The organism is Marinobacterium marinum (genome assembly GCF_013868415.1).
GTDB lineage: Bacteria > Pseudomonadota > Gammaproteobacteria > Pseudomonadales > Balneatricaceae > Marinobacterium > Marinobacterium marinum.
In genome coordinates this window covers 1,173-116,515 of the sequence record NZ_JACEMT010000053.1, presented here as the reverse complement: position 1 = coordinate 116,515, position 115,343 = coordinate 1,173, and the positions used below count along the sequence as shown (strand labels likewise).

The following is a 115,343-nucleotide window of genomic DNA, read 5'->3' as shown; positions in this document are numbered from 1 at the left end:
GCTGAAGTGTCACCGAAAACCATGGCAGCACTGCATCCGGAAAAGGTTGCCTTTCCGGCCTCCTACATCCTGCAGCCCATGCTGAAGCTGGCCTACCCGCTGGTCTGGATTATCAACGGCATCACCAACGGTTTTCTGCGCCTGTTCGGCGTCAATGTCAACGAAGCCGGAAACGAGCACCTTAGCACCGAAGAGTTGCGTACCATCGTGCACGAAGCCGGCTCACTGCTTCCGCACCGTAACCAGTCCATGCTGTTGGGCGTGCTGGAACTGAACGAAGTCACCGTCAACGACATCATGATCCCGCGTAATGAAGTGGAAGGGATCGATCTGGACATGGAAATGGACGAGATCCTTGATCTGTTGTCCAAGACCGGGCACACGCGCCTGCCGGTATACCGCGGCGATATCAACAACATCGTCGGCATTTTGCACATGCGTAACCTGGCACAGCTGATCCAGCAGGGCAAGGTCACCAAACCCGCCATTATGCAGGTGGTACACGAAGCCTACTTCGTCCCTGAAAGCACCCCGCTGCAAACACAGCTGCTCAATTTCCAGAAACAAAGCCGCCGTATCGGCGTGGTGGTAGACGAATATGGCGATATTGAAGGCATCGTGACGCTGGAAGATATTCTGGAAGAGATCGTCGGCGAGCTGTCCAATGACCACGACGAGATGAATCAGGAGATCCACCCTCAGGAAGACGGCAGCTTCTTCATTGATGGCAGCGCCTATATCCGCGAAGTAAACAAGGCGCTGAACTGGAAACTGCCCACCGATGGTCCGAAAACGCTGAACGGTCTGATTACCGAAATTCTGGAGTCCATCCCCAACGCCAATGTCTGCCTGGAAGTAGCCGGATACCGCATGGAAACCCTGCAGATCTGCGATAACCTGGTAAAAACCGTCCGCGTGATCAAGACAGCCAAAGCACGCGAAAGCCTCTAATGGCCAAAGCGAATGCTTGGCAGGGCCAACCCTTGAGGCTGGCCCTGCCCCCGGCTACACCACCTCACCCTGCTCTCGACGTCGGATCAGTGCCCATACGGCCCGTTTCTCGTCATTGGTCATCCTCCCCCACCGACTGATCTCCTGTCCACTGCGATGGCAGGCAATACAGATATCACCTTCTCCCAGCGCACATACGCTGACACAAGGACTGGGAACGGGGCGGTCAGTCTCCCGCGATTCATTCATGACTATTCTCCAAATGTTCAGGACGGGGGCGCATGGGAATCGCAGCATCAAAACCCACATTCAACAGTTCGCCCAAGATGTAAGCGGTCAGTCCCCAGATGACTTCTCCCTGCCAGTCCCAGGCCGGTACGAACCGGGTCTTGCCGGCAAACTCGAACCGATCCTGCCGACGGTTGGTCGGATCCAGCAGGAAACTGAGGGGAACCCGGTAAATTTCGGCAATTTCGGCCGGATTGGCCGTCAACCTGAGTTCCGGGGCGATCACCCCGACCCAAGGCGTCACTTGTAAGCGGTGCTTGGAGACAACCTGCCCCAGCGAACCGATAATATCCACCTGCCCGGGCCGCAGGGCAATCTCCTCTTCAGCTTCGCGTATAGCCGTCGCCAGCACATCGCAGTCCCCGGGGTCACGTTTGCCGCCAGGAAAAGAAACTTCGCCGCTGTGCGTCGACAAATATGGCGATCTCAACGTTAAAATTACTTCCGGATCGGCACAGTCGGTCAGCGCCACCAGCACTCCCGCTTCACGGCCATGCGTACGCAGCCGCCAGGGGCGGTGAGATTGTAGCTGTAAACGAAGATGTTCTAGCATGGGGCAACCCGATTACATCCAGTCGGCCTATAATACCCCTGTCATCAAAACGTCGCGAGTCCGGGTCGGCCTGCCTCCCGACCAGGCACGATCCAGCCCCAAGGAGACACCATGAACTACTGCAGCCACTGCGGCTCTCCGGTCCACCTCAGCATTCCCGCCGGGGACAACCGTGAGCGCCATGTCTGCAATCAGTGTGGCATGATTCACTACCAAAACCCACGCATCATCGCCGGCTGTCTGCCGGTGCATGGTGATCGGATACTATTGTGCAAAAGGGCCATAGAGCCCCGCTACGGCTACTGGACCCTGCCGGCAGGCTATATGGAAAATGGAGAAAGCACCGAAGAAGCGGCCCTGCGGGAGACTCTGGAAGAAGCCTGCGCACGGGTCGAATTACGCCACCTGTATACGCTGACTTCCATCATTCATGTCAATCAGGTCCAGTTAATCTATCTGGCCGACCTACCCGAAGCACGGTTTGGCAGCAGTGAGGAGACTCTGGAGAGCCGCCTTTTCCGCGAAGACGAAATCCCCTGGGACCAGCTCGCTTTCACCACCATCCGCAATGCGCTGCGTTTTTATTTCAGCGACCGAGCCACAGCCGAACCGGCCTTCCCACTACGCCACATTGCACTCAGTCCCGAACAGGATGAGCTGGTGCTGATCCGATAACACCCAGCTGTTCAATTTCGCCCCGATAGCGCGTGTAATCGGGGCCACCATGACGACTGTAGTTCAAGTTGCGGAACAGACCGGTCAACCGGACGAAGTGTTCGCGTACCTCTTCCTTGTCGGTAAAGACTCTCGGGCTGTCCAGGCACTGTAGCAACAGTGCGAACAGCTCCTGCTGACGCGAGATCGGCGTTGAGGCATCCACATCGTCAAAAGCATCCTGCTGCAGATATACCTGGTCCAAACACTGCGCCTTTTGCCAACTGAGATAGTCCTCCAGCGTCACCCCTTCTTCCCCGGTCACCTGCATCATCTGCTGTATCTGCTCGCCCTCGCGCAACAGTTCCAACATTCGCTTGACGTTGCCAACCCATTCAGGCGACAGCTCTCGACTGAACCAGTCGCCCAGCTGATTCAGATAACGCGACCAGGAGATCAGCGGGTCGACCGCTGGATAGGCACGCTTGTAGGCACGCTCGGCACTGAGTCCCAGAAAGGTTTTAACGGTCCGCAAAGTCGACTGCGTCACCGGCTCTTCGAAGTTCCCCCCTGCCGGTGATACGGTGCCGATCAGGGTCAGGCTGCCTTGCTCATGGTCATTGGTTTCAACCAGACCGGCGCGCTCGTACAGTGCCCGTACCGCCGAATCCAGGTAGGCCGGAAACGCCTCTTCGCCCGGAATTTCTTCCAGCCGTCCCGAAGTCTCACGCATCGCTTGGGCCCAGCGTGAGGTGGAATCGGCAATCAACAAGACGTTGTAGCCCATCTGGCGATAATATTCGCTGATGGTGATACCGGTATAGATGGATGCCTCTCGCGCCGCCACCGGCATGGAAGAGGTGTTGCAAATGATCACCGTCCGGTCCATCAATGTACCGCCGCGCGGGTCAGGCATATTCGGGAATTCGGTGATGGTTTCCACGACTTCACCAGCACGCTCCCCACAAGCCACGATCACCACGATATCCACGTTGGAGTAGCGTGATATCAGACCCTGCAGCACCGTTTTACCGGCCCCAAACGGCCCGGGAATACAGGCGGTTCCGCCCAGCGCAACCGGGAAGAAGGTGTCGATCAGCCGAATACTGGTCAACATCGGCTGCTGCGGATAGAGACGCTGGTTGTATCCTTCCCGCAGCAGATCGCGGTTAACCGGAACACGTACCGGCCAACGCTGCTGCATGCAGATTTCCCGCTCCTCGCCACTGTCCAGACGCAAACGCACCACGGGCGTGGTCACGGTAAAGCTTCCTTCCTGAACCCAGGTCACCTCCGCTTCGCCACGCAGGTTGAACGGCACCATGATCTTGTGACTGAACCGGCTTTCCGGAACACGCCCCAACAGATCACCGGCCTTCACTCGGGCCCCTACCTTGACGGCGGGCTGGAACGACCACTTTTGCTGATGATCGATTCCTTCAACACCCAGGCCGCGCGGCAGAAAAAATCCATGCTGACTGGCAATCAGCTCCAGCGGGTTCTGCAGACCGTCGTACACCTGCCCCAGCAAACCCGGCCCAAGCGCCACCGACAGCATCTGTCCGGTTTGTTCCACCGCATCCCCAATGGCCACTCCGCGTGTCGTTTCAAATACCTGCACATCCGCTTCGCCATGCCGTACCCGCAGGACCTCGGCCTGCAACCGCTCCTGGCGCTCGCCATCATTGCGACGCGGGCAGATCAACACCACTTCGTTCTTGGTGATCGGGTAGAGTTCACCTTCGTCATCGCGCAACATGCGGATACTGACGATATCATCACGGACACCGATTACACGGGCAGTCGGAATGCTCGGAGTTGTCATTGGTCAGCCTCTATAGCCCGGTCGACACCGCTATCCTGCAGGACCTCTGTCAGCGCCCGGTCGACCAGTTGAGAAAAGTGTTGTTGCGCCGCTTCCGCCTGCCAGCGCAGGCGGTACTCGGCAATGGACCAGCGCAGCCGGTACGCGGCCACAGCGGTCAAAGAAAAGGGGTGAGCCTGCTCCAGCATGTGTAATCGGCACCAGAGACGGCTCAGGATCTGCTGCTCCAACGCTACACTCCGCCCCTGTTTCAGCTGGGTTAATGATTCGGTCAGCCAGGGGTAATGACGCCCCAGACCAAAATCTGGCTGCTGCCAGTCGCGGCGTACGATCCAGATGCGTTCACCGTACCCCTGAAAACCGGTGCCCTCGTACTGGCCGGCCAGTCGATAGCGCTGTGCCGCAATCAGGCTGCGCCATTCTAGATTTTCAACCAATACGGCCCGCAAAGGCGGGAGAGCAACCTCTGCCAGCTCCCGCTCCCAGTGCTGTACCTCGTCCCGATCCGAGCAGGTCTCGTCACCGATGCGCTCACGCTGAAACAGGCGCAGAGCGCGCTGCAACAGCTGCTGATCCTGTTCAGGTAACATGCCCAGCCGACGCTCCAGCTGCAATACCGAAATCGGCAGTTCCTTCAGCTGCTCCAGGCTCACAGGCAGCGCCGGCAGTGCAGGTATCAAGGTATGGTAAACCGACACTAGCGGATCACTCCCTCCAAAATGGCGCGAAAGCGGGGCTGCAGATGACGCAGCAACAATTCTGCCAGCGCACGATCACTCAGATCGATTTCAGCATCATCGCCATTGCAACGGATGCGAATCCCCCGTCCGTCATGCAGATCCAGCGTCACACCCTCGCGCAACTGCAGATTGAGCTGCTCCTGTACAAACAGACTCAGCTTACCCTGCCGATAGGCGTGCGGGTTGCGCCTTAGTTCTTCCAGCCCCACGATCCCGGCCGGTAGCAGCACTTCCACTTTCGGCAGGGTGCACAGGGTTGCTTCCTGGCAAGCCTGCACCACCACCTCACGAATCACTTCACGGATAAACACATCGCTGTCGAACAGTTCACTGACCTGCAACTTCACCCGATCGGAGAAGGCATGAGACAACTGCTCGCGCAGCTGCAACTGCATGTCTCGTGCCGCCAGTTTCAACGCATCTTCGCCTGCCCGACGCAGACGATCGGCGTCTTCCCGTGCACTGCGGCGCAGGTTTTCCGCTTCCTGACGCGCCTGCTCCAGCAGCCAGTCGGCACGACGCTCGGCATCTTCGATCAGCTCGGCAGCTTCACGCTGTCCCTGCTCGACGCCCTGTTCACGCAGGCGTTCGATCAGCGCTTCCACGCCTGAAGCCGCCTGCTGTTTGGCCTGATCGTTCATCACCGCCTCCGTTACGCAGGGATGCCGGCACTGATCACCAGCGCAAAAATAAACGCGAAGACTGCAAAGCCTTCAACAATCGCGACCGGCGCAATGGACATGCCGAAAATTTCCGGCTTGATCTTGGAAACATTGATGGCACTGGCACAGCAATGCCCCTGGCGTATCGCACTGATCAACAACGCCAGCCCTGCCAGCATGCCAACCGCAAACAACCCCGGCGCGTTATCCAGCGTAACGGTACGGTTCAGCGAGAACATCACCACAATACCGTAAATGGTTTGCGATGACGGCATCGCCACAACCCCCACATAACGCCCGTGACCGGTCTCCGTTTCCAGCAATGCTCCGCAGGCCGCCTGCCCCGCCAGCGCACAACCGATGATACTGCCGATTGCCCCCAGTGCCATGGGGCCATACAGTCCTGCCCATCCCAGGGCCAAAATCAGGTTATCCAAGGGTTCACCTCCCGTTTGGTGAAAGGTTGAAAAGCATAGCCCTCATCGGCCAGGCTCCAGTTATAGAACTCGATCAGATTCAGGCGCAAGCCGTGGATCACACCACTGACAACAGCCAGAACAAAGTTGAGAGAATGGCCCAGCAGCAAGATCAGCACTTCGAGGAACAGGCCCATGCCCGGTACGCTGGAAGCCACATCGCCAGCCAACTGGTTGAACGTGATGGCCAAGGACGCACTGGCCAGCCCAAGGGCAAACAAACGCAGGTAACTGAGCACGTCGCCAAACATTTTCGACAACCCCGTCAGCGCCATCAGACCATCCAGCAGACGCCACAACCAGTTCCTGGCACCCTGCAGCGGCCGCTCACTGGAGCACAGCAGGATCTGCAGCAGTCCCAGCCCAGCCAGCCACCATTCCACGTCCAACTGCTGTCGCAGCCAGCCACTGACACCCGCCAGAATGATCAGCACCCAGCCCAGTGGGGACAACATCGTCAACCGGCCACGGCTGCGCCAGGCGCTGACCAGATTCGCCAGTACCAGGTGACCGGCTCCCATGATGATCGACACCCGCATCATGCTGTCAAAGTCGTTCATGTCGAGTACTTTCAACCCCGCCAGCGGGGCCGGCGGCGCAGCACCGAAGTAACTGCCAACCATCACACCCCAGACCGTGGAAAACAGCGTCAAAGTGGCACCCAGGATACGCAACCGCCGCCCCGTTTCACTGCGCCCCATCCGCGACCAGTAAAACACCAACACGGCCCCCAGTAACAAGGCATACCCGGCATCACCCAAAATCATGGCAAAGAAAGCGGCAAACGAGAAAAACACCACCCGTGACGGGTCCCAGGCACGATAACCGGGCATTTGATAGAAACGTACGATCTCTTCACCGCCAGCCAATACATCGGGGTTATCGAGCAGCGTCGGGGGACGTTCTTCCGCCCCGACCGGCTCAACTACCAGCACCAGCCCCTCAGACCGGGCAAACTGTTCCAGCGCTTCACGTTGATCTGCTGCAAACCAGCCCTGGATAGCAAAGATCTCGCCTGCATCCAGCGTCTGCCGACTGACGTCGGCACAGTCGGCACGGTCCTGACTGCCGGCCAGGGAACGCTGCAGCAGGTATAACCAGCGTGTATGCGCCTCGCGCTCGGCATCCAGCGATTCCAGCTCAATCTCCAGGTCTTCCTGCTCGCGTCTGAGCCGATGCAGCGGTATGGAGCCGGTGTGCGTTCTCGGCACCGGCATCTGATTGGCACGCGGCTCTGCTTCAGCAATCACGGCAACATAGGAATGGCGGTTATCTCGATGTACCACCGACCAGGGCAGATCGGTTTTGGCCACTTCCGGCATGCGATAATTGGGCACCAGATAGAACCAGAGACGATACCCCGCCAGCCCCTGCTCCCCAGGCAGTTCAAAACTGCCCCAGGGTTCAAGATCGCGAATGCGCTTGCGCAGAAAATCCAGCTTTTCCTGCAACGCCAGCCGTCGTTTACGGTTTTCCAGCGTTGCATTCACCTCTGCCACCAGATCAAAATGACGCTCAGCCGTTACCTGGCGGCGCTTCTGTGGGCAGCTAAGCAGATAACGAATGACCTGCTGCAGCTGTTCGGGCAGCACCTCTTCCGGCAAGGTTTCATCCACCTCCGGCAAGGCCTGCGACAAGGGAATTACGTGCAACAGGCCCAGAGCCTGCAGCCGATCAAGCACCAGGGCCTTGTCCGCCGTCAGGCCAACGAGCGTCGCCTTCTCAAGCGTCAGAATACTCATAGTGCCATCATCCTCGCCCGCTTGTTCTTGGCCAGTTTGGCCCGTACCACACCGGCGCGTTCGGCATCCGACAAGGCGATACGGATACGTCGGATATTGGCCTCGGCCCTTGGAATCAGGACCTTGTCGAACAGGTTCAATCGCTGGGTCGTTTTTTGCAGCGCCGCTTCCAGGCGTTCCAACCGAGTTTTCTCAACCTGGTAACGAACTTTCAATTCCAGCATGTCCTGCAGGCGCGCTACCAGAATATCCACCCACTGAGGCAGCGCCAGACGCGAATATTGACTGCAGTCGATTTCGATCCGCTCAACAACCGGCAGTTCGATTCCCACCAGGTTATCCATGCGCTGATGCACACCGCGCACCTGCACCAGTGTGCTCATGTTCAGTGTTGTCCCAGCCAGCATCGGCAACTGCTCGGCCACTTCGGTTTCTACCTGCTGCATCTGCCGGGCAAATTCGGCCATCGCCTGACGCGATTTTATCCGGGCAGCCAGAATCTGCTTGCGCTTCAGATCCAGCGCCGGCACAAACTGCCGAAACGATTTCAACTGCCGGTTTTCATGATTGAGAGTGCTTTTGTTCAGCGCCAGCTTGCTCATGCCGCCTTACCCTGCCACCGCGTCCTTGGGGAAGTACTTATCCACAAGCTGCTGTTTCATCAGCAGCTCCTGAGGCCGAAAACATTCGGCCAAAGTTTGCCAGCACAGATCCAGGGCGGCTTCCAACGGCATGGATACATCGATATCCATGAAACGCGTACGGAACAGCCGACCGAACTTCAGCAAGCGATCGTCATATTCCGTCAGGTCGAAGGACATGGCCTGCTTCTGCTGAGCATCCCGAGCCTCGGCATAGAAGCGCACCATGGTATTCATGATTTGACCATGATCCTCACGGGTGACCTTGCCGATCACATGCTGTTTGAGACGCGACAGCGAACCAAAGGGGTCCAGCACACCATTGTGCAGATAAAACTGTCCTTCGGTGATATAACCGGTATTGTCCGGCACCGGGTGAGTCACATCATCGCCCGGCATGGTCGTCACCGACAGGATGGTGACCGATCCGGCGCCCTTGTAATCGCAGGCCTTTTCATAGCGCCGCGCCAACTGAGAGTAAAGGTCGCCGATATAACCGCGGTTAGACGGCACATGCTCCATAGAGATGCCGACTTCCTTCAGGGCATCCGCATAGGCAGTCATATCGGTCAGCAGTACCAGCACCCGCTTGCCCTCTTCCACCGCAAAACGTTCGGCGACGGCCAGCGCCATATCAGGCACCAGCAGCCCTTCGACCGTCGGATCAGATCCCAGGTGGGTAAACATGACTGTACGCGCACTGACACCGGCCTCTTCGAAGGCCTGGCGGAAGAAGTGGTAATCGTCGAAGATCAGACCGATTCCCCCGAACACCACCACATCGGCATCCGCGTTGGCACCAATTCGAGCCAGCAGCAGGTTATAAGGTTCGCCCGCCACCGAAAAAATCGGGATTTTCTGGCTTTCGACCAGCGAGTTGAACACATCGATCATCGGCACGTCGGTACGGATCATGCGCGATGCCAGAATCCGTCGGGCCGGGTTAACCGTGGGACCATCAATGTCGATCCGTGCCTCTTCACTCAGTGCCGGGCCACCATCAATGGCGCGTCCCGCACCGGAAAACGCCCGGCCAAGAATATTCGGAGAGAAAGTCACCTGCATCGGGTGACCCAGAAAGCGCACTCCGGCACGAGTCGACAGCCCCTTGGTGCCGGAGAATACTTGCAGCGATACGCTGTTACGCTCCAGCTGTATCACCTGCGCCATGTAGGGCGGCTGATCAGGGTCAATGATGTTTTCGATCAGTGCCAGATCACCGTAGCCGATGGCGGCCACATCACCTTCTTCAGGTTCGGGCACATGAACTTTGACAATATCGCCGACGATTTCCAGAATGCGTGAATAGCGAACCAACAGCTGTGTCACACCGATCTCCCTTTCCGTGCCTGATCTCAGATATCGGCCAACCGATATACATCATAGGCGACCTCTTCGTACGGGTGCGCCTCTTTAAGCGTGGCAACTGCGGTATGGATCAACTCATCGGGACATACCATCTCGATCTTGAGTTCTGCCACATGCTCCAGCTGCCCTGGCTGCCCCAAATACGGATTGGCCCCTGCCAGCGGGCGAAACTGCCCCTTTCCAGGCGTCTGCCAGCAACACTGGTCATACGCACCGATCTTGCCCACACCTGAAGCAAACAATGCCGTCTTGACCGCTTCGGCATCCTCTTCGGGCACAAAGAAACAGAGCTTGTACATCCTGCCTCCAGACTTCCAGTTCCGCTATACCTTAGCCCTGAGTGTGCAGGTGCAGCAAGCCTTATCCGTAATATGCCGCTTAAGAGTGACAGAAAGGTTGCGTTTGCGCATAAAAAAGCCCGCTACATGAGCGGGCAGAGGGAACAACAACAAGGTTGAATTCAGTGTAGACCCAGCACGTCCTGCATGTCGAACAGACCGGTCGATTTGTCCTGCAGCCAACCCGCTGCTCGGACGGCTCCTTTGGCAAATGTCATGCGGCTGGAAGCCTTGTGCGTAATTTCGATACGCTCACCCTCGGTAGCGAACAGTACTGTATGATCACCCACTACATCACCGGCACGAATCGTCTCGAAACCGATCTGCTTGGCCGGGCGGGCACCGGTAATACCTTCGCGACCGTATACGGCGCATTCCTTGAGATCACGCCCCAGCGCATCAGCCACGACCTCACCCATACGCAGTGCGGTACCGGACGGAGCATCCACTTTATGGCGGTGATGCGCCTCGATTACTTCAATATCGTAACCGCTGTCATCGCCCAGCGCCTTGGCGGCAATCTCCAGCAGTTTGAAACACAGGTTAACGCCCACACTCATGTTGGGTGCAAACACAATGGCAGTCTTCTCGCCTGCCTGCTGCAGCTCTTCTTTCTGACTGTCGTTGAGACCAGTAGTTCCGATGACAACCTTTTTGCCGTTGGCCGCGCAGAAGGCGACATTCTGCATAGTGACTTCCGGTGCCGTAAAATCGATCAACAGATCGAAGTCATCAACCACGGCATCCAGGCTGCCGACCAAATGTACGCCCAGCTTGCCGATACCCGCCAGTTCACCGGCATCAGCACCGATCAGCGAGCTGTCCGGCTCAACGACGGCAGCACTGAATGTCACCGCATTATCCTGCTGCAGTGCTTCAATAATGGTTTTGCCCATACGGCCGGCTGCGCCGGTCACCGCTACTCTGATCATGCTTTATTCCTGTGTCTGTATGTACCGGCACGCTGCTTATGCGCGCAATCAGGTCATATCTTCAAAAAACTTCTTCACCGAGTCAAAAAAGCCGTGTTTTTTCGGGCTGTGCTTGCTGTTACCCTCTTCCGTGGTTTCGGCAAATTCGCGCAGCAGTTCTTTTTGACGGCTGTTCAGGTTCACCGGTGTTTCAACCGCCACTTTCACCATCAAATCACCAACGCCGCCGCCACGAACCGGGGTAATCCCCTTGCCACGCAGACGGAACAGCTTGCCGGTTTGGGTTTCAGCCGGAATCTTCAGTTTGACGCGACCATCCAGCGTCGGCACATCCAGCTCGCCACCCAGCGCTGCATCCACAAAACTGATCGGTACTTCGCAGTACAGATGCTTGCCATCACGCTGGAAAATCGGATGTTCACGCACATGGACCTGTACGTAGAGATCACCATTCGGCCCGCCATGACTGCCCGCTTCGCCTTCGCCCGCCAGGCGAATGCGGTCACCGGTATCCACACCGGCCGGGATCTTGACCTGCAGCGTCTTGGTTTTTTCCACACGCCCCTGGCCGTGACAACTGTCGCAGGGGTCGGAAATCACCTTGCCTTCGCCACGGCAGGTCGGACAGGTTTGCTGCACGGAGAAAAAGCCCTGCTGCATGCGCACCTGCCCCATACCGCCACAGGTAGAACAGGTCTTGGCACTGGTGCCCGGCTTGGCACCGCTGCCATCACAAACCTCACAACCTACCAGCGTGGGGATTTCCAGTGTCTTCTCGCAACCGCGCACCGCCTCTTCCAGTGACAAGTCCAGGTTGTAACGCAGGTCGGCTCCACGTTGTACACTGGAACGATGACGGCCGCCACCGCCACCACCGAAGATGTCACCGAAGACATCGCCGAAAATATCGGAGAAGTTGCCTTCGAAGCCACCACCGCCAAAACCGCCACCCTGGCCATCGACACCGGCGTGACCGAACTGGTCATAGGCCGCTTTTTTCTGAGCATCAGACAAAACCTCATAGGCTTCGCTGATTTCCTTGAATTTGTCTTCGGCCTCCTGATCGTCCGGATTGCGGTCCGGGTGATACTTCATGGCCAGACGACGATAGGCTTTTTTGATATCTCGATCGGACGCGTCACGCGACACACCCAAAAGTTCGTAGTAGTCCTGCTTTGACATGTTCCGAATCTGACTTGTTAAGGTTTGGCCCGCAAGAGCCGGACATGACAACGCGGGCCTGGGCCCGCGCTGTCACACTGCAACGATCGACAAGCGCGAACGCTTACTTCTTATCGTCCTTAACTTCTTCGAATTCAGCGTCAACTACATCATCCGCCGCATCCTTCGCATCCGCCTCGGCACCTGCAGCCTGCTCAGCCTGAGCTGCATCAGCGTACATTTTCTGAGCCACGGCAGACAGGGCTTCGGTCAGCACTTCGGTCTTGCTTTCGATGGCATCCTTCTCGGTGCCTTTCAGTGCTTCTTCCAGATCCTTGATGGCCGCTTCGATCTTTTCTTTCTCGTCAGCAGTCGCCTTGTCACCTGCATCCTTCAGCGTCTTGTTCGCGGTGTGAATCATGGCGTCGCCCTGGTTGCGGGCAGCGGTCAGTTCCTCGAACTTTTTGTCTTCTTCCGCGTGCGCTTCAGCATCGCGAACCATCTGTTCGATTTCATCATCGTTCAGGCCGGAAGAAGCCTTGATCACGATCGACTGCTCCTTACCGGTTGCCTTGTCCTTGGCGGACACATTCAGGATACCGTTGGCGTCGATATCGAAGGTGACTTCGATCTGCGGCATGCCACGCGGTGCCGGCGGAATGTCAGCCAGGTCGAAACGACCCAGCGACTTGTTCTGCGCCGCCTGCTTGCGCTCACCCTGAACCACGTGAATGGTTACGGCTGTCTGGTTGTCATCAGCAGTCGAGAACACCTGCGACTTTTTGGTCGGGATAGTGGTGTTCTTTTCGATCAACGGAGTCGCCACGCCACCCATGGTTTCGATACCCAGGGTCAGCGGAGTTACGTCCAGCAGCAGTACGTCTTTCACGTCACCGGACAGAACGGCACCCTGAATGGACGCACCAATGGCAACCGCTTCGTCCGGGTTAACATCCTTACGCGGTTCCTTGCCGAAGAATTCGGCCACTTTCTGCTGCACCAGCGGCATACGGGTCTGACCGCCGACCAGGATCACTTCGTCGATCTCGGACGCAGACACACCGGAGTCCTGAATCGCGATGCGGCACGGCTCGATGGAACGCACCACCAGCTCTTCAACCAGTGATTCCAGCTTGGCACGGGACAGCTTCACGTTCAGGTGCTTCGGACCCGTCGCATCAGCTGTGATGTACGGCAGATTGACGTCAGTCGCCTGAGCGGAAGACAGCTCAACCTTGGCTTTCTCGGCCGCTTCCTTCAGACGCTGCAGCGCCAGCGGATCGTTGTGCAGATCGATGCCGCTTTCTTTCTTGAACTCATCAGCCAGGTAGTTGATCACCGCCAGGTCGAAATCTTCACCACCCAGGAAGGTGTCACCGTTGGTCGCCAGCACTTCGAACTGGTGCTCGCCGTCAACATCCGCGATTTCGATAATGGAAATATCGAAGGTACCGCCACCCAGGTCATAAACCGCGATGGTCTTGTCACCCTTCGATTTATCCATACCGTACGCCAGCGCAGCTGCCGTCGGTTCGTTGATGATGCGCTTCACTTCCAGACCGGCAATCCTGCCTGCATCCTTGGTCGCCTGACGCTGAGAGTCGTTGAAGTAGGCCGGTACCGTGATAACCGCTTCGGTTACAGACTCGCCCAGGTAGTCTTCGGCGGTCTTCTTCATCTTTTTCAGGATTTCGGCGGAGACCTGCGGCGGCGCCATTTTCTGACCTTTAACATCAACCCAGGCATCGCCGTTGTCAGCCGCAGTAATTTTGTACGGCACCATTTTGATGTCTTTCTGTACGACCTTATCGTCGAAACGACGACCGATCAGTCGCTTGATCGCAAACAGGGTGTTGTCCGGGTTGGTCACTGCCTGACGCTTGGCCGGCTGGCCCACCAGAGTCTCACCATCGTTGGTGTACGCGATAACTGACGGGGTGGTGCGATCGCCTTCAGCGTTCTCGATCACCTTGCTTTTTTCGCCGTCCAGGATAGCCACACAAGAGTTGGTGGTGCCCAGGTCAATACCGATAATTTTGCCCATGTTCTGCTCCGATATATCTCTTGCCCGCGCGACGGGCTCATAATCTGTCTAAAAACTGTTGCTTATCTATATGGGTACGCGTTGTCCGATTTCAACGCCCCGCGTCAACCTTTTGCGACCATAACCATGGCCGGACGCATCAGGCGACCGTTCAGCAGGTAACCCTTCTGCACCACGGTCACCACGGTGTTGGGCTCGACCCCGTCCGCCGGCACCATGGACATTGCCTGATGGTGTTCCGGGTTGAAGGGCTGTCCCTGGGGATCGACCTGTTCAACATTGAATTTACCCATGCTGCTCAGGAACATGTTCAGGGTCATCTCGACGCCTTCACGGATCGCCTTGACTGCTTCATCCTCGCCCTGGCTGGCCTCAATCGCCCGCTCAAGACTATCCACAACAGGTAACAGTTCATTGGCAAACTTTTCCAGCCCGAACTTATGTGCCTTTTCCACATCCTGCTCGGCACGACGGCGGATATTCTGAATTTCAGCCTGTGTACGCGGCTGCAGTTCGGCCAGCTCCTTTTGCAGCGCTTCGACTTCGACGCGCGACTCTTCGAGCTGTTGCAGCAAATCAGCCGCGGCCTCTTCGGCAACGCTTGGCTCACCGGCCTCTGTCTCGACTACGGACTCGACCGAGTCTTGAATCGGCTCTACGGGTTCCTGGGTGTTCTGCTGCTCTTTCGCCATCAGGTCTCTCCAACTGACTCTTGAGGTTACGCCTAGATGCCAATCTATATGGGGTTCTGCCCCACGGATTCAAGCGTGATCTGAAAAAAAATTAACCCGCCGTGATTGATGCCGGAAAGAAAATGACTTATATAGTAACTACTGTATAAATAACCACTGTACATAACCCCATAGGGTGAGCCTTATGCTGACGCAGATTACGATCCGTAACTTCGCGATTGTCGATGCCCTTGACGTCGAACTGAACACTGGAATGACCGTTATCAGCGGTGAAACCGGCGCCGGCAAGTCCATCATGCTGGATGCACTCGGGCTCTGCCTGGGTGCACGGGCCGACAGTGACAGCATTCTCAAGGATGCCGACAAAGCCGAATTGACTGCCAGTTTCGACATCCGTAATCTGCCCGCCGCTCTGCACTGGCTGAGCGAACATGAGTTGGAGGGCGAGGCACACGAATGCCAGCTACGCCGCGTCATCACCCGCGAAGGCCGCAGTCGCAGCTACATTAACGGCCGCCCGACACCTCTAGCACTGGTCCGAGAATTCGGTCAGCACCTGGTCGATATCCATGGACAACACGAGCATCAGCGCCTGCTGAAGAGGGATTACCACCGCGTGCTACTGGATGAATTCGGTGGCCATACCGATCTGGCCGACCAGGTCCGTCGTCACTTTCATGCCTGGCGACGCCTGAACAACGAATGGCTGGAATTGACCCAGATCTCCGATGAACGCAACGCACGTATTCAGCTGCTCAGCTATCAGGTCGAGGAACTGGATCAACTGGCCATGCAACCCGGTGAACTGGAACAACTGGAGCAAGAGCAGCAGCGTCTGGAAAATTCCGGCAGTCTGCTGAGTACAGGTCACCAGCTGCTGCAACTGAGCCATGATGCCGAGGGCGAAAACTGTCTATCCCTGCTCCAGCACTGCCTGCACCTGTTGGAACAGCTGGACAGCCGCGATACACGCGTGCAGCAGGCCGGTGAAATGCTCAATACCGCCCTGATTCAGGTGGACGAAGCCGGTCGCGAAATCCGCTATTTTCTGGACAGCATTGAAACCAACCCCGAACGTCGCCAGGAGGTAGAAGAACGTCTATCCGCCATCTACGACGTAGCACGCAAGCATCGCCTGCAACCCGAGCAACTGATTGAGTTTCACCAGTCGCTGCAAAGCGAACTGGGCGGCCTGGCCGGCTCGGACGAAGCGCTGGCACAACTGGAGCAGGACAAGCTCCTGGCCCACGAAGAATACCTGAAGGCTGCAGCCGAACTCAGCGAGGCACGCCAGCGCTGTGCCGGATTGCTCGACACCCAGATTGATCAGCAGCTGCACGCGCTGGGCATGCCCGCCGCCCACTTCAGTGTGTGTCTGACGCCTCAGGACGTCGAGCGTTACAGCGCCAATGGTCTGGAAGAGGTTGAGTTTCTGATCAGTACCAACGCGGGACAACCGGCACGTGCACTGGCAAAAGTCGCGTCCGGCGGTGAGCTTTCACGCATCAGCCTTGCGATCCAGGTCATCACCGCACAAACGTCCAGCACACCGACGCTGGTGTTTGATGAGGTCGATGTAGGCATTGGTGGTGGCGTTGCCGAGGTTGTCGGCCGCATGCTGCGCGAACTGGGTCAGCGCGTACAGATTCTATGCGTTACCCACCAGCCTCAGGTCGCGGCACAGGGCAATCAGCACCTGTTCGTAACCAAACAGGGACTGCAGAACGGCACCCATACACGGGTCCAGCAGCTCAATACCAAGCAGCGAGTGGAAGAGGTAGCCCGTATGCTGGGCGGTGTGGATATTACCCGTACCTCTTTGAATCATGCACGGGAGATGCTGTCAGCCTGAAAGGCTGACAGCCGTAAATACCTTTACGCCTTATCGTCCTCGCAACCATCCTTGCAGGTACCATAGAGGTAAAGGGTTCGCTCGGTGATTGAAAAACCCAGCTCCTCGGCCACCTTGTCCAGTATTTCACTCACTTTGGGTTCACTGAACTCGCGCACCTTGCCACACTTCACGCAAACCACATGGTCATGGTGTTCATCGCGTGCCAATTCAAACACCGAATGAGCACCTTCGAAGTGATGGCGTGATACCAAGCCAGCCGCTTCAAACTGAGTCAAGACTCGATAAACAGTCGCAAGACCAACATCTTCACCCTGCTCCATCAAAATTTTGTAGATATCCTCAGCGCTGAAGTGGTCACCCTCTCCAGCACGCTCCAGAATCTGATAAATTTTGACCCGCGGTAGAGTCACCTTCAGTCCGGCCTTCCGCAGTTCCTGATTTTCCAGTGCCATATTAGGTCTCAATCACTATGCTGTTCGGGATTTGCAATGTTAGACTCCATTATCTTTGTTTAGGCATGAAAACGGAAGCCATTGTCCGATGCGAAAGATTCTTCTCTGCGCCACAGTCGCTATTCTGATTGCAGGCTGCTCCGAATTTCCCGGCGTCTACAAAATCGACATTCCTCAAGGTAATGTCGTGACCCAGGAAATGGTTGACCAGCTACGTCCGGGCATGACCCCTTCCCAGGTACGCTATATCCTCGGCACCCCGCTGGTGAGCGATAGTTTCAGCGAGAACCGCTGGGACTATATCTACAGCATCAAGGAAGGAAGTGGACGCCGCTATCAGGAACGGATCAGCCTGTTCTTTGAAGATGGCAAGCTGGTCCGCCTGGGCGGCGATTTCCGCCCCGGAAGCAAACCCGACGCTACTCCTTGACAGCCTGCTCGGCCTCGGCGGCCTTCTGAGCCTTCATTTTGGCCGCCCTCCGAGCCCTCACCTCCTTAGGATCCGCAATCAGGGGACGGTAGATTTCCACCCGTTCTCCCTCAATCAGCACTCGTGTTCCCGGGTCCTTGATCGCTTTGCCAAAAATTCCCATCGGCGTGGTTTCCGGGTCTATTTCGGGAAACAGCTCCACAATCCCCGAGCGCACCACCGCCTGTCGAGCCGTGCACTCATCATCGACCTGTAGCGCGATGATTTTTTGCTCATGCGGCAGTGCATAGGCGACTTCAACATTCATCACTCTGTACTCCTAACCGTAGATTTCATCCGCCCTGCTCACAAAGGCATCCACCATTGTTGTAGCCACCGAACTGAACACCTTAGACATTGCCATCCCGGTCAGTTTCCCCTTGAACTCGAAGTCCATCGTCAACTCGACCTTGCAAGCCTCTTCATTCAGCGGCGTGAACACCCAGATTCCGCGCAAGGAGGAGAAGGGCCCTTCCACCAGCGCAATCTCCATTCTGTCAGGCCGCTGCAACCGATTGCGTGTTGTAAAGCTGTATTTCAACCCGCCTTTTGACAGATGCAGGGTTGCGACCAGCTCATCCTCTCGCTCTTCGATAATCGAAGTCGATGCACACCAGGGCAGGAAATGCGGATAGTTACGCACATCATTAACCAGATCAAACATCTGCTCTGCCGTGTGTAATACCAGCGCACTGCGATTTACTTGTGTCATATCGTCAAATACCCGGCTGGCCTGAATCAGGCCAGCTTTTCGTACAGGTTGACGACAAAGATGATCATCACGGCAACCGGCGCAACAAAACGAATTACCACCGACCAGGCACTGTAGAAGAAAGGCGAGTTCAGCGCCAACTCATCCTGCGTAATACGCTTGTTCAGTGCCCAGCCGGAATAAATCGCGATCATCAAGCCACTGAGCGGCAACATGATATTGGCTGTAATGAAATCGAGGAAATCAAAGATATTCATGCTGAGGATCTTGATGTCGTCCCAGTGGTTGAACGACAGCAATGACGCGATTCCCATCAGCCAGATGATGCTGCCCAGCAGCAAGGCCGCAGGCAGACGCTTCAGACCAAAACGCTCCACAACCCAGGCCGTGGCCGGCTCCAGCAGCGAAATGGCCGATGTCCAGGCTGCAACACCAACCAGCAGGAAGAACAGGAAGCCAAACACCTGGCCACCCGGCATCTGCCCAAAGGCTACCGGCAAGGTAATGAACATAAGACCCGGACCTGCACCCGGGTCCATCTGGTTGGCAAACACCACCGGGAAAATGGCCAGACCTGCTACCAGCGCCACCAACGTGTCCAGTACACCGATTGTCAGTACTGTCACACCGATGGAATCCTTTTTGCCCATGTAGGAACCATACGCCATGATCGCTCCCATACCGATGGACAGGGTGAAAAAGGCATGGCCCAGCGCGACCAGGACAGCATCCCAGGTCAAGGCTTCCAGATTGAAGCTGAACAGGAATGACCAGCCTTCGGCAAAGCTGCCGGTGTTCACGGAGTACCCCAACAGCACCAACAGCAGAGCGAATAAAGCCGGCATCATGATCTTGGTGGCACGCTCAAGCCCCTTGTTCACGCCACCAGCCACAACACCCACTACCATTAACACGAACAGTGTGTGCCACATCAGCATCTGTTCGGGGCTGGCAAGCAGATCACCGAAGCGCTCCCCCGCCAAGTCACTGCTGATATCCACAAACTGCCCGGTCCCCATCCCCGCGATGTAATGCAACACCCAACCGGCAACAACCGAATAAAAGGAAAAGATGATATAACCGGCCAGTACACCCAGCCACCCTATCAGGCTCCAGTTCTGGTTAAGCCCGGACTCGGCCGCTGTTTCACGTACTGCATTGATCGGACTCTGGCGTGCGCGCCGCCCGACCAGTATTTCACCCATCATGATTGGAATACCAACCAGCAGAATGCAGAACAGGTACACCAGAACGAAGGCACCACCACCGTTTTCACCTGTGATGTAGGGGAACTTCCAGATGTTACCAAGGCCGACAGCAGACCCCGTCGCCGCAAGAATGAAGATCCACCGGTTCGCCCATGAACCGTGAATAGACTGTTTTGACTGCATATCGCTCTCAAGTTCAAAATTGTACACGGAAGCAATTGTTCATAAATCGGACAGGGGTGACAACCTTTTCGGCCATTTGTTGCAACAAGCCCGCCGCCAAGTCACTGAAACATCGCGCAGCGCCGGCTTTCATTGCACCTGAGCCACCTATATAATCGCGCTATGGCAAAGAAAAAGAAGGCTCCAGGCGGAAACACCATCTGCCTCAATAAACGTGCCAAGCACGAATATACCATCGAAACCCGTTTCGAGGCTGGCTTGTCCCTGCAAGGCTGGGAAGTCAAAAGCCTGCGGGAAGGTCGAGGCCAACTGGTGGATTCCTACGTCGTATTCAAGAACGACGAAGCGTGGCTGGTCGGCGCGCACATCACACCACTGATCTCGGCGTCCACTCACTATGTCACCGACCCGCGCCGCGACCGCAAGCTTCTACTGCACCGCCGTGAACTCGACAAACTCACCACCGCGGTGGAGGCCAAAGGCTACACTTGTGTTGCCCTGGCACTGTACTGGAAGAACGGCATGGTGAAGTGCGAAATCGCCCTGGTGAAAGGCAAGAAACTGCACGACAAACGTGCGGACGAGAAAGAAAAAGACTGGAACCGTCAGAAACAGCGCGAAATGTCAGTATCCGTACGCTGAACTTTTCCGCTTCCACCCGGTCTATTAAACCGTTACAATAGTGCGTTACATATCTGGGGGTGACTTGGCTTCGACGCTGATTACGAACCCTTAGGTGCATGCCGAGAACGTGATGATTCTCGTAAATCCCTCATCACACAGTTATAGTTGCAAACGACGATAACTACGCTCTAGCTGCATAAGTCAGCTAGCGCCGCGCTCTAAGGTGTCTGTAACTCAGAGATTTTGCGGTGTCATTCGAGACAGAATCGCCTGGATGCTTTGCTCTAAGCTGAACGGTTAAAACTAAAAGAGCTCGCCCATAACACCCTGGCTCTCGGGTCGTGACGGGTTAATTAAATAGAGAAGCCTAAGCATGTAGATCTTGAGGCAGAGGATTGGCGGACGCGGGTTCGAAACCCGCCACCTCCACCAAATACCATACGCTAAGCGCCTGTTTTTACAGGCGTTTTTCGTTTCTGGCTGCCAGCTTTGCGCAAAGTATCAACTTCCCCTCTGCAACACCGCCTGTCTCGCACAACCAGCCGCCATTTAATTCGCATCCCGCGCTCAACTGTTCTAAGGTAATATTCCACCCTATACGCAAGGATGCGTGTTATGAAACGAATTTTCATCAGCCTTATTCTGATTACGGCAACTGGCGTTCCTTCAGCCAACGCCGATATTCGCCTGCAAAACGGGAAGGTCCTGGTCAGCGTCGGTGACCCTGTTGCCAAGCTGAACCGCTATCTGGAGCCTGTGCATAAACATTCAGGCCCGGTGTGCCACAAACCCTCGAATCACAGCTGCCGCCCACAGGACTCCCGCACCGGCATGATTTATGAGTACCATGCCAATCGAGTGGTATACACCGTCCAGACCTACCGCAAGACCATTACCTATGTTGAGTGGAGGCACCAGTAGCCGATATCCACAGCCGGGACCAGGGATGTCCGTCTGCATGTCATGCTAGTATTTGTGTTTTATCCACACGTACCGAGTAAGGAAACGACGCTCATGACACCCGTCATCCTGGTCACCGGCTGCTCCACGGGCATTGGACAACATTGTGCCGTCCGACTGCGGCAATCCGGTTATCGCGTATTGGCAACCGTACGCAAGCCCGAAGATGTCGCTCCACTGCAGGCGATGGGGCTGGAAAGCTTTGTCCTGGACCTGGCTTCATCCGAGTCCATTGCCCAGGCTGTTGCTCACACTCTGGAACTCACCGGCGGTCGCCTGGATGCACTCTTCAACAACGGAGCCTATGGCCAGCCCGGCGCGGTGGAAGACCTCAGCCGTGAAGTACTCCGCGAACAATTCGAAACCAATCTGTTCGGCTGGATTGAGCTGACCAACCGGATTATCCCGGTTATGAGGCAGCAGGGGCATGGCCGTATCGTCATGAACTCTTCCGTGCTGGGACTGGTGGCCATGAAGTACCGTGGAGCCTACAACGCTTCCAAATTTGCCCTTGAAGGCATTACCGACACCTACCGCCAAGAGCTGCACGGATCAGATATCCGCATCTCTCTGATCGAACCTGGCCCGATCAGCAGTGCTTTCCGACGCAATGCCTTGAGCGCCTTCACCCGCAATATTGATACGGTCAACAGCGCTCATGCGCCCACCTATGCTGGGGTACTGGCACGACTGGAAGGCGGTGAGGAACAGGACTCCTCCTTTACACTGCCACCGGAGGCGGTATTCAAGTCGCTGCGACACGCACTGGAAAGCCCACGCCCCAGGGCACGCTACTACGTTACCGTGCCGACGTACCTGCTCGGTTACCTGCGCCGGTTGGTGCCCGGCAGCTGGATGGACGCCCTGCTCCGGCGCGCCGCCGAAAAGGAAAACAGCTAAGACGGAAACAAAAAGGCCCGCTGTGCAGCGGGCCCTTGAGAAGCATGGCGGGTTCTATCAGACCACACCCTGTTCCAGCATGGCGTCCGCTACGCGGCGGAAACCGGCAATATTGGCACCCAGCACCAAGTTGTGCGGCTGATCAAACTCTTTCGCCGTTTCACTGCAACGGGTATAGATGTCAGCCATGATAGCCTGCAGCTGCTGATCAACCTGTTCAAAGGTCCAGCGTTGCATGCTGGCGTTCTGGCTCATTTCCAGCTGGCTGGTCGCCACACCACCCGCGTTGGCGGCCTTGCCCGGACCATAATGGATACGCTCCGCAATGAACACCTCTACCGCTTCAGGCGTAGACGGCATGTTGGCACCTTCACTGACGCAACGGCATCCGTTTGCCAACAAGGCACGCGCATCCGCTACAGTCAGTTCATTCTGAGTTGCGCAAGGGAAGGCTGCATCAGCCTGGAAGCGCCACACCGCATGACCATCTTCTGGATATTCACCTACCGGAATAAACTCTGCGTGCGGGAATTCATTCAGGTATTCACGCAGCGATACTCGCTTATGCTCCTTGAGGAGCTTCAGGGTTTCCAAGTCGATACCACGGCTGTCATACAACGTCCCGCTGGAGTCAGTACAGGTCACCGGGCGTGCACCCAACTGATACAGCTTTTCGATGGTGTAGATCGCCACATTACCGGCGCCGGATACCAGACAGGTCTTGCCTTCCAGACTATCACCATGAGCTTTCAGCATGTTAGACGCGAAGTAAACACAACCGTAACCGGTAGCTTCCTTACGCACCAGAGAACCGCCCCACAGCAGACCTTTACCGGTCAGTACGCCTTCATAGCGACCGGTCAGGCGCTTGTACTGGCCAAACATGTAACCGATTTCACGTGCGCCCACGCCGATATCGCCGGCCGGAACATCGGTATTCGGACCGATATGGCGGTACAGCTCGTTCATGAACGACTGGCAGAAGCGCATGATTTCCTGGTCAGAGCGGCCTTTGGGATCAAAGTTGGCGCCGCCTTTGCCACCACCGATCGGCAGGCCGGTCAGTGCGTTTTTGAAAATCTGCTCAAAGCCCAGGAACTTGATGATGCCGGCATTCACCGAAGGGTGGAAACGCAGACCGCCTTTGTAAGGCCCCAGCGCCGAGCTGAATTCGATGCGGTAACCCTTGTTGACCTGAACCTGCCCCTGATCATCGACCCAGGGAATCCGGAACATGATCTGGCGCTCAGGCTCGACCATGCGTTCGATGATACGGCTGTCCCGATAGTGGGGGCTCTGTTCCAGCAGCGGCTCCAGGGACTCCAGCACCTCTTCGACCGCTTGATAAAATTCGGTCTGGGCAGGGCTAGAGGCCATCAGGCCGGTGATGGTGTCATGTATATAGGACATTAAGTACCTCAGATGATGAAGCGGATGTTGGCCAGAACATAGAGTGCTTGTGGAGCGGTGCCACAGCATTCATGGTTGAAGCCAGAGCGAATCTGACTGTATTTGGAACTCCAGAGATGTTCTGACGCGGCAAAACGGCTGTAATAATAAAACACTATATTAGTGCATACAATGCACTAAAAATGCGATTTTCGCAGAATTTACGCACCAAATTAGTGCATTGACCTGAAACAGGCCTGTTTGGCCAGCCGTTGAAACTTGCTTGAATACAAGTGATCAGGCTACTCTTGCCACTGTTATTTTCAACAGGAACAGGTTGTCATGAAGCTCGCCCAGCAACTGCTGAACTCTCGTGTGTATTGGCTCGTGCTGCTGATCGGAGCAGCCGCTGCCGAGGGCGTGGCCCTCTATTTTCAGTACGTGCTCGACTATGGGCCCTGCGTCCTGTGCATCCACATTAGACTCTGGCTGTTCGCCCTGATTCTGGTCGCTCTGGCCGCCCTGCTGCTGCCACGCTGCCCCAAGGCCCAGACCGGCGGCCGCCTGCTGACCCTGTTGATCGCACTGGGTTTTGCCGAACGCAGCTGGCGCACCCTGGCGATAGAGCGCAACTGGATTGGCAGCAGCTGCTCATTCGATTCAGGCCTGCCCGCCTGGTTTACGCCTGGTGAATGGTGGCCTTGGATGTTCGAAATCTGGGAATCCTGCGGCTATACCCCTGAGGTTATTGCCGGTTTGACCATGGCGGAACTGCTGGCCGTCGGCAGCCTGGTCTTTATTCTGCTCGCCATCGCTGCGATTATCGCCAATCTTGTCAACAAAGCGCCGCAAAGCTGACACACCGGTGTCACAATTCGTCGTCCATAATGGCCTCATGACACAAATAAGAGGATAAGATCATGAGCGCCATTCAACTGACTGCACAACTGCGCCAACTGCTGAACCGCGGCTATTCCGTAGAAGATGTCCGCAATCTGGTTCCGGTACCACACGAAGTGCTGGAACAGGCCATCCGCGAACACCGTCTGCAAGAACACTCTCGCCACCGTGACCGCCTACTGCAGGGTCAAGCCGACTTTGCCATGCGCCTGGGACGCCAACGCTAACCCAGGCACCGCCACACTTTCTTCCGGTTTCCGCGGGGCCCGCGACCCGATGCCGCACCTTGGAGGTATTTACTTTAAGGGAATGGCCGCCCTAAAATCCCCATATTTAAGTATAATCGGTACAAAACCGAGCTAAATAAAAGGAAACCTGCAATGAAAAAGACTCTACTGATTGCGGCAGCTGCCACCCTGTTGACTCCGGCCGCAGCCATGGCTGAACGCTCTGGTGAAGAAGTCTACAACGCCAAGTGCTCCGTTTGCCACGTTGCCGGCGTTGCCGGTGCACCCAAGTTCGGCGACGCTGCCGCCTGGGCCCCGCGTGCCGAAAAAGGCATGGATGCACTGCTGGCCACAGCGATCACCGGCATCAACGCCATGCCGCCGAAGGGCACCTGCATGGACTGCACCGATGGCGAACTGAAAGCGTCCATCCAGTACATGCTCGACGCTGCCAAGTAAGCATCGTTCGTCCCATAAAAAAACCGCCAATTCGGCGGTTTTTTTATGTCTTTCAACGACTGTTTGACATCAGAAGACACTGCCGGGATCCAAGGCTTCGCCTTCGGTATCACCATCCGGGCGAGATTGTAACTTCTCCAGAGCCTCTTCCACATTGCCTTTCTGAATCACGATCTCAACACGTCGATTGCGTGCCCGCAGCTCCGCCGTTGTATTCGGCCCCAGAGGGCGAGTATCCGCATAGCCGGTAATACTGAAACGAGACTGATTGATACGGCGGTCTGAAAACAGCTCATGCGCTACCGCCAACGCTCGTTCAGTGGAGAGATCCCAATTGGACTCGAATCGTCGGCCGCCATAAGGCACGCTGTCCGTATGCCCCTCAATGGCCACCTTACCGCTGATATCCAACAACAGGTCGCGAATCTTGGCCACCACCGGTATATATTCGAATTTCAGCTCCGCCGAGCCTGACTCAAAAGAACCGCGCTCTTTGACTCGGATAATAATGCGCGAACCATCGGTTTCGACCTCGATACTGCCCTCACCGATTTCATCCGATAATGCCTGCGCAACCGCAATGGCTTCGTCTCGCGCTTCTTCTTCCTGCTGACGACGCAACTCTTCCAGACCTTTCAGTTCATCCTCGATCTGCGCTTCACCCTCACGAGAGCGTACATCCAGACTGTTCATGTCGTTGTTCACCGTCATCTGCCGCACCTCGTTCAGAGGGGTCGGCTCGGGACGTCCCGGACTGAACTCCTGGGCAATGATGGATGTACCCTTGGGAATATCCTCAACCTTGATCTGATTCTGTACGCCGAAGGCTTCGCGCATGGAACCGGCAAGCTGTTTGAACTTGAGTACATCCATCTCGGAAAAGGACAGCAACAGTACGAAGAAACACATCAGCAACGACATCAGGTCGGCAAAGGTCGCCATCCAGGCCGGCGAACCGGCTGGAGGGCATTTGCATTTCTCGTCGTTCTCGTCACTCACTGCTGTGATCCTCAGCTTTCAGCAACGGCACGTTTGTCTTCCGGCAGATAACTGCGCAGCATCTGGTCGATGATACGAGGATTCTGTCCGGCCTGAATGGCCAACAGACCATCAATGACCAGTGCCTGATTCAGTGACTCTTCATCACGCCGCACCTCCAGCTTATCGGCCACCGGCAGCGCGAACATGTTGGCGATCATGGCACCGTACAAGGTCGTCAACAGCGCAACCGCCATCGCCGGTCCAATCGATTTCGGATCCGACATGTTGGACAGCATCTGCACCAGACCGATCAACGTACCGATCATGCCCATGGCCGGTGCCACTTCGCCGATTGCCCGGAAGATCTTGCTGCCGAAGTCATGACGTTCAAAGGTCAGGCGCGTCTCCTTTTTCAGCAGCTGCTTCACCACCTCCGGATCATGCCCATCCACCAGCAGCTGAATGCCTCGCTGCATGAAATCCGACGACACCTGCTTGTCCTCCAGTGACAACAATCCGCCCTTGCGCGCCGCATCGGCCAGCTCCACGGTTTCGGCAATGATGTCTTCAGGGTTGACGGACTTGAACATGAACGCCTTGGCCAGCACCTTGCCGGCACCCAGGAACTGCGCCAGCGTAAATTTCATCAGCACCACCAACAGGGTACCGCCAAGGACAATCAGAATAGAGGGAGGGTTAACAAATATACCGACATCGCCGCCCAGGACCATCGCTGCGATGATGATGCCAAAGGCCCCGATAAGGCCAACGAGGGTAGCCAGATCCACTGAACGCTCCTGAAAAAGTATGTGCGATCCCATTTACAAGTGAAAACAAGGTCTTCACCCAGCGTCCACCCTAGCAAGATAATACCAGAACAGTGCCCGTGTTCATCCCATTTGCCGGGTTTTTAGCGATGCAGATTGACCCTCTTCGCCGGGTTGGTTAACGTGAGCGGCTTATAGAGGATAGTGAATCGCCATGGCACCCAAACCGAAGACTCTCGACTTTGAACAGTCGCTGCAACAGCTCGAAGGACTGGTTGAACAGCTAGAGCAGGGAGACCTGCCGATCGAAGATGCACTCAAGGCCTTCGAGCAGGGCATACGGCTGACCCGTGACTGTCAAACCATCCTGCAACAGGCCGAACAGAAAGTACAACTGCTGACCGAACAGGACGGTGCCATCCACGCCAGCGACTTTCCTGACCAGGGAGACCTCTAGCATGAATACGTTTACGCAGCGCCTGGACGGCTATCGCCAACGCGTCGAGCAACAGCTCGACCGGCTGATCTGTGCCGACCACAGTCTGGAGCCCCGTTTACAGCTCACCATGCGCCATGGCCTGCTCAATGGCGGCAAGCGTTTGCGACCGGCTCTGGTCTACCTGAGTCACCGGCTCTGCAGCGATGCGCCGGCAAACGACCTGACAGACCGAGCCGCGGTCGCCATCGAGTGCATCCACAGTTATTCCCTGGTGCATGACGACCTGCCCGCCATGGATAACGATGACCTGCGCCGGGGCCTGCCGACCTGCCATATCGCTTTTGACGAAGCCAGTGCCATCCTGGCCGGCGACGCCTTGCAATGCCTCGCCTTTGAACACCTCAGTGCGCCCGGTGACAATGTTCCGGCTGCCCTGCAACTGCGTATGCTTAATCTGCTCGCTCAGGCCAGCGGCATGTACGGTATGGTGCTGGGCCAGGCCTTTGATCTGTCCCATGTGGACAAGCCTCTGACACTGGAACAACTGCAGGCCATGCATGCCCACAAGACCGGTGCGCTGATCAGTGCCGCCGTTGAGCTGGGTGCTCTCTCGGCCGGGGTAACCGATGCCGACAAACTGGAACCGCTTCGCCACTACAGCCGCCTGATCGGGCTGGCCTTCCAGATTCAGGACGATCTGCTGGACATCGAGGGCAATACCGAAACACTGGGCAAACCCCAGGGATCGGACCTCACGCAGAACAAGCCCACCTATCCTGCTCTGTTGGGACTTGAAGGCGCCCGCACACGTCTGCATCAGCTGCATGATGAAGCGGTCGAAATTTTGCGCACCTTTGGCCCGACGGCAGATGACCTGATTGCGCTGACCGATTACATCGTCCATCGCGATCACTGAACATGCTACACCAGATTCCCACTTTACGACCGCCCACTCCTCTGTTGGACCAGATCGACAGCCCCCGCGACCTGCGCAACCTGCCACCGTCACAGCTGCCGCAGCTGGCACGAGAGCTGCGTGCCTTCCTGCTCTATTCGGTTAGTCAGACCGGTGGCCATTTCGGTGCCGGACTGGGTGTGGTCGAACTGACCATCGCCTTGCACTATCGACTGCAGACCCCGGATGACGACCTCGTCTGGGATGTCGGTCATCAGAGTTATCCACACAAAATCCTGACCGGTCGTCGCGAGCAGATGCTCGGCATACGTCAGAAAGGCGGCCTGTCTCCCTTCCCCAAGCGCGATGAAAGCCCCTACGATACCTTTGGTACCGGCCATTCCAGTACATCCATTTCAGCCGCACTCGGCATGGCACTGGCACACCGTCTGCAGGGACAAACGCGTCATGCGGTAGCCGTCATCGGTGATGGTGCCATGACAGCCGGCATGGCATTCGAAGCCCTGCACCATGCTGCCCATACCGGTGCTAACCTGCTGGTGGTGCTGAATGACAACGACATGTCGATTTCACGCAACGAGGGCGGGCTCGCCAACTATCTGGCCCGCCAGTTGAAACAGAATACCGACACACCGGTCACCGCCGAATTGTTCAAGGCCCTTGAGCTGGGCTATATCGGCCCTGTGGACGGGCACGACTTCAGTCTGCTGTTACCGGCTCTGGAGCGGGCACTGGCCGAGCCCGGCCCGCGCCTGCTGCATGTCATTACCCGCAAGGGCAAGGGGTTTGCCCCGGCAGAAGCGGACCCCGTGGGCTATCACTCCCTCACCAAACTGGAGCCGCCCGCGACAGCGCATAATCCCGCACCGGTCAAGCGCCCCAAGTACTGTAATGTATTCGGTCGCTGGCTATGCACCACAGCGGCTGTGGATAACCGTCTGGTTGGCATCACCCCCGCCATGCGGGAAGGGTCCGATCTGGTCGCTTTTTCCGAGCGCTTCCCCGAGCGCTACTTTGACGTCGCCATCGCCGAGCAACATGCCGCCACTCTGGCCGCCGGACTCGCCTGCCGCCAGATGAAGCCCGTATTGGCAATCTATTCCACCTTCCTGCAACGTGCCTACGATCAGGTAGTGCATGATATTGCGCTGCAGAAGCTGGACGTCCTGCTGGCGGTCGACCGCGCCGGTCTGGTCGGAGAGGATGGCGCAACTCATGCCGGCTGCTTCGATATCACCTATCTCCGCTGTCTTCCTCATATGGTCGTTATGACCCCCGCCGACGAGGACGAACTGGAACAGATGCTGACATTGGGTCATGAATACCCGGGACCGGCTGCAGTCCGCTATCCGCGCGGCAGCGCCGCCCTGCCTCAGGCCGGACACCCGATACCGGTACGGCTGGGGAAAAGCCGGACATTGAGGAGCGGCAGGAAAGTTGCCTTGCTCAACTTCGGTCCCCTGCTCGCCACGGCCCGACAGGTGGCCGAGGCCCATGACTACACCCTGGTGGACATGCGTTTCGTAACCCCGCTGGACCAGGACATCATCAATCAGCTGGCCGCCCACCATGAGTTGCTGGTCAGTATTGAGGATCATTCGATTCGGGGAGGTGCGGGTTCGGCAATCGCAGAACACCTGCAGGCCGCCGAGTTGACCACGCCCCTGCTGATACTGGGTATTCCCGATCGCTGGATCGCCCACGCCAGCCGTCAGGAACAGCTGAGCGAGTGCGGACTGGACGCCACCGGTATCGAGACCTCGATCCGGCAGCGCATGGGAAGCTAGCTAACCGCCGATACACCGAAAAACAGGGTGCGGGCGACCTGAAGGCGCGTTATTCGTCCTTGAAATGGTGCTCGGTCATCATATGGCCCAGCTTGCCCATCTTGGTCTGCAGGTAGTCTTCATTGTGGCGGTTCTTGCCCACCTGAAGCGGTACTCGCTCGGCCACATTCAAACCGTATTTTTCCAACGCCTTTACCTTGCGCGGATTATTGGTCATCAATCTGACAGCCTTGATCCCCAAATGCGCCAACATCGGCTCGCACATACTGTAGTCACGCATATCCGCAGCAAAGCCCAGGCGCTCATTGGCTTCAACGGTATCCGCACCGCCATCCTGCAGATGATAGGCCTTGATCTTGTTCAGCAGCCCGATGCCTCGCCCTTCCTGACGCAGATACAACAAAACACCCTTGCCTTCTTCGGCAATGCGCTTGAGTGCTTCCTGCAACTGAAAACCGCAATCACAACGCAGACTGAACAGTGCATCGCCGGTCAGACACTCCGAATGGATACGCGCCAGTACCGGCTCGTCGCCGGCCACATCGCCGAATACCAGCGCAACGTGCTCCTTGCCGGTGGCCGGATCTTCAAAGCCCACCATGGTAAAGACCCCCCAGGGGGTCGGCAGCCGTGAGTCGGCTACATACTGTACTGACACCTTGGTTGTTTCCTCTGTCACTATTCGTTTCCCGGGCCATGGCGGGGTTATCCCCAAAGCCAGAGCAGCCCCTGTAACGCCAGCGCAGCAAAAACACCCGCCAGCACATCATCAAGCATAATCCCGAGACCACCATGCACACGGCGGTCAACCGGCCGAATCGGCCAGGGTTTCCAGATATCAAACAGGCGAAACAGGATAAAACCGAGCAGCGCCCAAATCCAGTCAACCGGTACCGCAATCATGGTAATCCAGTAACCGACAAACTCATCCCAAACAATACCGCCGTGATCATGCACTCCCAGGTCACGCGAGGTACGGCCACACAACCAAATACCGATAACACCGGCCAGCAACGTCAGCCCCAGATAAACCGGCAGTGTGGTCTGAGCCATCAGATACCAGAAGGGTACTGCAGCCAGTGTACCGAAGGTACCCGGCGCCCAGGGAGCGGCACCGCTCCCCAGTCCGAAGGCCAGAAAATGAATGGGGTTGCGCCAGACGGAAGCCGGAGCCTTGTTCATATCGAGTCCTTAAAATGGTCATATCCCGACGCCAGCCCGGTCCGAACCTGCCCGGCCGCATCCAGTACCCGTAAGCCCGGCGCTGCCGTCACACAGCCGATATCGGTCAGCAACACACCCAGACGCTCAGCCACCTTAAGACAGGCCGGCACCTCTTCGGCTGCAACGCTAAGACAAAGTTCGAAATCTTCGCCGCCGGACAACGCCCAGACAAGGGCATCTCGTGGATAGAACCGCTGAAGTACTGCCGAGCGGGGCACACGATCCTGCCAAAGGTCAGCGCCCAGACCCGATGCCTCCAGCAGATGACCCAGATCGGCCAGCAGACCATCAGAGATATCCAGACCGGCACGCACATGCGGTCGCAGTTGACGGGCCAATGCCAGGCGTGGTTCGGGCCGATAGAAACGCTGTTGCAGGTAATGCACGTCTGCATGCGGCGCTGGCGGCCGCAACAGCGTCTCCAGCCCGGCCCGGCTGTCACCCAGCGTCCCGGATACCAGAATTCTATCCCCTGCCTGCGCCCCTCGGCGCAACAGTGCTTCGCCACTCGGCACGAAGCCGTGCACTTGCGCACTCAAGGTCAGCGTCTCACCACGGGTCGTATCGCCGCCGACCAGACGGATGCCCAACTCAGTGGCCCGCTCGGCCAAAGCGGCCGCAAAGGGTTCCAGCCAGTCAGGATCACTGCGAGGCAGGGTCAAGGCCAGGGTCAGCCAGGCGGGCGTGGCCGCTGCGGCAGCCAGGTCACTGACGGCGGCACCCAGCAAACGACAGGCCACGTGCCGGGGTGCAGTGCCCGGCAAAAAGTGAGTGCCTTCAACCAGCGTATCGATCGAGACCACCAGTTGCTGCCCACTGGGTACCTGCAGCACGGCACAGTCGTCACCAATACCGGTGACAACTCCCTGCCCCTGCTGCCCCGTCATGAAGTAGCGACGGATCAGCTCAAATTCGCCCACGGTCGCCCTTCATGCCGATCAGTTGGAGCGACGTGCCCGAATTTCACTGGCCCGTACTCGCTGCGCCAGTTTATCAAGGATGCCATTCACATATTTGTGACTTTCGGTGGCGCCAAACACCTTGGCCAGTTCCACGCTTTCGTTAATCGCAACGCGGTACGGCACCTGCAAGCGGTGAATCAGCTCATAGGCACCGATACGCAGCACACTCAATTCAACCGGGTCCAGGTCGTCCAAAGGGCGATCCAGGAACGGGCGGAACGCCTCATCCAGATCACGGCTGCCGCCGATAACACCGCGCAACAATTCGGAGAAGAGCTGCGTATCGGTATTGCCCATATCGTTGTCGACACGGAACTGGGCCTCGATTTCAATTGCACTCTGCCCAACCAGTGACCATTGATACAACGCCTGCAGCGCGAAGCTGCGGGCACTGCGACGCATCTCGGTCAGGTTGGGCTTGCCTTTTTTACGTGGGGTGGTGTCGCTCATGTTCAGACCTCAAGCTGACGCAGCAGGCTGACCATTTCCAGTGCAGACAGTGCAGCTTCAGCGCCCTTGTTACCGGCCTTGGTACCTGAACGTTCAATGGCCTGTTCAATGGAATTGACGGTCAGAATACCGTTGGCAACCGGTACGTCATAGTCCATGGAGACCTGAGCCACACCCTTGGAGCTCTCGGCGGAAACGTATTCGAAGTGCGGTGTACCGCCTCGAATCACGGCGCCCAGTGCGATGATCGCGTCATCCTGCTTCTGCTGCGCGACACGCTTGACCGCCAGCGGAATTTCAAACGCGCCCGGCACACGAATCACGCGGATGTTTTCTTCTGCAACACCATGACGCGTCAGCGCATCGATGGCGCCATCCAGCAGGCTTTCAACCACGAACGCATTAAAGCGGCCGACCACGATAGCGTATTTGCCGTTGGCGCTGACGAAGTCGCCTTCAAAAACTTGTACTGTCATAACCTTGTCCATCAATCCTCGTAGGGGATGTACTCTTCGATCTCCAGGTCAAACCCGGAGATCGCATTGAATTTCATTGGTGAACTGAGCAGGCGCATTTTGCGCACCCCCAAATCACGCAGAATCTGTGAGCCCGTGCCCACGGTCAGGTAAGCACCGGAGGCACTGACATTGACCTTGGAAGGGGTGCGGTCCTTGTTCAGCAGGCTGTCGATCGCATCGCCCAGATCCACACGACGTCCGGAATCCAGCAGCAGCACTACGCCCTGACCTTCTTCAGCGACGCGTTTGAGCGCACGGCGCATGGTCCATTTCATCTTATCACCGGGACGTACGCCCACCACGTCACGCAGTACCTCGTTACGCACATGCACGCGCACCAGCGTAGCGTCATCGGACGTCACTTCGCCCTTGATCAGGGCCAGATGGGTACAGCCCTGAATTTCATCACGGAAGGTGACGTACCGGAACTCACCGTATTCGGTCGGCAGCGTGCCTTCCTCCTGGCGGGTGACCGTGTGTTCGTTCAGGGTCCGGTAATGAATCAGGTCGGCGATGGTGCCGATCTTGATGCCGTGTCGAGCCGCGAATTTTTCCAGGTCTGGGCGACGTGCCATGCTGCCGTCTTCATTAATGATTTCAACAATCACCGAAGCGGGCATCAGCCCTGCCAGACGCGCCACATCACACCCGGCTTCGGTATGACCGGCCCGGCTCAGCACACCGCCGGGCTGCGCCATCAGCGGGAAAATATGCCCCGGCTGCACGATATCCTCGGGCACGGCATCAGCCTTCACTGCCGCATGCACGGTGACTGCACGATCAGCGGCGGAAATGCCGGTCGTAACGCCCTTGGCTGCTTCAATCGACAGGGTAAAGTTGGTCGAGAAGGCCGCGCCGTTGCTCTGCACCATCAACGGCAGTTTCAGCTGCTCACAACGCTCGCGGGTCAGTGTCAGACAAACCAGTCCACGAGCATGGGTGATCATGAAGTTGATATCTTCAGGCCGTACGCACTGGGCCGCAATCACCAGGTCACCCTCGTTTTCACGGTCCTCGTCATCCATCAGGATAACCATTTTACCCTGGCGAATATCTTCGATCAGTTCTTCGGTGGTGTTCAGCTGCATAGTTCTCTCCCGCCGCCTCAGCGACGCATGAATCCGTGATTAGCCAGCAGCGCCAAGGTCACGCCGCCGGCATCGCCGTCGGCTGCATCCTCGGTGTGCGCTGCACCCATCAGACGCTCCAGGTAGCGGGCAATGATATCCACTTCCAGATGCACCTGACGACCGGCTGTGTAACTGTCGATAATCGTTTCCTGTGCCGTATGCGGCACTATATTGAGTTCAAGGCAGTCGCCATTCAAGGCATTTGCCGTCAGACTGACACCATCGACGGTAATCGAGCCCTTGGCGGCCACATAGCGCTGAATGGAGGCGGGCATACGCACCGTCAAACGCACCGAACGCGCATCGTCACGCCGTTCGACCACGGTACCCAGTGCATCCACATGACCGGTGACAATATGGCCGCCAAAACGGGTGTCGGCACGCATCGCCTTTTCCAGATTGACCGCCTCACCAACAGCCAGTGACTCAAACCGTGTGTGGGCCAGTGTTTCCAGCGACACATCAGCGATAAATCCGTCACCGGGCAACTCGACGGCGGTCAAACAGACACCATTGGTAGCAATACTGTCGCCGAGGCGGACGTCACTCAGGTCCAGCGCGCCAGTACGCACATACAGGCGCATGTCGCCGCCAATCATGCGCATGTCGGCAATACTGCCCACGGCTTCAATGATTCCGGTAAACATCAGTCGTTATCCTGGCGGCAACTCAGGGTCAGACGCAGGTCATCCCCAAGTTGGCGCGTATCGGTGAGTTGCAAGCGGTACTGCTGCGCCATCTGTTCCAGCGGCAGGTTGAACAGTGGCCGCGCCGAGCTGCCCAGCAGTGTCGGTGCCAGATAGAGTACCAGCTCATCAACCAGTCCCGCACGTAATGCGGCACCGGCCAGGGTTGCACCGCATTCGATCAGCAGCTCGTTGCACTGAGCATGCTCGGCCAACCAAGTCAGCAGCGCCGACAGGTCGACACGGCCATCGTTTCCGGGCAACGAAACGACCCGTGCACCGGCGGCACTCAAAGCGATGGCCGCTGGCGCGTTTTCGCTACAGGCCGTGGCAATCAGAGTATCGCCCGACAGGTTCAGCATGCGAGTCGATACCGGCAGGCGCAATCGACTGTCCACCACCACTCGCAGCGGCTGGCAAGCCGCCGCCCTGGCGGCGTCGGCATCCGGCAACCCGATTTCACTGGCCCGTACTGTCAGGGAGGCATCATCGATCAGTACGGTATCGACCCCGGTCAGGATAGCCGAACTTCGGGCCCGCAGGCGCTGGACATCAGCGCGGGCCGCGGCACCGGTGATCCATTGCGACTCTCCACTTTGCATGGCCGTCCGCCCATCCAGGCTGGCCGCCAGTTTCAAGCGCGTGTAGGGGCGCCCGTGCTCCATGCGGCAAATGAATCCCGGATTGAGAGCTCGTGCTTCGCCTTCCAGCAGGCCCGATGCCGTCTCTATACCGGCTCGCTGCAACAGGCTCAGACCACGCCCTGCCACCAGCGGATTGGGGTCCTGCATGGCACACACCACACGGGCAACCCCCGCCTTGACCAGGGCTTCAGCACAGGGAGGCGTTTTGCCATGGTGACTACAGGGCTCCAGCGTGACATAGGCGACCGCGCCTTGAGCCCTGTCGCCCGCGACACGCAACGCATGCACTTCAGCGTGAGGCTCGCCCGCTTTCAAATGGGCGCCAGTACCCACCACTTCATCATCACGCACAATCACACAGCCCACTCGCGGATTGGGGTCGGTGCTATACAGCCCCTGCCGGGCCAGACCAATTGCCTGCGCCATCCACTGGTGATCCTGTGCACTGAAAGATGCAACCATATCAGCAGCTCTCCCCGTCACCGGCGCTCTCGCTCGGGCTGGACAGCCGCTCGATTTCATCGCGAAATTCCTTGATATCCTGAAAGCTGCGATAGACGGATGCGAAACGCACGTAGGCTACCTCATCCAGCTTGCGCAGCTCCGCCATGACGGCTTCGCCGACTTCTCGGGACGGCAGTTCACGCTCGCCCGTTGCGCGCAAACGCTGTTTGATTCTGGTGATGCAGGCTTCGATCTCTTCGATACTGACGGGGCGCTTTTCCAACGCACGCTGAATCCCCGCCCGCAGCTTGTCTTCATCGAAAGGCTGCCGAGTACCATCGTTCTTGATGACACGCGGCATCAACAGCTCTGCGGTTTCATAGGTGGTAAAACGCTCGTGACAACTGATGCACTCACGCCGACGCCGAATCTGCTGGCCTTCTGCGACCAGGCGGGAGTCGACAACTTTGGTCTCATGGGTCCCACAAAACGGACAGTGCATGCGTGCCTCGAATTAAAGAGCGTTTCCCTACGGGGTTATGAAGTGGTCAACCACAATAAAAAAAGGGCGGCCATTGCCGCCCCTGCTATTCTACCGACTTACTTGTAAACCGGGAAGCGGGCACAGATCTCTTTGACCTGTTCTTTCACGCGCGCGATGGTTTCTTCGTTTTCGATATCATCCAGCACGTCACAGATCCAGTTCGCCAGCTGAGCGACTTCGTCTTCCTTGAAGCCGCGACGAGTCACCGCCGGGGTACCAATACGCAGACCGGAGGTGACGAACGGTGAACGCGGATCGTTCGGCACCGAGTTTTTGTTCACGGTGATGTTGGCACGACCCAGAGCAGCGTCAGCATCCTTACCAGTGATGTCCTTGTTGATCAGATCAACCAGGAACAGGTGGTCTTCAGTGCCGCCTGATACGATGTCGATACCGCGATCCATGAACACCTTGGCCATTGCCTTGGCGTTTTTCACGACCTGAGCCTGGTATTCCTTCCACTCCGGCTCCATCGCTTCCTTGAAGCACACGGCCTTGGCCGCAATCACGTGCATCAGTGGACCGCCCTGAGATTCAGGGAAAACCGCAAAATTCAGTTTCTTCTGCAGTTCTTCATCAGCATTGGCCGACAGGATCAGGCCGCCACGCGGACCACCCAGGGTCTTGTGCGTTGTGGTGGTGACCACATCAGCAAAAGGCATCGGCGTCGGGTAGACACCGGCAGCCACCAGACCGGCAATATGGGCCATGTCGACGAACAGGTAGGCGCCGACCTTGTCAGCGATTTCGCGGAAGCGTGCCCAGTCAACGATCTGAGAGTAGGCAGAGAAGCCTGCTACGATCATCTTCGGCTTGTGCTCAACCGCCAGACGTTCAACTTCGTCGTAGTCGATCTCGCCGGTTTCAGCGTTCAGACCGTACTGAACCGCCTTGTAGATACGGCCAGAGAAAGATACGGCTGCACCGTGGGTCAAGTGACCACCGTGTGCCAGACTCATGCCCAGTACGGTGTCGCCCGGCTGGCACAGCGCCATGTAAACGGCAGCGTTCGCCTGGGAACCGGAGTGCGGCTGTACGTTGGCATAGGTTGCACCGAACAGTTCTTTGGCACGGTCGATCGCCAACTCTTCAACGACATCGACATACTCGCAGCCACCGTAGTAGCGCTTGTGCGGATAGCCTTCGGCGTACTTGTTGGTCAGTACTGAGCCCTGAGCTTCCATCACACGCGGGCTGGTGTAGTTTTCAGATGCGATCAGCTCAATGTGCTCTTCCTGACGGGTAGCCTCGGACTGCATTGCAGACCACAGATCCGCATCATAACTGGCGATAGACATATCTTTGCTAAACATTGCTGTCCCCTGTAGTTGCAAAAATAGCGGCAAGGTTGGTGCAGGTAGTGACGGACTGACCTGTAGCTGCCTTTGAAAAGAGGCGCATTATAGTCCAAAAACCGTATGGAAGGCACATGAAAAGGGGTCAGTCCCTAACGCAAAAGATTCATATTGTCGCAGGCACTGACCCCAGGAGGTTTTATCCGGTTCAGTCAATACTGATTTTGACGCCCTCTTCCGTGGCTGCAGGCCGTTTGGGCAGGGTAATTTCCAACACGCCATCCGCAAAAGCCGCTTTGACTGCCTGAGTATCCACATCAGCACCTACCGACAATTGCCTGATAAACTGGCCAACATGACGCTCCTGTCTGATCAATTTACCATCCAGCTCTTCCTTGCTTTCCTTCCGGGTTTCACCCTTGACCGTCAGTACACCGTTGTCGAGCGATATTTCAACATCCTCTTTTTTAACCCCCGGCATATCGACATGCACACGGTAGTCATTTTCCGTTTCATGCACATCAATAGCGGCCACCTTGTCACCATTGGAGCGGGTCGCCAGCGGTCGGAAGAAGTCATTCAGGAAGGTATCGTCAAACAAACTGTTGAAGCGGGTTACATTGGTACTCATCACAACCCCCTCGAGTTCAGGTGAATCATGGTTCAGAGACGCGATCGCATCACTGCGTCGCGGCCACCTCTGATGAGTGTAGAACGGGTTATATCCGTTAGCCAATCAGCCCTACAACCGACCGGCGCGCTTGAGCATCAGATACTGTTCAATCAGTTCAACATGCAAACATTGCGGCGGGGCATCAACAATCATGACTCCCTGCCCACGCAGGCGTCGGATCAGCTGTTCCCGCTGATCACGGTAAAGCGTACGCGCACAGAAATTGAGCGTTTGCTCGGCATTGGGCTGCTCCGGCAGAGGCTCATCCAGATAGCTTTCACGCAGACAGGCCAGCATGACCAGGTGCTTCCGTGCCAATAGTTTCACCGCCGCCTGCAGGTCACCGCTGTCATCATCCCTGAGGTTAGTGACCAGCACCACCAGCGAACGCTTGTGCTGCTTCTGCATCAGCACGTCGGCCGCCTGCACCACATCGCTGGCCTCTGCACTGCTGTGCACGGCATACAGACTGTTCAGCAGGTGGTTGATCCCCTGCCGCCCCTTGACCGGCCGTACCCAGCGGCACCGATCTGCAAAGCCCAGCACGCCCACGGCATCACCGGCTCCCAAGGCAATATAGGCTGTCAGCAGCAAGGCATTGAGTGAGTGGTCGAAATGGCTCAATTCACCATCCATAGCACGCATTCTGCGACCGGTATCCAGCATGAACATCACTTCCTGATCACGTTCATCCTGGTACTCCCGCGAAACCAGTCGTTGCTGGCGGGCCGTCGCCTTCCAGTCGATCTGACGTATTTCATCACCGCGCTGATATTCTCGCAGCTGACGAAACTCCTGCCCCGAGCCTCGACGTTGGGTCAAATGCGCTCCGATCTGCGCAACACTCTGCTCGTAATCCAGAAAGTTCAGATTGGCCAGCGCCATAAAGTTGGGGTAGACCTTTACAGCCTGCTCAGCCGCCACGGATCGCTGCAGTCGCCACAGCCCCAACGGCGACTGTATCCGCATGACAATATCACCAAACTTCGCCTCCCCGCGATGCACCGGCCGCGCACTGTACTCGACCTGACATGACTGACCGGACTCCAGCACCACTTCGGCAGGCAACTGCTCCGTCACCAGACTACCGGGGTAGTGGTCCATGTAGCTGATTCGGAGTGTTCGCGCACTCGGGTTGCTGAACTCCAGTCGTATCCTGGCATTAGCACCCAACGCCAGATTGCCCGGCAGTTGCCGTCGGGCCTCCACCCTCGGCGTGGCATACAACAAGACGGCATCCGCCAGTGCGACCAACGCCGCAATACCGAACATCACCCACCAGACGTCGGCCAGCAGCGAAGCATCCATGGAGGTCAACACTCTGACCCCGGCCGGCACCACGGCCAGCGCCAGCAGGATCAGCAAGTATTTGAACAGGGCCTTGTCCGGTAGCAGGCCTAACAGCGCCCTGATCATGTGCGCGGTGCATCAACCGTTTGCATCAACTGCTGCAGAACCCGGTCCGGCGTAAAACCTTCGATTTCACTTTCCGGTGCCAGCAGAATACGGTGCCGCATCACCGGCAAGGCTACTTGCTTGACGTCATCCGGCAAGACGAAATCACGGCCGTTCATCAGTGCCCAGGCCTTGGCCGCACTGACCAAGCCGATGCTGGCACGCGGCCCTGCCCCCTTGAGGATGCTGCTGGCATTGCGGGTTGCCTGAACCAGACGCACCGCATATGCCAGCACCTGATCATCCAGCGTCACCCGTTCAGCCGCCTGCTGCAGGGCCTGAATGTCATCCGCATCCAGCGCGCCATTCAGGCGCGAACTGATCGCCGCCATACTCAATTCACCACCGGTAACCTGACGAACCAGACGCGTCTCATCGTCAAACGCCGGGTAATCAATAAATACCTTCATCAGAAACCGGTCCAGCTCCGCTTCCGGCAACGGGTAGGTCCCTTCCTGCTCAATCGGGTTCTGTGTCGCCAGCACCATGAACGGCGGTTCAAGGGCATACGCCTTGCCTTCAATTGTTACCTGATGCTCCTGCATCACCTCCAGCAGGGCCGCCTGGGTTTTGGCCGGAGAACGGTTGATTTCGTCCGCCAGCAGCAAATTGGTAAAAACGGGTCCCTTTCGCACATGAAAGCGCCCCTCTTTCATGTCATAGATGGCATGACCGGTCATATCCGCCGGCATCAGATCAGGCGTGAACTGGATGCGCCGGAAACGGCCGTCGAAGCAGGTCGCCAGCGCCCGTACCAACAGCGTTTTTCCCAGCCCCGGTACGCCCTCTAACAACACATGCCCCCGACACAGCAATGCGATCAAAACCTGATCAACGACCTCATCCTGACCAATCAGCAGCGAACCGATGCTGCTGCGCAAAAAGTCGATTTTGCCGGTTACGTCACGGGCGACCCGAGCGTCTTCCATTTCAATGGTCATAGTCGATTCCTGATTCTGATAAGAAGTTGTACCGTTTCGACCAGCTCGGCCGAGGTATAGTGTTCTCGCGGCAGCAGAGCTTGTGCGATCAGCTCCTGCGGCATGTCGACCTGCCGGGCAATGGCCTGCTGCTGTTGTTCCGGGGAACCCTGTTCCACCCCGCCACCCAGGCGCACAGCACGCTTGATGACCTGTTGCCGCAACGGAGCCAGCACAAAGTCCAACTGCCCATATTGATGATGGAAGCGAGCCACAGCCTCGACATGTTCACGCAGGGTTCGCCTTTGCTGCCGGTCCTGCAGCAGCACCGGGCCAAAACGGCGGCCACGATAGAGCAGCCAGGCCAGCAGCAGACAGACACTAATCAGCAGTGCTTCCGGCGCATTCTGCCAGATCAACAGCCTTAACGGTGGCCATTCACTGTAGCGCTGGATATGAACAGGGCCGGCCACCAGATGATTCAACAGATAGGCATGATCAAACAGACCGATACGATGATTGGACCAGATATCGATATCCTTCATCACCGCTATCTGACCGGCGCCCAGCTGCAACAACAGTATTTCGACCGACTCGGCCGAGCGGGATACCGCTTCCAGACGGGGGCGAAAGGCTCCAACCGGAGTGTCCAACGCCTCACGCAACGACAGCTCGCCAAAATGCTGACTGACCACCTCCCCACCGGGCAGTTCCAGACGGCTCAATTCTCGCGGTTGAACACGCGCTTCCCGTGCCTGTATATCCACCCTCACCTGCTCGCGGGGACTCAACGCATCCCGTTCCATGCGCGCCTTGACTTCCAACTCCTCGGCCAGTGATTCGAGTGTTTCATCCATGGCGGCCTCGGTTTCACTGTCGGGCAGCCGCTTGTTCTTATGGGAGGCCTTGCTCCTCTCATCTGACCCGGGGTACTCATGCCCGATCCCCAGCACCTCGTTCAAAGGGTCCGGGCCCAGATCAACCGAATAGGGCCAGATCAACCGCCCTCCCGCATCCACCCAGGTCAACAACTGCTCAATGCGTTCATCATCTTCAAGCAGGTAACTCGTATCCGTCAAAACCAGCGTGTCGTAACGCCCCAGGCGAGTCGGATCGACCGGATAACGATAATGCTCGACGCTCAGGCCGCGCTGCTCCAGCAACATGCCAGCCGCAAAAAAGGCATTTCGGGAAACCTCAGGAGCAGGTCCCTCATCGATCACCTCCTGCTTCCGCTCAAGTTGTGTACTGAACAGGTAGGCGAACCCGGCCAGCAGCAGTGCCGGCAGTACCTTGAACAGCATCATGCGCTTCATGACAGCACCTTCCGCAACCCCGTCAAGAGCTGTTCCACCTTGCCTCGCGCAGGTGCTTCATGTGCGTAGGCCTGACTCAACCAGGTCTGTGTCAGCTCATCGAACAGCCCCTCCAGGGCCAAAGTCTCGTACGCACGCACCGCCTGGGCACACTCCAGTTCCGTATACCAGGATTCGACGGCAACACCATGATGATGCACCAGCCGGTGCAGGGCATATCGGTACACCAGTGACAGCGCCACACGTGTATCTCCCCGCTCCAACGCCTCCGTTACAGCAGCCGTGATATCCTCGGGCAGACTGTCCGCCGCAATCGACATGCCCATTACGACCTGCGGCATGGTACGCGCCGGTTCCAACGGCTCGGACACTTCCAGGCCATTCAAGTGACGCATCAATGCACGCGCCAGCAACACCAACAGAGCCAAGATACCGACCCAGACCAACACCTCGGCAACCCGATATACACCCGAGCCATCAGACGGCTCAAAATCCCAGTCATCCAGCCAACTGCCCCAGTCACTCTCGGATTCCTCCTTGTCAACGCCATCGAACTCTTTCAAGCTCCACCGCGTGTGCTCCTTCTCGATCACAAAGGGAGGTTCTTCCAGCAGTACCAGCACCTCTTCCTTGGATTGCTCAGGAGTTGAATCCAGTAACGGATTGGCGGCCATCACCGGCGCCGCCGGCATGAAGGTCAGCGCCAGCGACAATAACAGCGTACCGGCCAGCATCATGACCGACGATGTAGCACCAGCAGCGGCCTCGCCGGCGCTCTTGCGCTCACTGGCGATCTGCCGAAAGAGCAGTTCCAGATCCCAGGCTTCCAGTTCCACTCGTCGATTGATATACAGCGCAAACCCCGAAGATACATAGAAGGGCGCAACCACCGACATGCACAGCAGCGTAAAGGCGTTGCTGACATGCTCCGGCCATCCCCCCTCTGCATCAAACAGCCAAAACCAGTCCGGTTCAACAAAATCACCCACCAGCATGATTGCCAATACCGGCCCGGCCACTACCAGCAACATTTCCAGATGCACCAGCACCAGCGTCAGCCAGACAGCCTCCGAGCCGCCGTTATAAGACAGAGTTTGGCAACGTGTGGCCCGCGCCCGGCCCTTCTGTTTTTCCAGTACCGTCACCGCCTGCCGGAACGAGCGCTGCAGGTCAAACCGGCGCCATAGCAGCGCGGACAGGCAGTCAAACAGCCACAGGCTTCGCAGCTGCCGCCAATCCACACCACGCAGAGAATTTTCACCAAACAGGAATCGACTCAACAACAGCAGCGGCAGACGCTCCAGCAAGGGTTTCAGCCACCAGAGCACCATGGCAACAATCCAGGGCGAGTCGAAAAAAATGACACTCAACGGCAGGAACAACATCACGGCAGGCACCAGCCAGGCCAGCCATAGGGCCTTGAACCAGCGCCGCCCCATCAGCACGCCCAAATCCAGCGCCTGCCAAGGCGTCCTGACCTGTGCCCGAATCTGCAGATCAGTCAGGTTCACGCGACATTCCTATCTTCGAGAAAAAACAGAACCAGAGCACAAACAGCCACAGCGCCGCGCCCACCACCAGTTTCACGGCCACCGGCAGCTGGCCGCTTGATGACCAGAAGGCTTCCAGAAAGGCTGCCACGAACAACATGAAAACCCCGCCATACATGAGCTTCACTGCCTCGGCTGACGCCGTACGCAAGGCATCCAGACGGCGCTGACGTCCCGGATGGATCAGGGCATGCCCCATCATCAAGCCGGCCGCCCCACAGATCACGATAGCCGTCAGCTCAAAGGCGCCGTGACCAATCACGAAAGGGTAAAAAGTAATACCGAAACCCGCACGCGTCAGATAGCCGGTAACCGCTCCCAGGTAGAGACCGTTATACAATACGACCATCAGGGTTCCGATCCCCAGAAACATGCCACCGGCAAAGGCCTTGAAGGCGATCCCGATATTATGACTGATGTAGTAGCCGAACATGGCCAGATCCGTTTCCGAGTCTCGCTCCGGTCCCAGGCGATCGTTGGCGGGGTCATACATGGATTCCAGCTCGGCCGCCTGCTCCGGCGACACCAGGCTGTACATGAACGTTTCGCTCAAATAGGTGCCAATGCCCATGACCAGGGCCGGCAAGATGAACAGCAGCGCTGCACAGAGAACATACTGACGGTTTTGCCTCAACGCGGCTACGAACGCCACCAGAGCATTGCCCAAACGGCCCACCGTGGCGCGAGCTTCTCGCTGATACAGCAGATGGTGGCCACGCATGACCAGGTGATTCAGACGGGCAACCAAGGCATCCGAATAATCACGCTGTCGGGCCAGTGACAACTGACCGCAAAGCTGACGATACTGCTCGGGAAAAGTCGTCTGCGGCTTTTCCACACCCTGACGACAGTCTTCCACCTGACGCTCGAACGCCTGCCACAGCGGCTCGTATTGCTGTTCGAAATCCCTTTCTTTCATCGTTTCATCTGCTCACTTTCGTCCCAGCAACCAGGCCCCCACACCCTTGAGATGCTCCAGCCCGGCAGCCCCGGACACACCGGTCACTGGTTCCAGCAGCTGGGCAAGCTCTTCCTGCCGCGGCTGGCTGATGGACATACTGCGCTCGGTCAGACCGATAATGCCCTGACGTTCGGCACGGCTCAGCACCTGACGCGGCATGATGGGTTTGATGGACTCATCCACCACAACCTTTGGCTGCTTGTCGACATGAACCACCAGGCTGCCGGCGGCCAGATCCCCCAGCCTCTGAAAACGTCCCGAAACCACCATGCTGACGATACCGGCCACGTAAAACAGCGGCAGGAAGTCCGCCGCACGCAACAAATTGCGCACGACCGAAGCGCCCCAGCCGATCGGGGTGAAATCCTCGTTCACCACTTTCAGTCCCAGCGCTTTTTTGCCCGGAGTCTGACCGTGTCTGAACACTTCGAAAAAAACCGGATAAAACCATTCCAGCAGGAAGGTCAGGATCAGAAACAGCCCCATTCCCAAGCCGCCCATCAGCGGGAGCATCATGCCAAGCCCCGCATACACCAGCCCGCGCCAGGCCAAATCGATCAGATAGGCAAGGATACGCGGTACCGGTCCGGCCATGGCCTGAACGAATTCGATCCCTTCCGGGGTTTCGACACTACAATGATTATCAAGAAGCTTGGATGCACACATGCTATACCGCCGCTGGCTCAGCCGCGCATGTCGATGTTCTGGTTAACTTTGTAGTTCAGGTACAGGACGTTAAAGAAGAAGGTCAGAATCGGGCCACACCAGGTCGGCTTGCCCTTGCTCTGAGTGACACGGTTGAGACGGTTACGGAACTTGAATACCCACACGACCATCAGAATCATACCGGCAAGAGACAAAACAGGGCTCAGCAGAGACAGGACTGACATCAGCTCATAGGGAAGCGGCATCAGCAGGAAGGGGAAAATGACGCTGCCGATGTAACAGCCGGTCGTGATATTCATGAAGCCCGCCGAGATGGGATCATCCGAAATCTGATTCAGCCTGTTGGTACGTGTGTACAGCCAGTAAATGCCGTAAATACCGAAGGTAACAATCAACAGAGCGAATACGCCCCAAGTGGTAAAACGTTTGAATACGGAGAGGTCACCGGCCGCTTTGGGAACTTCAAGTTCAGCTTCTGGCGCCGCATAGGGATTGTCTGCAATTTGATTCATATTTCGTCCTTAAAAAACATAATGAAGGGGGGTCACCGGGCGCATCCAAGCCGGCGTTGATCCTAGCTTAAGGGCAGCCTTCTTGCCAAGAGTCAAGCCCGATTAATAACGTCCCTGTAAGGCAACACCCGGAACGACTTTACAGCCGGAGGCAACATGGCTTTCCCCCCGTCCCGGGGGTAGAATCTGGCTGTTTTTTAACCCTAAACCTACAGGCATATTGATGGCTCAGTACGTTTACACGATGAACCGCGTGGGCAAGGTCGTTCCGCCCAAGCGTGAAATCCTCAAGGATATCTCATTATCCTTTTTCCCCGGTGCCAAGATCGGTGTACTTGGTCTGAACGGTGCCGGTAAATCCACACTGCTGCGCATCATGGCCGGCGTTGACAAGGATTACACCGGCGAAGCACGCCCCATGCCCAACATGAAGGTGGGCTACTTGCCGCAGGAGCCGGAGCTGGATGACGGCAAAACCGTGCGGGAAGTGATCGAAGAAGCAGTCAGTGACGTCAAGGATGCGCTGGCCGAGCTGGATCAGGTCTATGCAGCCTATGCCGACCCGGACGCCGATTTTGACGAATTGGCCAAACGTCAGGCCGAACTGGAAAACCTGATCACGGCCAAGGACGGTCACAACCTGGACCAGGCACTGGAGCGCGCCGCCGATGCCATGCGTCTGCCGCCCTGGGATGCCAAGGTTGAACACCTGTCCGGTGGTGAACGTCGCCGTGTCGCACTCTGCCGTCTGCTGCTGGATCACCCGGACATGCTGCTGCTGGACGAGCCGACCAACCACCTGGACGCCGAGTCGATCGCCTGGATCGAACGCTTCCTGCAGGAATACACCGGCACCGTCGTGGCCATTACCCACGACCGTTACTTCCTCGACAACGCCGCCGGCTGGATTCTGGAACTGGACCGTGGTCACGGTATCCCCTGGGAAGGCAACTACTCCAGCTGGCTGGAGCAGAAAGACGCCCGCCTGGAGCAGGAAGCCAAATCCGAAGCCTCGCATCGCAAGGCAATGAAGTCCGAGCTGGAGTGGGTGCGTCAGGGTGCCAAAGGCCGTCAGACCAAATCCAAGGCGCGCCTGAAAGCGTTCGAAGAGATGAACTCGCGCGAGTTCCAGCAACGCAACGAAACCCAGGAAATCTATATCCCGCCGGGCCCGCGCCTGGGCGACAAGGTGATCGAGCTGCACAACGTCACCAAGTCCTACGATGACAAGCTGCTGTTCGAGAACCTGAACTTGTCCATCCCGCCGGGTGCTATCGTCGGTATCATCGGCCCCAACGGCGCCGGTAAATCCACCCTGTTCCGCATGCTCAGCGGCGAAGAGCAGCCCGATTCCGGCGAGATCGAAATCGGCTCTACTGTGCAGCTGGCCTACGTGAACCAGTCCCGTGAACTGAACGGCGACAACACCGTGTTCCAGGAAATCTCCGACGGTCAGGACATCATCACCGTGGGCAACTTCCAGACCCCGGCCCGTGCCTACTGCGGTCGTTTCAACTTCAAGGGTTCCGACCAGCAGAAGTTCGTCAAGGATCTGTCCGGGGGAGAGCGCAACCGTCTGCACATGGCGAAGCTGCTGAAAGAAGGCGGCAACGTGCTGTTGCTTGACGAACCGACCAACGACCTGGACATCGAGACCCTGCGCGCACTGGAAGAAGCCCTGCTGGCGTTCCCGGGCTGCGCCGTGGTGATCTCGCATGACCGTTGGTTCCTCGACCGTATCTGTACGCACATGATTGCCTACGAGGGCGACTCTAACGTAGAGTTCTTCGAAGGCAACTACACCGAGTACGCCGAGGACTACAAACGCCGTTACGGCAAGGACCATCAGCCGGAGCGGATCAAGTATCGCCGCATGAGCTGATTCAAGGGGGCTGCCTTCGGGCAGCCCGTCTTTTCATCCCTTTGCCCATCAGAATCAGCGTTCTCTTGATCTTGCGCACTCTGCCCGCACGACCCGGCTATGCTGTAATAGCCGCCCGCCATTCAGGCAGAACCTTCAGGAGCCCAAGCATGAATAATCCACAGGAACGGCGTCGTTTTACCCGCATCCCCTTCGATGCCGAATGTGAGTTGCACAGCACCAAAGGAACCGCGATTGTACAACTGATCGATATTTCTCTGCGCGGTACGCTGGTCGAATCCACCCGCCCGCTGCCCATCGACCTGGGCGACACGGCAACTCTGCACCTCTATCTGGCCAACGATATCCTGATCAAAATCCCGGCCAGTCTTAAACACGCCGAACCGCCGCTATACGGCTTCCTTGCCGCCGGTATCGAAATTGACAGCATCACCCATCTGAGACGCCTGATCGAACTCAATCTGGGCGATGAAGCATTGCTGGAACGTGAACTGGAACAACTGATTGACGGCTGACGCTCACCGGCGTCAGATCGCGTCCAACGCTTCGGACAACGTTTTGACGCCAACCACCTCCATGCCGCCGGGCAGCGATTCGCGCGGCACGTTGGCAATAGGCACGATGGCCCGTTTAAAGCCGTGCTTGGCCGCTTCCCGGATACGCTCCTGACCATTGGGCACCGGACGGATTTCGCCGGACAGCCCCACCTCGCCAAACACCATCAGCTCCTGTGACAGCGCCATGTTGCGAAAACTGGACACGACCGCCAGCAACAGCGCCAGGTCGGCACTGGTTTCCAACACCTTGACCCCACCGACCACATTGACGAACACGTCCTGATCACCGGTCATCAAACCGCCATGACGATTGAGTACCGCCAGCAACATGGCAAGGCGGTTCTGTTCCAGCCCCACCGCCACTCGACGCGGGTTGGACAGATGCGACTCATCCACCAGCGCCTGCAGCTCCACCAGCAATGGCCGAGTGCCCTCCCAAACCACCATCACCACGCTGCCGGGACTGGGTTCGCTGCCACGACTGAGGAAAATGGAGCTGGGATTCTTGACCTCCTTGAGCCCGTTTTCCAGCATTGCGAACACACCCAGCTCGTTGACAGCACCGAAGCGGTTCTTGTGACTGCGCAGGGTACGGAAACGGCTGTCGGAAGAGCCTTCCAGCTGCAGCGAACAGTCGATCATGTGCTCCAACACCTTGGGGCCGGCCAGGGAGCCGTCTTTGGTCACATGACCGACCAGAAACAGCACCGTGCCGGTCTGCTTGGCAAAGCGGGTCAGGAAAGCCGCGCTCTCGCGCACCTGAGACACCGAACCCGGTGCCGACTGTACATCGGCGACATGCATCACCTGAATGGAGTCGATCACCATCACTCTGGGCTTGAGGTCATTGGCCAGATCGCAGATCGTTTCCACCGAGGTTTCCGACAGCATCTGCAACTGATCGGCCCTGAGCCCCAGCCGTGCGGCACGCATTGCCACCTGCTGCAACGACTCCTCGCCGGTGATGTACAGCGCCGGCATCTGACCGGCCAAATGACACATGGTCTGCAACAGCAAAGTACTCTTGCCGGCTCCCGGATGGCCGCCGATCAGTACTGCCGACCCTGGCACCAGCCCCCCGCCCAGCACCCGATCCAGTTCGCTGCTGCCACTGGAAAAGCGCGGCATTTCTTCCAGCGCTACCTCGCTGAGGCTGACCACTTTCTTCTGCGCTCCGGCCCCGCCTGCATAACCTTCGAAACGGGCACTGCGCACGCCGCCGGCATCCGAACCCAGTCGCACTTCGGTAATGGTATTCCAGGCCCCGCAGGCATTGCACTGCCCCTGCCACTTGCGGTAATCAGCGCCGCAATCGTTGCAGACAAAGGCGGTTTTCGTTTTGGCCATTAGGGTGCCTCCTGAAGATTTAGGGTTTACACTGAGCGTCTGTTTGCAGAACCCGATTGTATCAAGCGACTGCAGCCCGGGGCAGCCTCGCACCAGGGTGCAGCCGCACCGATCAAGTCAACAAGGAAAGCCCATAATGAAACTGGAAACACTCGCCCTCCATGCCGGCTATGCGTCCGAAACGACCACCAAGGCAGCCGCCGTCCCCATCTATCAGACGACGTCCTACACCTTTGATGATGCCCAGCACGGTGCAGACCTGTTCGATCTCAAGGTTCCCGGCAACATTTACACCCGCATCATGAACCCGACCACTGATGTGCTGGAAAAACGGGTTGCTGCAATGGAGGGCGGCGTGGCGGCATTGGCGGTTGCATCCGGCATGGCTGCAATCACCTATACCATTCAGACACTGGCCGAGGCCGGAGACAACATCATCTCCACCAGTGAACTGTACGGCGGCACCTACAACCTGTTTGCCCATACCCTGCCGCGTCAGGGACTGGAAGTCCGTTTCGTCAAAATGGACGATTTTGCGGCGCTGGAAAGCAAAATCGATGCTCGTACCAAGGCGATTTACTGCGAGTCCGTCGGCAACCCGTCCGGCGGCATTGCCGATATTGAAAAAATGGCCGAGATCGCCCACCGCCACGGCGTCCCCCTGGTGGTCGACAACACCGTGCCCAGCCCGGCCCTCTGGCGTCCGATCGAACAGGGCGCGGACATCATCGTGACCTCCGCCACCAAGTATATTGGTGGCCACGGCACGACCATTGGTGGCGTTATTATCGACTCGGGCAACTTTCCCTGGGCCGAACACAAGGAACGCTTCCCGCTGTTGAACGAACCGGACGTGTCCTACCACGGCGTGGTTTACACTGAGGCTTTTGGCCCGGCCGCCTTCATTGGCCGTGCCCGCGTCGTGCCACTGCGCAACATGGGCGCAGCCCTCTCCCCCATGAGCGCTTTCATGCTGATGCAGGGACTGGAAACACTGGCGCTGCGCATGGAACGCGTCTGCGAAAACACGCAAAAGATTGCCGAATATCTGGAAAATCACCCGGAAGTCGTTTGGGTCAACTATGCCGGCCTGGAAAGTCACAAGGACCACGCACTGGCGCAGAAATACATGGGCGGCAAGGCATCCGGCATCCTCAGCTTCGGCCTCAAGTCCGGCCGCGAGGGCACCCGTACCTTCTACGATGCACTGCAGATCTTCCTGCGTCTGGTCAACATCGGTGATTGCAAGTCACTGGCCTCTATCCCGGCCGAAACCACTCACCGTCAGCTCAACGACGAAGAACTGAAATCTGCCGGCGTCTCACCCGAGATGGTGCGCCTGTCGATCGGCATCGAGCATGTCGATGATCTGATCGCCGACCTGGACCAGGCCCTGGCCAAGAGCGTTCGCTAAGTCCGACTCTCGGCTGGGCAGTACGCCAGAAAACGTGCCACGGCAGCGGTATCAGGCCGCTGCCGATGGCGCAGCAGATACAGCTGACGCCGAATGCTGCGCTCCGGAGCCAGTACCAGCAGCTCACCGCTACGCAAAGACTGCCGGACCACATGACGCGACAGGCAACTGACACCCAACCCGGCCCGAACTGCATTGTGAATGGCCTCGGAACTGCCCAGTTCCAGCACTGGCCGTATGCCTTCCAATGTTCCCAGCAGCTCCTGCTCAACCACTCTCCGTGTCCCTGACCCGGATTCACGCATGATCCAGGGCAGATCGTCCAGCGAGTATCCGGCAAAGACCGGGGCAGCCACTATGACCATTTCGTCCTGTCGCCAGGGCGTCATCACCAGATCGGGATGTAACGCGCTCCCCTCGATCAACCCCAGATCCAGCTCAAACCTGAGCATCTGTTCGGCGATCTCATCGGTGTTGGCAATCTCGATCCGTTCACACGGCAGATCGGTGCCGGCCTGTCCCAACAGGTGCGGCAGCAGGTAATTGCCGATGGTCGTGCTGGCACCCACTTTCAACTGCCCACCATCGCTGTGAAACAGGTTCTCCGCATCAGCGGCCTGCATCAACAGCGCCCGTGCCCGGGGCTGCAGGGCACGGCCGTTGGCATTCAGCACCAGCCGTTTGCCGACACGGTCGAACAGCTTCTCACCCAACCGCGACTCCAGTTCCGACAAGGCGTTACTGGCAGCCGACTGAGACAACGCCACAGCTGTCGCCGCCCGTGTAGTTGACCCCGTTTCAATCACGGCAAGAAAGACTTCCAACTGACGCAACGAGAGCATTACCACCTCATACCAGAACCGAACCTATCGAAAAAACAGGTTAATAATACCAAATCAATCCGTTTTAAACTTATAACCAAACGCCTTAAAGTGCACCCCTGATTTCAAGGAGGTGCTCCATGACACTGCCACTACCGGTCCATATCCGCCAGCCACTTCCCGGCCTTCTGCTGACACTGGGTATTAGCCTGGTTGCCCTGCTGCTGGCACAGCTGCCGCTGCCCGGCGTAAGCATCATCGGCCCGCTGACGCTGGCAATGCTGCTGGGTATTCTGATCGGGCACTGGGGAAGCGACACACTGGAGCAACGCAGTGAGACAGGCCTTCAGTTCAGCCGCCACTACCTGCTGCGCGCCGGTATCATCCTGTATGGACTGCGCATCAGCCTGGCTGACTTGCACAGCGCCGGTCTCAACGCCTTGGCAATCGATCTGGTCATGGTCATCGGCATTCTATTGGCAGCCGCCTGGATCGGAATACGCTGGCTCGGACTGGATGCGCGAACCGCTGTTCTGATTGGTGCCGGCAGCGCCATTTGTGGTGCCGCAGCAGTGCTGGCCAGCGCTCCCGCCATTCGTGCCCGCCAGCAGGCCGTGCCGGTTGCCATTGCCACCGTTGTCCTCTTCGGCAGTGCCGCCATGCTGCTCTACCCCTGGCTCTTCGCCCATGACTGGACTGTGCTGCCGGGTGATAATGCCGACATCGCCTTCGGCCGTCTGGTCGGCGCCACCACCCATGAAGTCGCACAGGTTACCGCCGTGGCAGCAGCCCTGCCCGCCGACGCAGCACATGCCGCCGTGGTGACCAAGCTGATGCGCGTGATGCTGCTGGTGCCTGTCTTGCTGGTTTTGAGCCAGGTGTTCGGCCGGCAAAAGCACCAGAGCCGGGCTCAAACCCGTGCCCTGCCCATTCCCTGGTTTGCACTGATTTTCATGTGTCTGCCGCTGGTCAACAGTCTGGAGCTGCTTCCGCCACAAACACTGGAATGGTTGCACCGGCTGGATCAACTGTGTCTGGCCATGGCCATGGCCGCTCTCGGTTTTGCTACCCGTATCAGCGCCATTCGAGCAGCGGGCTGGAAACCCATGCTGCTGGGTGCCCTGTTGTTTGTCCTGCTGCTGCTAAGCGGCACACTGCTCACCCTGCTGCTGAACTGACCTGTCCCTGTAACCAAAAGGCCCCTGCCGTTTCCGACAGGGGCCTTTTCACGTCCAAAGCCGACCGTGCCAGCGTCAGCTGAAGGCCCGTGTCGACTCAACCCGGGCAATTGCCTGCTGCAGTTCCGGCTCGGTTTCCGCCGCACTACTGGCACAAAAATCCAGATCGGTCAGCCGGCCGTTTTTGAGACTATAAACCCACCCATGAATATTCAGCTCCTGCCCCCGCGCCCAGGCATCCTGCACAATCGTGGTATTACACACATTGTAGGCCTGCTCCACCGCGTTCAGCTCACACATCATGTCCACCTGAGCCGGGGTATCCTTCCAGGGACCCACCAGCGCACGGTGCTTGTTGTATACCACTCGAATATTGCGCAGCCAGTTGTCAATCAGGCCATGGGAGCGCTGCTCCAGAGCCGCCCGCACACCGCCACAACCATAGTGACCGACCACCATCACATGCTTGACCTTCAGCACCTCAACCGCGTACTGCAATACCGACAAGCAGTTCATGTCCGTATGTACCACAATGTTGGATACATTACGGTGCACGAACAGCTCGCCCGGCAACAGGTCCACGATTTCGTTGGCGGGCACACGGCTGTCGGAACAGCCGATCCACAGATATTCAGGTGCCTGCTGACCTGCCAGCGTGGGGAAAAACGCCGGGTCCTGCTCGCGCAGACGATCCGACCAGGTGCGGTTATTGGCAAAGAGGTTTGACAGTTTTTTCATGATTTTTCAGTCCGTAAAAACAACACAGGCAGCGGTGCAGGGCACCGCTGCCTGTCAGACTTACTCGCAGGACGAGCACTTCGAATATTAACGGTGATACTGGGCGCTCAGCTCATGTACTGCATCCACAAACACCTTGGCACTTTCCGGGTCTACGAACTGATGAATGCCGTGCCCCAGGTTGAATATATGGCCGTCTCCAGTCCCAAAGCGCTGCAGTATATCCGCTACTTCAGCACGAATGCGGTCAGCCGGCGCATAGAGCACACTCGGATCCATATTCCCCTGCAGAGCAACCCGGTCACCGACCCGGCGACGCGCGTCATCAATGTTGGTGGTCCAGTCCAGCCCCAGGGCATCGGCACCGGTGTCGGCCATCACTTCCAGCCACTGGCCACCGTTCTTGGTGAACAGGATTACCGGAACCCGACGACCTTCATGTTCGCGAATCAGGCCCGACACGATCTGCTGCATGTACTTCAGCGAGAACTCCCGGTACATGGGACCACTGAGCACCCCTCCCCAGGTATCGAAGATCTGTACCGCCTGGGCGCCACAGCGGATCTGTTCATTCAGGTAGGTGGTAACCGACTGCGCCAGCTTGTCCAGCAGCGCGTGCATCACCTCGGGAGTGGCGTACATCATCCGCTTGATATGGCGGAAGTCCTTGCTGGAGCCACCCTCGACCATGTAGGTCGCCAGGGTCCAGGGACTGCCGGAAAACCCGATCAGCGGCACCCGGCCGGACAGGGCGCCACGGATTTCGGTCACCGCCGCCATCACGTAATCCAGGTCGGTTGCCGCATCCGGTATCGGCAGCTCCGCCACATCCTGTTCGGTACGAATCACTTTCTTGAAGCGGGGCCCCTCGCCCTGTTCAAAGTACAGGCCCAACCCCATGGCATCCGGGATGGTCAGAATGTCGGAGAACAGAATGGCCGCATCCAGATCATAGCGTTCCAGCGGCTGCAAAGTCACCTCACACGCCAACTCGCGGTTCTTGCACAAACTCAAGAAATCCCCCGCCTGAGCCCGGGTCGCCCGATACTCGGGCAGATAGCGCCCTGCCTGACGCATCATCCAGACCGGGGTCACATCGACCGGCTCACGCAGCAGTGCACGCAGAAAGCGATCGTTTTTCAGTTCAGCCATCTCGCCATCTATCCTGTAAGTCAGAGTTCATTTGCCGCTATTGTACCCGTAATGGCAGTCAAATGCGCTCCGCCTGATCACATCACACCCGTTACACTGTATGATTAATAGGCTAAGGTTAACCGTAATAACGCTAAAACGGTGGCGACGCCCTATGACCCACAGCACCAAAGTTCTGACTCTGCCCCCGTCCGCCGACCAACACGACCACCAGCACCATCAACTGGTATTCGGGTTGGAAGGAGAGACCGCGTTCGAGCTGGTCGGGCGCAGCCGCGAAGTCCGTATCGGTCACGGTTGTCTTGTTCCCTGCGCCACTGACCATGTTTTCAGCGGGCTGGGCGACAACCGCATTCTGGTTCTTGATCTGCCCACCGAAAGCACCGACCGTCTGCAGCAGGAGCGGATCAACCGATTGTTTCAACACCCCTCCTATTTCCACTGCCCCCCTGAACTGCAGCTGCTGTTGCGTTCGCTCAGCCGTGAAATCCAGCACAACCCCGAAGACCGGCTGCTGCAGGAAGCCTGCTGCAATACCCTGATCTGTGCCCTGCAACGCCAACTGGACCACAGTCTGCCGGCACGAGTGCGGGGTAAGCTGAACATGGAGCTGTTGGATGACTATATTGATACCCATATGGACCGACGCATGCCCGTCGATGAATTGGCGGGATTGTTCTGTCTCAGCAGCAGTCAGTTTTTTGCCCGCTTTCGCGAGCAGTCCGGCCTGACACCGAGTCAGTATGTCCATGAGCGCCGTCTGCAAGCCGTACGTGATGCCCTGATCCACGCCCCCGATTCCATCGCTCAACTGGCCAGCCGCTTCGGTTTTTGCAACCAGAGCGCACTGACCCGGGCCTTCAGCCAGCGTTTCGACCTGTCGCCGGCCCAGTTCCGCCGCCAATGGAGCCAACACCCGTCAGAGGATTGCGCAAAACAACCATAGAAACTGACAAGACCGCTCCTTAACGGCTGTTATTAAATGTCCGGCTCAGTGGGCAATTCCGCTCCCTGAACCGGCAAAAACCAAGAGTACCGCCCTGTCCGATACGACAGCGCGCCACTTGCGGATGAGTTGAGGAAAAGTCTATGTTCAAAGCGATCGATGCACTGCATCCGGGATTGATCGAGCAGCCGCTGGCGGCGCTCTGGGAGCAGATCTCCCCGCTTTACGCCATTGACGAGAGCCGCTGGCTCAGGGAGCTGATGGCACTGGCCGAACCGACCGGCGATCAGATTCGTCAGGCGGAATCCCGTGCCACCAGCCTGATCGAACAGGTTCGGGCCGACGACGGCGCCATTCACATGATCGACGCCCTGCTGCTGGAATACAGCCTGGATACCCGTGAGGGTATTCTGTTGATGTGTCTGGCCGAAGCGCTGATGCGCATCCCCGATGCCGACACCGCCGATGCGCTGATTCGCGACAAGCTCAGCGTCGCCGACTGGAAGAGTCATCTGAAAAATTCCGACTCCCTGCTGGTCAACGCCTCCACCTGGGGCCTGTTGCTGACCGGCAAGGTTGTCACCATGGATGAACGCGAGGATGGCACCCCGTCCGGCGTCATCAACCGCCTGGTCAACCGCATGGGCGAACCGCTGATCCGCAAGGTGATGCAGCAGGCGATGAAAATCATGGGCCACCAGTTCGTCCTCGGCCGCGACATCAAGGAAGCCATGAAGCGCGGCAGTGAAGAGCGCCAGAAAGGCTACACCTATTCCTTCGACATGCTCGGTGAGGCCGCACTGACCCGCGCCGATGCCGCCAAATACCTGAACGATTACAGCCGCGCCATCGATTTCGTCGGCAGCTACCAGGACCAAAAAGCGAAGGGTCCCAAACCCAGCGTTTCCATCAAGCTGTCGGCCCTACATCCGCGCTACGAGCCGGGCCAGGAAGAGCAGGTCATGGAGCAGTTGTTCACCACGGTGCTCAAGCTGATTCGTCAGGCCCGTGCACAGGATGTCGCCATCACCGTTGATGCCGAGGAAGCCGATCGACTGGAACTGTCTCTGCAACTGTTCCAGAAACTGTACCAGCACCCGGATTGCCAGGGCTGGGGCGGTTTTGGTCTGGTGGTACAGGCCTATTCCAAGCGTGCCCTACCGGTGCTGATCTGGCTGGCGGCATTGGCCAAACGGCAGGGCGACCTGATCCCGATCCGTTTGGTCAAAGGCGCCTACTGGGATTCAGAGATCAAGCTGTGTCAGCAAAAGGGGCTGGACGGCTATCCGGTCTACACCCGTAAAGAATCCACTGATGTTGCCTACCTCGCCTGCGCCCGCTTCTTGCTAAGTTCCCATATCAAGGGACTGATCTGGCCACAGTTTGCCAGCCACAACGCACACACGGTCGCTGCCATCATGACCGAAGCACAGCACGACCAGTTCGAGTTCCAGCGCCTGCACGGCATGGGCGATGCACTCTATGACCGCGTCCTGGAACAGGCCGGTGTTGCCGTGCGCATCTACGCCCCCGTGGGCAACCACAAGGATTTGCTGCCCTATCTGGTGCGCCGCCTGCTGGAGAACGGTGCCAACAGCTCCTTCGTCCACCGCCTGGTGGATGCCCGCTGCCCGATCAGCGACCTGACCGAGCACCCCTGGCTGACACTGAACAAGCGCAACCCGCTACACAACCCGCACATTCCGTTGCCACGCGACATCTACGGCCAACAGCGTCCCAACTCCCGCGGCCCCAACATCGACATTCACTGCGAATGGGCGCCGTTCAGTGCCAAGGTTAGCGCTTGGCTGGAGCATCAGTGGCTGGGTGGCCCCATCATCAATGGCACACGCATTGATAGCGGCAACATTCAGACAGTCAAGGCACCTTACGATCACCGCCATCACACCGGTCAGGTTCACTTTGCCGACGCCGAACTGGTCGCACAGGCCATTCAGGTTGCGCATGACGGCTTTGCCGACTGGCAGGCTACGCCCGTGGGCATCCGCACCCAGGCCCTGATGCGCCTTGGTGATCTGCTGGAAGAGCACTTGGCCGAACTGGTCGCCCTGTGTCACCAGGAGGCAGGTAAAACCATTCAGGACAGTATCGACGAAGTGCGCGAGGCGGTCGATTTCTGTCGCTATTACGCCTTGGGCGCCAATGAACTGTTCAGCGCACCGCTCAAACGCACCTTGGCCGACGGCAACAGCCACGCCATGATGCGCAACGGCCGTGGCGTGTTTGTCTGCATCAGCCCGTGGAACTTCCCGCTGGCGATCTTCCTTGGTCAGGTCACGGCCGCACTGGCTGCCGGAAACACGGTTGTTGCCAAGCCTGCCGAGCAGACCAGTCTGATCGCCTGCCGCGCCGTCGAACTGATGCTCGAAGCCGGCGTTCCGGCAACCGCCATTCAATTGCTGCCCGGCCGTGGCGCCGAAGTCGGCACACCGCTGACCTCCGACCCACGCATCGCCGGGGTCGCGTTCACCGGTTCAACCGAGACCGCCCGCCTGATCAACCGCACCCTGGCCTCACGGGACTGCGCTCCCGTACCACTGATCGCCGAAACCGGTGGCCAGAATGCCATGATCGTCGACTCGACTTCGCTGCCGGAACAGGTCATTCAGGACGCCGTGCAGTCCGCCTTCGCGTCCGCCGGTCAGCGCTGCTCGGCCCTGCGTGTCATCTGTGTCCAGAAGGATATTGCAGACCGTGTCATCGATCTGCTCAAGGGCGCCATGGCCGAACTGAAGACCGGCAATCCCTGCCTGCACAGCACCGATGTGGGACCGGTCATCGACACCGGCGCACAACAGGGGCTGCTCAGCTATATCGACCATATGAACGCTCAGGCAACTCTGCTGGCACAGACCCCGCTGCACACCGAATCCGAGCAAGGTACCTTTGTGCCGCCCACTGCGTTTGAAATCGACTCGATCGAGCGCCTGGGACGCGAGCAGTTTGGCCCGATCATGCATCTGGTGCGTTATGACGCTCGTGATCTGGATGCGCTGATCGATCAGATCAACCGCTGTGGCTACGGACTGACGCTGGGTATCCATACCCGCAACGAGGGAACCGCCGCTCATATCGAATCCCGTGCACGTGTCGGCAACACCTATATCAACCGCAACCAGGTCGGCGCTACCGTCGGCGTACAGCCGTTTGGCGGTCAGGGCCTGTCCGGCACCGGCCCCAAGGCTGGCGGCCCACACTATCTACTGCGCTTCACCCGGCTGCAGCCGATCACATCAACGTTTGACAAGGCGGAGGGATAAACATGCAGCATTTCGACACTCAGGCCATTGCCATCTGGGAAGCCTGGAACCGTCGCGGCTTTGCCGACCGTTGCCAACACTTGGCCAGTGCCCTGGAGCATTTGCCTGCCCACGCCGAAGCCGCGCTGACCGAGCGCCTGGCCAGCCAGGTTCTGAATGACGCTGGCCCGTTGGGGAAGGTACTGGAAATGCCCGGACCGACCGGCGAATCCAACGAACTCTATCTGACCGGACGTGGCCTGGCACTGGTCTCTGGAACCGACAGCAGCAGTGAAACTCTGCTGGCCTGCCAGCTGCTGGCAACCCTGGCCTGCGGTAATACCGTGGTACTGAGGTGGCCCGGACAGGAAGCATGGACGACCGCCTTGGCCAGCGCTCTGCACCAGGCCGGCGTACCCCGTGCCATGCTGGTGGTAGACAACGAAACACCCGCCGCAGAACTGTTGGCAGAAGAGGCCTTGCGACTGGTGGTGACCAGCTGCACGCCAGCCCAGGAAATCGAACTGAACCGTCGTCTGGCCGAACAGGACAGTGTACTGGTTCAACTGGTGGCAGAAACCGACCTGCAGCATTGCCCGCTGCTGACCAGTCCCGATTTTCTGCTGCGTCTGGTGACGGAAAAAACCCGCACTATTAACACAACCGCTGTCGGCGGCAACGCTACTTTGCTTGAGCTGGGTAGCCGTACCGTCTAACGTAACATGAATGGAGGGGTTCCCAAGGTGCCCCCCGCATTCATTGTCGACCTGTCTCAGCTTCTCTGAGTTCGTGCATGAGACAGGCGCACAATAACACGCTCCTGACCGGGGCCACAGAGAGGCTTTTTGCATGATTGAAAACAACTATGCGGTGTACGGCACCTTTATTGTCTACCTGATTATGATGCTGGCCATCGGGGTTATCGCCTATCAGCGCACCGCCAACTCCTCCGACTACTTTTTGGGCGGCCGCTCACTGGGCCCCTGGCCTGCAGCGCTGTCTGCAGGCGCATCCGACATGAGCGGCTGGCTGCTGCTGGGGCTGCCAGGCTATGCCTACGGTTCCGGCATGGAAGCCATTTGGCTGGCGGGCGGTCTGTTACTGGGTACCTGGGCCAACTGGAGGTTTACCGCCAAACGCCTGCGTACGTACAGTATCGAAGCCGGTGATGCCTTGACACTACCGGAATACTTTGCCAACCGCTTCCAGGACCGGTCGCGACTGCTGCAGGTGATTTCAGCCTTCTTCATTCTGCTGTTCTTCCTGTTCTACACCAGTTCCGGGCTCGTGGCCGGCGGTAAGCTGTTTGAAACCGTGTTCGGTCTTGAGTACACCACTGCACTCATCGTCGGCACCCTCTGCATTGTGTCCTATACACTGTTTGGCGGTTTTCTGGCAGTTTCCTGGACCGACCTGGTACAGGGTCTGCTGATGGCCGCAGCCCTGCTGATCGTACCGGTTGCAGCCATTCAGGCCGATGGTGGTTTTAGTGTCATGTGGGCCGCTGTCGAAGCGAAAAATCCCGAACTGCTGACCATCTTCAACGACGCCAATGGCGACCCACTAAGCCTGATCGCGATCGTCTCCCTGGCAGCCTGGGGTCTGGGCTACTTCGGTCAGCCACATATCCTGGCGCGTTTCGCAGCCTGCCGCAGCAACGATGAAATCCCGACCGCACGCCGCATTGCTGTCGGCTGGAGCGGTCTGTCCATGGCCGGTGCTGTTCTGGTTGGCCTCGCCGGTATGCTGTTCGTGGAAACTCAACTGGGTGGTGAACTGGGTGATGGCGAGACCATCTTCATGCTGCTGGTCAACGCCATTTTCCACCCGGTGATTGCCGGCATCCTGCTGGCGGCCATTCTGGCAGCTATCATGAGTACCGCCGACTCCCAGCTGCTGGTGTCCTCATCCGCACTGGCGGAAGACTTCTACAAACAGCTGCTGCGCAAAGATGCGTCACAGAAGGAAATTGTAATGGTCGGCCGTCTGGCCGTTATCGGCCTGTCTCTGATCGCCATGTTCCTGGCCTTTAACCCGGACAGCACCGTCCTCGGTCTGGTGTCCTACGCCTGGGCAGGTTTCGGCGCCGCCTTTGGCCCTGCCCTGTTGATAAGTCTGTACTGGAAACGCATGACTCGCAACGGCGCGCTGGCCGGTATTGTTGTGGGTGCTGTGACAGTGGTTGTCTGGAAGCAGCTGTCCGGCGGACTGTTCGACCTGTACGAGATCGTGCCCGGCATTGTGCTGGCAACCATCGCTATTGTTCTGGTATCCCTGCAGGGTGCCGAACCCAATGCCGAAGTACAGGCGCAACACGAGCGGATGCTCAAGAACCTCTGATTGTTTCTCTCAGAATGAAACGGCAGCCCGCGTTCGCGCGTGCTGCCGTTGCCTCGGCTCCTGATATCATCTATACCTTTGAGTAAACCCTCAGAGATGTTGTCAGCATGAAAGCCTTCATCCCGCCACTTGTTGCCCTCTCCCTTGCTTCCAGCCTGCCGGTCATGGCAAACAGCGTTTCAGACCTGCCCGACTGGGCCGCCAGCCGCCTGGATCAGACCCACGACACCGTCGGTCAATGGGTCGATCATTCAGCCCGCAGTCTGGATGGCTGGCTCGGCACCGACGACAACCTGACCGTAGACAACCACTCCTACCTGCGTTTCACGCTGGAAAATGCCTGGCAAGAGTCGCAGGGATTCAGCAACGATTTGGGCGTTCGTTTCAAGCTTGATCTGCCCACCAGTAAAAAGCGCCTGCGCCTGCTGATCGAAAGCGATCCGGAGGAATCCCTCGGCAGCCTTTCCGAACAGGGCAGTGACAGCCAGCTCAACCAGCGCCTGGACAGCAACAACGTCATTATTGGTCTCGACGCCCTGAACCGGGATGACAAGCGCCAACACTGGAGCTACAGAGCAGGGGGTGGGATCAAGCTTAAACTGCCGCTCGATCCCTATGCCCGCGCCATCGGCGAGCGCCTTTGGCGTCTGGGCGACAGCCCTTGGGAACTGCACAGCCATAACCGCCTGTCCTGGTTCAACAGTGACGGCTATTCGGCACGCAGCAGCTGGGAACTGGCTCGTCCACTGACATCCGCTCGCCGTCTGCGCTCACACTCCCAGCTGCAGTGGCAAGAGTCGGAAGACACACTGGAATTTTCCCAGCGTTTCGAGATCGCCCACCGACTCAACCATCGCACGACCCTGCGCAACGGCCTGATCATGGTGGGGGAAAGCCTGTCGAGCCCACACATGAATGACTATTACCTGCAAAGCTGGTACCGGCGTGATATCCACAAGGGCCGCCTGTTTCTGGATGCGATTCCCGAACTCCACTTCGAACGTGAATCCGACTTCGAACCGCGCTGGGCCTTCACTCTGAGACTGGAGCTATACCTGAGAAAGTCGATCGATCGTGCCCTCTAGCCGATATAAAAACGGGCGCCTTTCAGGCGCCCGTTGACATTGCCTGGCAGTCCTAATGATCAGACATCCAGATAACCCAGAATGCCTTCGGCTGCCTTACGGCCCTCGTCAATCGCCGTGACCACCAGGTCGGAACCTCGCACCATGTCACCACCGGCAAACACCTTGGCATTACTGGTCTGGAAGGCATGGCGGCGCGCCTGCTGAGGCTGCGCTTCCGCCTTGATGCGACCGTCTTCATGCAGATCGATGCCGAAGTCGGCAAACCAGGGAGCCGGGCTGGGCCGGAAACCGAACGCCACCAGCACCGCATCAGCCGCCAGTACTTCTTCCGACCCCGGCACGACTTCCGCACGACGACGACCATTGGCATCCGGCTCACCCATGCGCGTCGCTACCACCTTGACGCCCTTGACCTTGCCGCTTTCACCCACGATTTCAACCGGCTGACGATTGAACAGGAAGCGAACACCTTCCTCGCGCGCGTTTTCCACTTCACGCTTGGAGCCCGGCATGTTCGCCTCATCACGACGATAGGCGCAAGTCACCGACTCCGCACCTTGACGAATGGAAGTACGGTTACAGTCCATGGCCGTATCACCCCCGCCCAGTACCACCACCTTCCGGCCCTCTACGCTGATGAACTCGGCAGCATCCCGCTCGAAGCCCAGGCAGTGATTGACATTGGAAATCAGGAAGGGCAACGCATCGAACACCCCATCCAGGTCCTCGCCCGGAAAACCGCCTTTCATGTAGGTGTAGGTACCCATGCCAAGAAACACGGCATCGTACTCGTCCATCAGTTCCTGCATGCTGATGTCCTTGCCGACATCCGTGTTCAAACGAAACTCAACACCCATCTCGGTAAACACTTCGCGGCGGCGGCTCATCACGCTCTTTTCGAGCTTGAATTCGGGAATGCCGAAGGTCAACAGGCCACCGATCTCGGGGTTGCGGTCGAACACCACCGGTTTGACGCCGTTACGCACCAGAATATCGGCACATCCAAGGCCTGCGGGGCCCGAACCAATCACGGCGACCCGCTTGTCGGTCCATTGCACCTTGGACATGTCCGGTTTCCAGCCCATGGCGAAGGCGGTATCCGTGATGTACTTTTCAACCGAACCGATAGTCACGGCGCCAAAGCCATCATTCAGAGTACAGGCCCCTTCACATAGACGGTCCTGGGGGCAGACACGGCCACAGACCTCCGGCAGAGTATTGGTCTGATGGCTCAGCTCCACCGCTTCCATGATATGCCCTTCGGTTACCAGCTTCAGCCAGTTGGGGATAAAGTTGTGGACCGGACATTTCCATTCACAGTAGGGGTTGCCACATTCCAGGCAACGGTGCGCCTGGGAAGAGGCATCCCGAGGCTTGAAGGGCTCATAGATTTCGGCAAACTGCCGTTTGCGCACGTCCGCCGGAATTTTCTCCGGCCCCTGACGGCCAACATCGATAAACTGGAAATCGTTTTTCAGACGGTCAGTCATATTACCACCTCGTCCGGCACCCGCCGCTTGGGCGGGTGCTGCAAGTTAGTCGTTCGCTGTGCTTACTCGGGGCGTACACGCACGGTATTCAACAGATCATTCAGACTCGCGGCCTTGGGCTTGACCAGCCAGAACTTGCCGCTGAAGTCATAAAAGTTGTCCAGGATCTCACGACCCCAGGCGCTACCGGTTTCAGCGGTAAACTCTTCGATCACCGAGCGCAGATGGTTCTTGTACGCTTCCATCTGTTCGGTCGATACGCGATGGATATCCACCAGTTCGTGGTTGTATTTGTCCACGAAACTGTTGTCCATATCCAGGACGTATGCAAAGCCACCGGTCATCCCGGCACCGAAGTTGTAACCGGTTTCTCCCAGCACCATCACCATGCCGCCGGTCATGTATTCACAGCAGTGATCACCCGCTCCTTCAATGACGGCGTGACAGCCGGAGTTACGCACCGCAAAACGCTCGCCGGCCTGGCCTGCTGCAAACAGCTTGCCGCCCGTAGCGCCATACAGGCAGGTATTGCCGATGATGGCCGTTTCATTGGACTTGAACGTCACCTCGCTGAACGGACGCACCACGATCTTGCCGCCCGCCATGCCCTTGCCGACATAGTCGTTGGCATCACCTTCCAGCAGCAGATGCTGGCCGCCCGCGTTCCAGACCCCGAAAGACTGGCCGGCATGCCCCCGGAAACGGAAGGTAACCGGCACAGCATCCATGCCCAGATTACCGTGATGGCGGGCAATTTCACCGGATGTGCGGGCCCCCACGGAGCGGTCGCAGTTGGTGATTTCCAATACCCACTCTCCTCCCTGCCGGTCGGCAATGGCAGCGCTCGACAGTTCCAGCATGCGGGTGTTCAGCGAACCCGCATCATAGGGCTCGTTGCGTGCCTGCTGGCAAGTATGCGGATATTCGTCCGGCACCCCGGCCGTCCCGATGATCGGTGTCAGATCCAGGTGGCCCTGTTTGTCCGTGACCCCCGGCAGTGTTTCCAACAGATCAACACGCCCGATCAGTTCATCCAGGCTGCGTACCCCCAGCTGGGCCATCAGCTGACGCGTTTCTTCCGCGATGAAACGGAAGAAGTTTTTCACCATTTCCACGGTACCGCGGAAATGGTCGTTACGCAGATCTTCACGCTGGGTTGCCACACCAGTTGCACAGTTGTTCAAATGGCAGATACGCAGATATTTGCACCCCAATGCCACCATCGGCATGGTCCCGAAACCAAAGCTTTCCGCTCCCAGAATGGCTGCTTTCACAACATCCAGGCCGGTTTTCAGACCGCCATCCGTCTGCAGGCGGATTTTGCCGCGCAGCTGGTTGGCACGCAGCGCCTGCTGAGCGTCGGCCAGACCCAGCTCCCAAGGGGAACCGGCATAGTGGATGGAAGTCAGCGGAGACGCTGCTGTACCACCGTCGTAACCGGAGATGGTAATCAGATCTGCGTAGGCCTTGGCCACGCCACAGGCAATGGTACCGACCCCTGGACGAGACACCAGTTTGACCGACACCAGCCCTTCCGGGTTGATCTGCTTGAGATCGAAGATCAGCTGCGCAAGGTCCTCGATGGAATAGATATCATGATGCGGGGGTGGCGAGATCAGGGTGACACCCGGGACCGAGTAGCGCAGACGCGCGATCAGGTCATTGACCTTACCGCCCGGCAACTGTCCGCCTTCACCCGGCTTGGCGCCCTGAGCCACCTTGATCTGCATGACATCGGCGCTCATCAGGTATTCCGGCGTCACACCAAAGCGACCGGAAGCGACCTGCTTGATCTTGGAGCGCTTCATCGTGCCGTGACGGGCCGGATCTTCACCCCCCTCACCAGAGTTGGAGCGGCCACCCAGTTCGTTCATGGCGACCGCCAGTGCCTCATGTGCCTCAGGAGACAGAGCACCCAGCGACATGGCTGCACTATCAAAACGCGGGAAGATGTTTTCGACCGGCTCAACATCCGCCAAAGCAACCGGCGTACGGTGCCGCTTCAATCCCAGCAAATCGCGCAGAGTCGCCACGCCACGGTTGTTTACCAGTTCCGCATACCGCTGATAGGCTGCCGTATCACCCGTTGTCACCGCCTCCTGGATGGTTTTGACCACATCCGGATTGTAGGCGTGGTACTCGCCACCATGCACATATTTCAACAGTCCACCCTGACGAATCGGTTTTCGAGCCGTCCAGGCCTCGTACGCCAACTCCGCCTGATCCGCCTGAAAATCGGCAAAACGAGCCCCTTCGATGCGACTGCAAACACCTCGGAAACACAGATCAACCACTTCGCTGGCAAGCCCCACCGCTTCGAACAGCTGGGCACCACGATAGGATGCGATCGTGGAGATACCCATCTTGGACAGGATCTTCAGCAGCCCCTTGTTGATGCCCTTGCGGTAGTTTTCGTGCGCCTGCAGCGGTTCAATTCCCAGCTCCCCGGTACGGCACAGATCATTCAGCACCCGGTAGGACAGATAGGGATAAACCGCCGTCGCGCCAAATCCAAAGAGCACGGCGAAGTGATGCGGGTCACGCGCCGTTGCCGTTTCCACAATCAGGTTGGTTTCGCAACGCAGCCCCTTTTCGACCAGATGATGGTGTACCGCACCGGTCGCCATGGAGGCATGCATCGGCAATTTTCCCTGCTCCAGATAAGCATCGGTCAGAATCAGCAGGACCTTGCCACTGCGGGCCGATTCTTCCGCCTGTGCGCATAGATCGCGTACCGCCTGTTCCAACCCGAGCTGCGGATCGTACTGGAGGTCCAGCCGCTGCGACTCAAAGCCTTCGTGGGGGCAATCGAGCAAGTAACGGAATTTATTGGCTGACAGGACCGGTGTCGTCAGAATGATGCGACGGGCGTGTTCCGGTGTTTCCTCAAATACGTTCTGCTCGGCACCAATACAGGTTTCCAACGACATGACGATCGCTTCGCGCAACGGGTCGATCGGCGGGTTGGTCACCTGGGCAAACTGCTGACGGAAGTAATCATAGGGCGAACGGATTTTGCTCGACAGCACCGCCATCGGCTTGTCATCCCCCATCGAGCCTACGGCTTCCATCCCGGTTTCACCCAGTGGGCGCAGTACCTGCTCTCGTTCTTCGAACGAGACCTGGAACATTTTCATGTACTGGCGGGTTTCTTCCGGCGACATTTCACGGAAAGAGCGGGACTCCAGCTCGAAGCTCATGGTCTGTTCCAGACGGATCGCCTTTTCCTTCAGCCACTGCTTGTAAGGCTGGCCGGACTTGAGCTTGTTGTCGACATCTTCGGTATGCAGAATTTCACCCGTATGGGTATCGATGGACAACATCTGGCCCGGCCCCACACGCCCCTGGGCCACGATATCTTCCGGTGCATAATCGAATACACCGATTTCCGAAGCCGTACAGATATAGCCGTCCCGCGTCATCACCCAGCGGGAGGGACGCAGACCATTGCGATCCAGCATGCACACGGCAAAACGGCCATCGGTCATCACCATGCCCGCCGGACCATCCCAAGGCTCCATGTGCATGGAATGGTAGTCGTAGAAAGCACGCAGCTCGGAGTCCATGGTTTCCACGTTCTGCCAGGCTGGAGGCACGATCATCCGAACCGCCTTGTAAATATCCATGCCTCCCACCAGCAGGAACTCCAACATATTGTCCATACTGGAAGAGTCAGAACCGGTGGTATTCACGATGGGTTGCAGCTCATCCAGATTCGGCAGCAGCTCAGTGACAAATTTGGTACGGCGGGCGCGTGCCCAGTTGCGGTTGCCATCAACGGTATTGATTTCGCCGTTGTGCGCCAGGAAGCGGAAAGGTTGTGCCAGAGGCCAGCGAGGTGCTGTATTGGTAGAGAAGCGTTGGTGGTAAGTACAGATGGCCGTTTCGAGGCGGGGGTCGTTCAAATCTTGATAAAACACCGGAAGATCGACCGGCATCATTAAGCCTTTGTAGGAAAGTACCTTATCGGAAAGGCTACATATATAAAAATCGGGGTCTTGGCTGAGGGTTTTTTCGGTGAGTCGGCGGGCGGTAAAAAGGCTGACGGCGAATTCTCTTTCATTCTTGCCGTTTGGGTTGATAAATACCTGCTCTATACGAGGTAAGGTATCCTTCGCGATCGGTCCCAAACAGCTTTGATCTATTGGAACTTCTCGCCAGCCTGCTATTCCCAGGCCTTGTGCCTCCACGGCACTGTTCAACTCGTTTCGGGCTTGCTCGGCAAGCGCCGCCTCCCTGGACAGGAACACCATGCCAACCGCATAGCGGTCACTCAGCTCAATGCCCTGCTCTTCTTGCATGACCGCACGCAGAAAACTATCAGGCTTCTGCATCAGCAATCCACAACCATCCCCTGTTTTGCCGTCCGCAGCAATCCCCCCGCGGTGAGTCATGCAAGCCAATGCTTCAATCGCTTTGTCCAACACATCATGACTGGCTTGTCCCTGCATATGGGCCATCAGGCCAAAGCCACAATTGTCCTTGAACTCTCCGAGGCGATAAAGACCTTTGTTCATAAGCCGACCTCACTAAAAACTCTTTAAAAACAAGTAGTTATATAATCTCCTTTCTCCCGGGGCACGACTGACGGGCAAAAAGGGGAAGCAATTCTACATGCGCTTTGGGTAAAGAACAAATTTTATTCAAGACTTATGACAATTTTAGTCCATAAAAAAGGCACCTATAGGTGCCTTTTTAACTGCCAATTCCCTGATTTTTCAGGAAATTACTGTTTTTTCCGAATATCCGCCTTTACCCCTGCAATAGAGCGCGCCCAAGGCCGTAATTGCTGCAACGGCGTGGGTAATTGCTGCGCCGCCTTCAGCGCTGAAGCGCGATCGGCATACTGCCCATAGACCACAACATGCCAAGGTTTTCCTTTATAAAGGGTGCGGAAATAATAGAAACGTTCCGGCTGTTTTTGCCCCTGTATAAACGTCTTAATGCTGTTTTCGTCACGCGCGCCCAGAACCTGCAATGTATACCCCTGCTCGGGCCAACCCAGCAATTCCTGCTCCCGCAGCCAAGCGTCAGCCACGCCCGCTGACGCGGCAACCGGCTCCGGTTTGGGCTCTGGCTTAGGCTCTGGCTTAGGCGCTGGCTTGGGCGCTGGCTTGGGCGCTGGCTTGGGCTCTGGCTTGGGCTCTGGCTTGGGCTCTGGCTTGGGCTCTGGCTTGGGCTCTGGCTTGGGCTCTGGCTTGGGCTCTGGCTTGGGCGCCGATTTGGGTTCCGGTTCTGGAGCAGTCGCAGACTCAGGCGCCAGCTCGGAAGCAGGCTCAGGTGCAGGCACGTGATTCGGCTCCATTTGAGAGCGCATCTCTCCTGATGAAGGAGCCGGAGTCCATGTATCCTCCAGCGTGCCGGGTTCACCAGCCGGCACCTGAACGACTGCTGACGGCCGGCCGGCCGAGCGGTCGGCCAACGCCGGTTCAACTTCAACCACCACATCCGATGCGTTACCCACTTCGGCCCGCGGAATCTGCTGCACAATCAAAGGGCGTGTCACACGCTCACCGGCAACGGAGGCCTGTTCATCGTCATCATCCGGAAGGTATTGCCAGATTGCCACTGCAAACACCAGTAACAGAATGACAAAGGCAGCACTGATATGCCGTGGGGGCATCGGCAATTTGTCAACCGAGCGCGAACGGGGAGCCTGTGCCTCACCATTCTGCAAAAACTCGACGACAGCCTGCCGCAGCCGGGCCGGACGTCCGGCGGATTGCTCAACCAGCCGATACAGCTGCCGCTCACTCAGCACCACCCCATCGGGCAGCAACGATTCGATATACTCCGCCGACTCATCGGCTGTAAAGGGCGCCAGGCGTTCAATATGAAGATGCCCCTCAAGACGCTGATCCATCTCAAGGTCGTGAAAATGCCGTTCGAATGCCGGTGTCCCCGCCAGCAGGATGCGTGGCGCAATCGGGCCCAGAGAGGCGAAGTTGATCAAGAGCTCAAGCGCATTGTTGGTCAAATAATCGGCATCATCGATCATCAAGACCAACGGCAACTCGTCCGCCGCCAGCTGCTTGGCCAGTCCATGCAGCTGCGACAGGCGAGCCTGATTGCCATCGACCGGCTCCATCTGCAATGCATGGGTGAGTGCCTGCAATAACCCAGTCACATCGGCCGTTGCCTCGAAACCGACCAACGCCGAGCGCCCCGTTGTGGCCTGCCCTTCCTGCTCCAGCTTGCGCAGCAGGGTGGTTTTGCCGCATCCTTCAGCGCCTGTAATCAGGATCAGGAAGTCGGAAAAACGCACCAAATGCTGTAACTTTTCCGACAACTGCAATCGCGACCCCGGCTCATGATAAAAACTGGGTACACTCATGTTTGAACTCTCACTCCCTTCCTGAATCCTGCTCGATTACAGCTGCCCCAAGCGCTCGCCGGCAGCCAGTGTTGCAGCCAGGTGCTCCTGCGAAAAATCCGATGTTACGACCGCCTGCCCCACATTCTGCAACAACACCAGGCGCAGACTGCCATCAATGACCTTTTTATCCACGGCCATCAATTCGATAAACCGCTCTGCGGACATTTCCGCAGGCGGCAGAACCGGCAGGCCTGCCGCCAGGAGGATACGGCGGATACGCTCCAGTGACGACGGCGATATCCAGCCCAGTCGCGCTGACAGATCCGCCGCCATCATGGTACCGGCGCCGACCGCTTCACCATGCAGCCACTGCCCATACCCCTGGTCGGTCTCGATCGCATGACCGAAGGTGTGTCCCAAATTCAGCAGCGCACGTATCCCGGACTCCCGCTCATCCAACGCCACCATTTCCGCCTTGATTGCACAGGAACGATAGATCGCATAACTCAGCGCACCCGCTTCACGACGACGCAGCGCCGGCATATTCAGCTCCAGCCAAGACAAAAAAGCCTCATCGTGAATAAGGCCATATTTGATCACTTCCGCCAAGCCCGCTGACAGCTCCCGCTCCGGCAATGTTGCCAATACATCGGTATCCGCCAGCACAACCTGAGGCTGGTGGAAAGCCCCGATCATGTTTTTGCCAAGGTGATGGTTCACACCGGTTTTCCCTCCAACCGAAGAGTCTACCTGCGACAACAAGGTGGTCGGAACCTGAATAAAGGCAACCCCGCGCTGATAGCAGGCCGCCGCAAAACCGGTCATATCACCCACCACGCCACCTCCCAGAGCAACCAAGGTGGTCGTGCGGTTATGCCGCCGCTCCAGCAACCCGTCAAAGATCCGGTTGACGTGCTCCAGGTCCTTGTAAGCCTCGCCGTCCGGCAGAATCACCGTATCTACCTGGAATGCCGACAGTTGCGCCTGCAGCCTGTCCAGATACAGAGGCGCTACGGTTTCATTGCTGACAATCATCACTTGCCGCCCCTTTATGAAAGGGACCAGCAGAGGGCGTGACAGCAGATTCTGGCCAATATGAATGGGGTAGCTGCGCTCCCCCAGATCAACATTCAGCGTTTGCATCAGTAAATCTCCGCAGGCGCGTTATTCGGATGTGTGGAGGGGCTTCTGTCGTTTCAAAAAACGGATAATATCATTGACGACACCACGCGGGTGTCGGCGGTCGGTCTTGATAAGCAGATCACAACAGGAGCGATACAGCGGGTCCCGCTCCTCAATCAGGGCTTCAAGCACGGCACGGGGATTTTCCGTTTGCAGCAAAGGGCGATTACGGTCCTTGGCGGTCCGTTCAAGCTGCTGTTCAATGGAGGTATGCAGATAGACAACCGTGCCCCGGCTTTGCAGGTTACGGCGGTTGGCTTCACGCAGAACAGCTCCGCCCCCCGTGGCCAGCACAATATTATCCAACTGGCTGAGTTCATCAATGGCGGCTTCTTCGCGCTGGCGAAAACCTGCCTCGCCTTCCACATCAAAGATCCATGGAATATTGGTTCCGGCTCGGGCCTCAATATCACGGTCCGAGTCATGAAACTCCAGTGCCAACTCCTGGGAAAGCAAACGCCCTATGGTGCTTTTTCCAGCACCCATAGGGCCAATTAGAAACACATTCAAATTGTTCTTAGCTCTTTGTACTTATCGTCTGAGAGACTCTCGAATCATCTGCGGTGTGATGAAAATCAGGAGCTCGCGCTTGTCATTATCCGATACCCGACTCTTGAACAGGTTACCCACAACCGGTAGATCTCCCAACAGCGGAGTCTTGGAAATGGTTTCACTGGTCTGATTGCGCAGCACACCGCCCAATACCACGGTTTCACCATCGCTCACCACAATCGAGGTGCGCAGCTCCTGCTTGTTGATCAACCGGTTGCCCAACTCGTCATAAACTTCGCCCACGGAGTCTTCCGTAATGATCAGATCCAGCTGAACCTTGTCGCCCGGAATAATCTGCGGCACCACATCCAGCTTCAGGACCACTTCCTTCCACTCAACGGTCATCTTGCCATCGGCATCAATGGTCCGCGTGGGGACTTCCTGACCAGCTTTGATCACCGCCGGCTTGCCGTTCGTGGTAATCACTTTCGGCTGAGAAACGATTTCCAGCTTGCCGTCGCTTTCCATCGCCAGCAGCTCTGCCGACAGCAGGAAGCGATCCGTCAGGAAGCCGAATGCCAGGCCCGATGTCGCTCGATCAACACCCAGATCCACCATCAGGTTGCCGGGAATCGTCATATTCTCTTTCAGCGCGTCGGAATCTTCAACAGCGTCCGCCATATCCTGGCTCAGAATCGGGTTGTGCACCACCGGCGTGGACGGGAAGTTGGGCGAACCACCAATACTCCAACGGTCATTTTTAAAGCCGGCACCCCAGCGAATACCCAGCTCTTTCGCCGCGGTATTGGAGGCCGTCACCAGGCGTGCCTGTACCATGACCTGAGCGACTTCAACGTCGAATTGCTTGATGGTGTCACGAATTTCTTCGACCTGTTTGGCCGTCTCACGTACCATCAACACGTTGGTTTCATCATCCGCCATGGCAAAGCCGCGTTCCGAAACCAGCTTCGCCTCTTCTACGCGTTCCTTGATAACCGATGCCTTGCGGTAATCGATCTGGATAAATTCGGTCACCAGCGGCGCAACCGTGATTTCGCTCTGCTGGCTCTGCAATTCCACCGCTTCTCGCTGAGCAATTTCCCCTACTGTGCCAACCAGCAGTACATTACCGGTTTCACGCTTGTCCAGCCCCTTGGTCTTCAACACAATGTCCAGCGCCTGATCCCAAGGCACGTTTTTCAAACGCAGGGTAATATCGCCCTGAACATTATCGCTGACGACCAGGTTTTTTTCGGCCACTTCGGCAATAATCTGCAGCACGGTACGGATTTCGACATTCTGGAAATTCAGGTCGATCTTTTCACCCTTGTAGGGGAAGAAGTCTTCCTTTGCCTTTTGTTCGGCAGGCGTCAGAGGCTGAAAATCCAGCACCAGCTGGCTGCCGCTCTGATATGCCATGTAGTCATAAGGTGAAGCGGTGGGGTTGATCAGGATGGTGGCATTACTGCCGTTGACCACGGTATCGATATAATTCACCGGCGTGGCGAAGTCCTGCACATCCAGGCGCTGCTGCAGTGCCGGATTCAGGTTGGCACCGGTCAGATTGACCACCACATTGCCACCCTCTTCCACGATATCGAGATTGGCACCCTCATCATTCAGCTCAATAGTGACACGCCCACGATCACCGTCCAGGCGGTGGAAGTCAATGCCCCGTACCTGCGAAGGTTCGGCCGGCGCGTTACGCGGTGCTGAAGCCGCCTGATTGGCTTCCGCTGCATGCGTACGCGCAACGGCGGAGTCACCACCCAGCTCCAGCAGCAGCGAGTTGCCTTCGGCACGGATATCGTAGCCCACGACTGCATTCAGGTTGGTTACAATACGCATGCGGCCATTGGCTTCGGCAAAATGCAGGCTGTCGACATCGCCCGATTTGACGGCCAGGGTTTTCTGCGCCATGGCACTGCCGGTCTCCGCCAGGTCGATCACGAGACGCGGCGGCGTTTCAATAAGGTATACCTTGGGTTCGGACGGGGCACCATCAAAATTCATCTGCACTTCGATTTTCTTGCCCGGCAGGGAGACAAAGCTGACATCCTCCAGCATGGCTGCCTGAGCCGTACGACCAACAAGCGTCAACATCAGCGCACTGAGCAGGAGCCAGAACGGCACCAGGCTTCGGGTCTGCATCCGGTTAATCTCGATCCGTCTATGTCTGTTCACGGTCTGCATCCTTATAAATCCTGCTGTTCTTCTAACGTCAATGTACGTGGCCGCTTCATCCAGCCACCGCGTCCGTTCTCAATAATTTCCACCAGATGGAGTTCATGCTCACTGATTGTGGTCACTTCACCGTAGTCATTCCCCAGATAGCTGCCCGCGATGACACGATGCACCTCGTCTCTGGGGTCCTTGATCAAGGCCCAAAGCGTATCGCCACCCGGTTGGGTAATGATGCCCACCATCTGCAACTCGTCAATGGAAAACTCTTCGAGATACTCCTTGGGTCGCTCGGTATCAGGCTGAATGGCCTCATCCGCTGCCAGATCTTCCCGCTCACCCGATGTCCGAACAATCGGGCGGAAGGGGTTGCGCAAGCTGACTCCCTCGTAGACAAAGCCTTCATAGGGTTTGAAGGCCGGCAGCGGCTCAATTTTGCCACTGGGACGTGCCTGCTGCTCACGGGTATAGCGTTGCAGGTCCTGAGTATCATCCACCCACAGACAGCCCGACAACGGCAACATCAGAAGCAGGGCCAGCCCCAGCCGACCCTGGGAACGTGCGTTATTTCGTATCATCATAGCGGTAAGTCTTCGCGCTGATTTCCATTGATAACTGACCATTCTCATCAGGCTCAAGCGAGAAATCGTGCAGTGTCACGATACGCTTGATAGCCGCCACACCACTGACGAACTCACCCATCTGGTGGTAGTTGCCTCGCACCATAATCCGAATCGGCAGTTCCACATAGAACTGTTCCTTGCGCTCCGGCTGCAGTGCAATCAGCTCGGATTCCAGGCCCGCCGAGCGCACGATTTCAGTAATGTCATCCAGCAGGTCAGGCACTTCCTTGTCGGTCGGCAGCTGTTTCAACAGCTCGGTGAAACGACCTTCCACATCTGTCATCTGCTTACGCAGGGCATCCAGGCTCGCAACTTGAAACGCCTTGGTCTTGTATTCCTGTTTGAGTTCCTGCTCTTTGCTGATTTCACGATCGATCGCAGCGTGCTTGTCCTTGATGAAGAAGTGCAGGCCTCCTCCCACCACCAGACCGAATACCAGCAAATACACGACAGCCTTGACACCGACAGGCCAGCTGCCGGCCTGGTTGACATCAACATTATTGATGTCAAATCCCTGAAACGCGCGCTTGAATGAGTTGGCGTCCATTATTGTGCCTCCTCAGCATCGGGGCGAGTCATGCCGACTTTCATATTGAATCGTTTCAGGCCGCTCTCCGCGTCATCAACACGACTGAAGTCCGGCTCTTCGAACCAGATGGAACTGTCCAGACGACGGATCAGTTCAGATACATCCTTGTTGTTTTCGGCCAGACCATCGATCGTAATGGTTTCTTCGGTCCGTACCAACGACTCATAGTGGATGCCATCCGGCAACACCCGCACCAATTCGTCAAAGTTACGCACAATCACCGGCCGGTTGCCCTGCAGCTGCTGAATCGCCTTCAGACGTTCCAACAGCCGCTCACGTTTGGCACGCAGCTCACGGATTTCCTTGATACGCTGGTCCAGTTTGGTTATTTCAGATTTCAGATACCCGGTACGCGCTTTTTGGCGCTCCATCTGAACATCGTAATAATAGCTAACCCCCAGCACGACCAGTACGCCCAGCAAGGCAGCAGCGGCAATATTGCCGACAAAGCGCTTTCGTTGCCGTTCGTTCCGCTCTTCGCGCCAGGGTCTGAGGTTAATACGTGCCATACATAATCCCTGTGATCCCTAAATATCAAAGCTTCGCTGCGCCAAACCACACGCTTTGAGCAGAGAAGGAGCATCCTTCTGCAACCGGGCCGCGTTAACCTTGGAGGCCATCTGCATGTTGATGAACGGGTTGGCGATATAGGACGGCACACCGACCTCGTCACTAACCATAGCGGGTAACCCTTCCAGACCCGAAGTCCCGCCCGCCAGATACAGCTTGCTCAGCTGCCCCTGTGAGCCGGACGAATAATAGAACTGCAGGGCGCGCGAAATCTGCTGCACCACCGTTTGACGGAACGGCAGCACCATCATCTCCATAATGTCAGAATCAAGTTCATCCGTACTCAGCAAGCGCTCCACCTCGGCGACTTCGAGCCCTTTCTGCTGGTGGATCATATTGGTCAGATCATTACCACCGAAAGCCTGTTCGCGGTTATAGATGATTTTATTGCCCTTGAACACGTTGAGCGTCAGCGTAGCAGCGCCGATATCCACCACACCCACCAGCTGACCACCCGACTCGCCCGTTTCCAGCAACGGCAGGGTACGTTCAATGGCATAGGTGTCGATATCAATCACCTCGCACTTAAGCCCCGAACCATCGATAGCGTCCTCCCGGCTGTCCACATCATCCCGGCGACAGGCAACCAGCAGAATGTCGTTCAGCTCGGGCGCCTTATCCACCGGCCCCTGAACTTCAAAATCCAGCGCGACTTCTTCCAGCGGATAGGGAATGAACTGGTCGGCCTCGATCTGCACCTGCTCTTCCAGCTCCATGCCAACAAAAGCATTGCTGATTTCCAGGCGTTTGGTAATAACAGTCGAGGACGGCACCGCCGTAACGGCATGTGAGAGATTAATACCACAGACTTTAACGCCGCGTTCAATAGCGTCAGACACCTCACCGGGGATCTCGACATTGCCATCGACCACCGCTGTCGGGGGCAACGGAACGACAGCATAACCTTCAATCTGGTACGACTGTCCATGTTTAGTGAGCGCTACCAACTTGACAGAAGCAGACCCTATATCCACTCCCACCCAGCCGGCGGTCTTTGGCTTAAATAAGCTGAGCACGACATTTTCCTTATATCATCAACCAGGTGAAGTCCCGCAGACGGTCACAATGTAGCCTGATTCAGGAACAATTTAAACTACCAGTACAGTGTGGACCGGGCTGGTTACACCTATATAATGATCCAGCTCTATTTTTTTCCACCGGAATCTCCAAGGCCAGCATGCGAATTCTGAAACGGCTATTTAAATGGATCATTACCCTGTCTCTGATCGGCGTCTTAATCGGGGCGGCAAGCCTTGCCGGGGTGTACTACTATTTCAGCCCCGAACTGCCCGATGTCCAAAGTCTGCGACAGGTCCAATTCCAGACTCCGCTACGCGTCTATTCGACCGACGACAAGCTGATCGCCGAATTCGGCGAAAAGAAGCGCACACCGATCCCGTTCGACCAGATCCCCGAGGGCTTTACCCAGGCACTTCAAGCAGCCGAAGACGCCCGCTTCTTTGAGCACTTCGGCATCGACATCAAGGGCTTGAGCCGCGCCGCATTCCAGCTGGCATCCACCGGTCGCATCCAAAGCGGCGGGTCTACCATTACCATGCAGGTCGCGAAGAACTTCTTTCTGACCCGCGAACAGACCTTCCGTCGCAAATTCATCGAGATCCTGCTGGCCCTGCAGATAGAGCAAGAACTATCCAAACAGGAAATCATGGAGCTGTACGTCAACCAGATCTATCTGGGCCATCGTGCCTACGGCATCCAGGCCGCAGCCAATACCTATTACGGCAAGGATATCAACGCCCTTGACCTGGCTCAGTTGGCCATGATTGCAGGTCTGCCCAAGGCCCCTTCCGCCTTTAACCCGATCACCAACCCCGACCGCGCCCTCGAACGCCGAGACTGGATTCTGGGACGTATGCTGCAACTGGGCTACATCTCGCAACAGGCACATGACGATGCCGTCGCCACTCCCGTAACCGCGCGTTATCACCGCAGCGACATCGAACTGGACGCACCCTACATCGCTGAGATGGTTCGTCAGCAGCTGTATGAGCAGTACGGTGAAGAGCTGTATACCGAAGGCTACCGTGTGTGGACAACGATCGACAGCCGCATGCAGGCTGAAGCCATAGCAGCCCTGCGTCGCGGTCTGCTCGACTACACCCATGATCACGGCTATCGAGGTGCTGAAGCCAGCATCGACCTCGACACGCTTGAACCCGAAGATCAGCTTAGCACCCTGCGCCAGCACACGGCCTATGCCGGCCTTGAGCCCGCCCTGGTGCTGGAGGTGACCGATGATGGCGCACGATTGTTACGTACCGATGGCAGCGAAAGCCCTCTGGACTGGGAGCAGATGAAGTGGGCCCGCGCCTACCGCAGTCCATACTGGCTGGGGCCGGTCCCCAAACGTCCGCGCGACGTCCTGGAAGCGGGCGATATTATCCGCATCATGCCGAATGAAGACGGCCAACTGCGCCTGACCCAAATACCGAAAGCCCAGGGGGCTCTGGTCGCCCTGAACCCACAGGATGGTGCCATTCGTGCACTTTCGGGCGGCTTCAGCTTCTACAACAACAAGTTCAACCGCGTGACTCAGGCTTATCGCCAGCCCGGCTCGAACATCAAGCCGTTTCTGTACACGGCAGCACTGGAAAACGGCTTCACTCCGGCATCGATCATCAATGATGCTCCCATTGTCTACCATGATGCCAGCCTCGAAGGCGTCTGGCGTCCCGAAAATGACAACGGCAAATTCAATGGTCCAACCCGCCTGCGCGAGGCCCTGTACCGCTCCCGCAACCTGGTCTCCATCCGACTGATGCGCGCGCTCGGTGTCGAACGAGCTCGTGAGTTCATTCTGCGCTTCGGCTTCGAACCCGAGAATTACCCAGGCAACCTGTCCCTGTCACTGGGCAGCGCAAGCTCAACCCCACTGCAGGTTGCACGCGGCTATGCGGCACTGGCCAACGGCGGCTTTCTGATCCAGCCCTATCTGATCGATCGTATTGAAAATGACGCCGGAGACATCCTGCTGAAAGCCAATCCCCTCCACGCCTGCCCCGAGTGTGACGTGATCATGGCCCCTGCCACCACGTCTGAAGCAGAAACCGGTACGGAAACCGTCGCCGCCGATACTCCAGCTGCAGTCTCCGGGGCCGCCATTACTGCATCCAATTCACTGTACAGTCAGCTGCAAACGCCGGAAAGCATCGGTGCCGATCCGCTGCCGGCCCCCCGCATCATCACGCCACGCAACGCTTTCCTGATCTATGACATCATGCGTGACGTTATTACCCGTGGTACAGGCCGCCGCGCCCACGTACTCAAACGCTCCGACCTGGCCGGCAAAACGGGCACTACCAACGAGCAAAAGGATGTCTGGTTCAGCGGTTTCAGTCCGGACCTGGTAGCCACTACCTGGGTCGGATTCGATCAACCCTCATCACTGGGCCGAGGCGAGTATGGCAGCAGCCGAGCCCTGCCGATCTGGATCGATTTCATGGAAGAGGCCCTGCAGGATCTGCCGAACAACCCGCCCGCCGTACCGCCGGGCATTGTCCGTGTACGCATCGATCCCGCCAGCGGAAAACGCGCCTACAGCGGACAAAAAGATGCCATTTACGAGTACTTCCGTAGCGAGGATGTTCCGCGTGAAACGGCCCGCAGCCCCGAAGAACAGAAAGCAGCCCCGGCAACCGAAGCGATTTTCGGCTACTGATCCCGGATAACGCGCAATAAAAAACCGCTGCCAGGCAGCGGTTTTTTTGGGTCCGAACTTCGTTTTACAGCGGGTAGTTCGCCGGCATCGGCAGACGCGCCACACCCGTATCGATTGCCGCCTGGGCAACCGCCGAAGAAATGACTCCCAGCAAACGTGAGTCTGTCGCTTTCGGCAGGATATATTCGCGACCGAAAGACAACTCCTGCAGACCATAGGCCTCCAGTACTTCAGACGTTACCGGCTCCTTTGCCAGATCGGCCAGAGCTTTCACCGCCGCTTCCTTCATTTCTTCATTAATCGCGGTGGCACGCACATCGAGTGCACCACGGAAGATAAACGGGAAGCCCAGGACGTTGTTGACCTGGTTCGGGTAATCGGAACGACCAGTCGCCATGATCACATCAGAACGGGTCTTGTGCGCCAGATCCGGCTTGATTTCAGGATCAGGGTTCGCACAGGCGAAGACGATCGGGTTGTCCGCCATCTTCAGCAGATTTTCCGGAGAGAGCAGATCAGGACCCGACAGACCGACAAATACGTCAGCGTCAGTAACCGCATCCTCCAGAGTACGCTTATCGGTTTCGGTGGCAAATGCCGCCTTTTCCGGTGTCAGATCTTCGCGACCGGAGTGGATCACACCCTTACGGTCCAGCATGAAGATATTTTCGACCTTGGCACCCATATTGATCAGCAGCTTCATACACGCACTGGCAGCAGCGCCAGCGCCCAAGCATACGATCTGAGCTTCTTCCAGCTTTTTGCCGGCCAGTTCCAACGCATTAATCATGCCCGCCGCCGTCACAATCGCGGTACCGTGCTGATCATCGTGGAATACCGGGATCTTGCAGCGCTCGATCAGGGCTCGCTCGATCTCGAAGCACTCGGGTGCCTTGATGTCTTCCAGGTTGATTCCGCCAAAGGTCTCCGCGATACGAGCAACCGTATCGATAAATGCCTGAGGGCTTTCTGCATCCACTTCGATATCAATGGAGTCGATATCGGCGAAGCGCTTGAACAGCAGAGCCTTGCCTTCCATAACCGGCTTGGACGCCAGCGGGCCCAGATTTCCCAGACCCAGGATAGCGGAACCGTTGGAGATCACGGCAACCAGATTACCCTTGGCTGTGTAGCGGTACACGGCATCCGGGTCTTTGGCAATCTCGCGGACCGGTTCGGCCACGCCCGGCGAATAGGCCAGTGCAAGATCACGCGAAGTCTCAGCAAGAGTAGAAAGCTCTACACTGATTTTACCCGGTCGCGGAAACTCGTGGTAATCGAGAGCAGCTTGTTTAAAATCTTGAGACATGGTTGCTGTTTCCAACTAAGTTTTTATAAGACGAACTTGCATCATATATAAAACCCATAACCACAACAACTGCCCTCCAGACGATGCAATTTAGGACTTCAGTGCCCTTTTAAATGGTACTTATGCATCAATTTCAGCAGTCCTTGCAGCCCAACACCCAAGTGCTCGGTAGAGGAAAAAACGGCAGGAGACAGATACAAAAAAGGCACTCGCGATGAGTGCCTTTTTGCGTTCACATGGAAACCGTCGCTTATGACTTGAAGCCACGAGAACCGAAACGTTTCTTGAAGCGGTCAACACGGCCACCAGAAGTTGCTTCCTTCTGCTTACCGGTGTAGAACGGGTGGCACTGGCTGCATACGTCGACCAGCATGTCTTCACCCAGGGTAGAGCGGGTGTTCATCACGTTACCGCAAGAGCAAGTAACAGTGATTTTGGTATATTCCGGATGGATACCAGCTTTCATCTTAAACCTCGACAAAATTGGCGTGCCGCCACCCGGTCGCATATGACGCCAGGCACCGCACATTTAATGGCGTACTCTCACAAGTACAATAGATAGAACCAAGGCGCGAAATTATACGCCCCACACCCACTACCGGCAAGCAAAAACGAGCATTCCCCGGAACGATCAAACCCTCTAGACTGACTCTCCCAGCGCTCACACGCCACAGCGAGGCCCTGCTTTGATTTTTCGCGTAGCCATTCCGACACCCCTGTACCGCCTGTTCGACTACCGCCCTCCGGTCTATGGGCCTGAAGCGGCTCTCCCAGGCTGCCGTGTACGCGTTCCCTTCGGTCGCCGCGAAGCCATCGGTATTCTGGTGTCACTGGCAGACAGCAGCGAAGTACCTCTCGACAAACTCAAGCCGGTACTCGAGCTGCTGGATGCCAGGCCAGTACTGACGCCGGACCTGTTTCACCTGGCGAGCTGGGCCGCCCGGTACTACCAGCACCCGATCGGGGATGCTTTACAGCAGGCGCTCCCCGTTTTGCTGCGCCAGGGACAGCCCGACCGCTTCCAGCACCAGACGCTGTGGCGAGCCGCTACCACCGCCACCATGGAGCAGCTTTCGGCGCGCGCTGAGCGACAACGCGAACTGCTGGCGCTTCTGCTGGACCATCCACAGGGCATCAGCACCGATGCGCTGCGAGCTGAAGGCGGTAACCCCGCATTACTGAAAACGCTGGCGGAGAAGGGGCTCGCCGTTCCCTTCGAACACCTGCCTGCACTCCCGCATGCAGATGAGCAGGGCTCCGATATTCTGCGCGAACCCCCATTGCCACTGCATGATGAACAGCAAGCGGCCGTCGAGGCCCTGCACCAGGCACGCGGATTTACCCCCATACTGCTGGAAGGCGTCACCGGCTCCGGCAAGACCGAAGTCTATCTACAAGCCATTCAACGCTGCCTTGAACAGGGTACCCAGGCGCTGGTACTGGTACCCGAAATAGGACTGACACCACAGACCATTACCCGCTTCAAGGCACGCTTTCGCGTACCGGTACTTGCGCTGCACTCCGGCCTGACCGACCGGCAGCGTCTGGATGCCTGGCTCTGGGCCCGTGAAGGCAGCGCACGTATTCTCATCGGCACCCGCTCCGCCATTTTCACCCCACTGCGCAATCCCGGTCTGATCATTGTCGACGAGGAGCACGACGGCTCATTCAAACAGCAGGACGGATTTCGCTACCATGCCCGCGACCTGGCCGTTTTTCGCGCTCGCGAGTATGACATTCCGGTTCTGCTGGGCAGTGCCACACCATCCCTGGAAACCCTGCACAACGCCCTGAGCGGACGCTTCCACCATCTGCACCTGAGCCGGCGGGCCGGCAATGCCAAACCACCCCGGTTCGAGCTGCTCGATATCCGTCAGCAACAGCTGGATGCAGGCCTGTCCACGCCGCTGCTACAGCGCATTCATGAACATCTGGCCCGCGGCACTCAGGTGTTACTGTTTCTGAACCGCCGCGGTTTTTCGCCCGCACTGGTCTGTCATGACTGCGGCACACCGGTCGACTGCACCCGCTGTGATGCTCGCATGACCCTGCACCGCAAGCCACCACATCTGCATTGCCACCACTGCGATCGACAAACCCCTATTCCTCGCCAATGCGCACACTGCGGCAGCACCCAGTTACGCCCGGCCGGCAACGGTACCGAACGCATTGAAGAACGCCTCGCCGACCATTTCCCGCACACGCCCGTCCTGAGGGTCGACCGGGACAGCACCCAGCGCAAGCACGCACTGGAACGCATCATGACACAGGTACACAGCGGCGCCCCCTGCATTCTGGTCGGCACCCAAATGCTGGCCAAGGGGCATCACTTTCCTAAAGTGACCCTGGTTGCGGTACTGGATGCGGATGCCGGACTGTTCAGTGCCGACTTCCGCGGCATGGAGAAAACCGCCCAGCTGATTCTGCAGGTAGCCGGCCGCGCCGGTCGCGCCGATCTGCCAGGGGAAGTACTGCTGCAAACCTTCAACGCCGACCACCCCATGCTCAACACGCTGGTCCATACCGGCTATGACGCCTTTGCCCGAGAAGAGCTTGGTTTGCGCCGCGGCGGCCATTTGCCACCCTTTGCCCACCACGCACTGATTCGCGCCGAAGCCGGCCAGCCCGCCCTGGCCGAAAACTTCCTGCTCAGCCTGAGAGAACTGGCCGACCAGCAGCAACTGCTGCCGGCGGGTGTCCAGAGCATCGGCCCCTTCCCCTCTCTGATGGAAAAACGTGCCGGACTCTTCCGCGCCCAGTTGCTGCTGCAATCCCGGCAACGCAGCCCCCTGCATCAGGCGCTGGCAGTACTGACCGGACTGATGCAGGCGCATCCGGAGTCACGACGGGTACGCTGGACACTGGACGTAGACCCCGTCGACAGCTACTGACCGGCAATCTGATTGGCAATTGACCAGCCCCGCAACATATAATGTCCGGTTTATTGCATCCTTCTGATCTTCAATTCCAGCCAGAGTACCCCGATGAAAGAACAGATTGCCCAGCTGATTGACGCGGCCCTTTCAACCCTGACCGCCAACGGCATCCTGCCGGCCGACATCACTCACAACATTCAGGTGGAAAACACCCGTGACAAGGCCCACGGCGACTTTGCCAGCAACATCGCTCTGACTCTGGCTAAACCGGCCCGACGCAACCCGCGCGAACTGGCCCAGCTGCTGTGTGATGCCCTGCCGGCCAGCACCAGCGTGGAAAAAACCGAGATTGCAGGCCCCGGCTTCATCAACTTTTTCGTCAGCCAGGCATCTACTTTCTCTGTCGTCGGCGACATTCTGCAACAGGGTGACACCTTTGGCCGTGCCGCCCCCAACTCCGGACCGCGCATGCAGGTCGAGTTCGTATCAGCCAACCCGACCGGCCCCCTTCACGTGGGTCACGGCCGTGGCGCCGCCTATGGCGCCACCGTTGCCGACCTGCTGGAAGCGGCGGGGATCGAGGTAGAACGCGAGTACTACGTCAACGACGCCGGCCGGCAGATGAACATCCTCGCCGCCAGTGTCTGGTTGCGCTACCTGGAACAGCACGAGCAGGAACTGACCTTCCCCAGCAACGGCTATCAGGGCTATTACATCCGCGACATCGCCCATGACCTGATCAAGGAGCACGGTGACCGCTTCAACCGCCCGATCACGGATGTATTTGCCGATATCCCGGCGGACGAACCCGCCGGCGGCGATAAGGAAACCCACATTGATGCACTGATCGAGCGCGCCCAGCAGCTGCTCGGCGACGACTACGGCCTGGTGTTTGATGCCGGCCTGAACTCCATCCTCGGTGACATCCGCGAAGACCTGGCCGAATTCGGCGTCAATTATCAGGAATGGTTCTCCGAACGCTCCCTGACCAGCAGCGGCGATGTCAGCCGCGCATTGGAACAACTGGACGCCAAAGGCTACCTGTACGAAGAAGAAGGCAACCTCTGGTTCCGCTCCACCGACTTCGGTGATGACAAGGACCGCGTAGTCAAGCGCGCCAACGGCCAGACGACCTACTTCGCGTCCGATATCGCCTACCATATGAACAAGTTCGAACGCGGTTTCGACAAGGTCGTCAACATCTGGGGAGCCGACCACCACGGCTACATCGCCCGTGTGAAGGCCGCGATCCAGGCCATGGGATACGATTCCGAAAAACTGGAAGTGCGCCTGGTGCAGTTCGCCATCCTCTACCGCGGCAGCGAACGCGTGCAGATGTCCACCCGCTCCGGCTCTTTCGTGACCCTGCGTGAACTGCGCAATGAAGTCCGCAACGATGCCTGCCGCTTCTTTTACGTAACCCGCAAGGCCGATCAGCATATGGACTTCGACCTGGAGCTGGCCAAGTCCGAATCCAAGGACAACCCGGTATACTATATCCAGTACGCCCACGCGCGCGTCTGCTCGGTGCTGCGCAAGCTGGACAGCGAAGGCATGGCGTGGGACCAGACTGCCGGTCTGGCATCCCTGGAGCGCCTGGAAAGCGAAACAGAGAAGGACCTGGTCAAGCAACTGGCCAAATATCCGGAAACCCTGCAGCATGCCGCGCTCAACTTCGAACCGCACATGCTGGCCAACTACCTGCGCGACCTGGCCGGTGACTTCCATACCTGGTACAACGGCCACAAGCTGATCATCGACGACGCCGAGCTGCGTAATGCCCGTTTGACTCTCAGCGTGGCCGTACGCCAGGTACTGGCGAACGGTTTGAAACTGCTGGGCGTTTCCGCACCGGAGCAAATGTAAGTAATGGCCAAGCAGGACTTCGCCCGCAAGCGCCGCAACGGCTCCAGCGCCAGCCGCAAGCCCGCGCGCCAACCGGCACGCCAGGCGGCACCCAAGCGTGCCGCGCCGCCGCCACGGCGTACGCCGTGGAAACTGCTGTTGCTCACCCTCATCGTATTGGGCGGGCTCGGCTACTTGCTGTTTACTCTGGTACAGACACCACCGGAAGCCGAAACCGATACCACAACCACGGCACAACCTGAATCACGGCCGGCACCCGTTGCGAAACCGACTCCTGCCCCCAAGCCGGAACCAAAGCCAGAGCCAGAGCCAGAACCGGAAAAGAGCAAGTTCGAGTTTTACGAAATGCTGCCCAAGGCCGAGGTGGTCGCTCCTAAAGTGGACGTATACAAATCCACTCCCAAGGATGCCAAACTGGAGTACCGCTACCTGCTGCAGGCCGGTTCCTTCCGCGACCCCGCCGATGCCGAGCGCATGCGTGCCAAATTGATTCTGCAAGGCTTTCCCGGTGTTCGGACCGACCGCTCGGAAGGCGGCAATGGCATCTGGTATCGCGTCCGCCTGGGCCCTTTCGACAACTACGCCGCCATGAGCCAGGCGCGCAACAAGCTGGGCAAACTCCGCATCATCCCCATGCAGATCCGGATCGATTGATCCGGGTCTGCCCCTTGAAATCCGCTCGAACGCATCCATATCTGTACACAATACCGGACCGATAGGATGTATCTGTTATGACAACAATTGTTTCCGTACGCCGTGGCGACCAAGTGGTAGTCGGCGGTGATGGCCAGGTTTCCCTGGGCAATACCGTAATGAAAGGCACCGCAAAAAAGGTCAACACTCTGCCCAAGCACCAGGTCATTACTGGTTTTGCCGGCAGCACAGCGGATGCCATCACCCTGCGCGACCTGTTCGAGCAGCAGCTGGACAAGCATCAGGGCAATATCGTCAATGCCGTCATCCACCTGGCCCGCGAATGGCGTTCCGACCGCGTCCTGCGTCGACTGGAAGCACTGATGCTGGTCGCCAACAGCGAGAAAACCTATCTGATCTCGGGCAACGGCGACGTGATCGAGCCTGAAGACGGTGTAATCGCCATCGGTTCCGGCGGTAACTATGCGCTGGCAGCGGCCCGTGCCCTGGTCGACAATACCGACTTGAGTGCCCGTGATATCGTCGAAAAAAGCCTGCACATTGCGGCCGGCATCTGTGTCTTTACCAACAACAACCTGACCATTGAAACCCTGACCAACAGCCGCGAGGAGAGCTGAACATGTCCAACATGACCCCGCGCGAAATCGTGCATGAACTCAACCGCCACATCATTGGTCAGGACGATGCCAAGCGCTCCGTCGCCATCGCACTGCGCAACCGCTGGCGCCGCATGCAGCTGAACGATGAGCTGCGCCCGGAAGTCACGCCCAAAAACATTCTGATGATCGGCCCGACCGGTGTCGGCAAGACCGAAATCGCCCGCCGCCTGGCCAAACTGGCCAATGCACCTTTCATCAAGGTGGAAGCCACCAAGTTCACCGAAGTCGGCTATGTCGGCCGCGATGTGGAAACCATTGTCCGCGACCTGGTAGAAATGGCGGTCAAAATGGTGCGCGAACAAGCCATGGAACAGGTGCGTTTCCGCGCCGAAGAAGCCGCCGAAGAGCGTATTCTGGATGCCCTGCTGCCCCCGGCTCGCTCAACCGGGTTCGGTCAGGAAGAGGAGTCCAGCAAAACCGACAGCGCAACGCGCCAGATCTTCCGCAAGAAGCTGCGTGAAGGCCAGCTGGATGACAAGGAGATCGAAGTCGAAGTCTCCCAGCAACCCATGGGCGTTGAGATCATGGCACCTCCGGGCATGGAAGAGATGACCAGCCAACTGCAGAACATGTTTTCCAACATGGGTCAGGAGCGCAAGAAGTCTCAGCGCCTGAAGGTGAAAGATGCCTTCAAGCTGCTGACCGATGAAGAAGCGGCCGCACTGGTCAAGGACGAGGAAGCCAAGCAGAAGGCCGTCGAGCTGGTGGAACAGAACGGCATCGTGTTCCTGGATGAGATCGACAAGGTCTGCAAGCGAGGCGACAACAACGGCGGCGGTGACGTGTCTCGCGAAGGCGTACAACGCGACCTGCTGCCACTGATCGAAGGCTGCACCGTCAACACCAAGTACGGCATGGTCAAGACCGACCATATCCTGTTCATTGCCTCCGGCGCCTTCCACCTGGCACGCCCGTCCGACCTGATTCCCGAGCTGCAGGGCCGACTGCCGATTCGAGTCGAACTGAATGCCCTGACGCCGGATGACTTCCGCCGCATCCTGACCGAACCCAAAGCCTCCCTGACCGAGCAGTACAAGGCACTGCTGGCCACGGAAGGTGTGGATATCGCTTTCACCGAAGACGGTATCGAACGCATCGCCCAGCTGGCCTACGAGGTCAACGAGAAGACCGAAAACATCGGCGCACGCCGCCTGCACACCATGATGGAACGCCTGCTGGACGAACTGTCCTTCTCCGCATCCGACAAGACCGGCGAAACCGTGCAGATCGATGCCGCCTACGTCAATTCACAACTGGATGAACTCAGCCATGACGAGGATTTGAGCCACTACATCCTCTAACCGGCTCAGCACCGCACTGCGCCGTCGCGTCCTTTACTGACCGCGGACTCGACGGCGCTTTCAGCATTCGGCGACCGGGCAAACCCTGCCCCGGTCCATTTACGGAGCCTTACCATGAGCCCTTCGGTTCCCCTGCCTTCCGATATCAAGCTTCACCTCAAGTCCCGCACCCTGGAGCTGATCTATGCCGACGGCCCTTTCGAGCTGACCGCCGAATTCCTGCGCGTCCACTCACCGTCCGCCGAAGTACGCGGCCACGGCATCGGCAACGGCATTCTGCAAACCGGCAAACGGCACGTCGGCCTCAAGGGAGTCGAGCCTGCCGGCAACTATGCCCTGAAAATCATTTTTGATGACGGTCACGATACCGGACTCTATACATGGGAATACCTGTACGATCTGGCACATAATCAAGCCGACTACTGGCAACGCTACCTGAGCCAACTGGAAGCCGCCGGCGCATCCCGCGACAACGGCCTGATCGCCCGCGGCTGAGCGACAAATGGCGCGGCGCGGGGTAGAATGCGGACACATTTCGGATAACAGTCGGACAGAAACTCATGTCAGAGCAGAACGAGAAAAAAACCACTCACTTCGGCTATCAGGATGTGCCGGTTGAAGAGAAGGTAAAACGGGTTGCCGATGTCTTTCACTCGGTGGCTGGCAAATATGACCTGATGAACGACCTCATGTCCGGCGGCATCCATCGTCTTTGGAAGCGCATTACCATCGACCAGAGCGGCGTGCGCCGCGGTCACAAGGTACTGGACATTGCCGGTGGTACCGGGGACCTGACCCGCAAATTCGCCCACATGGTCGGTCAGGAAGGCAAGGTAGTGCTGGCCGACATTAACGACTCCATGCTCAAGGTCGGGCGCGACAAGCTGCTCAACTCCGGCGTGGCCGGCAATGTGGAATATGTGCAGGCCAACGCCGAATGTCTGCCATTCGAAGACAACACTTTCGACGTTATCACCATTGCCTTCGGCCTGCGTAACGTGACCGACCAGAATGCGGCCCTGGCCTCGATGCTGAGAGTGCTCAAGCCGGGTGGTAAGCTGATGATTCTGGAGTTTTCCAAAACCGACAGTGCCGCATTGACCAAGCTGTATGACTTCTACTCCTTCAACATTCTGCCGCAGATGGGCAAGGCTATCGCCGGTGATGCAGACAGCTACCGCTATCTGGCCGAATCGATCCGCAAACACCCCGACCAGGAAACCCTGAAGGGCATGATGGAGCAGGCCGGTTTCGTCAACTGCCGTTACCAAAACATGACCGGCGGCATTGTCGCCCTGCATACCGGCATCAAGCCCTGAGCCGGAAGGAGTGTCACTATGGCCACCCACATGCTCAACGCCACCCTGCTGACACTGGCCGAGGAAAGCCTCAACCGACTCCTGGCGCGTGACGGGGTGACACTGGCACAACTGGGCATGCTGGCCGGACGGACAATCCGGATCGACTGTAGCCAACCCGAAATGCACGTTTACCTGCTGCCGCATGCCGGCGGCGTCGACCTGTTGGCCGACAGCGCCACCCCAGCGGATGCCTGCATTCGCGGTTCGGCCCTGGACCTGATGCGACTGCCTCAGGCCGGTAACGAGGTTCTATTTGGCAAGGGCGTCACCCTTACGGGTGACACGGCGCTGATTCATCGCCTGCAGCAGATTCTGGCAGCCAGTCAGGTTGACTGGGAGGCCTGGCTGGCGGACCTGATCGGTGATACTGCCGCACACCCATTGGCGAATCTGCTGCGCTCGGCAACTCATCAGCTGCGCTACAGCGGCAGCAGCCTGATTCACAGTCTGGAAGAATACCTGCACGAGGAAGCCCGCCTGCTGCCCACCCGGGTGGAAATCGAGATCTGGCAGGAAGAAGTCGAGACACTGCGCGAGTCTACCGACCGACTGGAGGCCCGCCTGACGCAATACGAAGCCCGGCTACCCAAGGCGCCAGACTGACATGCGGCTCGGGCAGCGGTCGCTGAGCATCGGCCAGCTCCTTCCCTTCACCGCTGCCAGTGTCCCCTTCACTAGAACGGCTTGACCACCACGAAAATCAGGATCGGCACGAAGATCAGCAGCGGCAGCTCATTGTAAAGACGGAAATAGCGGCCGCTGCGATTGAGTTCCCCGCGCTGCAACTGCTTCAGGTACGCACGACACCAGACGTGATATCCGATCAGGAACCCGACAAACAGTAGCTTGGCATGCAGCCAGCCACCACTGAAGCCATAACCCAACCAGAGCCAGAGCCCCAGTCCCAGCGTGAAAACGGCCATCAGCGTCATGAAACCGTAGAGCTTGCGCGCCATGATCGCCAGACGCGCTACATCCTGCCCCGCTTCACGCCCCTCCACATAGTGCACAAAGATACGCGGCAGATAGAAAATCCCCGCCATCCAGCTGGTCATGGCCAGAATATGCAGCATTTTGTACCAGAGCATTACTCTCCCCTTGTCGGCACCCGGGTGCCCTTGTTGCCGGTGATATCAGGATACAGGATCCTGTACGGAGGTTTCGACGCGCAGCAGGTCCACCAGTTCCACACGTAACGTATCGCCCGGCAAAACCGGGCCGACACCTGCGGGGGTACCGGTCAGCACCACATCGCCAGGCTCCAGGGTAAACCACTCGCTGGCATAGGCCAGCAACTTGAGCACCGGCGTCAGCATCTGTGCCGAATTGCCGTCCTGCCGTACTTCACCATTCACGCTCAAGCGAATCTGTACATCCGTCAGATCCTTCACCGATGCCGGTGACAGAAAGGCCGACAAGGGGCAGGCACCGTCAAAACATTTGGACTTTTCCCAGGGCTGCCCTTTGGCCTTCAGGTCGTCCTGCACGTCGCGCAGGGTCATATCCAGCCCCAGGCCAATACCGGCAATGGCATGCATGGCCTGCTGCTCATTGGCATGGTGCAGGGTTTCACCGATCAGAATCGCCATCTCGGTTTCAAAATGCACGGCACCCCGGTGGGCCGGAATACGGAATGGCTGCTCCATCGGCACCACCGTGGTTGCCGGTTTAATGAACAGAATCGGCTCTTTCGGCACGGGATTGTTCAATTCTCGCGCATGCTCGGCATAGTTGCGCCCAATACATACCACTTTCCCCAGCGGCAGCTCCACATCGCGGCCATTGACCGCACGGTGTCGATAACTCATTGCATGTTTCTCCCAGCAACAGATTCTGTCCACAGTTTAACAGATCAGGAAACGGCCACGCTTGGCTGACGCCGCTGCAGCCGGTACAGGGCCAGACTGAGCGTCAATGTCAGCGCCAGCACCAGCAGCGAGCCGAACACAACGCCTGTCCAACCCTGCCATTGCCAGAAGGGATACAGATAAAACCCGCCGGTACTGGCACCGGTGTAATAAAACAGCAGGTATAGCGACGAGGCGCTGGCGCGGGCATGGCGTGCATTCTGACTCACCCAGCCACTGGCGCTGGAATGAGCAAAGAAGAAACCGAAACTGTTGATCAAAAAACCCAACACGATCAACCACAACTGCTCTGATAATGTCAGCAGACTACCGCCCATCAGCACCAGACTACCGAAGGCCATGCATAACGGCTGGGGCAGCTTTTGCCCAAGCTTGCCGGCAATGGCTGAGCCAAAGGTCCCCGCCAGATAGGTCAGAAACAGCATGCCCAGAACACGGGCCGGCAGATTATAGGGCGCATCGGCCAGTACAAAGGTGATGTAGCTGTACTGGTTGATAAAGATGAAAAAGTTGAAACCGCCCACCAGATACGCCAGTAACAGCACCGGGTTGCGCAAGTGGCTGCCCAGATCCGCCAGCATGCGACGCGGCTTGAAGGGGCGCGGCGTAAAATGTTTCGATACGGGCAGCAAAAGGGCAAAAATGATCAGGCACACCACACTGAGCAGAGTCATGACCTTGAACGCATCCGACCAGCCCAGCCAGTCGCCGACAAAGCCGCCGATCAGACGGCCACTGATCCCCCCCAAACTGTTACCGCCGATATACAGCCCAACAGCCAGCAGCATGGCAGGACGTTCAAACTCGTCCCCCATCCAGGCAATGGCAATCGCCGGCAACCCGGCCAGCAGCATTCCCTGCACGGCTCGCAGAACCAGCACCCCGGTATAGCTCTCGGTAAAAGACAGCAGCAGCGTGACCAGCGTTGCGCCGCTCATGGTCAACAGCATGATCCAGCGCCGCCCCAGCGCATCCGACAGAGGCCCCCAGATCAGCAAGGATAGCCCCAGCGTTAGTGTCGTCACCGTAAATGTCCAGCCGGCCTGCAGGGCCGACACCTCGAACGCCTGCGCCAGCATCGGCAGCAGGGGCTGAGTAATATAGACATTGGCAAAGATCATGAAGGATCCCAGGCACAGCGCCAGGGTGGCCCGCCAGAAATCGGCACTACCGGATGTAATCATGGCAACTACCTGAGTAAAAACGTAGGAAACAACACTGGCATGACGATAGCAGCCCACCTAAAATCATTAAAATATATACTTCTTATTCAACCCATAAATTAATTTGATATGGATCTGCGTAACCTGCGTTATTTCCTGACGGTCGCCGAGCAGGGAGGCTTCACCGCTGCAGCCGAACAGCTGCACATTGCCCAACCGGCCGTCAGCATGGCCATTCGCAAGCTGGAACAGCAGCTGGGACTGCCCCTGTTTGATCGTCAGGAACGGCGTATCCGTCTGACCGACGAAGGGGAAGTCCTGCTGCGTCACGCCCGCATCATCCTGCAGGCTGTCAATGATGCCGAGCGAGACATGCGCGAGCTGCATACCCTGGAGCGCGGCGAGGTGCGTGTCGGTATTCCCAGCATGCTGGGCTCCTACTATTTTCCACCGATTCTGATGGCCTTCCGGCACCACTACCCCGGCGTACGGCTGGAAGTGATCGAGGCCGGCACCCGCAAGCTGCAGCAGATGATCCATCAGGGTGAAATCGACATGGGCGTCATCGTCTGCGACACCCCGCCGGAAGACCTGGAAACCCATTGTTTTCTGCATGCCCAAATGATGGCTATCCTGCCCGCCGACCATGCCTTGGCGCAGGCCCGGACCATCACCTATGATGCCTTCTTTACCGAAGAACTGGTTCTGTTCAAAGAAGGCTATTTCCACCGTGAAGTCATCGATCGCATCAGCCGGGAAGCCGGTGTCACCCCGCGTATCGGTTTTGAAGCCAACCTGATTCCCCTGATCAAGCAGATCGTCTCCCATGGCTACGGCATCAGTACCCTGCTGGAGATGGTTGTCGCAGACGATCCCGGCCTGGTCGCCGTGCCCTTTAGCCCCGCCGTCTGGCTTGAACTTTCACTGGCCTGGCGCAAGGGACACCGACTGTCACGTGCCAACCAGACATTCGTGGACCTGGTACTGCAGCACGCCGAACGTGATCACAACAGGTGACAACGCGTGCCCAGGCACATTATTCTTGCGTTCCACTCAATTCGGGCCTGACCGGCCTGACCGTCTGCAAGGAGAACCCATGCTCAGCACCAACAGCTATTTCGACGGCAACGTGGCCTCGATCGCATTTGAAACCCCGCAAGGCCCGGCTACATCGGGCGTCATGCTACCGGGCGAGTACACTTTCGGCACCAGCCAGAATGAGCGCATGATTGTCACTTCCGGTCTGTTGACCGTGCGTCTGCCAGGCCAGACCGAATGGACCGATTTCACCGCCGGAACCGAATTCAATATCACGGCCGGTGATGCCTTTGACGTGCGTCTGGACACGCCTGTCACCTATCTGTGCTACTACAGCTAGGATCCTCTCCCGATCCACAGGGCCGCCGCCTCCCGGCCCTTATCTTCGTTTGTACTCAAGATGAACTGAATATTTTTCCATCACGCAACTCTGTGTGACCCCACACCCGCATCGAGTTTATGCTAGACTTGCTTTCCTCAAATTTCTCCTTGGCTGGACGACTTCCCGCCCAGCTGCAGCATGAGTCGCAGAAGATGAGCAAAAGTACTTCTCTGGATAAGAGCAAGATCAAGATTCTGTTGCTGGAAGGCGTGCACCAGTCCGCGATCGACACGCTGAACGCGCAGGGCTACACCAACATCGAATTTCACACCGGCTCCCTGCCGGAAGAAGAACTGATCGAGAAAATCCGTGACGTTCACTTCATCGGTATCCGTTCACGCACCCAGCTCACCCGCCAGGTGTTTGCCGCCGCTGAAAAACTGGTCGCGGTCGGCTGTTTCTGTATCGGTACCAACCAGGTCGACCTGCAGGCGGCCACCGAAGGCGGCATCGCAGTCTTCAACGCCCCCTATTCCAACACCCGCTCCGTGGCCGAACTGGTTCTGGCTGAAGCGATCATCCTGCTGCGTGGTGTTGCCGAGAAAAACGCCAAGGCTCACCGCGGTGAGTGGCAGAAGAGCGCCAAGAACTCCTACGAAATCCGAGGCAAGAAGCTGGGTATTGTCGGTTACGGCAGCATCGGCTCTCAGCTGAGCGTGCTGGCCGAAGGCCTGGGTATGGACGTGTATTTTTATGACGTTATCACCAAGCTGCCGCTGGGTAACGCCAAACAGGTCAGCTCACTGCCCGAACTGCTGGGCATGTGTGACATCATCACCCTGCACGTACCGGAAACCGCAGCGACCAAGGACATGATGGGAGCCGCCCAGTTTGAGCAGATCAAACAGGATGCCATCTTCATCAACGCTGCCCGTGGTACCGTGGTTGATATCGACGCCCTGTGCGAAGCGCTGCAAGCCGGCAAGCTGCTGGGCGCCGCCATCGACGTCTTCCCCGTCGAGCCGCGCAGCAACAACGACGAATTCATCAGCCCGCTGCGTGAATTCGACAATGTGATCCTGACCCCGCACGTGGGCGGCTCCACCATGGAAGCCCAGGAAAACATCGGCTATGAAGTGGCCGAGAAGCTGGTCAAATACAGCGACAACGGCTCGTCCATCACCTCCGTGAACTTCCCGGAAGTGGCACTGCCGGAACACCCGAACAAGCACCGCCTGCTGCACGTTCACGAGAACATTCCGGGGGTACTCACCCAGATCAACACCGTGTTCTCCGAAAACGGCATCAACATCTCCGGCCAGTACCTGCAAACCAACGAAACCGTTGGCTATGTGGTCATGGACGTAGATGCGGACTACTCCAAGCTGGCCTTGGAAAAACTGCAGCTGGTCAACGGCACCATCCGTTGCCGTCGTCTGTTCTAAGACAGCTGCATCGCATGAACACAAAAAAGGCAGACCCTCTCGGGTCTGCCTTTTTTATTGACCGGCCATTCAACCGGCGACACGCTTCAGTCGCCTGGATCGCGGTGAGCGGGAGTGCGCCTGCAGACGCTGGCTGATGCGATCAAACACCTCGCGCCGCCAGGGTTCGGCCTCATTGACCAGGTGATGACGCGCGGCTACCAGCCGTTCAATGCTGGCCCGAGGCAACAACCGTGTCAGAACCTCCAGATTGTGTTCCCACTCCAGTGTTTGATCATCGGTTCCCTGAATGATCAGGGCCGGTACGCTCAGATCGTTTGCCTGCTCCACCTTCTGCACCCAGTCCAGCATGGCACCCACCCACCCCACATCGACAAAATTGCCCTGTAGCGGGTCGAGGTAACGCATGAAGTGAACAAACGCCGCGTCATTGGAGCTGTCGCTGTGCTCACGGTTGACCCGCTTCAGGCACCAGTGCAACCAGCGATAGCTCAATTCGATACGACTGTAATGACGCGGACGCACCAGCGGCGACAACAGCACCCGGTCCTGCAACAGTAAAGCGCCACGCTGCCGGTCCATTGCCAGCTGGAGCAGAATCGCTCCGCCCGTGCTTTGTCCGATCCCCACACACGGCATTGTCAGCTGATGTTCATGCCGCTGCAATAGACTGGCCAGCTGACAGGCATAGGTACGAAAGCTGTCAATGGCATAGCGCTGTCCCGATGACAGACCATGACCCGGCAAATCATATATCAGCACATCCCAGTGCTGTTCGAGCAGATGGGCAATCAGATGACGATACAGTCCTGCATGATCGGTATACCCATGCACCACTACAGCGGTACCTCGGCTGTGCGCATGACTGAAATGCTGTACCACCAACAGCGTGTCACCGACCAACTCGGTCCCAATGCTGTAGCGCGCCATGGAAGAGACCGTTTCCAGACCATAATAGGCCAGATAGGCCTGCACCTCGGCGCCACACAGGGTTTGCTCGCCAGGAATAAAGCTGTCCAGCGATTCACGCAACCGGCAAGGATGGAAGCCGGGTTCGGCATAATCTCCCTGAGGTGTTATTTTTGTTCTGTTCACGGCCACGCTCCTATGCTCTGATTAGCCTATGATGATTTTGCCTCCTCTCCATGTGCCAATATTGACAAACTGATGACAAAACAATTAATTCTGCGCTGGTTGTTATTGCTGGGCCTGTCACTGGCCTGCCCTTTAACTGTAGCCGCTTCTTCGGAAGACACCATCAAGCAACTGGAACAGCAGCTGCAGCAGCAGGCCGATGCCAGCGGCAGCCAGGCGGCACTCAAGGAGCTGTATCAGCAGACTCTGAGCGCACTGAAAGCCAGCCAGCGCTATCAGGCACGGGCCGATGAATTACAGCGCCAGATCGAACAACAACCCCAGGAGCTGCGTCAGCAACAGCAGCTGCTGGAAGACAATCGTCAGCCCAGGCAGGACGACAACTTCCTGAATCTGAGTGAGCCCGACCTGGAGCAGGCCATCACCCTCAAGCGTGCCGCCCTGCTGCAGCTAGAGCAGCAGCGCGAGCAGCTGGACCAGCAGATTGAGCTCAACGACCAGAAACTGCTCAGCCTGCGCGAACAGTTGGCCGAGCTAAAACAGACGCCTCCGGAACTCCCCCCGCTGCCGCTGGAGAATACAGGGCGCGAGTTCAACGATGCCCGCCTGCAACTCAAAAATGCGCTACTGGAGCGTCGCAGCAGCCATGTCCGCGCGCTGGAACTTGAACTGCTGGCCCTGCCGGGCCAAACCGATCTGGCCAGCCTGCAGCTGGACCTGCTGCGTCAACAACTGCAACAGTCCGGACAGGTGCTGCAGGCCATGCTGAATCAGCACGAGCAGATGCAACGCACCGAGCTGGAAAACACGTTAAGCAGCCTGACCACTCCCGACGAAACGGCACTGGAGCACCCTTTACTGGCCGATCTGCTGCAGCAAAACCAGCAACTGAGCGAACAGCTGCGCGAGCTGGTCGAACAAACCAGCGTCACGCAACATCGACGCATCACGCTGGAGCGGGAGCTGGAGCTGATTACCCGCAGTTTCAAAACCATCCAGCAGCAGTTGGAGCTGGAAAGCTACAGCGCCAGCTTTGAGCTGCGTCGCTTTACCCAGGAACTGTCGCGCCCGGCGAATACGGCGACCACGCGACAGGCACTGAATGCACTGCGCCTAAGCAGTCTGGACTTTAACGGCCTGAGTAACGGCTCCGAATACGTCCCGGCCCCCAACGCATCCCTGACTGACGAGCAGCGTGGCTATCAGGAGCAGCTGCTGGAAAATCAGAGAACCCTGCACAGCCGACTGCAGGACAGCCGTCAACAACTGATCGGCGAGCTGTCCCAGCTGCTGGCGGTCAAGAAACAGCTGAACGAGCGGCTCCAGCAGGCGCGCCGCCTGATCGAGCAACAGTTGCTCTGGCTGCCGGTCTCTCCACCCATTTCATGGCAGTGGCCCACCGAAGTCATGGACGGCCAGGTCCTGTTGAAGGAACGGCTGCAACGCCTGCTTTCGACCCCCATTCTGGCCGAAGATGCACACTTGAACACGCTGCTGGGCTTCTTTGCCCTGCTGCTGGCCATGGCCCTGAGCGTCTATCGCTACCAGAAAATCCACCGCCAGCGCTGGCGTCAGGAACTGGGCAATGTTGTCCACGATCGTTTTTCTCGCACCCTGCGCCTGCTGCTGTCCGGTGCTATTGCAGCCCTGCCTATGCCAACCCTGCTGCTATTGCTGCGCAACTACAGCCTCAACCCGGCGCATCCTGACCAGCTGGTCTTGAGTCAACTGCTGCTGACCTGGGCGCTGAGCCTGCAATTCTACGGCATGGCTCTGGTCTGGCTACGGGTTCCGAACGGGCTGATGTGTGGACATTTTGCCCTGCCTTCACAACTGGCACGGGTCGTGCGACGCCAGCTCCACCTGCTGTTCTGGGTCTCCATGCCACTGCTGTCGCTGCTGCTGATCACGGACAGCTACAACGCCGTTGAACTGCAGAGCGGCCCAGGGCGTCTGCTGTTCTTGCTGCTGGTGCTGAGCCTGATGCTGTTCTGGCAGGGCTTCTGGCGCGTCAGCCACGACTTCGAACAGCTGACTCTGCAACGGCGCTGGTGGAGCAACGCACACCTGTGGATCGGCCTGATGCTGCTGTTCAACCTGATCATGTTTGGCCTGGGGCTTTGGGGCTACACCCTGACCGCTCTGTTCTTCATGCTGATCCTGCTGATCGTGATTATGCAGGGGCTTGCCGCCTTCATCCTGTTCAAGCTGGGCTTGCGCTGGCTGCTGATCGAAGAGCGTCGACTGGCCTTCAGCCGTGCCCGTACCAGACGTGCTGAAATCATCGCCGCACGCGAAAACAAGGATGACAATACGCCTCTCAAGGAGGATTATCTTGACCTGCAGACCATCTCCGAACAGTCACGAGTCCTGTTGAAAACCGCCGTGGTTCTGTTGTTTGGCAGCGCCCTGTGGCTCACTCTGGGCGACTTCCTGCCCACCCTGCAAATACTGGAAAGCATCCAGCTCTGGAACGGGCTGGAGAAAAGCGGTGATCAGGAAATCATCACTCATGTCACCCTCCGTGACCTGGCGGTCGGCGGCCTGATCGTCTGGCTCAGCCTGCTGGCCGCCAAGAACCTGCCCGGCCTGCTGGAGTTGCTGGCATTACGCCGCCTGGAATTGTCTCCCGGTACCAGTTACGCCATTACCACTCTGCTCAAGTACTCTCTGATTCTGATCGGTTTCATGATCGCCATCGGGCAATTCGGGGTCCAGTGGAGTAAGCTGCAGTGGCTGGTGGCGGCCCTGGGTGTAGGCCTCGGCTTTGGCTTGCAGGAGATCGTGGCCAATTTTGTGTCAGGCCTGATCATTCTGTTCGAAAAACCGGTCCGCATCGGTGACACCGTCACGCTGGGCAATGTCACCGGGTCCGTGTCCCGCATCCAGATCCGTGCCACCACGATCACCGACTGGGACCGCAAGGAAGTGATCATCCCCAACAAGACGTTCATTACCGAGCAGCTGATCAACTGGTCACTCAGTGACGCCACAACCCGTGTCGTCCTCACCATTGGTGTCGCCTATGGCAGCGATGTCCAACTGGCGGAAGAACTGTTGATCCAGGCGGCAAAAGACAATCCGCGAGTGCTGGATGACCCGGAGCCGGATGCCTATTTCCGTGAATTCTCCAGCAGCACGCTCAATATCGATTTGCGTGTCTATGTCAGCAGCATGTCCGACCGGGTACCGGTGACCAATGAGCTGAACAAGACCATTAACCGGGTTTTCAACGAACACAAGATCGAGATCGCCTTCCCGCAACTGGATGTGCATCTGCACAGAAGCAAATAAGGGCGAGTTGCCCCCTGTCCGGGCCCAGCGCATAGAATCGACTCCGTTGTTTTCTTCGGAGCCGTTATATGCGCCTGGACCCTACCTCTCTGCGTCTGTTCGTTCGTGTGCTGGAAACCGGCACCATTGCCGCCGCCGCCGAGCACGAACACATTGCCGCATCGGCCGTCAGCAAACGCATCAGTGAGCTGGAACACAACCTGGATGCCCAGCTGCTGGTTCGTACCAATCGCGGCGTCGAAGGCACCCAGGCCGGCAAGGCACTGGCCCAGCTGGCGCGCAGCGTGCTGCAGCAACTGGACGAGGTGCATGCCCGCATGCACGAGTACTCCCAGGGTGTCCGCGGAGAAGTGCGCATTGTCGCCAACATCTCCGCCATCACCCAGTTTCTGCCCCGTCAGCTGAAGGCTTTCCTTGACCGGCATCCCCTGATCCAGATTCAGCTGGAAGAAAAAATCAGTTCGGAAATTATCGATACTCTGGCCCAGCGCAAGGCCGATATCGGCATTTTTACCGAAGTACTGGGCGATACTGAAAACCTGCAGATTTACCCCTATCGATCCGACAATCTGGTCGTAATTACCGCCAACCGACACCCCCTGGCCGATACCCCAAGACTGCATTTTGCCGACACCCTCAAATATGACTACGTCGGTCTGCATACCGGCAGCGCGATTAACAACAAGCTGCTCCACGCCGCTGCCGCTGCCGAGCAGCCCTTCCGCATGCGTATTCAGGTCACCAGCTACGAAGCCCTGCTGCGCATGGTGGAGCAGGATCTGGGCATCGGCATCATGCCCATGGATATTGCCCGCCCCTATGTCAATACCCGGCGCATCAAGGCCATTGCTCTGAACGATGCCTGGGCCCATCGCAACCTCAAGCTCTGTACCAACAATCAACAGCCCATGTCACAGGCCACGCGACGCTTGCTAGAATATTTGACTCAGGACGACTGAGAGGCTGCCATCTCCGTTGGAGATGGCAGCCTCTCATTTAACCATTTTGTCATTTCCCGGTTCAGGACCATTATCTTCAAACACAGAGTTGTAGCCATGTGATGCGAAGACGAGGTAAACATGACCGAGGAACAATCCTCCGCCAAGGAACAGGCAAACCAGCCCCTGCCGCTGGAAGGTGTACGCGTACTTGAGCTGGGCTCCCTGATCGCCGGACCTTATGCCGCCAGCATTCTGGCCCAGTTCGGTGCCGAAGTGATCAAGGTCGAGCCGCCCGGTACCGGAGACCCCCTGCGTCGCTGGCGCAAAATGCACAAGGACACCTCGCTGTGGTGGTACTCGCAAAGCCGCAATAAAAAATCCCTGACGTTGAACCTCAAGGACCCCGAGGCTCAGGAAGTGATCCACAAGCTGGTGGCCGAATGCGATATCGTGATCGAGAACTTCCGCCCCGGCACGCTGGAAAAATGGAATCTGGGCTGGGACCAGCTGTCCGCCATCAACCCGTCCCTGATCATGATTCGCGTGTCAGGCTACGGCCAGGATGGCCCTTACGCCTCGCGCCCCGGTTTTGCCGCGATTGCCGAATCGATCGGCGGCCTGCGCCACCTGGCCGGCTACCCTGACCGACCGCCAGTGCGGGCCGGCGTCAGTATTGGTGACACTCTGGCTTCTCTGTATGGCGTCATCGGCGCCATGATGGCCATGCACCACCTGAAAGTGAACGGCGGCAAGGGCCAGTATGTCGATGTCGCCCTGTATGAAGCCGTCTTTGGCGTCATGGAAAGCCTGATTCCCGAATACGGCATGTTCGGCTTTGTCCGCGAACGCACCGGTGCCAGCATGCCCGGCATTGCCCCCTCCAGCACCTATCGCAGCGCCGATGACCGCTACATCGTCATTGCCGCCAACAGTGACAGCATTTTCAAACGCCTGATGAACGCCATCGACCGCCAGGATCTGGCCGAAGACCCCGACCTGGCACACAACGATGGCCGTGCCCGACGCAGTGACGAGCTGGACGCAGCGATCGAGGCCTGGACCTCCAGCCGCCCGCTAAAGGACGCACTCCAGGTCCTGGAAGATGCTGCCGTGCCTTCCAGCGGCATCAACACTGCCGCCGAAATTTTCGACGACCCGCATTTCCGCGCCCGTGGCATGATCACTGAACAGCCGCTGCCGGACGGTGCCGAGATATCCCTGCCCGGCATCGTGCCCAAACTGAGTGCCACCCCGGGCACCACCCGCTGGCTGGGCCCCAAGCTGGGCGAGCACAATGAAGAAATCCTGGCCGGGATCGGCTATGACGCCGATGCCATCCGGCGGTTGCAGGACAAGGGAGCCCTCTGATGTTTGCCAGCCTGCCCCATCGGGTCAGAGTCAACGAAGTCGTCACACGCGACGGCTTTCAGAGTGAACCCGCGTTCATCCCCACCGACACCAAGATCGAACTGATCAATGCACTGGCACGGCTCGGGCTGCACAAGATTGAGGTCACCTCCTTCGTATCTCCACGCGCAATCCCCAATCTGCGCGATGCGGAAGAGGTCATGAGTGCCATCACCCGCGACACCGACACCACCTATGTGGCGCTGGTACCCAACGAAAAAGGCTGCACCCGCGCTCTGGAACTGGCGGTGGACGAGATCAACCTGGTGATGTCGGTCAGCAACAGCCACAACCTGGCCAACATGCGCATGAGCTGCGAGCAGTCGCTGCAGCAGTTCGCCCGCATTGCCGAAATGACTTCCGGCACACCGATGCGTTTGAACGGCTCGCTGGCCACTGCCTTCGGCTGCCCGTTTGAAGGCCCGCAGGCAGAAGACCGGGTACTGAGTGTTATCGATGCCTATCTGGAGCGCGGCCTGCACAGCATTACCCTGGCCGACACCACCGGCATGGCCGTACCCACGCAGGTGTACGACCTTTGCCAGGCCGTGCATACGCGCTGGCCGGAGCTGGATGTGACCCTGCATTTCCACAACACGCGGGGCCTCGGCCTGAGCAATGTTCTGGCAGCACTGGCAGCGGGCATGGACCAGTTTGATGCCTCTCTGGGCGGCCTGGGCGGCTGTCCCTTCGCTCCGGGCGCCACCGGCAATATCTGCACCGAAGATCTGGTCCATATGCTGCACGAAATGGATCTGGACACCGGCGTGGATCTGAACGCCCTGCTGCAGCAATCACAGCGCCTTGGCGTCATTGTCGATCACGCGCTGCCCGGCCAGGTCGTACAGGCTGGCCCCCGCAGCCTGACACGACCACTCCCCGAATCGGTACAACAGTTGATGCAAGACGGCCGCCCCTGATCAGGCCAGGTCAAACGAGAACTATAAACAAGGAATGATCATGAAACTGAAGACTCTCCTCGGCTCCGGCATACTGATGACTGCGCTGGCCGCCATGCCGACACTGGCGGAAACCACGCTGAAAGTCACCCTGCAGCTGCCACTGAAACACCACCTGGGCCAGAACATGGTGGACTTCAAGAACGAAGTGGAAAAGGCCAGCAACGGCGACATCAAGATCCAGATCTTCCCCTCCGCTCAGCTGTACAAGGACAAGGAAGTGCACCATGCGGTCAGTTCCGGCGCCATTGAAATGGGCGTCATGAGCGTGACCCAGCTGGCCGGCACCATCCCGGCGGTGGATGTGTTCTACGTACCCTTCATGTTCCCCACCTACGACAAGGTGATCAAAGCCACGGCTCCTGGCAGCGAACTGCGTACTCTGCTGGATAATGAAATCATCGCCACCGGCGCACGTCCTCTGTGGTGGCAGGCCTATGGCGGCGTTGCACTGCTGTCCAAGGAAAAGCCGATTCGTCTGCCTGAAGACATGGCCGGTATGAAAGTGCGTGTGTTCGGCAAGACGCTGGGCGAATTCGCCAAATCCGTTGATGCGGCACCGACCGTCATGGCCGGCTCCGAGCAGTTCCTGGCCTACCAGCGTGGCACCGTGGATGCCGGCATGACCGGTATCACCGCAGTCGGCCCTCGCAAGCTGTACCAGGTCATGGACCACCTGACTCTGACCAACCATGCCAACATCGAGTTCATGACCATCATCAACGAGAAAGTCTGGCAGGGTCTGACCGAGCGCGAACGCGACATTCTGCAAACCGCCGCCGTGAAGGTTGAACAACAGCTGCGTGACAAGATTCAGACGCTGGAAACGGAAGCCGCTGCCAATGCCAGAAAGGAAATGAATGTCATTGAACTGAGTGCGGACGATGTGGCCAAGTGGCAACAGGTAACCCGCCCGGTACTGGACAGTTTCATCGACAATGCCGGTCCACTGGGACAACAGGTGATCGACGCTGCGCGCGCACTCTGATTCCCCTGCTCCCTTACTCCTGACGGACACCCCTTTGCGGGGGTGTCCGTTTTGTTCGTTATCAGTCGTCGGAATTACTCATGTCAGATGTGAACGCCTCTCAACATGACAAGCAGGCCTGGCGCGCCGCTCACCCTTCACGCTGGGTCCGTTTTAACCACCGCATCGTGACCCTGTGTGGACGCCTGGCTGCGGCCCTGTTCGTCACCATCGCCGTCATGATCACCTATGAAGTGGTGGCCCGCTATATTTTTCTCGCCCCTACCATTTGGGTGGAAGATCTCTCTCTGCTGTGCCAGATCTGGGCTTCCTGTCTGGGTGCGAGCTGGCTGCTGCAGCACCAGGCCCTGATTCGTATCGACATGCTGATCGCCCGTTTTGGTCCACGCATGCGCACCCTGGCCGAACTCTGGTCACTGCTGGTCATCGCCCTGTTTTCCGCTTGGGTGGCCTGGTACGGCAGTGAGATCGTAATGGAATCCATCACCATGGGGTCCGCTTCCGCCTCCATGCTGGGGCTGCCCATGTGGCTCACCAAAAGCGCCATTCCGGTCGGGTTCGGCCTGTTGTTCATTCAATGTCTGACCGAAGCCGCACTGGTATTGGGCGGCCACCTGCAGGCGGCGGAAGAGGTAAATATCTGATGACGGTTGCACTGATTATTTTTGCCCTGCTGATGCTGCTGCTGTCCGGCGTGCCGGTCGGCTTCGTGCTGGGCGGACTGGGCCTGGCGATGCTGCTGCTGGCCGATATCTCGCCATTGATGGTGCCCATGGCGCTGTACTCCTCGTTCGACAGTTTCATTCTACTGTCGGTGCCGCTGTTCCTGCTGATGTCCAACATCCTGCTCAAGGGTGGCGTGGGCAAGGACCTGTTCAACGCCGTGCAGACCTGGGTTGGGCACTGGCCGGGGGGCCTGGGCATCGCCACCATTACCTCCTGTACTATTTTCTCCGCCATTTCCGGTTCCTCGGTAGCCACCGCCGCCACCATCGGCAGTGTGGCGATCAAGGAAATGACCGATCGCGGCTATCACCGCCCGTTCGTACTCGGTCTGATCGCCGCCGGCGGTACACTGGGCATCCTGATCCCGCCGTCGATTCCGATGATCGTTTATGGCGTGATTACCGAGGAATCGATCGTCGACCTGTTCCTGGCCGGTGTGGTACCGGGCCTGATCATGGCCGGCAGCTTTATCGCCTTCAGTTTCCTCTATGCCATCTTCGGCAAGGCCTGCACCCCGGTCGCCCGAGCCTCCTGGGGCGAGCGTCGCAGCGCGACCCTGCGCGCCCTGCCGACCCTGCTGCTGGCCGCCGTGATCATCGGCGGCATCTATGCCGGTATCTTTACCCCGACCGAGTCCGCCGCCATCGGTGTGGCTGTATCCCTGATCATCGTGCTGGCGCTGAAGACCTTCACCTGGGACGGCTTCAAGGCCGCCTGCATGGATACCATGAAGACCTCGATCACCATCTTCCTGATCATGGCCGGGGCCAAGGTGTTCGGCAAGGCGATCACTCTGTATCAGATCCCGCAGGAGATCTCGATGTTCGTCAGCATGCACATCGGTGAAGCCGGCCTGTTCATTATGGCGGTCTGCCTGGTGCTGCTGATCATGGGCTTCTTCCTCGAGTCCATCTCCATGTTGCTGATCATGATGCCGGTGCTCTACCCCTCGCTGGCACCGCTGGGCATCGACCCGATCTGGTTCGGCATCATCTTCGTCATCATGATCGAGTGTGCGCTGATTACACCACCGGTCGGACTCAACCTGTTCGTAATACAAGCCGTCTCCGGAGGCCCGATAATGGATGTAGTACGCGGTGTCTGGCCATTCATCCTGCTGATGTTCATGTGCCTGCTGCTGGTGTTCTTCTTCCCCAAAGTGGCCCTGTACCTGCCGTTCTACCTGTAACACCGTTGCCGGGGCCGCCAGCCCCGGCAACTCCTCGCACGTCAGTCGTCATCCCGTGATTGACGCCCGCACGACAAAACGGGAATATCTGCCGTTGTCCCAACCACACTCATGTTCAAGGAGAACACTATGACGGACACCCCCACACAGGCCCCGCAACAGGACACCGGAGCCAGTAATGCCAAGATTGTCTACATCCTGTACCTGGTCAGCCTGATTGTCGGCCTGACCGGTATTGTCGGTGTTGTCATGGCCTACATGTACAAAGGCGAAGCCACCGCTTGGGTGCAGGATCATTACCGCTGGCAGATTCGCACGTTCTGGATCGGTCTGCTGTACAGCTGTATCGGCCTGGCACTGACCTTTATCGGTATCGGTTTCATTATTCTGCTCGCCACCGCCATCTGGTTCATCATCCGCTGCGTCAAGGGCTACCAGTGCCTGGAGAAACGCCAGCCCTTGCCCAATTCCGGCAGCTGGTTGTTCTAAAATTACGACACGCCCGCCATTCTGTTTATACGATAACCAAGGGGTCGCCAAGCGGCCCCTTGGTTTGTAAAAAAACAACGAAAAACGCATTAAAAACTGTCAACACACTGCGATCTTCCACGAAAACACCACTATCGACCCACCCCTCATACTTTAGGCGCATACGCGGGACAGATGAAAAAAAATGCGCTACTTTCGCAATGCACAATCCTTTAATGGACCGTTTTCCTGTCCGGATCCGCTCCCCTCGGACCGCGACGATCATAAAAAATCGAGGCAAAAAAATGAGCCAACGGGTACAGGTCGGTGGCCTGCAAGTCGCCAAAGAGCTTTACGATTTCATCAACAGCGAAGCACTGCCGGGTACCGGCGTGGAAACAGAGCAGTTCTGGAGCCGCTTCGACAGTATCGTGCACGACCTCGCACCGCGTAACCGTGAGCTGCTGGCCAAACGTGACACCATTCAGGCTCAGATCGACGCCTGGCACCGCGATAATCGCGGCACTGGCTTCAATTTAGACACCTACAAAACCTTCCTGCAGGAAATCGGTTACCTGTTGCCGGAAGGTGAAGACTTTACCGCCACCACCGAGAATGTGGACCCTGAAATGGCCACCATGGCCGGTCCGCAGCTGGTGGTGCCCGTAATGAACGCCCGCTATGCCCTGAACGCAGCCAATGCACGCTGGGGCAGCCTGTATGACGCACTCTACGGTACCGATGCCATCGCTGAAGACAATGGCGCCGAGAAGGGACAGGGGTACAACCCGGCCCGCGGGGCCCGAGTCATCGCCTTCGGTCGCGATTTCCTCGACGAGAGTGCTCCCCTGGCTGGAGCGTCTCACAAGGATTCTGCCGGTTACAGTATTCAGGACGGTCAGCTGCGTGTGGCACTGCTTGATGGCGGCGAAACCGGCCTGGCAACGCCATCCCAGCTGGCAGGCTATACCGGCAGCGCCAGTAACCCGACCGCCATTCTGATCACGCACAACGGTCTGCATTTCGAAATCCAGATCGACCGTGACAGCCAGATCGGCAAGAGTGATGCCGCCGGCGTCAAGGACATCCTGATGGAAGCGGCGCTGACCACCATCATGGACTGCGAAGATTCGGTCGCAGCCGTTGATGCCGAAGACAAGGTTCTGGCCTACAAAAACTGGCTCGGCCTGATGAAAGGTACGCTGACCGAAGAGATCAGCAAGGGCGGCAAGACTTTCACCCGTCGCATGAACCCGGACCGCGAGTACACAACCCCCAACGGTGGCAGTCTGACCCTGAAGGGCCGCAGTCTGATGTTTGTGCGCAACGTGGGCCATCTGATGACCAACCCGGCGATCATCGATCGTGACGGCAACGAAATCCCGGAAGGCATCCTGGACGGCGTGGTCACTACCCTGATCTCAGTTCATGACATCAAGGGCAACGGCCCCTTCCGCAACGCCACCACCGGCTCTACCTATATCGTGAAACCGAAGATGCACGGTCCGGAGGAAGTGGCCTTTGCCAACGAACTCTTCGGCCGCATCGAAGACGCGCTCGGCCTGCCCAGCTTCACCCTGAAAATGGGCATCATGGACGAAGAGCGCCGTACCACCGTCAACCTGAAAGAGTGCATCCGTGCCGCCAAGGAACGCGTGGTCTTCATCAACACCGGCTTCCTCGACCGTACCGGTGACGAAATCCATACCTCCATGGAAGCCGGACCGATGATCCGCAAGGGCGACATGAAGGGCTCGGCCTGGATCAAGGCCTACGAGGACTGGAACGTCGACACCGGGCTGGCTTGCGGCCTCAGCGGCCGTGCCCAGATCGGCAAGGGCATGTGGGCCATGCCGGACCTGATGGCCAGCATGCTGGAACAGAAAATCGGCCACCCCCTTTCTGGCGCCAACACCGCCTGGGTTCCCTCTCCAACTGCCGCTGCCCTGCATGCGCTGCATTACCACAAGGTGGATGTATTCGCCCGTCAGCAGGAGCTGAAAAACCGAGCACGCGCCAGCCTCGATGATATCCTGACCATTCCGGTGGCGCAGAACCCGAACTGGAGCGCTGAAGAGATCCAGCAGGAACTGGACAACAACGCCCAGGGTATTCTCGGCTATGTGGTCCGCTGGGTCGACCAGGGCGTGGGCTGCTCCAAGGTGCCGGACATCAACGATGTGGGCCTGATGGAAGACCGCGCAACTCTGCGCATTTCCAGCCAGCATATCGCCAACTGGCTGCACCACGGCGTCTGCTCCGAAGCCCAGGTGATGGAAACCATGCAACGCATGGCCGCCGTAGTTGACCGTCAAAATGCCGATGACGCGCTGTACCAGCCGATGGCACCGAACTTCGATGACAGCATCGCCTTCCAGGCTGCCTGTGAGCTGGTCTTCAAGGGCTGTGAACAGCCCAGCGGCTACACCGAACCGGTTCTGCATCGCCGCCGTCTGGAACTGAAAGCGAAACAGGCCGGCTGATTCAGCCATCCGACAAAAAACCCCGCAGGCGCAGCCGGCGGGGTTTTTCGGTTTAAGAACGGCATCTCCGCAGCGGTACCGGCCGCGTCAGGCGAACACTGCCCGATCAGTCTCTGAACGTGTCATGGCACGCCTTGCAACTCTGTGCCAAACGTCCGACCAGTGGGCGCAACTTGTCTCGCCCCGAATGTCCGTCCACCGCCTGCTGCAACTCCCGGCTCTGCGTTTGCATCTCCTGCATCAGCACGGCATAACGGTCCGGAGAACTCCAGATACGCCAGGACGCACGTGTTTCAACCTGATCACCACGAGCACTCTGGGCATCAGCAAACCCCTCATCGACAATCTCGCCAAGCAGCACCAAATGCCCGGCCCGCTGACGAAATTCGTCTTCATCAAAGTCCACGCGCCCCTGCACCATGGCCGCCAAACGGCTCAGCTGCCACTCCATCGCGGCAAAGGTACCCTGACGATACTGAATCGCCGTATCCACGTCCGCGGCGGCCAACGGCCCCGACAGGCTCAGCGCCAGACCCAGCAGGCATGCTTTCATTTGCATCATCCGGCCCTCAGATCGCACGATCGAAATAAAGCTCGACACCGCTCAAGGCCGACACCTCGTGCAGCCACTGCTCAACCCGTGGCGGGAAACGCAGCCCTTTCACCAAAGTCAGACTGCGCACGACCGGGAAATTCATCACATCATTCCAGCTCAGGGTATTACCCTGCTCCGACGGCAGGGACAACGCCGGCAACTCCGCCAGAGCACGCTCGATGTCCGCCTTATGTGCTTCGGTATCCGCCAGCGCCTGCTCGAACGAACAACCCAGCAGGGCTTCCTTCTTGGCACGAAAATATTCGCACGAACTTTCGGTAGCGAAATCCGCCAATCCGATGCGGGTGACACGCGGGAAATTCAGCGCCCAACTCTGAAACTGCACCGGCTGGAACAATGGCTGAATTGCTTCGCTCAATTGCAGCGGACGCAGTCGCTTGTCCGCTGCACCCAGATCATCCAGCAATTTGGCGATTTCCATGCTTTCGCCAATCGCAACACCCTGATGCTCGAAAATCGGCACCATCTTCTGTCCGATCAGGCGATGACAGGTTTCTTCATCATCATTCAGCAGAATCACCTGCTCCAGATCACTGACCTGCCGATAGTTCGCGACCATCATGGTACGCACGCAAAACGGGCAGTGATCGTAAATATACAAACGCGACACGGAGTTACTCTCTCTTCAACGTGGGGGTCATTGCTTCAACCGAGTATACATATGTGCCAAATGCATCACGACCTCACGTGAGATAGTCGCAAAATTGCCCTGGTTAATCTCTTCCAGTGCTTCCTGCTTGCGTTCTGACTGGGCCAGAATAAGGACATGCCCGGCACAAACATGAAAGTGAGCGTGGCGCCGCTTGAGTTCCGCAAACTCCGGCTGTGTCGCAAACTGATCGCCGCCCACGCCGTGTATCCATTTCCCCAACGCGCAGCAGTCGTCACGTGCGACAACCGCCGGATCAAGGTCTTCCTGGGAGCGTCCGGCAATCACGTCATTCAGGCGAATTTTCCAACGCTGGTGCGCTTCAATGGCGCTTTTGAAATCAAGGCCTGCCGCCTCAGCTTCCAAAGGGTCTTCCGGTTCGGGAATGGCATCATCCAACACTTCATCCGCAGCATCGACTGCCAACTCTGTTGTCGTTGTTCCGTCCTGCCCGCCAAGGGCCTTGATCAACCAACGTCTGAAACCCATGCTGTGCTGGCTCCTTGCTAGGGGTATGGTGCTGTGAACACAACACCTTCCCACCTGATTGTTATATTTTTATGTAACCCATGTTATACGTTGACTCCATCAATTAGCAAAAACTATATTTTTGTATCCTATTGAATACAAACAACAATTTTAATTCTTCATCCCCCGCTTCACAGAAGCAGAGATGACGCTTTGTTTCAAATCCAGCCCAGCCATTGCCACCAGAGGTAATCCAGCGGCAGCAGTACCAGAACACTCAGGGCAGCCATAATCAGGCAGAGTCGTGCCGCATGCCCAATCGACATTCCCGCCAGAGGCATCGCCATCATCAAAGGAACCGACTGATAGGTAAAAATCACCGTTGAAAAGCCGAACACCTGTGTCATCAGCACCGCCTCCAGACTGAAGCCGGTCATTTCGCTGACCTGTTCCGCCAGCGGCGTCAATGTGGCGGGAACACCCGCCAGCGTGGCGACCACACCGGTCAACATGGCTGCCAGCGACAGCGAGAAAAAATTTACCGCATCCCGCCCCGGTGCCAGCGGCAACCAATCAAGGACTCGCCCGCCCACCACTTGGCTGAGCTGGCTGTAATTGATCAGGCCGGCAATCCCCAGCAGCCCTGCCACCACCAGAATCGAGCTGATCTTGACCTTTTCGTTAAAACTCTTGGGCGACACCATGCCAATACCGGGCAGCAGTAACAGCGTGGCAGCAGCCAACCCTATCCAGGCTGCCGAGATATGATGTACCGAGTCCGTCAGCCAGAATCCCAGTGTTACCAGCATAATGGCCAACAACCGGCCTTCTTGAAAACTCAGCGCACCCTGCCGCCCCTCCGGCGTGGCACGCCGTGGTGTATCGGGATACAACTTCAGAATGACAATAATCAGTAACACTGCCTTCAAAGCACCCAACACGGGGAAGTGCAGCCACAAATACTCGGTGAACATCGGCGTCCAGCCATGGATGCTTTCTGCCGAACCGATCATGATCATATTGGGAATGTTGGCCGGCAATATCGCAAACGTGGGCAGGTGGGAGCCAAAGGCTGCCGCCAGCAAAACACCATGCTGCCCATTGCTGCCACGGGCAAAGCCGCAGTGCTCGGCAATCACCAGTGCAATGGGAATAAACAGCACAATGCGCCCCACCGACGAGGGCATCAAAAACCCCAACAGCACCCCCATCAGCACAATACCGGTAATCAGGCGCGTATAGCTGCGGTCCAGAGAACGACTGAAACGATCGGCAACCCGTTGCGCCAGTCCCGTTTCAGAGATCGCAATCCCAATCACCAGCCCCGAGAAAATAAGCCAGCAGGCAGTCGAGGTCAGTCCCGAAAACACCACCTCTGCCGGTGCCAGCGACAACAGCATCGCCAGCACCAGAATGACCAGCGCACTGACGAATTCCGGCAGCGCACCGGTTGCAAACAGCACCATGCCCGTCATCACCAGCAAAGCTGACAGTTGCTGCCGATGCGTCAACAGATCGGCGGCCGGGGTCAGCAACAACAGCATCGACAACAGCGGTATCAATACCAGTGCAACCCGTTGAGAACGTTTCAGCGGAATACTCACGATCCATCTCCGTATGACTGATACTGGGCGTGTATAACCGGGTTCAGGTTCGACTTTTACAGCCCCCGGGCCATCCCGATTCGAGACCTGATGCGCCGGATTACTCGATCACCCAGTTTGCAGCCCCGACACCCTTTTCACTGAAACGTATTTTGACAGGAAACGTCTTGCCACAGCCTTGAACGACCCAAAGCTCACGCCAATAGCGTGAGCCAACCTGTCCTTCAGGCATGGCCATGACATAAGGCATGAAGTTTTCCGGGCTGTCACAGCCTTGGGTCGCAACATCAGCGGCAACACCCAGCATGGCATCATGAATCAATTGCTGATTCGACAAAGTACCCTCCTGTATGGCCCCCTCAGGCAAGCCCGAATTGGCAAAAGCAGGTACCGCACAACACAGGCACAAGCCTGCAAGCAGGATACGTTTCATACAAAATCCTTTTAAATTATTGGCACTTCACGTCGATCTGGCCCATAACCACTGACACCTTGCCAGGCACTTATCCGATGCCGATATCCACATTTAAACTGGATAACACCAACCCGATCAAAAGCACGACCAGTAACGCCATGGCATACATGGCCAAAAACTGGAATGCGATGGCACTGATCCCAAGTATCGCAGCTCCGCCCGTAACACGAGACGACTCCTTGACCGCGTAACCGATCAGCCCAAGGATGAATGCAACACCCCCCAAGAATACCGTAGCGACTTCGACCATTTTATCCTTGTCCCAGTGTGCAGCCTGCTGTACCCGGACAGGCTCTTTGCCTTTCAATGCATCCAGAGCCGCATTGCGTATTGAAGACACCTTTTCAGCAACCACTGTTTCAAGTGTAGGCTTGGGTGATAAAGGCCCTGCCCAGAAATGCACAAGCGCCAACAAGAAGGCAAGGCCACCAATGGCCATGCCGATCATTCCATATTTCGACTTCTTCGTTTCCATACGCTGGTATCTCCAACTGACCCGATTGCATCAATGACAGTAATCATAACGCATCTGATCACCCGGAAGCCTCGCAGCCAATACACGAGCCTGTTTGAACAGTACCGCAGAGCTGTCACACTCGGTGCCTGCACCAACCCAAAGCAGCCCTTGAAATAAGCACCGGCGATGGGGGTAATCCCGCTTGAACCTCGCCAGAAAAAATTGCAGACTCATCCATGCATCAGACAGGCAGTAGATGCACAAGCACTCCGGTAAAGATCCAAAGGGACTGGTTGATGGATTTTCATATTTCACACCCGCCGTGTAAGGCGGCTCGAATTCTGTTGGCTATAGCTGCTACTTGCAGCTATCGGCTCAGCCTTCCCTTGGGCGCTATACCCTTTCGGTAAGGAATGAACTGCCTGAAATACCCGTTTAGATCGGCGAGACACGTGCCTCCATTATTTTTTATATTAGATTCAATCACTTATGGTATATCCAATTTAAAGTGTGAAAATTAAAAGGTATACCTGCTAATAATTATTATGAGGTCGTAGACCTCATTAACAGACTGTTAGGTTTCCGAGTTACCCACGAACAGTAGACACCTTCTATAGTTAGGTTTACCCCTGACGAGGAGGTGCAAGATGGCCAGGAAAAAATATCAGCACTATACCGAAGAGTTTCGGCGCGAGGCAGTCAGGCGTGCTGATCAGCCCGGACATACGGCGGTCTCAGTGGCCAAGGAGCTGGGGATTCATCCCGGGCAGATTTACAACTGGCGACGTCAGTTTACCCGGCTGTCTGAGAAGCAGTTTAACAGCCTGAACGGGGTAGACTACTCCAAACCGGAGAGTGATGAGGTCCGGCAACTGAAGCGCGAACGTGATGCGCTGAAGAAGGAGCTCGAGTTCCTAAAAAAGGCAGCTGCGTACTTTGCGAGCCAGCAGGAGTAAAGTACGCTCTGATACAGGAGTATCGTGGGCAGTACGCGATACGGTTGATGTGCCGAGTTCTGGATGTATCGGCCTCAGGATTCTACCGCTGGTTGGGTCGGGGCCTCAGTGCCCGTGTGCGTCGGCGACAGATCATGGAAGAGCAGGTCATGGATACCTTTGCCACCTACAAGGCCCGTTACGGGGCCCCCAGAATCACGCAGGAACTCAATGCCCTGGGGATCGACTGCTCCGTAAACTATGTCGCCAATATCCTGAAACATAACGGTATTCGGGCCCGTAACGGCAAAGCCTTCAAGTACACCCCACGAACGGAAGCGATGACGGGCGTAGCGGACAACCTTCTCAAACGTCACTTCAATGCCGCTGGTCCCAACCAAAAATGGACCACCGACATCACTTACATCTGGGTCAGGGATCGCTGGCTATATCTGGCCACGGTGATGGACCTGTATTCCCGCAGCATCGTCGGCTGGGCACTGGATACCAGTATGACAGAGCAGCTGATTACGGATGCCCTGAATATGGCGTTCAAGCGACGCGATATCGAACCTGGCCTGATCATTCACTCCGATCGAGGGGTTCAGTATCGCTCCAACCGTTATCAGGCCTTGAT

At 57.7% G+C, this 115,343-nt stretch carries 110 protein-coding genes and 1 other RNA gene (1 of these 111 only partly in view); 46 read left to right on the top strand and 65 right to left on the bottom strand.

The window, feature by feature from the left end:
* Nucleotides 1-951 carry the 3' portion of an HlyC/CorC family transporter gene (locus tag H1S06_RS13685; RefSeq protein ID WP_181741161.1) on the top strand. 324 nt of this gene lie to the left of the window's left edge, so only the last 951 of its 1,275 coding nucleotides appear in the window; the start codon falls outside the window, past its left edge; the stop codon is at nucleotides 949-951.
* A 54-nt stretch (nucleotides 952-1,005) separates the two neighbouring features.
* Here H1S06_RS13685 and H1S06_RS13680 read toward each other — a convergent pair whose 3' ends face one another.
* Both H1S06_RS13680 and H1S06_RS13675 read right to left on the bottom strand, forming a co-directional pair.
* Entirely contained in the window at nucleotides 1,006-1,200 is a 195-nt protein-coding gene (locus H1S06_RS13680; RefSeq protein WP_181741159.1) for a DUF1289 domain-containing protein, read from the bottom strand.
* On the bottom strand, nucleotides 1,193-1,792 hold the full coding sequence (locus H1S06_RS13675; protein ID WP_181741157.1) for an NUDIX hydrolase: 600 nt from the start codon (nucleotides 1,790-1,792) through the stop codon (nucleotides 1,193-1,195). Before H1S06_RS13675 ends, H1S06_RS13680 begins: the two co-directional genes overlap by 8 nt.
* A gap of 111 nt (nucleotides 1,793-1,903) precedes the next feature.
* Between H1S06_RS13675 and H1S06_RS13670 the strand changes: the two genes are divergently transcribed.
* On the top strand, nucleotides 1,904-2,467 hold the full coding sequence (locus tag H1S06_RS13670; protein WP_181741155.1) for an NUDIX hydrolase: 564 nt from the start codon (nucleotides 1,904-1,906) through the stop codon (nucleotides 2,465-2,467).
* On the opposite strand, the gene H1S06_RS13665 is transcribed toward H1S06_RS13670, so the two are convergent.
* From H1S06_RS13665 to grpE, 12 genes are all read right to left on the bottom strand, one after another.
* Complete coding sequence (locus tag H1S06_RS13665) at nucleotides 2,430-4,271, bottom strand: V-type ATP synthase subunit A (protein WP_181741153.1); 1,842 nt, start codon at nucleotides 4,269-4,271, stop codon at nucleotides 2,430-2,432. The genes H1S06_RS13670 and H1S06_RS13665 overlap by 38 nt on opposite strands.
* Complete coding sequence (locus H1S06_RS13660; RefSeq protein WP_181741151.1) at nucleotides 4,268-4,969, bottom strand: hypothetical protein; 702 nt, start codon at nucleotides 4,967-4,969, stop codon at nucleotides 4,268-4,270. The genes H1S06_RS13665 and H1S06_RS13660 overlap by 4 nt, the downstream gene beginning before the upstream one ends.
* The gene (locus tag H1S06_RS13655) at nucleotides 4,969-5,652 is read right to left on the bottom strand and encodes an ATPase (RefSeq protein ID WP_181741148.1); all 684 of its coding nucleotides are present in this window, start codon (nucleotides 5,650-5,652) and stop codon (nucleotides 4,969-4,971) included. The genes H1S06_RS13660 and H1S06_RS13655 overlap by 1 nt, the downstream gene beginning before the upstream one ends.
* An 11-nt stretch (nucleotides 5,653-5,663) precedes the next feature.
* Nucleotides 5,664-6,110 (bottom strand): ATP synthase subunit C, encoded by a 447-nt coding sequence (locus H1S06_RS13650; protein ID WP_181741146.1) that lies wholly within the window; start codon nucleotides 6,108-6,110, stop codon nucleotides 5,664-5,666.
* Entirely contained in the window at nucleotides 6,098-7,891 is a 1,794-nt protein-coding gene (locus tag H1S06_RS13645; RefSeq protein ID WP_181741144.1) for a V-type ATP synthase subunit I, read from the bottom strand. The genes H1S06_RS13650 and H1S06_RS13645 overlap by 13 nt, the downstream gene beginning before the upstream one ends.
* Complete coding sequence (locus H1S06_RS13640; protein WP_181741142.1) at nucleotides 7,888-8,493, bottom strand: V-type ATP synthase subunit D; 606 nt, start codon at nucleotides 8,491-8,493, stop codon at nucleotides 7,888-7,890. Before H1S06_RS13640 ends, H1S06_RS13645 begins: the two co-directional genes overlap by 4 nt.
* 6 nt (nucleotides 8,494-8,499) lie before the next feature.
* Nucleotides 8,500-9,861, bottom strand: coding sequence for a V-type ATP synthase subunit B (locus H1S06_RS13635; protein ID WP_181741140.1), 1,362 nt, complete (start codon nucleotides 9,859-9,861; stop codon nucleotides 8,500-8,502).
* Nucleotides 9,862-9,887: 26 nt separating this feature from the next.
* Entirely contained in the window at nucleotides 9,888-10,199 is a 312-nt protein-coding gene (locus tag H1S06_RS13630; protein WP_181741138.1) for a Nif3-like dinuclear metal center hexameric protein, read from the bottom strand.
* A gap of 161 nt (nucleotides 10,200-10,360) precedes the next feature.
* Nucleotides 10,361-11,170 carry a 4-hydroxy-tetrahydrodipicolinate reductase gene (gene dapB, locus H1S06_RS13625; protein WP_181741136.1) on the bottom strand — a complete coding sequence of 270 codons (810 nt, stop codon included), beginning with the start codon at nucleotides 11,168-11,170 and terminating at the stop codon, nucleotides 10,361-10,363.
* Nucleotides 11,171-11,218: 48 nt separating this feature from the next.
* Nucleotides 11,219-12,352, bottom strand: coding sequence for a molecular chaperone DnaJ (dnaJ, locus tag H1S06_RS13620; RefSeq protein ID WP_181741134.1), 1,134 nt, complete (start codon nucleotides 12,350-12,352; stop codon nucleotides 11,219-11,221).
* A gap of 103 nt (nucleotides 12,353-12,455) precedes the next feature.
* A complete protein-coding gene (gene dnaK / locus H1S06_RS13615; RefSeq protein ID WP_181741132.1) occupies nucleotides 12,456-14,375 on the bottom strand; it encodes a molecular chaperone DnaK in 1,920 nt (639 codons plus the stop codon).
* Between the two features lie 104 nt (nucleotides 14,376-14,479).
* The gene (grpE, locus tag H1S06_RS13610; RefSeq protein ID WP_181741130.1) at nucleotides 14,480-15,067 is read right to left on the bottom strand and encodes a nucleotide exchange factor GrpE; all 588 of its coding nucleotides are present in this window, start codon (nucleotides 15,065-15,067) and stop codon (nucleotides 14,480-14,482) included.
* Between the two features lie 184 nt (nucleotides 15,068-15,251).
* On the opposite strand from grpE, the gene recN reads away from it, so the two are divergent.
* Entirely contained in the window at nucleotides 15,252-16,919 is a 1,668-nt protein-coding gene (gene recN / locus H1S06_RS13605) for a DNA repair protein RecN (RefSeq protein WP_181741128.1), read from the top strand.
* A 23-nt stretch (nucleotides 16,920-16,942) separates the two neighbouring features.
* Here recN and fur read toward each other — a convergent pair whose 3' ends face one another.
* Nucleotides 16,943-17,374 (bottom strand): ferric iron uptake transcriptional regulator, encoded by a 432-nt coding sequence (gene fur, locus H1S06_RS13600; RefSeq protein WP_181741126.1) that lies wholly within the window; start codon nucleotides 17,372-17,374, stop codon nucleotides 16,943-16,945.
* A gap of 88 nt (nucleotides 17,375-17,462) precedes the next feature.
* On the opposite strand from fur, the gene H1S06_RS13595 reads away from it, so the two are divergent.
* Nucleotides 17,463-17,804, top strand: a complete 342-nt coding sequence (locus H1S06_RS13595) for an outer membrane protein assembly factor BamE (RefSeq protein ID WP_181741124.1) — start codon at nucleotides 17,463-17,465, stop codon at nucleotides 17,802-17,804.
* Here the strand turns inward: H1S06_RS13595 and H1S06_RS13590 are convergent.
* The 3 genes from H1S06_RS13590 to H1S06_RS13580 are packed head-to-tail and all read right to left on the bottom strand — an operon-like array spanning nucleotide 17,794 to nucleotide 19,946.
* Nucleotides 17,794-18,114, bottom strand: a complete 321-nt coding sequence (locus tag H1S06_RS13590; RefSeq protein ID WP_328515351.1) for an RnfH family protein — start codon at nucleotides 18,112-18,114, stop codon at nucleotides 17,794-17,796. The genes H1S06_RS13595 and H1S06_RS13590 overlap by 11 nt on opposite strands.
* Before the next feature lie 9 nt (nucleotides 18,115-18,123).
* Entirely contained in the window at nucleotides 18,124-18,555 is a 432-nt protein-coding gene (locus tag H1S06_RS13585) for a type II toxin-antitoxin system RatA family toxin (protein WP_181741120.1), read from the bottom strand.
* 26 nt (nucleotides 18,556-18,581) lie between these two features.
* Nucleotides 18,582-19,946: a sodium-dependent transporter gene (locus H1S06_RS13580; RefSeq protein ID WP_181741118.1), complete on the bottom strand. Its 1,365-nt coding sequence runs from the start codon at nucleotides 19,944-19,946 to the stop codon at nucleotides 18,582-18,584.
* Between the two features lie 162 nt (nucleotides 19,947-20,108).
* Here H1S06_RS13580 and smpB point away from each other — a divergent pair, with 162 nt between their 5' ends.
* From smpB to H1S06_RS13560, 4 genes are all read left to right on the top strand, one after another.
* Entirely contained in the window at nucleotides 20,109-20,588 is a 480-nt protein-coding gene (gene smpB, locus H1S06_RS13575) for an SsrA-binding protein SmpB (protein WP_181741116.1), read from the top strand.
* Between the two features lie 55 nt (nucleotides 20,589-20,643).
* Nucleotides 20,644-21,002, top strand: a transfer-messenger RNA (tmRNA) gene (ssrA, locus tag H1S06_RS13570).
* 183 nt (nucleotides 21,003-21,185) lie between these two features.
* Nucleotides 21,186-21,491: a hypothetical protein gene (locus H1S06_RS13565; protein ID WP_181741114.1), complete on the top strand. Its 306-nt coding sequence runs from the start codon at nucleotides 21,186-21,188 to the stop codon at nucleotides 21,489-21,491.
* Nucleotides 21,492-21,584: 93 nt separating this feature from the next.
* Entirely contained in the window at nucleotides 21,585-22,430 is an 846-nt protein-coding gene (locus H1S06_RS13560) for an SDR family oxidoreductase (protein WP_181741112.1), read from the top strand.
* Between the two features lie 57 nt (nucleotides 22,431-22,487).
* Here H1S06_RS13560 and gdhA read toward each other — a convergent pair whose 3' ends face one another.
* Nucleotides 22,488-23,840 (bottom strand): NADP-specific glutamate dehydrogenase, encoded by a 1,353-nt coding sequence (gene gdhA, locus H1S06_RS13555; RefSeq protein ID WP_181741110.1) that lies wholly within the window; start codon nucleotides 23,838-23,840, stop codon nucleotides 22,488-22,490.
* Between the two features lie 321 nt (nucleotides 23,841-24,161).
* Here gdhA and H1S06_RS13550 point away from each other — a divergent pair, with 321 nt between their 5' ends.
* From H1S06_RS13550 to H1S06_RS13540, 3 genes are all read left to right on the top strand, one after another.
* A complete protein-coding gene (locus H1S06_RS13550; RefSeq protein ID WP_181741108.1) occupies nucleotides 24,162-24,677 on the top strand; it encodes a disulfide bond formation protein B in 516 nt (171 codons plus the stop codon).
* Nucleotides 24,678-24,739: 62 nt separating this feature from the next.
* A complete protein-coding gene (locus H1S06_RS13545; protein WP_181741106.1) occupies nucleotides 24,740-24,946 on the top strand; it encodes a hypothetical protein in 207 nt (68 codons plus the stop codon).
* Between the two features lie 153 nt (nucleotides 24,947-25,099).
* Nucleotides 25,100-25,405, top strand: a complete 306-nt coding sequence (locus tag H1S06_RS13540) for a c-type cytochrome (RefSeq protein ID WP_181741104.1) — start codon at nucleotides 25,100-25,102, stop codon at nucleotides 25,403-25,405.
* A gap of 69 nt (nucleotides 25,406-25,474) precedes the next feature.
* Here H1S06_RS13540 and H1S06_RS13535 read toward each other — a convergent pair whose 3' ends face one another.
* Together H1S06_RS13535 and pomA are read right to left on the bottom strand one after the other, a co-directional pair.
* Nucleotides 25,475-26,404, bottom strand: coding sequence for a flagellar motor protein MotB (locus H1S06_RS13535; RefSeq protein ID WP_181741102.1), 930 nt, complete (start codon nucleotides 26,402-26,404; stop codon nucleotides 25,475-25,477).
* 11 nt (nucleotides 26,405-26,415) lie between these two features.
* Nucleotides 26,416-27,174: a flagellar motor protein PomA gene (pomA, locus tag H1S06_RS13530; RefSeq protein WP_181741100.1), complete on the bottom strand. Its 759-nt coding sequence runs from the start codon at nucleotides 27,172-27,174 to the stop codon at nucleotides 26,416-26,418.
* A 193-nt stretch (nucleotides 27,175-27,367) separates the two neighbouring features.
* Here pomA and H1S06_RS13525 point away from each other — a divergent pair, with 193 nt between their 5' ends.
* Genes H1S06_RS13525 through dxs form a run of 3 tightly spaced genes read left to right on the top strand, consistent with a single transcriptional unit; the run spans nucleotide 27,368 to nucleotide 30,295 of the window.
* Nucleotides 27,368-27,610 carry an exodeoxyribonuclease VII small subunit gene (locus tag H1S06_RS13525; protein ID WP_181741098.1) on the top strand — a complete coding sequence of 81 codons (243 nt, stop codon included), beginning with the start codon at nucleotides 27,368-27,370 and terminating at the stop codon, nucleotides 27,608-27,610.
* Between the two features lies 1 nt (nucleotide 27,611).
* Entirely contained in the window at nucleotides 27,612-28,508 is an 897-nt protein-coding gene (locus H1S06_RS13520; RefSeq protein WP_181741096.1) for a polyprenyl synthetase family protein, read from the top strand.
* A gap of 2 nt (nucleotides 28,509-28,510) precedes the next feature.
* The gene (gene dxs / locus H1S06_RS13515) at nucleotides 28,511-30,295 is read left to right on the top strand and encodes a 1-deoxy-D-xylulose-5-phosphate synthase (protein WP_181741094.1); all 1,785 of its coding nucleotides are present in this window, start codon (nucleotides 28,511-28,513) and stop codon (nucleotides 30,293-30,295) included.
* A 49-nt stretch (nucleotides 30,296-30,344) separates the two neighbouring features.
* On the opposite strand, the gene ribA is transcribed toward dxs, so the two are convergent.
* The 18 genes from ribA to H1S06_RS13425 form a co-directional block, all read right to left on the bottom strand.
* The gene (ribA, locus tag H1S06_RS13510; RefSeq protein ID WP_181741092.1) at nucleotides 30,345-30,953 is read right to left on the bottom strand and encodes a GTP cyclohydrolase II; all 609 of its coding nucleotides are present in this window, start codon (nucleotides 30,951-30,953) and stop codon (nucleotides 30,345-30,347) included.
* Nucleotides 30,954-31,000: 47 nt separating this feature from the next.
* Nucleotides 31,001-31,477 (bottom strand): phosphatidylglycerophosphatase A family protein, encoded by a 477-nt coding sequence (locus H1S06_RS13505; RefSeq protein ID WP_181741090.1) that lies wholly within the window; start codon nucleotides 31,475-31,477, stop codon nucleotides 31,001-31,003.
* The gene (gene thiL, locus H1S06_RS13500; protein WP_328515350.1) at nucleotides 31,474-32,439 is read right to left on the bottom strand and encodes a thiamine-phosphate kinase; all 966 of its coding nucleotides are present in this window, start codon (nucleotides 32,437-32,439) and stop codon (nucleotides 31,474-31,476) included. Before thiL ends, H1S06_RS13505 begins: the two co-directional genes overlap by 4 nt.
* An 18-nt stretch (nucleotides 32,440-32,457) precedes the next feature.
* Entirely contained in the window at nucleotides 32,458-32,931 is a 474-nt protein-coding gene (nusB, locus tag H1S06_RS13495) for a transcription antitermination factor NusB (RefSeq protein WP_181741088.1), read from the bottom strand.
* Between the two features lie 2 nt (nucleotides 32,932-32,933).
* Entirely contained in the window at nucleotides 32,934-33,407 is a 474-nt protein-coding gene (gene ribH / locus H1S06_RS13490; protein ID WP_181741086.1) for a 6,7-dimethyl-8-ribityllumazine synthase, read from the bottom strand.
* 11 nt (nucleotides 33,408-33,418) lie between these two features.
* On the bottom strand, nucleotides 33,419-34,537 hold the full coding sequence (ribBA, locus tag H1S06_RS13485) for a bifunctional 3,4-dihydroxy-2-butanone-4-phosphate synthase/GTP cyclohydrolase II (protein WP_181741084.1): 1,119 nt from the start codon (nucleotides 34,535-34,537) through the stop codon (nucleotides 33,419-33,421).
* 17 nt (nucleotides 34,538-34,554) lie between these two features.
* A complete protein-coding gene (locus tag H1S06_RS13480; RefSeq protein WP_181741082.1) occupies nucleotides 34,555-35,226 on the bottom strand; it encodes a riboflavin synthase in 672 nt (223 codons plus the stop codon).
* Nucleotides 35,226-36,371, bottom strand: a complete 1,146-nt coding sequence (gene ribD / locus H1S06_RS13475) for a bifunctional diaminohydroxyphosphoribosylaminopyrimidine deaminase/5-amino-6-(5-phosphoribosylamino)uracil reductase RibD (RefSeq protein WP_181741080.1) — start codon at nucleotides 36,369-36,371, stop codon at nucleotides 35,226-35,228. The genes H1S06_RS13480 and ribD overlap by 1 nt, the downstream gene beginning before the upstream one ends.
* Before the next feature lies 1 nt (nucleotide 36,372).
* Entirely contained in the window at nucleotides 36,373-36,855 is a 483-nt protein-coding gene (gene nrdR, locus H1S06_RS13470; protein ID WP_181741078.1) for a transcriptional regulator NrdR, read from the bottom strand.
* Between the two features lie 98 nt (nucleotides 36,856-36,953).
* Nucleotides 36,954-38,210, bottom strand: a complete 1,257-nt coding sequence (gene glyA, locus H1S06_RS13465; RefSeq protein ID WP_181741077.1) for a serine hydroxymethyltransferase — start codon at nucleotides 38,208-38,210, stop codon at nucleotides 36,954-36,956.
* Between the two features lie 190 nt (nucleotides 38,211-38,400).
* Nucleotides 38,401-38,823 (bottom strand): Hsp20/alpha crystallin family protein, encoded by a 423-nt coding sequence (locus tag H1S06_RS13460; protein WP_181741075.1) that lies wholly within the window; start codon nucleotides 38,821-38,823, stop codon nucleotides 38,401-38,403.
* A gap of 111 nt (nucleotides 38,824-38,934) precedes the next feature.
* A complete protein-coding gene (locus H1S06_RS13455; protein WP_181741073.1) occupies nucleotides 38,935-40,281 on the bottom strand; it encodes a DUF58 domain-containing protein in 1,347 nt (448 codons plus the stop codon).
* Entirely contained in the window at nucleotides 40,278-41,261 is a 984-nt protein-coding gene (locus H1S06_RS13450) for an AAA family ATPase (RefSeq protein ID WP_181741072.1), read from the bottom strand. The genes H1S06_RS13455 and H1S06_RS13450 overlap by 4 nt, the downstream gene beginning before the upstream one ends.
* Nucleotides 41,258-42,556: a DUF4350 domain-containing protein gene (locus H1S06_RS13445; protein ID WP_181741070.1), complete on the bottom strand. Its 1,299-nt coding sequence runs from the start codon at nucleotides 42,554-42,556 to the stop codon at nucleotides 41,258-41,260. The genes H1S06_RS13450 and H1S06_RS13445 overlap by 4 nt, the downstream gene beginning before the upstream one ends.
* Nucleotides 42,553-44,067 (bottom strand): DUF4129 domain-containing protein, encoded by a 1,515-nt coding sequence (locus tag H1S06_RS13440; RefSeq protein WP_181741068.1) that lies wholly within the window; start codon nucleotides 44,065-44,067, stop codon nucleotides 42,553-42,555. The genes H1S06_RS13445 and H1S06_RS13440 overlap by 4 nt, the downstream gene beginning before the upstream one ends.
* Nucleotides 44,054-45,025, bottom strand: coding sequence for a stage II sporulation protein M (locus H1S06_RS13435; RefSeq protein WP_181741066.1), 972 nt, complete (start codon nucleotides 45,023-45,025; stop codon nucleotides 44,054-44,056). The genes H1S06_RS13440 and H1S06_RS13435 overlap by 14 nt, the downstream gene beginning before the upstream one ends.
* A gap of 12 nt (nucleotides 45,026-45,037) precedes the next feature.
* Nucleotides 45,038-45,733 (bottom strand): RDD family protein, encoded by a 696-nt coding sequence (locus tag H1S06_RS13430; RefSeq protein WP_181741064.1) that lies wholly within the window; start codon nucleotides 45,731-45,733, stop codon nucleotides 45,038-45,040.
* 17 nt (nucleotides 45,734-45,750) lie between these two features.
* Nucleotides 45,751-46,245 (bottom strand): DUF4234 domain-containing protein, encoded by a 495-nt coding sequence (locus H1S06_RS13425; protein WP_181741062.1) that lies wholly within the window; start codon nucleotides 46,243-46,245, stop codon nucleotides 45,751-45,753.
* Between the two features lie 223 nt (nucleotides 46,246-46,468).
* Between H1S06_RS13425 and ettA the strand changes: the two genes are divergently transcribed.
* Together ettA and H1S06_RS13415 are read left to right on the top strand one after the other, a co-directional pair.
* Entirely contained in the window at nucleotides 46,469-48,127 is a 1,659-nt protein-coding gene (gene ettA / locus H1S06_RS13420) for an energy-dependent translational throttle protein EttA (RefSeq protein ID WP_181741060.1), read from the top strand.
* Nucleotides 48,128-48,276: 149 nt separating this feature from the next.
* A complete protein-coding gene (locus H1S06_RS13415) occupies nucleotides 48,277-48,642 on the top strand; it encodes a PilZ domain-containing protein (RefSeq protein WP_181741058.1) in 366 nt (121 codons plus the stop codon).
* 12 nt (nucleotides 48,643-48,654) lie between these two features.
* Here H1S06_RS13415 and radA read toward each other — a convergent pair whose 3' ends face one another.
* Complete coding sequence (gene radA / locus H1S06_RS13410; protein WP_181741056.1) at nucleotides 48,655-50,031, bottom strand: DNA repair protein RadA; 1,377 nt, start codon at nucleotides 50,029-50,031, stop codon at nucleotides 48,655-48,657.
* Between the two features lie 136 nt (nucleotides 50,032-50,167).
* On the opposite strand from radA, the gene H1S06_RS13405 reads away from it, so the two are divergent.
* Nucleotides 50,168-51,445: an O-acetylhomoserine aminocarboxypropyltransferase/cysteine synthase family protein gene (locus H1S06_RS13405; RefSeq protein ID WP_181741054.1), complete on the top strand. Its 1,278-nt coding sequence runs from the start codon at nucleotides 50,168-50,170 to the stop codon at nucleotides 51,443-51,445.
* Here H1S06_RS13405 and H1S06_RS13400 read toward each other — a convergent pair.
* Nucleotides 51,442-52,287: a LysR family transcriptional regulator gene (locus H1S06_RS13400; protein WP_181741053.1), complete on the bottom strand. Its 846-nt coding sequence runs from the start codon at nucleotides 52,285-52,287 to the stop codon at nucleotides 51,442-51,444. The two genes, H1S06_RS13405 and H1S06_RS13400, sit on opposite strands and share 4 nt — an antisense overlap.
* A 119-nt stretch (nucleotides 52,288-52,406) precedes the next feature.
* Between H1S06_RS13400 and H1S06_RS13395 the strand changes: the two genes are divergently transcribed.
* Complete coding sequence (locus H1S06_RS13395; RefSeq protein ID WP_181741051.1) at nucleotides 52,407-53,444, top strand: putative sulfate exporter family transporter; 1,038 nt, start codon at nucleotides 52,407-52,409, stop codon at nucleotides 53,442-53,444.
* A 75-nt stretch (nucleotides 53,445-53,519) separates the two neighbouring features.
* Here H1S06_RS13395 and can read toward each other — a convergent pair whose 3' ends face one another.
* Together can and hemE are read right to left on the bottom strand one after the other, a co-directional pair.
* Entirely contained in the window at nucleotides 53,520-54,182 is a 663-nt protein-coding gene (gene can, locus H1S06_RS13390; protein WP_181741049.1) for a carbonate dehydratase, read from the bottom strand.
* An 87-nt stretch (nucleotides 54,183-54,269) separates the two neighbouring features.
* The gene (gene hemE / locus H1S06_RS13385; protein WP_181741047.1) at nucleotides 54,270-55,334 is read right to left on the bottom strand and encodes a uroporphyrinogen decarboxylase; all 1,065 of its coding nucleotides are present in this window, start codon (nucleotides 55,332-55,334) and stop codon (nucleotides 54,270-54,272) included.
* A gap of 154 nt (nucleotides 55,335-55,488) precedes the next feature.
* On the opposite strand from hemE, the gene H1S06_RS13380 reads away from it, so the two are divergent.
* The 5 genes from H1S06_RS13380 to H1S06_RS13360 all read left to right on the top strand — a co-directional run bounded on the left by H1S06_RS13380 (nucleotide 55,489) and on the right by H1S06_RS13360 (nucleotide 62,965).
* The gene (locus H1S06_RS13380) at nucleotides 55,489-56,280 is read left to right on the top strand and encodes a helix-turn-helix domain-containing protein (protein WP_181741046.1); all 792 of its coding nucleotides are present in this window, start codon (nucleotides 55,489-55,491) and stop codon (nucleotides 56,278-56,280) included.
* A gap of 143 nt (nucleotides 56,281-56,423) precedes the next feature.
* Complete coding sequence (gene putA, locus H1S06_RS13375; protein WP_181741044.1) at nucleotides 56,424-59,561, top strand: bifunctional proline dehydrogenase/L-glutamate gamma-semialdehyde dehydrogenase PutA; 3,138 nt, start codon at nucleotides 56,424-56,426, stop codon at nucleotides 59,559-59,561.
* A 2-nt stretch (nucleotides 59,562-59,563) separates the two neighbouring features.
* Nucleotides 59,564-60,256, top strand: a complete 693-nt coding sequence (locus tag H1S06_RS13370; RefSeq protein ID WP_181741042.1) for a delta 1-pyrroline-5-carboxylate dehydrogenase — start codon at nucleotides 59,564-59,566, stop codon at nucleotides 60,254-60,256.
* Nucleotides 60,257-60,389: 133 nt separating this feature from the next.
* Nucleotides 60,390-61,880: a sodium/proline symporter PutP gene (gene putP / locus H1S06_RS13365; RefSeq protein WP_181741040.1), complete on the top strand. Its 1,491-nt coding sequence runs from the start codon at nucleotides 60,390-60,392 to the stop codon at nucleotides 61,878-61,880.
* A gap of 107 nt (nucleotides 61,881-61,987) precedes the next feature.
* Entirely contained in the window at nucleotides 61,988-62,965 is a 978-nt protein-coding gene (locus H1S06_RS13360) for a hypothetical protein (protein ID WP_255483105.1), read from the top strand.
* A gap of 59 nt (nucleotides 62,966-63,024) precedes the next feature.
* Here the strand turns inward: H1S06_RS13360 and H1S06_RS13355 are convergent, their stop codons facing one another.
* From H1S06_RS13355 to pilM, 10 genes are all read right to left on the bottom strand, one after another.
* Entirely contained in the window at nucleotides 63,025-64,458 is a 1,434-nt protein-coding gene (locus H1S06_RS13355; protein ID WP_181741038.1) for an FAD-dependent oxidoreductase, read from the bottom strand.
* A gap of 62 nt (nucleotides 64,459-64,520) precedes the next feature.
* Nucleotides 64,521-68,975 (bottom strand): glutamate synthase large subunit, encoded by a 4,455-nt coding sequence (gene gltB / locus H1S06_RS13350; RefSeq protein ID WP_181741036.1) that lies wholly within the window; start codon nucleotides 68,973-68,975, stop codon nucleotides 64,521-64,523.
* A gap of 209 nt (nucleotides 68,976-69,184) precedes the next feature.
* Nucleotides 69,185-70,792: an SPOR domain-containing protein gene (locus tag H1S06_RS13345; RefSeq protein ID WP_181741034.1), complete on the bottom strand. Its 1,608-nt coding sequence runs from the start codon at nucleotides 70,790-70,792 to the stop codon at nucleotides 69,185-69,187.
* A 36-nt stretch (nucleotides 70,793-70,828) separates the two neighbouring features.
* Nucleotides 70,829-71,917 (bottom strand): 3-dehydroquinate synthase, encoded by a 1,089-nt coding sequence (gene aroB, locus H1S06_RS13340; RefSeq protein ID WP_181741032.1) that lies wholly within the window; start codon nucleotides 71,915-71,917, stop codon nucleotides 70,829-70,831.
* A 21-nt stretch (nucleotides 71,918-71,938) separates the two neighbouring features.
* On the bottom strand, nucleotides 71,939-72,466 hold the full coding sequence (gene aroK / locus H1S06_RS13335) for a shikimate kinase AroK (protein WP_255483104.1): 528 nt from the start codon (nucleotides 72,464-72,466) through the stop codon (nucleotides 71,939-71,941).
* A gap of 21 nt (nucleotides 72,467-72,487) precedes the next feature.
* Complete coding sequence (gene pilQ, locus H1S06_RS13330) at nucleotides 72,488-74,641, bottom strand: type IV pilus secretin PilQ (RefSeq protein ID WP_181741028.1); 2,154 nt, start codon at nucleotides 74,639-74,641, stop codon at nucleotides 72,488-72,490.
* 2 nt (nucleotides 74,642-74,643) lie between these two features.
* Nucleotides 74,644-75,210 carry a pilus assembly protein PilP gene (locus H1S06_RS13325; protein ID WP_255483102.1) on the bottom strand — a complete coding sequence of 189 codons (567 nt, stop codon included), beginning with the start codon at nucleotides 75,208-75,210 and terminating at the stop codon, nucleotides 74,644-74,646.
* The gene (locus H1S06_RS13320; RefSeq protein ID WP_181741026.1) at nucleotides 75,194-75,799 is read right to left on the bottom strand and encodes a type IV pilus inner membrane component PilO; all 606 of its coding nucleotides are present in this window, start codon (nucleotides 75,797-75,799) and stop codon (nucleotides 75,194-75,196) included. Before H1S06_RS13320 ends, H1S06_RS13325 begins: the two co-directional genes overlap by 17 nt.
* Nucleotides 75,799-76,350: a PilN domain-containing protein gene (locus H1S06_RS13315; protein WP_181741024.1), complete on the bottom strand. Its 552-nt coding sequence runs from the start codon at nucleotides 76,348-76,350 to the stop codon at nucleotides 75,799-75,801. Before H1S06_RS13315 ends, H1S06_RS13320 begins: the two co-directional genes overlap by 1 nt.
* Before the next feature lie 18 nt (nucleotides 76,351-76,368).
* Nucleotides 76,369-77,427 (bottom strand): type IV pilus assembly protein PilM, encoded by a 1,059-nt coding sequence (gene pilM, locus H1S06_RS13310; RefSeq protein ID WP_181741022.1) that lies wholly within the window; start codon nucleotides 77,425-77,427, stop codon nucleotides 76,369-76,371.
* Nucleotides 77,428-77,588: 161 nt separating this feature from the next.
* On the opposite strand from pilM, the gene H1S06_RS13305 reads away from it, so the two are divergent.
* Nucleotides 77,589-80,090, top strand: coding sequence for a penicillin-binding protein 1A (locus H1S06_RS13305; protein ID WP_181741020.1), 2,502 nt, complete (start codon nucleotides 77,589-77,591; stop codon nucleotides 80,088-80,090).
* Nucleotides 80,091-80,154: 64 nt separating this feature from the next.
* On the opposite strand, the gene H1S06_RS13300 is transcribed toward H1S06_RS13305, so the two are convergent.
* The gene (locus H1S06_RS13300; RefSeq protein ID WP_181741018.1) at nucleotides 80,155-81,399 is read right to left on the bottom strand and encodes a malic enzyme-like NAD(P)-binding protein; all 1,245 of its coding nucleotides are present in this window, start codon (nucleotides 81,397-81,399) and stop codon (nucleotides 80,155-80,157) included.
* A gap of 250 nt (nucleotides 81,400-81,649) precedes the next feature.
* Nucleotides 81,650-81,865, bottom strand: coding sequence for a 50S ribosomal protein L31 (gene rpmE, locus H1S06_RS13295; protein WP_181741016.1), 216 nt, complete (start codon nucleotides 81,863-81,865; stop codon nucleotides 81,650-81,652).
* A 220-nt stretch (nucleotides 81,866-82,085) separates the two neighbouring features.
* On the opposite strand from rpmE, the gene H1S06_RS13290 reads away from it, so the two are divergent.
* The 8 genes from H1S06_RS13290 (at nucleotide 82,086) to H1S06_RS13255 (ending at nucleotide 90,719) form a co-directional block, all read left to right on the top strand.
* Nucleotides 82,086-84,290, top strand: a complete 2,205-nt coding sequence (locus H1S06_RS13290; protein WP_181741014.1) for a primosomal protein N' — start codon at nucleotides 82,086-82,088, stop codon at nucleotides 84,288-84,290.
* 93 nt (nucleotides 84,291-84,383) lie between these two features.
* Nucleotides 84,384-86,141, top strand: a complete 1,758-nt coding sequence (argS, locus tag H1S06_RS13285; RefSeq protein WP_181741013.1) for an arginine--tRNA ligase — start codon at nucleotides 84,384-84,386, stop codon at nucleotides 86,139-86,141.
* A 3-nt stretch (nucleotides 86,142-86,144) separates the two neighbouring features.
* Nucleotides 86,145-86,795 carry an SPOR domain-containing protein gene (locus tag H1S06_RS13280; RefSeq protein WP_181741011.1) on the top strand — a complete coding sequence of 217 codons (651 nt, stop codon included), beginning with the start codon at nucleotides 86,145-86,147 and terminating at the stop codon, nucleotides 86,793-86,795.
* A gap of 77 nt (nucleotides 86,796-86,872) precedes the next feature.
* Nucleotides 86,873-87,412, top strand: coding sequence for an ATP-dependent protease subunit HslV (hslV, locus tag H1S06_RS13275; protein WP_181741009.1), 540 nt, complete (start codon nucleotides 86,873-86,875; stop codon nucleotides 87,410-87,412).
* Between the two features lie 2 nt (nucleotides 87,413-87,414).
* Entirely contained in the window at nucleotides 87,415-88,755 is a 1,341-nt protein-coding gene (gene hslU / locus H1S06_RS13270) for an HslU--HslV peptidase ATPase subunit (protein ID WP_181741007.1), read from the top strand.
* Between the two features lie 114 nt (nucleotides 88,756-88,869).
* Nucleotides 88,870-89,250, top strand: coding sequence for a gamma-butyrobetaine hydroxylase-like domain-containing protein (locus H1S06_RS13265; protein WP_181741005.1), 381 nt, complete (start codon nucleotides 88,870-88,872; stop codon nucleotides 89,248-89,250).
* Between the two features lie 65 nt (nucleotides 89,251-89,315).
* Nucleotides 89,316-90,074: a bifunctional demethylmenaquinone methyltransferase/2-methoxy-6-polyprenyl-1,4-benzoquinol methylase UbiE gene (gene ubiE / locus H1S06_RS13260; RefSeq protein ID WP_181741003.1), complete on the top strand. Its 759-nt coding sequence runs from the start codon at nucleotides 89,316-89,318 to the stop codon at nucleotides 90,072-90,074.
* Between the two features lie 18 nt (nucleotides 90,075-90,092).
* Complete coding sequence (locus H1S06_RS13255) at nucleotides 90,093-90,719, top strand: ubiquinone biosynthesis accessory factor UbiJ (RefSeq protein ID WP_181741001.1); 627 nt, start codon at nucleotides 90,093-90,095, stop codon at nucleotides 90,717-90,719.
* Nucleotides 90,720-90,790: 71 nt separating this feature from the next.
* Here H1S06_RS13255 and H1S06_RS13250 read toward each other — a convergent pair whose 3' ends face one another.
* From H1S06_RS13250 to H1S06_RS13240, 3 genes are read right to left on the bottom strand one after another with little or no spacing between them, the layout of a single operon-like run.
* Complete coding sequence (locus tag H1S06_RS13250; protein WP_181740999.1) at nucleotides 90,791-91,204, bottom strand: CopD family protein; 414 nt, start codon at nucleotides 91,202-91,204, stop codon at nucleotides 90,791-90,793.
* 45 nt (nucleotides 91,205-91,249) lie between these two features.
* On the bottom strand, nucleotides 91,250-91,924 hold the full coding sequence (locus tag H1S06_RS13245) for a fumarylacetoacetate hydrolase family protein (protein ID WP_181740997.1): 675 nt from the start codon (nucleotides 91,922-91,924) through the stop codon (nucleotides 91,250-91,252).
* 44 nt (nucleotides 91,925-91,968) lie between these two features.
* Nucleotides 91,969-93,168: an MFS transporter gene (locus tag H1S06_RS13240; protein ID WP_181740995.1), complete on the bottom strand. Its 1,200-nt coding sequence runs from the start codon at nucleotides 93,166-93,168 to the stop codon at nucleotides 91,969-91,971.
* 108 nt (nucleotides 93,169-93,276) lie between these two features.
* Here H1S06_RS13240 and H1S06_RS13235 point away from each other — a divergent pair, with 108 nt between their 5' ends.
* The 3 genes from H1S06_RS13235 (at nucleotide 93,277) to serA (ending at nucleotide 95,952) form a co-directional block, all read left to right on the top strand.
* Complete coding sequence (locus H1S06_RS13235) at nucleotides 93,277-94,164, top strand: LysR family transcriptional regulator (RefSeq protein WP_181740992.1); 888 nt, start codon at nucleotides 93,277-93,279, stop codon at nucleotides 94,162-94,164.
* Between the two features lie 79 nt (nucleotides 94,165-94,243).
* Nucleotides 94,244-94,525, top strand: coding sequence for a pyrimidine/purine nucleoside phosphorylase (gene ppnP / locus H1S06_RS13230; RefSeq protein WP_181740990.1), 282 nt, complete (start codon nucleotides 94,244-94,246; stop codon nucleotides 94,523-94,525).
* 194 nt (nucleotides 94,526-94,719) lie between these two features.
* Nucleotides 94,720-95,952, top strand: a complete 1,233-nt coding sequence (gene serA, locus H1S06_RS13225) for a phosphoglycerate dehydrogenase (protein WP_181740988.1) — start codon at nucleotides 94,720-94,722, stop codon at nucleotides 95,950-95,952.
* 69 nt (nucleotides 95,953-96,021) lie between these two features.
* On the opposite strand, the gene H1S06_RS13220 is transcribed toward serA, so the two are convergent.
* On the bottom strand, nucleotides 96,022-97,047 hold the full coding sequence (locus H1S06_RS13220) for an alpha/beta hydrolase (protein ID WP_181740986.1): 1,026 nt from the start codon (nucleotides 97,045-97,047) through the stop codon (nucleotides 96,022-96,024).
* A gap of 72 nt (nucleotides 97,048-97,119) precedes the next feature.
* Between H1S06_RS13220 and H1S06_RS13215 the strand changes: the two genes are divergently transcribed.
* The 9 genes from H1S06_RS13215 (at nucleotide 97,120) to H1S06_RS13175 (ending at nucleotide 109,502) form a co-directional block, all read left to right on the top strand.
* On the top strand, nucleotides 97,120-100,341 hold the full coding sequence (locus H1S06_RS13215; RefSeq protein WP_181740984.1) for a mechanosensitive ion channel domain-containing protein: 3,222 nt from the start codon (nucleotides 97,120-97,122) through the stop codon (nucleotides 100,339-100,341).
* A gap of 68 nt (nucleotides 100,342-100,409) precedes the next feature.
* A complete protein-coding gene (locus H1S06_RS13210) occupies nucleotides 100,410-101,300 on the top strand; it encodes a LysR substrate-binding domain-containing protein (RefSeq protein WP_181740982.1) in 891 nt (296 codons plus the stop codon).
* 120 nt (nucleotides 101,301-101,420) lie between these two features.
* Nucleotides 101,421-102,650: a CaiB/BaiF CoA transferase family protein gene (locus H1S06_RS13205; protein ID WP_181740980.1), complete on the top strand. Its 1,230-nt coding sequence runs from the start codon at nucleotides 101,421-101,423 to the stop codon at nucleotides 102,648-102,650.
* Complete coding sequence (locus H1S06_RS13200) at nucleotides 102,650-103,609, top strand: hydroxymethylglutaryl-CoA lyase (protein ID WP_220183888.1); 960 nt, start codon at nucleotides 102,650-102,652, stop codon at nucleotides 103,607-103,609. Before H1S06_RS13205 ends, H1S06_RS13200 begins: the two co-directional genes overlap by 1 nt.
* Nucleotides 103,610-103,649: 40 nt before the next feature.
* On the top strand, nucleotides 103,650-104,636 hold the full coding sequence (locus tag H1S06_RS13195) for a TRAP transporter substrate-binding protein (RefSeq protein WP_181740978.1): 987 nt from the start codon (nucleotides 103,650-103,652) through the stop codon (nucleotides 104,634-104,636).
* Between the two features lie 80 nt (nucleotides 104,637-104,716).
* A complete protein-coding gene (locus H1S06_RS13190; protein ID WP_181740976.1) occupies nucleotides 104,717-105,280 on the top strand; it encodes a TRAP transporter small permease in 564 nt (187 codons plus the stop codon).
* The gene (locus tag H1S06_RS13185) at nucleotides 105,280-106,551 is read left to right on the top strand and encodes a TRAP transporter large permease (RefSeq protein WP_181740974.1); all 1,272 of its coding nucleotides are present in this window, start codon (nucleotides 105,280-105,282) and stop codon (nucleotides 106,549-106,551) included. Before H1S06_RS13190 ends, H1S06_RS13185 begins: the two co-directional genes overlap by 1 nt.
* Before the next feature lie 129 nt (nucleotides 106,552-106,680).
* On the top strand, nucleotides 106,681-107,040 hold the full coding sequence (locus H1S06_RS13180) for a DUF4870 family protein (protein WP_181740972.1): 360 nt from the start codon (nucleotides 106,681-106,683) through the stop codon (nucleotides 107,038-107,040).
* A 284-nt stretch (nucleotides 107,041-107,324) separates the two neighbouring features.
* On the top strand, nucleotides 107,325-109,502 hold the full coding sequence (locus tag H1S06_RS13175; protein ID WP_181740970.1) for a malate synthase G: 2,178 nt from the start codon (nucleotides 107,325-107,327) through the stop codon (nucleotides 109,500-109,502).
* A 106-nt stretch (nucleotides 109,503-109,608) separates the two neighbouring features.
* On the opposite strand, the gene H1S06_RS13170 is transcribed toward H1S06_RS13175, so the two are convergent.
* The 6 genes from H1S06_RS13170 to H1S06_RS13145 form a co-directional block, all read right to left on the bottom strand.
* Nucleotides 109,609-110,055 (bottom strand): c-type cytochrome, encoded by a 447-nt coding sequence (locus H1S06_RS13170; protein ID WP_220183887.1) that lies wholly within the window; start codon nucleotides 110,053-110,055, stop codon nucleotides 109,609-109,611.
* Between the two features lie 16 nt (nucleotides 110,056-110,071).
* Nucleotides 110,072-110,728: a glutaredoxin 2 gene (gene grxB / locus H1S06_RS13165; RefSeq protein WP_181740966.1), complete on the bottom strand. Its 657-nt coding sequence runs from the start codon at nucleotides 110,726-110,728 to the stop codon at nucleotides 110,072-110,074.
* 27 nt (nucleotides 110,729-110,755) lie between these two features.
* Nucleotides 110,756-111,256, bottom strand: coding sequence for a CZB domain-containing protein (locus H1S06_RS13160; protein ID WP_181740964.1), 501 nt, complete (start codon nucleotides 111,254-111,256; stop codon nucleotides 110,756-110,758).
* A gap of 197 nt (nucleotides 111,257-111,453) precedes the next feature.
* Nucleotides 111,454-112,839, bottom strand: a complete 1,386-nt coding sequence (locus tag H1S06_RS13155; protein ID WP_181740962.1) for an SLC13 family permease — start codon at nucleotides 112,837-112,839, stop codon at nucleotides 111,454-111,456.
* A gap of 100 nt (nucleotides 112,840-112,939) precedes the next feature.
* A complete protein-coding gene (locus H1S06_RS13150) occupies nucleotides 112,940-113,272 on the bottom strand; it encodes a hypothetical protein (protein ID WP_181740960.1) in 333 nt (110 codons plus the stop codon).
* Between the two features lie 70 nt (nucleotides 113,273-113,342).
* Entirely contained in the window at nucleotides 113,343-113,789 is a 447-nt protein-coding gene (locus tag H1S06_RS13145; protein WP_181740958.1) for a hypothetical protein, read from the bottom strand.
* Between the two features lie 629 nt (nucleotides 113,790-114,418).
* On the opposite strand from H1S06_RS13145, the gene H1S06_RS13140 reads away from it, so the two are divergent.
* Both H1S06_RS13140 and H1S06_RS13135 read left to right on the top strand, forming a co-directional pair.
* Nucleotides 114,419-114,727, top strand: coding sequence for a transposase (locus H1S06_RS13140; RefSeq protein WP_220183886.1), 309 nt, complete (start codon nucleotides 114,419-114,421; stop codon nucleotides 114,725-114,727).
* Nucleotides 114,728-114,735: 8 nt separating this feature from the next.
* A partial coding sequence (locus H1S06_RS13135) for an IS3 family transposase (RefSeq protein ID WP_255483112.1) occupies nucleotides 114,736-115,343 on the top strand: 608 nt, incomplete at its 3' end.

Excerpts from the sequence above, each read along its gene's own strand:
- H1S06_RS13680 (WP_181741159.1), bottom strand. The coding sequence starts at position 1,200 with ATGAATGAATCGCGGGAGACTGACCGCCCCGTTCCCAGTCCTTGTGTC.
- H1S06_RS13675 (WP_181741157.1), bottom strand. The coding sequence starts at position 1,792 with ATGCTAGAACATCTTCGTTTACAGCTACAATCTCACCGCCCCTGGCGG.
- H1S06_RS13670 (WP_181741155.1), top strand. The coding sequence starts at position 1,904 with ATGAACTACTGCAGCCACTGCGGCTCTCCGGTCCACCTCAGCATTCCC.
- H1S06_RS13665 (WP_181741153.1), bottom strand. The coding sequence starts at position 4,271 with ATGACAACTCCGAGCATTCCGACTGCCCGTGTAATCGGTGTCCGTGAT.
- H1S06_RS13655 (WP_181741148.1), bottom strand. The coding sequence starts at position 5,652 with ATGAACGATCAGGCCAAACAGCAGGCGGCTTCAGGCGTGGAAGCGCTG.
- H1S06_RS13645 (WP_181741144.1), bottom strand. The coding sequence starts at position 7,891 with ATGAGTATTCTGACGCTTGAGAAGGCGACGCTCGTTGGCCTGACGGCG.
- H1S06_RS13640 (WP_181741142.1), bottom strand. The coding sequence starts at position 8,493 with ATGAGCAAGCTGGCGCTGAACAAAAGCACTCTCAATCATGAAAACCGG.
- H1S06_RS13630 (WP_181741138.1), bottom strand. The coding sequence starts at position 10,199 with ATGTACAAGCTCTGTTTCTTTGTGCCCGAAGAGGATGCCGAAGCGGTC.
- dapB (WP_181741136.1), bottom strand. The coding sequence starts at position 11,170 with ATGATCAGAGTAGCGGTGACCGGCGCAGCCGGCCGTATGGGCAAAACC.
- dnaJ (WP_181741134.1), bottom strand. The coding sequence starts at position 12,352 with ATGTCAAAGCAGGACTACTACGAACTTTTGGGTGTGTCGCGTGACGCG.
- dnaK (WP_181741132.1), bottom strand. The coding sequence starts at position 14,375 with ATGGGCAAAATTATCGGTATTGACCTGGGCACCACCAACTCTTGTGTG.
- grpE (WP_181741130.1), bottom strand. The coding sequence starts at position 15,067 with ATGGCGAAAGAGCAGCAGAACACCCAGGAACCCGTAGAGCCGATTCAA.
- recN (WP_181741128.1), top strand. The coding sequence starts at position 15,252 with ATGCTGACGCAGATTACGATCCGTAACTTCGCGATTGTCGATGCCCTT.
- fur (WP_181741126.1), bottom strand. The coding sequence starts at position 17,374 with ATGGCACTGGAAAATCAGGAACTGCGGAAGGCCGGACTGAAGGTGACT.
- H1S06_RS13595 (WP_181741124.1), top strand. The coding sequence starts at position 17,463 with ATGCGAAAGATTCTTCTCTGCGCCACAGTCGCTATTCTGATTGCAGGC.
- H1S06_RS13585 (WP_181741120.1), bottom strand. The coding sequence starts at position 18,555 with ATGACACAAGTAAATCGCAGTGCGCTGGTATTACACACGGCAGAGCAG.
- H1S06_RS13580 (WP_181741118.1), bottom strand. The coding sequence starts at position 19,946 with ATGCAGTCAAAACAGTCTATTCACGGTTCATGGGCGAACCGGTGGATC.
- smpB (WP_181741116.1), top strand. The coding sequence starts at position 20,109 with ATGGCAAAGAAAAAGAAGGCTCCAGGCGGAAACACCATCTGCCTCAAT.
- H1S06_RS13565 (WP_181741114.1), top strand. The coding sequence starts at position 21,186 with ATGAAACGAATTTTCATCAGCCTTATTCTGATTACGGCAACTGGCGTT.
- H1S06_RS13560 (WP_181741112.1), top strand. The coding sequence starts at position 21,585 with ATGACACCCGTCATCCTGGTCACCGGCTGCTCCACGGGCATTGGACAA.
- gdhA (WP_181741110.1), bottom strand. The coding sequence starts at position 23,840 with ATGTCCTATATACATGACACCATCACCGGCCTGATGGCCTCTAGCCCT.
- H1S06_RS13550 (WP_181741108.1), top strand. The coding sequence starts at position 24,162 with ATGAAGCTCGCCCAGCAACTGCTGAACTCTCGTGTGTATTGGCTCGTG.
- H1S06_RS13545 (WP_181741106.1), top strand. The coding sequence starts at position 24,740 with ATGAGCGCCATTCAACTGACTGCACAACTGCGCCAACTGCTGAACCGC.
- H1S06_RS13540 (WP_181741104.1), top strand. The coding sequence starts at position 25,100 with ATGAAAAAGACTCTACTGATTGCGGCAGCTGCCACCCTGTTGACTCCG.
- H1S06_RS13525 (WP_181741098.1), top strand. The coding sequence starts at position 27,368 with ATGGCACCCAAACCGAAGACTCTCGACTTTGAACAGTCGCTGCAACAG.
- H1S06_RS13520 (WP_181741096.1), top strand. The coding sequence starts at position 27,612 with ATGAATACGTTTACGCAGCGCCTGGACGGCTATCGCCAACGCGTCGAG.
- dxs (WP_181741094.1), top strand. The coding sequence starts at position 28,511 with ATGCTACACCAGATTCCCACTTTACGACCGCCCACTCCTCTGTTGGAC.
- H1S06_RS13505 (WP_181741090.1), bottom strand. The coding sequence starts at position 31,477 with ATGAACAAGGCTCCGGCTTCCGTCTGGCGCAACCCCATTCATTTTCTG.
- nusB (WP_181741088.1), bottom strand. The coding sequence starts at position 32,931 with ATGAGCGACACCACCCCACGTAAAAAAGGCAAGCCCAACCTGACCGAG.
- ribH (WP_181741086.1), bottom strand. The coding sequence starts at position 33,407 with ATGACAGTACAAGTTTTTGAAGGCGACTTCGTCAGCGCCAACGGCAAA.
- ribBA (WP_181741084.1), bottom strand. The coding sequence starts at position 34,537 with ATGCAGCTGAACACCACCGAAGAACTGATCGAAGATATTCGCCAGGGT.
- H1S06_RS13480 (WP_181741082.1), bottom strand. The coding sequence starts at position 35,226 with ATGTTTACCGGAATCATTGAAGCCGTGGGCAGTATTGCCGACATGCGC.
- ribD (WP_181741080.1), bottom strand. The coding sequence starts at position 36,371 with ATGGTTGCATCTTTCAGTGCACAGGATCACCAGTGGATGGCGCAGGCA.
- nrdR (WP_181741078.1), bottom strand. The coding sequence starts at position 36,855 with ATGCACTGTCCGTTTTGTGGGACCCATGAGACCAAAGTTGTCGACTCC.
- glyA (WP_181741077.1), bottom strand. The coding sequence starts at position 38,210 with ATGTTTAGCAAAGATATGTCTATCGCCAGTTATGATGCGGATCTGTGG.
- H1S06_RS13460 (WP_181741075.1), bottom strand. The coding sequence starts at position 38,823 with ATGAGTACCAATGTAACCCGCTTCAACAGTTTGTTTGACGATACCTTC.
- H1S06_RS13455 (WP_181741073.1), bottom strand. The coding sequence starts at position 40,281 with ATGATCAGGGCGCTGTTAGGCCTGCTACCGGACAAGGCCCTGTTCAAA.
- H1S06_RS13450 (WP_181741072.1), bottom strand. The coding sequence starts at position 41,261 with ATGACCATTGAAATGGAAGACGCTCGGGTCGCCCGTGACGTAACCGGC.
- H1S06_RS13445 (WP_181741070.1), bottom strand. The coding sequence starts at position 42,556 with ATGAAGCGCATGATGCTGTTCAAGGTACTGCCGGCACTGCTGCTGGCC.
- H1S06_RS13435 (WP_181741066.1), bottom strand. The coding sequence starts at position 45,025 with ATGAAAGAAAGGGATTTCGAACAGCAATACGAGCCGCTGTGGCAGGCG.
- H1S06_RS13430 (WP_181741064.1), bottom strand. The coding sequence starts at position 45,733 with ATGTGTGCATCCAAGCTTCTTGATAATCATTGTAGTGTCGAAACCCCG.
- H1S06_RS13425 (WP_181741062.1), bottom strand. The coding sequence starts at position 46,245 with ATGAATCAAATTGCAGACAATCCCTATGCGGCGCCAGAAGCTGAACTT.
- ettA (WP_181741060.1), top strand. The coding sequence starts at position 46,469 with ATGGCTCAGTACGTTTACACGATGAACCGCGTGGGCAAGGTCGTTCCG.
- H1S06_RS13415 (WP_181741058.1), top strand. The coding sequence starts at position 48,277 with ATGAATAATCCACAGGAACGGCGTCGTTTTACCCGCATCCCCTTCGAT.
- radA (WP_181741056.1), bottom strand. The coding sequence starts at position 50,031 with ATGGCCAAAACGAAAACCGCCTTTGTCTGCAACGATTGCGGCGCTGAT.
- H1S06_RS13405 (WP_181741054.1), top strand. The coding sequence starts at position 50,168 with ATGAAACTGGAAACACTCGCCCTCCATGCCGGCTATGCGTCCGAAACG.
- H1S06_RS13400 (WP_181741053.1), bottom strand. The coding sequence starts at position 52,287 with ATGCTCTCGTTGCGTCAGTTGGAAGTCTTTCTTGCCGTGATTGAAACG.
- H1S06_RS13395 (WP_181741051.1), top strand. The coding sequence starts at position 52,407 with ATGACACTGCCACTACCGGTCCATATCCGCCAGCCACTTCCCGGCCTT.
- can (WP_181741049.1), bottom strand. The coding sequence starts at position 54,182 with ATGAAAAAACTGTCAAACCTCTTTGCCAATAACCGCACCTGGTCGGAT.
- hemE (WP_181741047.1), bottom strand. The coding sequence starts at position 55,334 with ATGGCTGAACTGAAAAACGATCGCTTTCTGCGTGCACTGCTGCGTGAG.
- H1S06_RS13380 (WP_181741046.1), top strand. The coding sequence starts at position 55,489 with ATGACCCACAGCACCAAAGTTCTGACTCTGCCCCCGTCCGCCGACCAA.
- putA (WP_181741044.1), top strand. The coding sequence starts at position 56,424 with ATGTTCAAAGCGATCGATGCACTGCATCCGGGATTGATCGAGCAGCCG.
- H1S06_RS13370 (WP_181741042.1), top strand. The coding sequence starts at position 59,564 with ATGCAGCATTTCGACACTCAGGCCATTGCCATCTGGGAAGCCTGGAAC.
- putP (WP_181741040.1), top strand. The coding sequence starts at position 60,390 with ATGATTGAAAACAACTATGCGGTGTACGGCACCTTTATTGTCTACCTG.
- H1S06_RS13360 (WP_255483105.1), top strand. The coding sequence starts at position 61,988 with ATGAAAGCCTTCATCCCGCCACTTGTTGCCCTCTCCCTTGCTTCCAGC.
- H1S06_RS13355 (WP_181741038.1), bottom strand. The coding sequence starts at position 64,458 with ATGACTGACCGTCTGAAAAACGATTTCCAGTTTATCGATGTTGGCCGT.
- gltB (WP_181741036.1), bottom strand. The coding sequence starts at position 68,975 with ATGAACAAAGGTCTTTATCGCCTCGGAGAGTTCAAGGACAATTGTGGC.
- H1S06_RS13345 (WP_181741034.1), bottom strand. The coding sequence starts at position 70,792 with ATGAGTGTACCCAGTTTTTATCATGAGCCGGGGTCGCGATTGCAGTTG.
- aroB (WP_181741032.1), bottom strand. The coding sequence starts at position 71,917 with ATGCAAACGCTGAATGTTGATCTGGGGGAGCGCAGCTACCCCATTCAT.
- pilQ (WP_181741028.1), bottom strand. The coding sequence starts at position 74,641 with ATGCAGACCGTGAACAGACATAGACGGATCGAGATTAACCGGATGCAG.
- H1S06_RS13325 (WP_255483102.1), bottom strand. The coding sequence starts at position 75,210 with ATGATGATACGAAATAACGCACGTTCCCAGGGTCGGCTGGGGCTGGCC.
- H1S06_RS13320 (WP_181741026.1), bottom strand. The coding sequence starts at position 75,799 with ATGGACGCCAACTCATTCAAGCGCGCGTTTCAGGGATTTGACATCAAT.
- H1S06_RS13315 (WP_181741024.1), bottom strand. The coding sequence starts at position 76,350 with ATGGCACGTATTAACCTCAGACCCTGGCGCGAAGAGCGGAACGAACGG.
- H1S06_RS13305 (WP_181741020.1), top strand. The coding sequence starts at position 77,589 with ATGCGAATTCTGAAACGGCTATTTAAATGGATCATTACCCTGTCTCTG.
- H1S06_RS13300 (WP_181741018.1), bottom strand. The coding sequence starts at position 81,399 with ATGTCTCAAGATTTTAAACAAGCTGCTCTCGATTACCACGAGTTTCCG.
- rpmE (WP_181741016.1), bottom strand. The coding sequence starts at position 81,865 with ATGAAAGCTGGTATCCATCCGGAATATACCAAAATCACTGTTACTTGC.
- argS (WP_181741013.1), top strand. The coding sequence starts at position 84,384 with ATGAAAGAACAGATTGCCCAGCTGATTGACGCGGCCCTTTCAACCCTG.
- H1S06_RS13280 (WP_181741011.1), top strand. The coding sequence starts at position 86,145 with ATGGCCAAGCAGGACTTCGCCCGCAAGCGCCGCAACGGCTCCAGCGCC.
- hslV (WP_181741009.1), top strand. The coding sequence starts at position 86,873 with ATGACAACAATTGTTTCCGTACGCCGTGGCGACCAAGTGGTAGTCGGC.
- hslU (WP_181741007.1), top strand. The coding sequence starts at position 87,415 with ATGTCCAACATGACCCCGCGCGAAATCGTGCATGAACTCAACCGCCAC.
- H1S06_RS13265 (WP_181741005.1), top strand. The coding sequence starts at position 88,870 with ATGAGCCCTTCGGTTCCCCTGCCTTCCGATATCAAGCTTCACCTCAAG.
- ubiE (WP_181741003.1), top strand. The coding sequence starts at position 89,316 with ATGTCAGAGCAGAACGAGAAAAAAACCACTCACTTCGGCTATCAGGAT.
- H1S06_RS13255 (WP_181741001.1), top strand. The coding sequence starts at position 90,093 with ATGGCCACCCACATGCTCAACGCCACCCTGCTGACACTGGCCGAGGAA.
- H1S06_RS13250 (WP_181740999.1), bottom strand. The coding sequence starts at position 91,204 with ATGCTCTGGTACAAAATGCTGCATATTCTGGCCATGACCAGCTGGATG.
- H1S06_RS13245 (WP_181740997.1), bottom strand. The coding sequence starts at position 91,924 with ATGAGTTATCGACACCGTGCGGTCAATGGCCGCGATGTGGAGCTGCCG.
- H1S06_RS13240 (WP_181740995.1), bottom strand. The coding sequence starts at position 93,168 with ATGATTACATCCGGTAGTGCCGATTTCTGGCGGGCCACCCTGGCGCTG.
- H1S06_RS13235 (WP_181740992.1), top strand. The coding sequence starts at position 93,277 with ATGGATCTGCGTAACCTGCGTTATTTCCTGACGGTCGCCGAGCAGGGA.
- ppnP (WP_181740990.1), top strand. The coding sequence starts at position 94,244 with ATGCTCAGCACCAACAGCTATTTCGACGGCAACGTGGCCTCGATCGCA.
- serA (WP_181740988.1), top strand. The coding sequence starts at position 94,720 with ATGAGCAAAAGTACTTCTCTGGATAAGAGCAAGATCAAGATTCTGTTG.
- H1S06_RS13215 (WP_181740984.1), top strand. The coding sequence starts at position 97,120 with ATGACAAAACAATTAATTCTGCGCTGGTTGTTATTGCTGGGCCTGTCA.
- H1S06_RS13210 (WP_181740982.1), top strand. The coding sequence starts at position 100,410 with ATGCGCCTGGACCCTACCTCTCTGCGTCTGTTCGTTCGTGTGCTGGAA.
- H1S06_RS13205 (WP_181740980.1), top strand. The coding sequence starts at position 101,421 with ATGACCGAGGAACAATCCTCCGCCAAGGAACAGGCAAACCAGCCCCTG.
- H1S06_RS13200 (WP_220183888.1), top strand. The coding sequence starts at position 102,650 with ATGTTTGCCAGCCTGCCCCATCGGGTCAGAGTCAACGAAGTCGTCACA.
- H1S06_RS13195 (WP_181740978.1), top strand. The coding sequence starts at position 103,650 with ATGAAACTGAAGACTCTCCTCGGCTCCGGCATACTGATGACTGCGCTG.
- H1S06_RS13190 (WP_181740976.1), top strand. The coding sequence starts at position 104,717 with ATGTCAGATGTGAACGCCTCTCAACATGACAAGCAGGCCTGGCGCGCC.
- H1S06_RS13185 (WP_181740974.1), top strand. The coding sequence starts at position 105,280 with ATGACGGTTGCACTGATTATTTTTGCCCTGCTGATGCTGCTGCTGTCC.
- H1S06_RS13180 (WP_181740972.1), top strand. The coding sequence starts at position 106,681 with ATGACGGACACCCCCACACAGGCCCCGCAACAGGACACCGGAGCCAGT.
- H1S06_RS13175 (WP_181740970.1), top strand. The coding sequence starts at position 107,325 with ATGAGCCAACGGGTACAGGTCGGTGGCCTGCAAGTCGCCAAAGAGCTT.
- H1S06_RS13170 (WP_220183887.1), bottom strand. The coding sequence starts at position 110,055 with ATGAAAGCATGCCTGCTGGGTCTGGCGCTGAGCCTGTCGGGGCCGTTG.
- H1S06_RS13160 (WP_181740964.1), bottom strand. The coding sequence starts at position 111,256 with ATGGGTTTCAGACGTTGGTTGATCAAGGCCCTTGGCGGGCAGGACGGA.
- H1S06_RS13150 (WP_181740960.1), bottom strand. The coding sequence starts at position 113,272 with ATGAAACGTATCCTGCTTGCAGGCTTGTGCCTGTGTTGTGCGGTACCT.
- H1S06_RS13145 (WP_181740958.1), bottom strand. The coding sequence starts at position 113,789 with ATGGAAACGAAGAAGTCGAAATATGGAATGATCGGCATGGCCATTGGT.
- H1S06_RS13140 (WP_220183886.1), top strand. The coding sequence starts at position 114,419 with ATGGCCAGGAAAAAATATCAGCACTATACCGAAGAGTTTCGGCGCGAG.